Genomic DNA, 115,343 nt, shown 5'->3' with positions numbered 1-115,343 from the left:
TTCGAAATGCCGGATATGGCGCGCGGATGGCGGCCGGGTACTGCTGGCCTTGGAGCGACCCGCGACCTGATCACTCGCTCGTGCCCGATGTCCAGATCGGCGGCTGGTCGCGCCCCTGGAATCTCCGCGGGGACCGAGGGCTGCCCGGAGCTCCTCCTGCCGCCCTGTGGGCCTCAGAGCCAGAAGGTTTCGGTCAGGTTGGCTGCGTGTACACAGCGCAAGGATTCGAGTACGACTGGAATGGCGTGATCATCGGACCCGATCTCGTATGGCGAGCCGACCGGTGGGTGAGCCGGCGCGAGTTCAACAAGGATCCAGACTTTCGGTCTCGCAACACGGTGGGCGACTCCGACTTCGACCGGCTGGTTCGCCACGTCTACAAGGTTCTGCTCACCCGCGGCATGGTCGGCACCCTCATCTACTCGACGGACGAAGAGACCCGGGCCTTCCTCCGGTCACTACTTCCGTAACACCTGGCGGTGGCCAGCCGGTCACCGCCAGCGTCGAACTGCGGCCCGACAGGCTTCCCGATGGACATGCCTCCACCCGCTGTGAACCCACAAGGGGCACAGAGGCATGGCTGGATGGATCTTGATTGTCGGCGCGGACAGCTCCGAGAACTGGGCGCTCGGGCGCGGAGATGGAATCTGGGCGACGAAAAAATCACGCCCGTTCAAGACGGGTGATGATCTCTTCTTCTGGCAAGCCGGGAGTGGCCTCATTGCGACTGCGGTGGCGTTGTCAGACTCCTTGAGCTCCGCTGAGTACGACTACCGATCCTTGCCCTGGCCGGATCGGTGGGGATTTCGCGAGCAAGTCCGCGAGAACGAGATCTACAAGTCCATAGTCGAGATGCGTGTTCTGAAGGAGACGAGCCCCCTGTCATTTTCGTGGAACGAGGTTCGGGATGCTCTGGACTTTCGAACCGGCGCCAACGCTGCTCCGGTGCAGCTCGACGATCAGGCGTCGTCGGTGGCCAAGGCTTGGTTCGACACCGGCTTCGGCCACGACCAGCCCGACATCGAGATGACATGAGGACGCCCTCGCCTCCGCTACGACTTGCTTGATCAGGACGCCGATGACGCGGCCGACGATGTGATCGTTGCGGTCGTGTCCGGACCGAGGAGGATTGATCCGGAGGTTGTCGGTGAGGCGCGAAACCGCCACAACCGAACCGTGCGCGCCCTGCATCAGATGCTCCGTGAGGGTGGCCAGCGGCCGATCAAAGCTGTTGGCTGGTTCGGCGAGCAGCCCGATGTCGTGTGGCGACAGAGTTCTTTGCTCCACATCGTCGAAGTCAAAGGCATCACGGACCTCAACGAACGGGAACAACTTCGGCTCGGCCTCAGACAAGTTCTGCGATACCGGTTCGTCTCGGCCCAGCAGGGTCACGCCACCCAGGCGTGGCTCGTCACCGATCGCCGCCCAGCTGACGGGCTCTCGTCCGACATCTGCGATTCGCTGGGTGTCCGCCTCTGGTGGCCGCGGAGCGAGGCCGCGGGTCCCGGAGATTTCTCCCCCCAGCCGGTGGTTCAGGCCAGCGCGACACGGGCGACACTCAACCCATGACTGACGACGCATTGACCGCAATCAGCCGGCATCTCCGGCACCGCAACCGAATCGATGCCGAAATCGCACAGATCATTCATCGGCCAATGACTGCCGGACACTTGGGCGAGTGGATCGCCGCCCGAGTCTTCGATATCGAGCTCGAACCATCCGCCAATGCCGCTGGCCTTGACGGACGGTTCCGGACCGGCGAACTCGCCGGTCAGTCCGTCAATGTGAAGTGGTATCTCAAGCGCGAAGGATCCTGGACACGGTCGAGCCGTCGTGCCCGGACTTCTACCTCGTCCTGGCCGGGCCGAAGTCATCCGCGTCGACCTCCAGCGGCGGCATCCGTCCGTGGTGCGTCGACAACGTGTACCTGTTCGGTGCCAAGGCGCTCGCTGCCGACCGAGCCGATCGAGGACAAAAGGCCGGCGTGGCGTCGAGCGTGCGCAACGAGCTCTGGAGCGCGGCCGAGATCTTCCCGCAGAGGACCGGACGCGTGGTGCTCACGGAGGCGCAGCGACTCATCCTCGGCCAGTTCAGCTCGGCCGTTCTGTAGGGACGGCCCGCGTGTCGAGATGTTGCGCAGCGGGAATTGAACCGTCCGCATCAGAGACAATCTGGCGGTGAGTCGAGTCTGGTCTCGGCTGTCGGTGCGCTCGGGGAGAATCGACCTGTGGCACCCCCTCCGGCGCAAGCTGCTCCCGACGGCGAGGGCTGGCGCGATGCCCTGCGCGGGTATGCGCCGGCGCCGGCGGCCCAGAGCGAGCCAGCTGAGCTCGCGGACCTCACCCGCCTCGCTCTGCAGTTCGAGCTCCGCGAGCTGATCCCTCGGAGTACCACCCGCTGGAACGGCCCAGTCTCGAAAGCAGCGAAGCCCGCCACCGGTGACCTGCGACAAGACCATCGTCTGGCCGTGCGGCCAGTAGCCCGGACCACCCGAGGCTGGGCCCAGAAGGGCATCACCTGGACGAACATCCAGCACCTGGTCAACCGATTGAACCTCGACGTCGACCAGCACCGCTGGTTCTGCGAGTTCGGTGCGCTGCACCGTGCCCTGGGCGTCACCGCGCCCGGCCGTGACCCTGACTGGATCTACCTCGACGAGTCGGCCAACCCCGTGCTCTGGACCCTCCTGGACCAGACCGGCGCCCTCGGCATCCAACTCGTCGGCGCCGGCGCAAAGGCCGACGTCAAGCGTGCGAAGCAAGCCACCCTCACCCTCGACGCCACCCGCACCGACGAGGGCGTCACCGTCAGCCCCCGCCTCAACGTCGACGGCAAGCAAGCCGATGCGACCCACGCCAGAGCAATCGGCAACCACGGCGTCTACATCATCGACCCGGCCACCCCGCGGCAGATCCTCATCGCCCCGGCCACCGAGCCGCTCACCCCCGACCAGATCGTCATCCTGCGCACGAGACCCACGTCAGTCCCGGAACCCGACCTCGAAGACTTCATCGACAACTACCTCCCCGACCTGCAAGAACGCATCGACGTGACGAGCTCGGACAAGACCGTCACCCTGCCTCCGCCCCCACCACCGATCCTGGTCGTCGGCGTCACCCACGCCCCGAAACACACCCTGAGCCTGAGCTGGCGCTGGCAGGGTGGCCGCCGATCATCGCCACCTCCGCCGCTGGCCGACGTCATCCCGGAAGGCCTGCTCCCCGAAGACTGGCTCGGCACCGAGCTGCTCCCCCGCGACGTCCCGATGCCCGTCACGCTCAAAGGCCTCGACGCCGCCGAGTTCGCGTCCAAGACGCTTCGCGCACTACGCGTCCTGGACGGGGTAAGAATCGAAACCCACGGTGAGGCCCCCAACTTCCGCGAACTCACCGGCACTCCGGAGCTCACGATCACCACCGTCCCGTCGGAGAAGAACGACTGGTTCAACCTCGGCGTCGTCGTCACCATCGAGGGCCGGACCATCCCGTTCCTGCCGCTGTTCAAGGCGCTGGCCAAGGGCCGGCACAAGCTGCTGATGGTCGACGGGTCCTACTTCTCTCTGCGGCACCCGGCGCTGCGGGCACTGGCCGATCTCATCGAGGAGTCCCGGCACCTCGACGAGTGGGAACCGACCCCGTCGCTGAGCCCGCACCAGGTCGTCACCATGTGGTCCGACTTCGAGGACCTCGCCGAGGAAGCCACGCCGGCCGTCGAATGGCGCGCACTACTGGCGGACGCGAAAAGCGATACGCCGCAACCGATCGACCCACCGACCACGCTGAAGGCCACCCTGCGGCCCTACCAGAAGGACGGGTTCAACTGGCTCGCCTACCTGTGGCGGCACCAGCTCGGCGGCATCCTGGCCGACGACATGGGCCTCGGCAAGACCGTCCAGTGCCTCGCCCTGATGCAGCACGCCCTCGACCACGCCGAGCAGCGCAAGCCGTTCCTGGTCGTCGCTCCGACGTCCGTCATGACGAACTGGGCCACCGAGGCCGAGCGGTTCACGCCCGACCTGAAGGTCATTCAGCTCGGCACCACCCAGGCCGCCGGCAAGATCCCGATCGCCGACGCGATCCAGGGTGCCGACATCGTCATCACCAGTTATGCGTTGCTGCGCCTGGACTTCGAGGTGTATGAGCGAATCGCGGAGACCACCGGCTGGGCGGCCCTCATCCTCGACGAGGCCCAGTTCGTCAAGAACCCGATGTCCAAGGTGCACCAGGCCGCCCTCGAACTGACCGTACGGTTCAAGCTCGCCGTCACCGGCACCCCGCTGGAGAACTCCCTCACCGATCTGCAGGCCCTGTTCGCCATCGTCGCTCCCGGCCTGTTCGCCAGCGCCCCGCGGTTCCAGCGCGAGTACGTCCGGCCCATCCAGGACCCGCACACCGGCATCACCAGCGGCATCGGCGCCGGCCACGCCGAAGAGGTCAACGCCGCCACCCGCCGGCAGCGCATCGACAAGCTGCGGCGCCGCATCCGCCCATTCCTGTTGCGCCGCACCAAAGAGCTGGTCGCCGCCGACCTCCCGGCCAAGCAGGAGCAGATCCTGCGGGTGGACCTCGCGCCCGAGCACCGCGACCTCTACGAGCTGTTCCTGCAGCGGGAACGGCAGAAGCTGTTCAAGCTGCTCGACGAAGAGGACGACCGCAACAAGTTCATCGTGTTCCGGTCGCTGACCCTGCTGCGGCTGCTCGCCCTGGACGCGTCGTTGATCGGTGACGAGTACGCCGAGTACCCGTCGGCGAAACTCGACGCGCTGTTCGAGCAGCTCGACGACCTGATCGCCGAGGGCCACCGGGCGCTGGTCTTCAGCCAGTTCACGTCGTATCTGTCCAAGGTCGCCGCCCGCCTGGAGAAGGCCGGCATCGAGCACTCCTACCTTGACGGCAGCACCCTGCACCGCGGCGCCGTCATCGATCAGTTCAAGAACGGCACGGCCCCGGTGTTCCTGATCAGCCTCAAGGCGGGCGGGTTCGGCCTCAACCTCACTGAGGCCGACTACGTCTTCCTGCTCGACCCCTGGTGGAACCCGGCCCGCGAGGACCAGGCGATCGACCGGACCCACCGCATCGGGCAGGACAAACCCGTCATGGTCTACCGGCTCGTCGCCACCGACACCATCGAAGAGAAGGTGCTCGCCCTGCAGAAACGCAAGGCCGATCTGTTCGACCTCGTCATCGACGACGAAGCGCTCTTCGCCAACACGCTGAGCACCGACGACATCCGGGAGCTGTTGGCCTGAGGCACTGCGTCGTCACGACCGTCCACGCCGATCTCGGCAGCGAACCACCGGCATTCGGACGTACCGTCGGACCATGGACCGGCGACCTCTCGGCGCGGCATTGCTGCTGTTCACCGTGCTGGTCGCCGCGGCGGTGCCACGCATCGGCGGCACACAGGTGGCGGGACAAGCCGAGGCGGTCACCATCGCGCCGCCGCCCACCGTCGGGGATTGTGTGCTGTCCGACCCGGCGTCGTCGGGCGCTTCGGGCGAAGTCCCGGCGCTCAGTTACGGCTCGTGCGCGACGCCCCACTACGGCGAGATCGTGCAGATCTACGCCGACTCGCTGACGTTTCCCAACACCCAGCCCGACGAAATCCGCGCCCCGAGCGCCACGTTCTGCGAAGGCGCGGCCAGCAGCTACCTGGCCGTCGACCAGGTACTTCCGAGATACGACCGAGGCGACTACCAGAGCGTCTCCTTCGGCCCGTGGCGGCCGGCCCCGGTCGGGACGGTCGGCCTGATCGGACCCAGTGTGGAGCAGCGAGCAGTCGGACAGGACTGGATCGCGTGCATCACCGAAGGCACCTCGCCGAAGCCCGCGATCGGCACGGTGCGCGAGGCGTTCAGCGGCGGGACGTTGCCGAATTCGTACACGCTCTGTTCGGACGATCTGGTCGGCGGGCGATCGGTCGACTGCGGATCCCGACACCGAGCCGAGTTGTTCGCCCTGACCGGACTGGTCGACGCCCTGCCCGCGCAATCCGTCCTGGACATCTCCTGTCAGGATTTCGTGCGCTACCTGACCGGCCGGAAGGATCTGAAGGGCGCGTCCGGGCTCACGATCGAGGCCAAGGTCGTCTATCACGGCGTCACCGGGCATCCCGCCCCCGGCCAGACCGACCCCATCCAGACGTCCCCGGCCGAAGCCTTCTGCGGGGTCAGCACCGTCGGGGACCTCGCGTTGACCGGGTCGCTGTTCGCAATCGGTGAGGGGCGTCTGCCGCTGTCCTGACGGCCGTCTCGGGAGGGCGCCGGCCCGAGCTTCGGCGTCAGGCGAGTTCGAGGGTCGCCCGGATGGCCGGGGTGAGGGAGTGTTCGATCTCCTCCCGGGAGAGCCCCGCCACGGCTGGGAGGCGTAACAGGTACCGGGTCAACCCCAGGCCGAGAAGCTGCGCCGCGACCAGGCCGGCCCGCCGCTGGGCGAGGTCGTGCCCGAGCGCCGTAGCCAGCGTGGGGGCGACCTGCTCGGCGAAGACCTGATGCATCTGAGCCGCGGCGTGGTCGTTGGTCACCGCCGAGCGGAGCAGCACCAACAGAGCGTCGCCGGTCGGGTTGCTCTCCCATCGGTCGAGGAAGAGGCGGACGATCAGCGCCGGCAGCTCGTCGAGCGGGACGGCCGACAGGTCCGGCAGGCGCAGGTCAATGTCCAGCGCGGCGTCGAAGAGCTGCGCCTTATTCACGAAGTACCGCATGACCATCGACGGATCGATGCCGGCCTCGGCGGCGACGGCGCGAATGGTCGTGCGGTCGTATCCGTGGGCGGCCAGCAGCTCCCGAGCGGCTCGCAGGATCTCGGCCTTCGTCCGATCGGAGCGCTTCTCCGGGCCACCTCGTGTATCTCCCGCCATGCCAACAACTGTAGGCCATCGCATGTTGACATCGCTTCGTCGCAGGCGTCATCATGTCAACAGGTGTTGGCCAACATCCGTTGGCATTGTCGAGAGGAGACCCGAGATGAACAGCTCCGCACTGCCGGCTCGCACGGAGGTGGCCATCGTCGGCGCCGGTCCGACCGGACTGACCCTGGCCGTCACCCTGGCGTCGGCCGGGATCGAGTTCGTCCTTCTGGACCGGCTGACCGAAGGCGCCAACACGTCGCGGGCCGCCGTGGTGCACGCCCGGACGCTGGAGGTTCTGGACGAGCTCGACACGGCGCAGGCCTTGATCTCCCGCGGTCTCCAGGTCCAGCAGTTCACGGTCCGCGACGGTTCCCACCGGCTGCTCACCGTTCCGTTCGGCGGACTCCCCACGCCGTACCCGTATGCGCTGATGATCGCCCAGTGCGAGACCGAGGCGGTCCTGCTCGCTCGGCTGCGGGCCTTGGGTCATGACGTGCATCGTCCCCATGAGGTGGCATCGGTGATGCAGGACGACGACGGCGTCACCCTGACCATGACCACCGGGCACACCATGCGCGCGGCCTACGCCGTCGGCGCCGACGGCATGCACAGTGCCGTGCGAGAGTCGTCGGGCATAGGGTTCACCGGCAGCACGTACGCCGAGTCGTTCGTCCTGGCCGACGTCACGATGGACTGGTCGGCCGGCGCGTTGGAAGTCTCCCTGACCTTCGCCGCCGCCGGGCTCACCGTCGTCGCGCCGCTGCCCGGCGGCCACTACCGCATCGTCGCCACCGTTGATGAGGCCCCGGCCGCCCCCGACCTCGCCTTCGTCCAACGGCTGTTGGACGAGCGGGCACCGGGGCGCGGGCGGATCAGCGGCCTGGCATGGTCTTCTCGTTTCCGGGTGAATCATCGGGTGGCCGACCACTTCCGCGACGGTCGGCTTCTCCTGGCCGGCGATGCGGCCCACGTCCACAGCCCGGCCGGCGGTCAGGGTATGAACACCGGGATCCAGGATGGATACGCCCTGGGTCGGGCTTTCGCCACCCACCAGCTCGGCGGGTACGAAGAGCAACGCCGGCCGGTCGCCCAACGGGTCGTCGCGTTCACCGACCGGATGACCCGCATTGCCACGACCCGCAACGTAGGGCTACGCGCCGCCCGCAACTTTGCACTCCCGTTACTCGGCCACGTGCCGGCATTTCGCCGGAACCTCGCCACTGAATTGGCCGAACTGAACTATCGGTAGACCGGCTGCCGCGACGATTCGTCGGGCGCCCCTGACATCCGAACTCTTGGAGAGGTCGCTATCGACTCCGTCCCATTTGGGCGATTTGCCTGATGAGCAAGCTTGACGATGTGGACAAGGCTTCCGTCCCAGCAGGTCCATTCGTTACAGTCTGTTCTGACCGGTACGGGAGGGAACCTACATGTCGAGGCGTCGCCGATTGTCGCAAGCAGGCGCAGGAGCCGTTCTGGCCGCAACCCTGCTGGCCGGATGCACCTCGGAGAACACAGCCACCCCCTCCAGCGTCGCCCTCACCCCCGGCGGATCGATGGTCAGCATCCCGAGCACGTCGGCCGTTGTCAGCACGGCCCGCTCGACGCCTGGTCTCTCCACCACCCTGCCCACTTCGTCGGCACCAACCGCCGGAGCCTCCACCAGCAGGACCGCTCCCCCGACTTCAAGCAGTCGGACATCCACATCGAAGGCACCTACCAAAAGCCCCACGACCGCCAAACCCACCCTGCCTGTCGTCTCCACGGCTGGACTCTCCAAGCAGGAGATCGCTGATCGGGCGGCGATCCAGGCGGTGTGGAGTCAATTCTGGGATCTGTATGTAGTCGTTAGAAACCGGCCAGCTGCGACACGTGCGGCCCTTCTTTCACCGATAACTGCGAATCCGATAAAGCAACAAATCATCGATTCCGGAATAGACTTTGATAAGAACGGCTGGGCAACATTCGGATCGGTCCAGCACCGCATCTATTGGGGTCCGTCAATTAATGGGAAATCGCCCGCTATCATGGGTGATTGCCTGAATACGAGTAACTACGGATCAATGGTCAAGTCGACAAAGAAGGTTCGCAGCAGAGGCGTTCCTCGCGGAAATGTGCACGGAGTGTTCGTGCGCGGAAGCGACGGCCATTGGCGACTTGAGCAACTTCAGCTCTTGCCCGATACACCATGCTGAAACAACGTCGCGCCCTTGCTTTCGTCGGCTGCATGTTAGTTTGGCTATCCATCCTGCGGACGTCTAATGCTTCCGCTACTGGTGGGGCCGAGACGATCGGCGACGGCAGCACGGTTGGTACGGTCGTCAGCACAGACGGCACACCCGGTGCACAGACACAGCCGAATCCAACAACGGGGACGGAGCAGCAGGGAACCGGCCAGCCAGACCCATGCTGGTACACACCGATCGAAGCCGCGGCCGGGGATCCGCGGTTAGGAGGCGACCCACCCTCAGCCGGCACGCTTTACGCCGTCTCGTGTCCAGACGCGATCAACTCGGATACGGGAGCGCCTGTCTTCGCCACCCTAAGCGAGATTTGGGTGAGGGATGGGCAGCCGGTGGTCCCACCTCCACCCGATCCTTCTGTGATCGCCGAGCAGGCAGCGGCCGAGCTGACAGTCCCCAATCCCAGAATCACGCTCGGGCCTGATGAGGGCAAGATCGCAGTCAAGGTGCCCGTCTGGCTCTCAGTCGATACACCCGGCCCACTTTCCTACACAGTGGCCGTCCGCGGTTTAAGTGTCACTGTGGTCGCTTCCTTGAAGTCGACCACTTGGTCAATGGGTGAACCTGTCGATCCCGCGAATCCAGGCATCGAGGTCGCTGCGATCAAATGCGAAGGTCCTGGTGTAAGCGCTCCACCCGGCGTTTCGTCAAGTGTGATCCCCCCATGTGGCTATACGTATCACTGGAAGTCTCTTGCCACCCGCACGGCAGGATCGGGTAAGTGGTCAGTGACGGCAACGACCGACTGGGCTGTTACCTGGACAGCATCTAGCGGAGCCAGCGGCACCCTGAATCGACCCTTGAGGCCGTCCTCGACCAAGCAAGTCGTTGTGCATGAATGGCGGAGCAGTTTGGTCGCCAACCCTGGGGGCTGACCATATGAGGGAACCTCGACTTTGCCGACGTTGGATTCGTTTGGGCCGAACGGTCAAACACCGGTTTGCGCGCCCGCAGATCCGCCGTCTTCGCTCAGCAGGCCACGCCCACGCCCAAGCTCAATTCGGACCCGAGATTGCCAAGCTTGGGGCCAAGGTCCCAGTCTGGCTGTGCGTCGACAACCCGGGACCAATGACATTGACCGTTGCCGTGCATGAACTCTTTGCGCCGTCCGCCTACCAAGCGGTCGCGGTGGGCGCCTGGCGCAGCTGCATCGTCGCCGGAGGCTGAGCCAAATACCGAAGCCTCGATGTCCGGCAAGCGCCTCCTCGAACGAGGATATGGGCTCCGACATCTTTTCAGGCTCAGCCATCTTGCGTGCGGCGCCGCGGACACCAAAGTGGCTCATCGCAATCGAAGGTGTAGTCCGGGTCTGAATCCGCCGGTTTCCATGAGTGATCGGGCGATGTAGTTGGTGAGGCTGCGGAAGCCCAACGCGGAGCCGCGGAGGTGTTCAAGGCGGCCGTTGATCGCTTCGGTCGGTCCGTTGCTGGTGCCCGGGCGGTCGAAGTAGGCCAGGATGTCGCTGGCTCGTTTCCTCAAGGTTCGGCCGAGGGTGCGGACCTCGATCAGAGCGGCCGGGACGCCGCTGGCGAGGGAGTCGATCAGCTGCCGGATCCGGTTCTTCCCGGCCGCCCGGTTGGGGTCACGGTAGGCGCTGATCATGATTTGGTAGACGCCCCAGGTGGCTTCCACGGCCAGATGCTGCTCATTCGCGAACAGTTCCGCGATTCGCAGTTGCTGTTTCTCGGTGAGCAGGTCGGCGCCGGTACTCAAGGTGCGGCGAGCTGAATACAGCGGGTCGCCGGAGTGGCCCCGGTGGCCGGTGGTGGCCAGTTGGATCCGCCGTCGGCACAGCTCCAGGCATTGCCCGGCCAGGCGCACGACGTGGAACGGGTCCATCACCACGGTGACTTCGTCGAGTTCCTCCACGGCGGCGGTCTTGAAACCGGTGAACCCGTCCATCGCGACGACTTCCACACCAGTGCGCCACGTCTCGGGCCGCTGGGACAGCCACGTCTTGAACACCTGTTTGGACCGGCCCTCCACCATGTCCAGGAGCCGGGCCGGCCCGGTCCGGTCCCGGACCGGGGTCAGGTCGATGATGACGGTGACAAATTTGTCCCCCCGGCGGGTGTGCCGCCACACGTGCTCGTCCACGCCGATGACCCTGACCCCGTCGAAGCGGCTCGGGTCGCTGATCAGCACCCGCCGGCCCTCGGTCAGTACCGCGTCGTTGGCGGTGTTCCATGAAACGCCCAGTGCCTCAGCGATCCTGGCGACGGTTAGGTGCTGGCAGACCAGCGCAGTCAGGGCCCACCGCAACCCGCCGCGCGAGAGCCGGGCCCGCGGTTCGGCCGCCGCCGAGGTGTCCTGCCGCCACACCAAACCGCAGCCGTCGCAGCGGAACCGGCGGACGGTGACCAAAAGGATCGTCGGTCGCCACCCGAAGGGCTCGTGCGCCAGCCGCCGGGTGGTGGAATCCCGCGGCCGGCCGGGCTCACCACACGCCCGACACAGCTCGTCCCCCTTGACGGCTCGACAGGCCAACACCGCCCGGTCCGGCTCCAGAAACTGCCCGGTCACCTGCAGACCGAGCGTGTCCAGCCGGGCGAACGTGGTCAGATCAGGGGTCGCAAAAGTAGAGTCAGCCATGTCGAGGTCTTCCAGATGGACGGCGTAGGAACCACCATCATCGGAAGACCTCGACTCGATCCCCGGAGCGACGCGCCGACCCCCGACTACACCCTCAACTGCGAAGAGCCACCAAAGTCCAGGTTTAGCGCGCGCACTGGACGCGATCCGGGCACGTCTAGATGGGGCCACCGGTTGCTACGAATATGGAAAATCCATCGTCAGCGCGGCTTTGCTCGCCGGCGGCACCCGATGCGCTAGTCCAAGTCCTAGGCCAAACCGCAGCCGCTACGTCCGACAGCTCACCCAGTGGCCTCGGCAGGACCGGACAGGGGAACTTCGGTGAGGGCACCGCTGCGGTCGTCTGGCCCTAGGATGGCGTGTTGGTGGACCCACCGATGCCTGTGCTGACGCGAACGGTAGCAATTTGATCAGCTACCGAAGTCCTCGCCCACCTCGCGAATGTCAGCGTCATCGGACTTCAGCGCGAGGCTCACAAGGTGTGACAGGGCACCTCGGGCGCCAAGCATCACCAAGACCTCAGCTGAGCGCCGGTAGGTCTCCCAGTCAGCATCGGCGGCCAGCATCGCTTCGATTTGAGGGACAACCAGCCTGATCGCAGCGTCCCGATCCACCTTCGACAGGACCTCACGCGCCAAACCAACCTGACCGTGAGTCCGAGTAGCGATGTCCGCAACAACCCCAACGTGAGGCAGAATGGCGTCCGGCGGTAGCTCACGCAAAACGCGAAGGGCCATGCCACGGCCCTTCGCTGATTGCAGAGCCAAGCCCAATTCTCGGTCCATACCTGCCTCGAACATCTCCTGCCTACGTTCGAAATAGGCGTCCTCGGCCTCAACCAGGCGTTCCCATGGCACGGATCGATTCACAGCTTTCCTCCATGTTGCCAAGGAAGACTGGTGAACTTCTCCGCGAAGGTCTCCGGCGACATCGGCAGGGTCGGATAGATGGTGGCATGAGTCGGCGAATGCGGTCCACCGACGTCGGAACCGTCTCGCACGACCGACAAACCGTCAGGCATAGGCGTCCCTTCCGGAATCGTGTGGTAGTGCCCGGTCAATCTTGCCCCCAGCGGATCCCCAAAGGTCGAAGCACCTGAAGGTGTAGGTGGCGCCTGCGGAACCGTCATCCCGTTCTCGTCGATTTCGATATCGCTGGCGCGCGGCGGCCGGGGTCCTGACCTGTTGCCAAATGCACTGAGGTCGTTCGGTGCTCTATCCAACGGACTTGTCGCTCCGCAAGGCGCCAACCCGAGTGGGTCAGCCCACCCCGTGGGGTTGAGCACGTACCCATGAGGGTCGTCGGCCGGCGCCAGGCCGAGGGGGTCGGCGGTGGTGTAGCGCGCGGCGACGGGGTCGTAGTAGCGGTGGCGGTTGTAGTTGAGGCCGGTCTCGTCATCGGCGTATTGCCCCGGGAAGCGCAGCGGGCAGTCGATGTCGTACTTCGAGGGGGCGTCCGGCAGCTTCCGCGGCGCGCCCCACAGGGTCGAATCACCATTGCTCCACGCTACGCGGGCGCCGTCGGGGCTCACCAGCTCGGTCGGGGTGCCGACCAGGTCACTGACAACGGCCCAGAACTGCCGGTCTTTCCCGCGGGAATCGGCCTGCGTCACCGGGCGCCACGAACCGGGCAGGTAGTCCCACGTCGTGACCTTGGGCGTGGCCCCGGGGCCGAGTGCCACCTGCTCGATCAGGACGTTGCCATCCCAGGTGAACAGCACCTGCTCGGCGATGTGCCCGGAGGCATCACGGCGTTGCTTGCTGATCCGCCGTCCGAACGCGTCGTAGGTGTACGACCACTGCCGGTCCCCCGACCACGCGGACACCATGCGGTCGTGGGCGTCGTAGCTGTACCGCCAGGTCTCGGGTTTGCGGGACAACCGCTTCTTCGACCTGACCACCACCCGACCCTGACGATCGTGGCCGTAGTTGACGTTCCCGGCGCGGGTGATCTGCGTTCCGGCGTACTCCCGACCTCCACCGCCGTCGGACCGGCAGCCGGCGAAGGACGCCTCGGACAACTGACCCAGCGGGTCGTACGCGTAGTTCTCGGACCACCCGGCCGCCCGCACCCCGACCACGCGGCCGGACGGGTCGAGGTCGAACCGCCGGGAGACGCCGGTGAGTTCGTTCGACAGGCCGGCCAACGCGCCGTCGACCCGGTAGTCGAACGTCCGCGACGTGGCGACGGGTCCGGATCGGGCTCCGATCACCTGCGTGATCATCCGGTGGCCGGCATCGAACTGTTGGGCCAGCACGGCGCCGGCGGAGAAGAGACGGCCGATCTCCCGCCCGGCCTCGTCGAACTCGAATCGCACCTCGTGCCGACCGCTGGTCAACGACTCCGGCCGGCCGGCCGCGTCGAACGACCACCGCGATGCCACCCCGGTCGGCGTCAAACGCGACACCCGGCGTCCGGCCGAGTCGAACCCGGAAACGACGGTGCGGCCGTTCACGGTCTCCCGCACCACCCGACCACACCGATCGCGCTCCAGATGCACCACCGCCCCGGCCGTCGCGGCGGTCATCAGCCGGCCTGCCGCGTCGTAGGCGAAACTGGTCACCCCGTCGACGGTCTCGCGCTCGATCAGGTTGCCGGCCAGGTCGTACTGCAGGGCAGTCTCCTGGCCCAGCCCGTTCCTCGTCGCGACCAGGCGACCGAGCGCGTCATGCCGATAGCTCAGGGACCGTCCGTTGAAGTCGGTCTCGGCGACCAGCCGGCCCGCCGCGTCGTACTCGTAGAGCCACCGTCGACCGGCGGAATTCTGGACCGAGGTGAGCCGCAACTCGGTGTCGTAGCCGAAGGACATCCGGCTGCCGTCGGGGTTGATCCTCAGCACCGGCAGGTCGAAGACGCCGCTGACGATCGCCGTCCAGCCGCCGGCGGCATCCGTGTGGCCGGTCAGGTTGCCTTCACCGTCCCAGGTCCACTCCTCGCGTCCGCCATCCGGTCCGACCCGCCAGGCCATCTTCCCGCCCACGGTCCAGCCCACCTCGGTCACTCCGCCGATCGGATCCACCGATCGAACCGCACGGCCGAACCCGTTGTACTCCAGCGAGTTCACCCCGCCCAAGGGGTCGCACACCCGCACCGGCAAACCGGCGTCGTTGCTGGTGACCACGGTGACCGCGCCGGAGGGATCGGTCGAGGTGGCGACGGTTCCGGTGCGAGCCCGCGTGTAGCGCACCTCTGCGCCGAGCGGATCGGTCTCGCCGATCAGACCGCCGACGTCGTCGTAGTCCCGGGTCCAGACGGCCCCGGCTGCGTCGCGGATCCGCACAGCCAGCCCGAGTCCGTTGCGCTGCACCGATTCGCGGCGGCCGTCGGGATAGGTCACCTCGATCAGCCGACCCTCGTCGTCATATCCGAACTGGGTGGTGCGGCCGAGGGCGTCGGTGCGGAGCAGCAGGCGGTCGTAGCGATCCCAGACCGATGCGGTCGCGTTCCCCAGCGGATCGACCTGACGGACCACCTGACCGGAGCCGTTGTACCCGTACCGGGTCACCGCACCCAGCGAGTCGGTGACCAGCGTGCGCCCCGGCAGGTACGAGAACCCGTACGACAGCACCCGCCCGCGCCCAGACGTGCGCACACAACGACCGTCCTGGTCGTACTCGTAGCGGTACCAGATGTGGTTCCGGTCGGTCCACTGCACGATCCGCCCGTTGTCGTCGCAGTCGAACCGCATCGGCTGACCGGCCGGATCGTCGGTGCTCACCAGGTTCCCGGCCCGGTCGTATCCGAACGAGGCAACCGGGAACGCCGTTCCGTCGTCCCGTACCGACAGTTGCGTGACCACACCGTGTTCGGTGTGTACCTCCACGTGATAGCCGCCTGAGTGGCGGACCGCACAGATGACGCCGGACGGGGCGTAGTCGAAGTACACCGTGTTGCCGTGGCGATCGAACAGCTCCACGATGGGCGACCGTCCGCCGTCGTCGGCCGCCATGAACCGTCGCGTGATCCCGGTGTCCGGATCCTCCACGGTCCACCCGCCGCCGACGCTTCGCCGGAGCGGCCACTGCCGGATGCCCTCGACCGGGAGGGCGGAATCGCCCCCGCCGACCGAGCCCGCGTCCGGGTAGTACAGGACGACGCCGTCCTCGGCCACGAAGCACGCCACGCCACCCTCGCCCACCTCGACCCGCTGCTCCAGCGTCGACGCCCAGCTCGGGCCGAACAGGCTCCCCCATCGATACGAGCTCAGGTGGACCCGTTGCAGCACCAACGGCAGCACCCCGGGCAGCTCGAGATCGACCTGCCGCATGATCATCTCGCCGGTGACCACGTTGATCGGGTCGCCGGCGGTGGTGCAGCGGCTCGGCGGAGTCCTGGTGTTGGCCGCGTTCCCGGCCTGGTCCGCCGCACGATCGGAGACCGAACCGCCGGAGCCGTCCGCCATCGACGGGGAATCCGCATGCGGGCCGGCCGCCCGCGACTGCGCGGCAACCGACTTGCTGTCCGCCCCCACCGTCGCGGCGGCCGGGCCGTCGGACGCCGCACGGGTCGCCGCCGTCGCATCCTTGGCGTCGCCGACGACACCCGCCACCGCTGCGGTCTCCTTGGCCGCCCTCTCACCTGTGACGGCATCCTTGACGTACTTGACCCCCTTGGCGAAGGGCAGCGCGCCGGCCGCGTCCATCATGATGTCGGTCAACGATCCTTTGCCGGTGGCCGCGTAGACGGTGGCGTCGATCACCACGGCGGCGCCGCCGGTCACCGCGGCGATCGGCCCCATCACAGGAGCGAGAACTGGGATCATGGCCAGCAGCCCCGCGATGCTGGAGATCTGCTTCAGCACGCCCGAGATCGCCTGCAGCACATCGACGTGGTCCTGGATCCACCCGACGACCGAGTTCTTCAGCCGTCCCCAGAAACCGGGCGGTTCCTCGAACCGCATGGCCGCGGCCCGATTGATGGCGGTGACGCACTGATCGACCGCGGCGGCGTGCTCGCCGTGCACCTGGTTGGCCGCGTCGATCGTCTGCTGCAGGGCCCCCTTGGCCGCCGCCAACTGTGACGACGCCTGCGTGGACTGGCTCTGATAGGTGTCGGCCGGCAACTTCTCGCCCGGCTCGAGCGCCTTCTTCGCGACCTCGACGTCCGCCGCGTGCCGGGCATCGGCGGTTGCCGCGTCGGCCGCCTCCCCGTCGGCGGAGCTCACCGCCCCCTGCTGATCGCCGGCCCGTGCAGCCAACGCCGCCATCCGGGACTGCAGGCTCTCCAGCGAGGATGCGTAGACCTTCAGCGCATCCGACACCGCTTTCCAGGCCTCGGATGTCGTGTCCAGATGCGGCGGCAGATCGCCGTTGAGCCGATCGTGATACAGCGTCGCCTCGTCCCCGATGAATCCGCCGGAATCGATCCTCCGTATGTCCTCGGCCGAATCGGAGGTCGCGGTGGAAAAGAATCCCCATCGGTCGGCCGAGGCCCGGATCGATTGGGGATCACCCTCCAGGGTCAATTTCGGCGAATTCATTCCCACCCCTTGAATACTTGCATTTCGATTTCCCGGCGGCGGATCGGCGACGGCCCGCGCCCGGCCCCGCGGTCAGCTCGCGACGAGCGCGCCGCGCACCCGGCTGCGCATGTCCTTGACCCCAGAGGTGGTGGTGCTCAGGGACTTCGACACCGCGTCGAGGATGTCGGACACCGTGTTAGCGGCCGAGTCCCATTTGGCCTGCACGCCCGCATAGGTGTCCTGCTCGTCGCCCTCCCAGGCCGACTTCACGGCGGCGACGAAACCGCCCAGGTCGGACAGGGTCGATTCAAGACCGGCGATCACCGACCCGATGGAGCTGCTCGAGGCTTCCGCCGTCGCCTCGTTGTAGGAGAAAATGCCGTCCGCCATGACAAACCGTCCTTTCGATCAGTGGAATCGGGAGCAGGTCAGAGCCGGAACTTGGTGCTGTCCCAGTCGGCCGAACCCATGACGGACGACAGCGCCTGCGTCATCTGGGCCTCGTAGGAGTCGTACAGCCCGCCGGCATTCTTGACGTTGCTCTTGATCGACCCCATTGCGCTGTTCAGGTCCTTCATCGCCGCACTCCAAGCCGCGGTCAGCGCTTCCCACGAGCCGTAGGACGACCCTTTCCAGTCCTGCGGCAACGGCTCGATCGCCTGGATGAACGCATTGGCCTGCGCGTTCAACGCCGCCTCGGACTGCTCCAGCTTCGACGCATGAACGTTGACCGCGTCGTTGTGCACCGCGAATTTCGGGCCCATCCACACCACCCCGTTTTCTCCCCGCCGTTGGCCTTCCCATCGGCACGTCAAGGACGGTAGTCAGCGCCACCCAGACCGTGGGGTGCCGCGAGAAGAATGTGGACAAGTCGGGGGCGCCAGGTCCGGGAGCGCACGGCCAGTAGGCTCCGGCGGTGTCCTTCTTCTCGAACCTGATCAACCGCATCCGGCGGCCGCGGCCCACGGCGGCCGCGCGCCCGGCGCCCGCCCCGACCGGCCGGCCTCGGCCGTCGGCACCCCGTGCGGCCGGTCCCGGGACCGAATCCCCGGGTCGGTTCGGCCCGGACCGCACGGTCGAGGTCGACCCGCACGTCATCGGGTCGGTGCGGACGTCGTACTCGCCGGTGCGGGACGGCGACCCGGATCCGGGTGAGATCGTCTGGACCTGGGTGCCGTTCGAGGAGAACGACGGCCAGGGCAAGGACCGGCCCGTGCTGGTGGTGGCGGCCGAGAACGCCGGAACCGTGCTGGTGGTCCAGCTGACCAGCAAGGATCACGACGGTGAGAGCGGCTTCGTCCCGGTCGGATCCGGTGACTGGGACGGCCAGCACCGCGAGTCGTGGGCCAACCTGGAACGGGTGCTGCGCGTGCATCCGCAGGGCATGCGACGCGAGGCCGCCGCGCTGGACCGCGTCCCGTTCGAGAAGGTCGTCGACCGGCTGCGGGCGCGGTACGGCTGGAGCTAGCGGCAACCGCCGGCGACAGACGGCAGCACCTGTACCTCTGACCCGGCACGCAACGGCATGTTCTGCCCGCCGCCGGTCCGGCAGTCCTCACCGTCGACGTAGACGTTCACGTATCGCCGGATCTCCCCCTGCTCGTCCCGGATCCGCCGGTGCAGCCGCGGCCAGGTGGACTCCATCTCGTCCAGCAGGGCTTTCAGGCGAGACCCGCACCGGACGGTCAGCACCGACTCGCCACCGCATTCGGGTCGGAGCATGCCCGGGACCAGCACCCGCACCTCCACCTCCGGCTCCGTCATAGGCCGATCGCCCGCACGCACAACACGTCCGGGAGGTGCTCGGCCACCAGCGACCAGTTCTCACCCTCGTCGGCGCTGGCGAAGACCTCACCGTCACGCGTCCCGAAGTAGACGCCGGCCACCGCGGCATCGTCGGTGCACATGGCGTCACGCAGGACCACCGGGTAGAAGTTGCCGTCCGGAAGCCCCTGGGAGAGCGCCTCCCAACTGGCCCCGGCGTCGGTGGACCGGTAGACCCGGCAGCGGAAGTCCGGCGGGAATCGCCGGCCGTCGGCCTGGATCGGGAAGGTGTACAGCACACCGGGTTTCGATGGGTGGGTCACCATGGCGAAGCCGAAGTCGGTGGGCAGCCCGTCGGCGATGCTGACCCATTGGTCGCCACCGTCGTCCGAGCGGTAGACGCCGTGGTGATTCTGGGCGTACAGCCGGTCCGGGTCACCCGGGTCCCGCGCCACCTTGTGCACGCACTGGCCGAACTCCGGCCACGGGTCGGGGAAGAAGTAGGCCTTGATGCCCTTGTTGGCCGGGCTCCAGCTGGAGCCACCGTCCGCGGACCGGTAGACCCCGCCGGTGGACATGGCCACCAGCAGGCGCTGCGGATCAGTCGGGTGAGGCAGAACCGTGTGCACCGCCTGCCCGCCGAACCCGGCGCCCCACTGCTCCCGGTGCGGGTGCTCCCAGAGGCCGGTCACCAAGTCGTAGTTGACGCCGCCGTCGACCGACCGGAACAGGGCCGACGGCTGGGTGCCGGCGAAGACGACACCGGGCTCGGTGGAACTCGGGGCGAACTGCCACACCCGTTCCAGAGACACTCCGGCCGAGGGTGGGAAGGACAACGGCGACGCCTCGGGTTCGTTCCAGGTCGTCCCGAGATCGTCGCTGACCGAGATGCTCGGGCCGAAGTGGGAACTGCTGACGCTGGCCAGCAGCCGCGGCGTATCGGGCCGGCGGTCGATGCCGACCGCGTAGATGCTCGTCATCGGGAACAGCGGCTCACCGACCGTCCAGGTGCGGCGGTCGTCCTGGCTGCGCGCCAGGAACAGGCCCTTCTCGGTTCCGATGCACAGAAGATGTTCCACCTCGTCGACCTCCCGGTGCGCTGTTGGACCCAACCGGCGTTCATTGTGACCCCGCGCTCCGCGGTCCGCTCGGTGACCGAGCGCCGCGACACGGCGCGAGCCGCAAACGCAGAAACCGCCCGACCAGAGGTCGGGCGGCTCGCGGGTGACGGCCCCTTGCCAGTGCGCCTCTCGGCACGAGGCCGCTCTAGGCGGCGTAAAGGGTTGGTACCCGGGGCATGTCCAAGGGACCGTCGACTCATCCAACACCATCGACCGCGGATCTGTTCCATCGTGCTGGTCGGGCCGGTCGGACCGCGGCCACCACGTCGCGTCCGGGTCGAGAGGTGGCGGTCGGAGCCGCGCACCGGTCCGCCTCCCCACCAGGGGTCTCAGGGCTGGCTTGCCACTGCCCTCATCCGGGCCACGGCCAACTCGATGACGACCTGACTGGCTCGGGACAGCGGCACGTCCCGCCGCGTGACGACGGCGAACTCGTCGTAGAGCCTGGGCCGCAACGGCACCCACTTCAGATCGGGCGACAGCCGGTCCCCCATGCGCCGCAGCAACCCCCGGGCCGTGATCGCGTCGGCCCGCCCGGTGGCCGCGACCTCCAGTGCCGTCTCGATGTCCTCGACGTCCACCAGCGGGGTCAGCGTGCCACCGACCGACTGCACCGCTCTGGACAACTGCCGGCGCGTGGAGTCCTCGTTCCCCCAGCTGGCTTCGGCCAGGACCAACGGCGCAGCCGCCAGCATGGCGGCCGACACCGGACGTTGCACCCGCTCCGGCACGGCGCTGATGTACACCACCTCGTCCCGCATGATCGGGGTCACCGTCAGGCCCGCGTCGGCGATCGGGAGAGCGATGATCCCGGCCTCGAGCCGCCCTCGACGCAGCTGCTCCTGGACATCAGTGGAGTTGAGTCCCATCAGTTCGATCCGCACCCCGGGGTGGCGATCGAGGACATCGCCGATCAGGTCGGCGTCCAGGTACAGGCGAGAGGTCCCGAACACGCCGAACCGGATCGTTCCCGACACCACTTCCTTGACGGAGGTGACGGCGGCGACGGCCCGTTGAGCCGCGTCGAGCGTCTCCTGTGCGTGGACGCGCAGTACCTTGGCCGCCTCGGAGGGCAGCAGCCCCCGGCCCACCCGCTGGAACAGCAGCGTGCCCAGGCTGCCCTCCAGCAGACGCACCTGTTCCGACACCGATGGCTGGGCGAGTCTCATGACGGCGGCCGCGGCGGTGACCGATCCCTCGTCGAAGACCGCGGCGAAGCACCGCAGCTGATGCAGTGTGATCATGAGGATTCTCCGATGGGTTCTAGAGGCAAGTGGAGGCTACTCCGATAGTCGAACGCCCCCTAGATTGATCCCGTGCCCGAGAAGACAACGTTGACGGACGTACCCCACGTCCGGGCGGCACCCCCGCGTCGCAGCGCGCCGCAACTCGGGCTCATCCTCTGTCTGGTCTCCGGGATCAGCTTCGGATTCGCCGCGGTGTTCGCAAAAGAGTCGTATGCCGCCGGATGGTCCGTGCCGTCGCTGTTGACGACCCGGTTCCTGCTGGCCGGACTGCTCTTCTGGATCGTCGTGGCGATCCGCCGCCCGCCGATGCCCTCGCCCCGGACGATCGTCATCTGCATCGGTCTGGGGGCAATCGGGTACGCGCTGCAGTCCGGGTTCTACTTCGGCGCGCTCACCCGGCTCGGCGCGGCCGTGGTGGCCCAGCTGCTCTACATCTATCCGGCGCTGGTCTTCCTGCTGGCCCTGGCGTGCCGACGCGAGACCCTGGCCGCCCGAAAGCTTCTCGCGCTGGCCGCGACCAGCCTCGGGTTGGTGCTGTTACTGCACGGCGGTGGGGGCGCCGGCGGTTGGGCGTTGACGGGTGTGCTGATGGCGTTGGGGTCCGCGGTCACCTACGCCATCTACATCACGGTCGCATCCACCCTCCCGCGTGACCTCGACCCGTTCCTGTCGGCCGCCGTCATCTGCACGTCGGCCGCCGTCAGCCTCGGCGCGTTCGCGACATCGACCGGCCGGCTGCAGTTCCCGACGCACGTGGCCGCGTGGTTCTGGCTGCTGCTGTTCGCCCTCGTCTCGACCGTGCTGGCCATGGTGACGTTCCTCGCCGGCATGCGCCTGGTCGGCCCCTCGGCCGCGGCCATCCTGTCGTGCGTCGAGCCGGTCGTGACAGCCGGCACCTCGGCCCTGTTGTACTCCGAACGCCTCTCCGGCTGGCAGATCGCCGGTGGCGTGGCCGTTCTCGGTGCCGTCGTGCTGTTACAGGCCCGTCGCCGTACGTCCTGACCGTCGCTCTACCGTTGGCCGATGGCCGAACCAGCCGGTCCGCGGCCCCGGGACCAGAGACGACCGAGCAACGTCACGCCAGCCGGCTCGAGCGACGCGCGAGAAAGGGCCGCCCCAAACGGGGCGGCCCTTCTTCTGGTGCCGATGTGGCGCGGAGTTCAGGACTCCGGGCGGTCGTGCCGCTGGGCCCGGGCACTGGCGTACAGGCAGATCGCCGCCGCCGTGGCCAGGTTCAGCGATTCGGCCGCCCCGTAGATCGGGACGTTGATCGACTCGTCCGCCGCCGCGATGACCTCGGCCGGCAGGCCGTGGGCCTCGGAACCGAACAGCCAGGCCGTCGGCAGGTCCAGGATCCCGTCGTCGGTGGCCTTGTCCAGATCGACCTTGGCCTGGTCGCCGCCGGTGGTGGCCAGCACGGACAGGCCGGCCTCGGCCAGCTCCATCAACAACATCCCCACGTCGGCCGCGCGAGCGACCGGCAGGTGGAACAGGCTGCCGGTGGAGGCCCGGACGGCCTTCGGGTTGAACGGGTCGACCGACTCGCCCGCGAAGACGACGGCGTCGGCACCGGCCGCATCAGCCAGCCGGATGATGGTGCCGGCGTTGCCCGGGTCGTTCGTCTCGACCAGGACCGCGAGCAGCTTCGGCGACGCGGCGATCACATCGTCGAGCTCGGCCAGCCTCATCGCGCACCGAGCCACCAGGCCCTGGGGCGACACGGTGTCCGACAGCGCGGCGGCCGCCCGATCGGTGACCTGGGTGACCTCGATCCGAGCGGCGAACGCAGCCCGGACCAGCTCGACGTTCTTCGCGGCCGCGTCCTTGGTGACGTACAGCTCCTTCACCGTTCCCGGTTCCCGAAGCTCGGCCGCGATCGCTTCGGAGACCGCCTGGACGCCCTCGGCCAGGAACTCCCCGGCCTCGACCCGGCGCGGCTTGCGCAGCAACCGGTGCGCGGACGCGATCCGGCTGGACTTGTCGGTCAGCACGCCTTCGTCGGCCGCGTTGGCCTCGGTGGTGGCGGCCGAGTTGCCCGGAGCGGTGCGCTGCCGGTCGGCCGCGGCCTGCTCGGCCCGACGGCTGCGCGGGGTGGAGACGGCCTGAGTGGTCGGGTCGGGAACCCGGCCACGCGGACTGGAAGCCGCTTGCGAGGTCGGGTCGGACACCCGGCCGCGGGGTGCGGCTCCGCGGCGGTCGCCGGACCCGGTGCGGTCCGGCCGTCGGCCCTGGATGTCCGGTCGCCGCGCGGTCGACCCGTCACGGCGGGCGGGGGCGTCCGCCGGGCCGTCATCAGCCGAACGCCCCGCCGGCGACGAACCGCGGGAAGCGGTGTCGCGGGCGGGGCGTCGGCGAGGATCTTCTTGCGGACTCAGGCTGCGTCCTCGTCATTGGCATTGCTGTCGGCGACGGACGGAACGGCTTCGCGGGCCAGGGTGACCAGGGCGGCGAAGGCCGAGTCGTCGTGCACGGCGAGCTCGGCCAGGACCTTGCGGTCGACCTCGACACCGGCGACCTTGAGACCCTGCATGAAGCGGTTGTACGTCATGCCGTGCTGGCGGGCGGCCGCGTTGATACGGGCGATCCACAGCTTGCGGAAGTCGTTCTTGCGCTTGCGACGGTCGTTGTAGGCGTAGTTGAGCGAGTGCAGGACCTGCTCTTTGGCCTTGCGGTACAGACGAGAACGCTGGCCGCGGTAGCCGCTGGCGTGCTCGAGGATCGTGCGGCGCTTCTTCTGGGCGTTGACTGCCCTTTTGACGCGTGCCACGGGACACCTGTCTTTCTACATCGGGTGGCCGTGATGACGCTCAGCGGCCGAGGGGACGAATAGTGGTGAAGGAAGCTCAGATACCGAGCATGCGCTTGACGCGCGGCACATCGACGGCGGCGATGGTGGTGTTGCCGTCCATCTGGCGGATGCGCTTGGTGGACTTGTTCTCCAGGTTGTGACGCTTACCGGAGCCCTGGTGGCGAATCTTGCCGGAGCCGGTGATCTTGACGCGCTTCTTCATCCCGGAGTGGGACTTCATCTTGGGCATGTGAGTTCCTCGTGATCTTCTCGTGTTCGTTGCCACCCTCTGGTGAGAAGGTGACCTGCGAGCAGCAAGTAATCCGCCGTCGGGCGACCGCTGGAAGCGACGTCCGGCAGCGGAATGACGCTGCAGGTGGTGCTGGTTACTCCGTGGCGCCGGCCGGGGCCGGCGTCGGGACAGGCTTCGGCTTGACCGTCTTGTGGGGGGCCAGAACCATGATCATGTTCCGGCCGTCCTGCTTCGGCGCGCTCTCCACGAATCCCAGTTCGGCCACATCGGCGGACAGCCGCTGCAGCAGACGGAACCCGAGCTCCGGGCGCGACTGCTCGCGACCGCGGAACATGATGGTGACCTTGACCTTGTCTCCGGCCTTGAGGAACCGCTCGACGTGACCCTTCTTGGTCTCGTAGTCGTGCGAGTCGATCTTCGGGCGGAGCTTCATTTCCTTGATGACCGTCAGGACCTGATTACGACGGGCTTCGCGGGCCTTCTGAGCGTTCTCGTACTTGAACTTGCCGTAGTCCATCAGCCGGCAGACCGGCGGGCGGGCTTCAGCGGCGACCTCGACCAGGTCGAGGTCCTGCTCCTGGGCCATCCGGAGAGCTTCGGTGACCGAGATGATGCCGATCTGCTCCCCGTCCGCCCCTACGAGACGAATTTCTGGAACGCGAATCCTGTCGTTGATACGTGGCTCGACGCTGATTGAATCCTCCTGGGTTCCTGCGGGTGTGTGGTGATGCCTACTGCTCGGTACTGCTCCCGCGGACCCTCTTGAACGAGGAAAAGGCCCCGCGGCGTGAACACGCGGAGCCCGAAACGACCCGTCGACTCGACCCCGGAACGGGGACGCGCACCACCGCTGCAAGCAACGGCGGACCGGGACCCGGCCGCTCGCCCTGATCGTCGTGAGATGATCCGGGCGGCAAACTCGGGTGGGAGTCGGGCTCCACTTTGGTGTGTCCCACGGGAGGCCCTTGAGCCCAACCCGAAGAACGTGCCCCCGAAATGCAGGGGCTGGTCGCGGCTTAGTCTACACGGTGTGAGCACTCCCCCACCAACGCCCGACCACTCCTTCCCCGCCGAGGCCGCAGCTGACCCCGACGGGCACGAACATCGTTACCAGGACCGGGATCTGGTCGACATCCCGGCTGTCGAGGTGATCAGCCGGGCCGCGGTCATGCTGATGTCGGCGGCGGCCGAGCAACTCGGGCTGGCCTCGCCCGACCCCCACAACCCGGACCATCGTGACCTGGATGAGGCCCGGACGCTGATCACCGCGCTGGCCGGACTGCTGCAGGCGTCGCTGCCCGATCTGGGGCCGCACGCGGCGGCTTTCCGGGACGGCCTGCAGGCGCTGCAGGGCGCGTTCCGCGAATACTCCATCGTTCCGGACGAACCGGGTGCCGGCCCGGGCGAGACGCTCCGCCGGCCGCGAGGTGGGCCGGAGGCGCACTGACCCGACGCCGGCTCCCCGCTTCCGGTGGGCCGGCCCGGCTCCGGACATCAGGCCCGGCGCCGGCCTACAGGTTGCCGCGCTTGGCCTGCTCCCGCTCGATCGCCTCGAACAGGGCCTTGAAGTTGCCCTTGCCGAAGCCCAGGGAACCGTGCCGTTCGATCATCTCGAAGAAGACCGTCGGCCGGTCCTGGAGCGGCTTGGTGAAGATCTGCAGGAGATATCCGTCCTCGTCCCGGTCGACGAGGATCTTGAGCTCCCGCAGGGTCTCGATCGGGACGCGGGTGTCGCCGGCCCAGTCCCCCAGTGTGTCGTAGTAGCTGTCCGGGGTGTCCAGGAACTCCACGCCCATCTCCCGCATGGCCCGCACCGAGGCGACGATGTCGGCCGTGGCCAGGGCCAAGTGCTGCACCCCGGGGCCGCCGTAGAACTCCAGGTACTCGTCGATCTGCGACTTCCGCTTGCTGACGGCCGGTTCGTTGATCGGGAACTTGACCTTGTGGTTGCCGCTGGCCACGACCTTGCTCATCAGGGCCGAGTACTCGGTGGCGATGTCGTCGCCGATGAACTCGTTCATGTTCGAGAAGCCCATCACCCGGTGGTAGAACTCGACCCATTCGTTCATGTGCTCGACGTTGCCGACCGCGTGGTCGACGGCCTGGAAGTAGGTCGCCGGGTGGTGCGCGGGCTTGCCGGCGAACAGCGGCGAGGCGGCGACGAAGCCGGGCAGGAACGGGCCCGTGTAGCGCGACCGGTCGACCAGGGTGTGGGTGGTCTCGCCGTAGGTGGCCAACGCGGCCGACCGGACGGTGCCGAAGTCATCGGAGTCGTCGTGCGGCTCGATGACGATCCGGGCACCGGCGGCGCGGGCGTGGGCCACCGCCGCGTCGACGTCGGGGACCTCGATGGCCAGGTCGGCGACCCCGTCGCCGTGACGGAGGACCGACGCCCCGACGTGCGTGCCGGCCCGCACCTCGCCGGTGATCCGGAAGCACGCGTCACCCGAGGTCAGTACGTACTCGGCAACGTCGCGAGAGCCGTTCTCCGGGCCGCGGTAGGCGACCACCGTCATGCCGAAGGCCGTGGAGTAGTAGTGCGCGGCCTGCTTGGCGTTGCCGACGTAGAACCGGATGTGGTCCAGGCCGAGCACCGGGAACGGGTCGTGGCTGTCGTCGTAGGCGACGGCGCCGATCAGATCGTCGGTGTTGATCGCGCCGGGGTGGATGGTGGTTGTCATGGTCGTGGACCCTTTCCTCCAGAGGAACCCCTCCATTGCGCACCATGACTACGCTGGCTGACAATGTCGACCACAGGAGCTGTGCACATTGCTCAGCTGAATCGATCCGAATCCGGAGTGACATGGCCGCAGAGCGCATCCACCTCGACCGCCTGGACGTCGAACTGCTGACCATGCTGAGGCGCCATCCGCGAGCCGGCTATCTCGAACTCTCCCGGCTGACCGGAGTGTCGCGAGCCACGTTGCAGGCCAGGGCCCAGCGACTCGAGGCGGCCGAGGTGATCACGGGCTACGGCCCGGACATCGATCTGGCCGCGGCCGGCTATCCGGTGCTGGCGTTCGTCAACCTGCAGATCTCGCAGGGCAACCTGGATGTCGTCGGCGCGGAACTGGCCGCGATCCCGGAGGTGCTGGAGGCGTACGGCACCACCGGCGACAGCGACGTGATGTGCAAGGTCGGGGCAGCCTCCCACGAGGAACTGCAGCAGACGCTGCTGCGGATCAGTGGCAGCCCGAGTGTGGTGCGATCCACCAGTGTGGTCGCGTTGTCCCAGGTGGTGGCGCCGCGATACCTACCGTTGTTGGAAGCCACGGAACGGCCTCGTCCCAGTCGGGTGCCGATCCGCCCGTGAGCCAGGCGGTCAGACCCGGGCCTGCTCCGCGGTGATGTTGCGGATTACGCGGTCGATGGTCCGCTTGAGCCAGAGGGCCCCGGACGCCTGAGCTCCGGTGACACCGTCGAGCTCGGTCCGCATCGCGGTGAGCTCAGCCAGGTATTCGGCCTGTTCGGACGGGGATCCGATCTTCCACTCGTCCTCGATGACCCGGAATCGTGTGTTCATTTCGTCGAGCGTCATATTTTCCTCTTTCGCTGCCCTCGACGGTACGCGCAGCCGGACGGACGATCGGCTCAGATCGGGTTCTTCTTGGCCGCCTTGACCCGATCGATGATCTCCAGACGACCCAGCGGGCGATTGTTCTCCTGCTCGGCCAGCGCCTGGAGCGTCGCCTCGTCCGGGATGACGGCGGCCGGCGGGGGCGGTGCGTACCGGGCGTGGAACTCACGCACCTTCTGCAACGCCTCGACCGCGCGGCCGCGGTCCAGCAACTGGATGGCCATCAGCGGGTGCGTCTCGTCGTCGGGCATCCGCAGCAGAGCCCACTGCGCCCCCTGCGGGAAGGAGACCTCGTAGATCAGCGCCCACTCGTAGAAGTTCTCACCCAGGATGTTGCGGATCAGCAGGCCCTCGGGGAAGACCTTGAGGGTGGGGCGGGCCATCATCAGGATGGCGATGCCGATCAGCACACCCAGCCCGGCCAGGCCGATCTGGTCCGACATCTGGAACGAGACCCCGTCGTTGGTGTCGTGCAGCAGGATCCCGACCACGAGCATGACGATCACCACGGCCGCCGAGGAGATCGCGGCGTAGATGGCGATCTTCCGGGGGCGGACCGTCAGCAGCGGCTCGGTGGTCGGCTTGCCCGTGTTGCTCATCGCTGGTCACCCATCTCGTCAGTCGTCGAACCGGACGTCAACGCCCGAAACCCATTCCGGAGCCCGGGTTGCGCAGCTTGCGCAGCACGAGCGCCGTCTCCAGCGCCGCGGCCGCCGCTTCGGCCCCCTTGTCCTCCTCGGAACCGGGGCCCCCGCTGCGGGCCACCGCCTGTTCCATTGTGTCGCAGGTGAGCACCCCGTTGCCGATCGGAACGCCGGAGTCCAGGGCCACCCGGGTCAGACCGGCGGTGACGGAGTCGCAGACGTACTCGAAGTGGGGCGTCCCGCCTCGGACGACCAGTCCGAGGGCGATGACGGCATCGTGGTCGGAGGCCAGTTGCTGGGCCACCACCGGGATCTCGATGGCGCCGGGAACGTGGACCACCGTTGGCCGGGCCGTGCCGGCCTCGGTGCACACGGCCAGTGCGCGTTCCAGCAGCCGGTCGGTGATCTCGGCGTTCCACCGCGTCGAGACGATCCCGACGCGCATCCCGGGGGCGCTGGGGGCCTGGAGCTCCGGGCGCCCGGTGCCGCTCACGCCCGGACCGGCTTCGGCTCGGACCGGTTGATCGGTGGCCCGCCGGTCACTTGACGCTCCCGGGCAATCCGAGCTCGGTGATGTCGTGGCCCATCCGGTCGCGCTTGGTGGTGAGATACCGGATGTTCTCCGGGTTCACCGACACCGCCAGCGGCACCCGGTCGAGGATGTGCAGGCCGTAGCCCTCCAGCCCGGCCCGCTTGGCCGGGTTGTTGGTCAGCAGCCGCATGGACTTGATGCCGAGGTCAGCCAGCACCTGCGCGCCGGTGCCGTACTCGCGGGAGTCCGACGGCAGGCCGAGACGGAGGTTGGCGTCGACGGTGTCGGCCCCCTGGTCCTGCAACTCGTACGCGCGAAGCTTCTCCAGCAGGCCGATACCGCGACCCTCGTGGCCACGGATGTAGAGCACCACACCGCGACCCTCGGCGACGACGGCGTCCATTGCGGCGTGCAGCTGCGGACCACAGTCGCACCGCAGCGAGCCGAGGACGTCCCCGGTGAGGCACTCGGAGTGGACCCGGACCAGGATGTCGTCGCCGTCGGCGATGTCGCCGTGGACCAGCGCGATCAGTTCGCGGCCGGTCACCTTGCTCATGTAGCCAACCGCCCGGAACTCACCCTGCGGCAACGGAAGCCGGGCATCGGCGACCCGGGTGACCTGGACCTCCCGGACGCGGCGGTAGGCGACCAGGTCGGCGATGGAGATCAGGGCCAGATCGTGCTCGGCGGCGAATTCCTTGAGTTCCGGCAAGCGGGCCATCTCTCCCACGCTGGCCGAACTGACGATCCCGCAGAGCCCGGCCACCGGGCGCAGCCCGGCCAGCCGGGCCAGGTCGACCGCGGCCTCGGTGTGGCCCGGTCGAACCAGGACACCGCCATCGCGGGCGCGCAACGGCAGCACGTGGCCGGGCCGGGTCAGATCGTCGGCGGTGGCGCTCGACTGGGCCAGCACACGCATGGTGTGGGCCCGGTCGGTGGCCGAGATACCCGTCGTCACGCCATTTCTCGCGTCCACCGACACGGTGTAGGCGGTGCCCTTGCGTTCCTTGCGGACGTCGTACATCGGTGGCAGACCGAGCCGGTCGCAGTCCTCGCCCGTCATCGGGACGCTGACCAGGCCGGACGAATGACGAACGGTGAACGCCACCAGCTCCGGGGTGGCCAACTCCGCCGCGAAGATCAGATCGCCCTCGTTCTCGCTGTCCTCGTCGTCGACGACGATGACCGCCCGCCCCGCCGCGATCTCGGACACAGCGAACTCGACGGTGTCGAACCCGGCCTCGGATGTGAGGCGTTCGGTGGTGGACGTCATGCCTTCTCCACATCCCGGAACGACAGCAGCCGCTCCACGTACTTGGCCATCACGTCGACCTCGATGTTGACGCTGGAACCGACGGCCGCGCCCCCGAGGGTCGTGGCCGTCCTGGTTTCGGGGATGATCCCGAGAGTGAAGACGGCGCCGGTCGGCGAATCGTTCACGTCGATGACGGTGAGCGAGATGCCGTCCACCGCGACCGCGCCCTTGCTCGCGATGTAGCGGGCCAGGTCCTTGCCGACCGAGATGCTGAACTCGTCGTAGCCGTCGTGCGGAACCCGGGCCACGATGGTCCCGATGCCGTCGACGTGGCCCTGGACGACATGTCCACCCAGCCGCGTCGTCGGGGTGACCGATCGTTCCAGGTTGACCGCCCGCCCGGGCGCCCACTCCTTGGCGCTGGTGCGCAGCAGCGTCTCGGCCATCACGTCGGCCGTGAAGGTGTCCTCGTGCGAGGCGACGACGGTCAGACAGACGCCGGAGACGGCGATCGACTCCCCGTGCTGGACGTCCTGCGTGACGAGAGGTCCCCGCACCGTCACCCGCGCGTCGGCGCCGTCCGGCGCGAGATCGAGCGCGACGACCTCGCCGCGCTCCTGGACAATCCCAGTGAACATGAGCCAATCCCTTTCCGTCGGCCCGCGGCGACTGTGCCGCTGCGGCCTGCACTCCATGATCCCCCACGGCGGCGGGCCGGCCGGGACGGGATCACGTCCGCCCGTCGCTGCCGGTGTGAGATCAATCCTGTTCGGCGGGCTCCCGCGGGGTGAATTGGGCGGCCTTGGCCCGGAGCGCGGCCACCGCGGCCCCGGGATCGGCCATTCCGTAGACGGCCGAACCGGCCACGAAACAGTCGGCCCCGGCCTCGGCGGCCTGCTCGATGGTCTGCAGATCGATGCCCCCGTCGACCTGGACGATCAGTGTGAGGTGCCCGGTCTGCACCATCTTCCGGGCCCGGCTGACCTTCTCGAGCATCTCCGGCATGAACGACTGGCCACCGAATCCGGGCTCGACCGTCATCACCAGCAGGGTGTCGTAGTGCGGGAGGACGTCGATCCAGTCCTCCAGGTCCGTGCCCGGCTTCAGGCTGAGCCCGGCCTTGGCGCCCGCCGCCCGGAGCTCGACCGCCATCGTGATCGGGTCGACCACCGCCTCGGCGTGGACCGTCACGTTGTAGGCGCCGGCCTCGGCGTAGGCCACGGCCCAGCGGTCCGGGTTCTCGATCATCAGGTGGCAGTCGAGCGGGAGGTCGGTCGCCTGCAGCAGCGACTTCACCACCGGCAGCCCGAGGGTCAGATTGGGAACGAAGTGGTTGTCCATCACGTCGACGTGCAGCCAGTCGGCGCCGGCGACGGCCGCCGCCTCGTCGGCGAGGCGGGCGAAGTCGGCGGACAGGATGCTCGGTGCGATCAGCGGGGCCACGCGCAACAGCCTAGGCGGTGGCCACCGGGCTGATCGGCCGTCGAGTGGAGGGATGGGTCACGCGCCGGCCGGGGTGCTGGGTCGACCGGCCTGAGAGCCGTCGACCGGAATGATATTCACGCTGTCAGGGCTCTGAAGCGTGAATATCATTCCGGTCGACGCGGAAGGGGGCGGGCGCGGAGGGGTCGGAAGGGGGCGAGCTACACAGCGCGCCGCATGAGCGCCAGGAACATCCCGTCGGTGCCCTGACGGTGTGGCCAGAGCTGGACCGTCGGGCCGGCGCCGAGGTCGGGCACGCCGGGCAGGTAGGGCCGCGCGTCGATCAGTTCGAGGTCGGCCGGGCGTCGCGCGATGACGCCCGTCGTCTCCGACAGGTGCGGCGAGCACGTGACGTAGGCGACCAGGCCGCCCGGTCGGACCAGCTTCGCGGCCGAGGCCAGCAACTCGCGCTGCAACCGGACCAGCGGCGCGACATCGGTCTGCTGCCGGCGCCATCGAGCTTCCGGACGGCGTCGCAGGGCCCCGAGACCGGTACAAGGCGCGTCGAGCAGGACCCGGTCGAACGCACCCTCGGGCAGGCCCGGATCCCGGCCGTCGGCCGTGTGCACGGCCACCGGCAACCCGGCCACCGCCTTGCGGACCAGCTCGGCCCGGTGCGGGGTGATTTCGACGGCGTCGACCCTGGCTCCGACCTGTCCGGCCCAGGCGCCGAGCAGGGCGGCCTTGCCGCCGGGCCCGGAGGCCAGGTCCAGCCAGCGTTCGTCCTTGCCGTCCAGCGGTGCGCCGGCCAGGGCCAGCGCGACCAGTTGCGATCCCTCGTCCTGGACGGCGGCCCGTCCGTCGACGATCGCCGAGATCCGCCCCGGATCGCCGGTCGGCAGGTAGACCCCGAACGGGGAGTACCTGGCCCGGTCCCCGGCGGCCGCGATCATCAGCTCGTCCTGGCTGATCCGGCCCGGTTTCGCCAGCAGGTGGACCTGGGGCGCGACGTCATTGGCATTCAGCGCGGCCTCGAGTTCGGCCAGACCCGCCTCGTCGCCCTTGGCCCCGAGCGCGTCCTGCAGCGCGGCGGCGATCCATCGCGGATGGGCCGTGGCCAGCGCCAGGTAACCGAGCGGATCGGTCACGCGATCCGGACCGATCTCGGCGATCCAACCGGCCAGATCATGCCGAGAAATCTTGCGCAGCACGGCATTCACGAATCCTGCGGCACCCGGGTTGGGCCCGGCGCGGACCAGGTCGACCGTGACCGAGACGGCGGCGTGGTCGGGGATGCGGGTGTGCAGCAGTTGGTAGGCGGCCAGCCGGAGGGCGTCCAGGACGGGTCCGTCCAGGTCGGCCAGCGGCCGGTCACAGCAGGTCCCGATGACGGCGTCCAGCTGACCCAGCGCGCGGCAGGTGCCGTAGGCCAATTCGGTGGCCAGAGCGGCGTCGCGGCCGGACAGGCCGCGGTCGTTGAGGATCCCGGGCAGCGTCAGGTTCGCGTAGGCGCTGCGCGAACGAACCGCGGCCAGCAGATCGAGGGCGGCCTGCCGGGCGTGGTCGACGTCCGGCGGGCGGCGGGTCTGTGGACGGCGGGGCGGTCCGTCGCCGGCGCGCCGATCGGATCGTCCGCCGCGTGGCCCCTGGCTGGGGCGGCCGCGGCCGCTGGTCGTGCTCATCTGGTCTTCCTCAAGGTGCTTCGCTCTCTGCTTGCGTCGACCCCAGGACGTCGCCCGGAGCCGGGCGGACGCCGCGGGCCCAGTCGGCCGCGGCCATCTGCTTCTTACCCGTGGGCTGCACGGAGGTCAGCCGCACGGCGGTGGTGCCGGTGCCGACCAGCACCTGCTTCTTCTCGGCCTGGATCTCCCCGGCGGCCAGGCCGTTGACCCCGGTCGGCTCGACCGGGCCGATGACGATCCGTCCCCAGCGGGAGTCGCTCCAGGCGCCCGGGGCCGGGGTGACGGAACGGATCATCCGGTCAACGGCGACCGCGGGCCGGGTCCAGTCGACCTGGGCATCGGCCACCGTGATCTTGGCCGCGTGGCTGATCCCGTCCGGGCTCTGCTCCACCGCGCGCAGCGATCCGTCGGCGATACCGTCCATGGTCGCGACCAGCAGCCGGGCGCCGGATCGGGCCAGGCGGTCGAGCAGAGTGCCCGCGGTGTCGTTGGGGGCGATCGGTTCGGTGACAATGCCGTAGACCGGCCCGGTGTCCAGCCCGGCTTCCAACCGGAACGTCGTGGCGCCGGTGATGTCGTCCCCGGCGCGGATCGCGGCCTGGACCGGAGCGGCGCCCCGCCAGGCCGGCAGCAGGGAGAAGTGCAGGTTGACCCAGCCGTGGGTCGGGATGTCGAGGACGTCCGGACGCAGGATGGCCCCGTAGGCGACCACCGCGGCGGCGTCCGGGGCGAGTTCGGCCAGGCGGGCCACGAACTCGGGGTCACGGGCCGTCACCGGGGTCAGCAGTTCGATGCCTCGCTCGCGGGCCAGTTCGGCAACCGGTGACGCGGCGGTACGGCGGCCGCGGCCGGTCGGGGCATCCGGGCGGCTGATCACGGCGACGACGTCGTGGGCCGACTCGAGCAGAGCCAGCAGCGACGGGACGGCGGGCGCGGGGGTTCCGGCGAACACGATGCGCATGGCGACGTCCCTCCTTTTCGGCAACTGCACGCTGCGCCGGCGAGTGCGGGCGGTGCCCGAGAAGTCTACGTACGTCCGGTGGTGGTGCCGTCCGCGTCGACCTGCGGGTCGGGAGGGTCCGCGACATGCGGGATCATGGTGCTGCGCCACATGTCCGAGCGCACCCCCGGCTGCCCGCCGTCACGTCTCGCCCCGCACTCGCCGGCTCCGGCCGCTGGTGCGAATCCCTGGAGGATCGATGTCTGTATTCGCACCGGACGGCCGCCCGCTGGTCGGCCGCTACGTCCGACTGGATCGCGCGGTCCTGGCCGATGCTCCGGCGCTGTTCCGGGCGCTGGACGACGACCGCGTGTACGCCGGCAACTTCATGGGCGGCCCGTCGGCGCGTCCGAACACCGTCGAGACGATGGGCGCGGTGCTGGGGGCGATGCTGTCCACGGCCGGTCGCACCCCGTACACGGTGCGGTTGACCGGCGCCGGTGATCTCGGGCCGGCCGGCACCATCGTCGGCACGACCAGCCTGGGCAACCTGTCGCTGACCGACGAGCGGGTCCACCTCGGCTGGACCGGGTACTGCTCGGCGGTGTGGGGCACGCAGGTCAACCCGGAATGCAAGTTGCTGCTGCTGGAGCACCTGTTCACCGACTGCGGGCTGGGCCGGGTGCAGATCCAGACCGACGCGGTGAACAACCGGTCGCAGGCGGCCATCGAGCGTCTCGGCGCGGTTCGCGAGGGAGTGCTCCGCCGGCACATCCAGCGGGCCGACGGCACCTTCCGCGACACCGTCGTCTATTCCATCCTCAAGGACGAGTGGCCGGGTGTGAAGACCGGCTTGGTCGAGCGTCTCGCCTGAAGCAGCCTGGCTTCGCGGGCGACCGCGCCGGTCCCTGCCGGGCCGGGCCGGGCCGGGCCTGCCGGGCCGGGCCGGGCCGGGCCGGGCCGGGCCTGCCGGGCCGGGCCGGGCCGGGCCTGCCGGGCCGGGCCGGGCCGGGCCTGCCGGGCCGGGCCGGGCCGGGCCGGGCCGGGTCAGAACAGTTCGTCCGGATCGATCCGCAGGCGGAGCGACTCGTCGTCCTTGCGTGTCGACCGGGCCGCGGCGAGGGCCTTGATCTCCGCCGCGAGCTGACGCCGGCCGCTCGGCGGGACCCGGACCAGTACCCGCGCGGTGCCGACGGCCGGCGCCGGTCCGCGCGCCCGGGATCCGGTCGGCGGGGGCAGATCCTCGAGCAACACCGGCCCGAGAATCTCGCCGCCTTCGGGCAGCCGCAGACTCTCGGCCGCATGGGCGGCGACCGTCTCCTCGCCCTGCAGGGACGCCATGGCCACGGCCGGCGGGAACCCGAGTTCGGTCCGGGCGGCCAACTCGGCGGCGGCGTGACCGGCCGGATCCCACCGGATCAGCGCCTGCACGGTGGGCAGGGTGCTGTCCGCCCCGACCACCACTCGGCCGCCTTCCGCCGCCGGCACGACCAGGGCGGCCGCCGCCATCCACCGCCGCATGGCCTCCTCCGCGGCCCGGAGATCGGCCCGGCCCAGTAGCGCGTACCCGTCGAGCAGCAGGGCAGCGCCGTAGCCGCCGGTGGCCGCCGGTTCGGCACCCGGCGTGGCGACCACGATGGCCGGCTCGGCCGGGACGCTGGACCGGACGGTGTCGCCCGACGACGTGATCAGCTGGGCGCCCGGGAACGCCCGCCCGAGTTCCTCGGCGGTCCGTCGGGCCCCGACCACGCTCGTCCGGAACGTGCCGGAACCGCAGGCCGGGCAATTGAAATGAGCCTCGGCGACACCGCACCACCGGCAGGCCGGCAGCCGGTTCGAGCCGCCAAGGGCGAGCGGTCCGTGGCAGTGGCGGCAGCGGGCCGGGCGACGGCATTCGGCGCAGTTCAGGGTGGGCAGGTACCCGCGTCGCGGGACCTGGACCAGTACCGGCCGGCCCGCGGCGAGCGCTGCGCGTGCCGCTGCGAACGCGGCCGGAGTGAGCCGGGCCCCGGCCGCCGCCGAGTCGGCGCCGATGGCGTACTCGTCGCCGGCCGCCTCGATCCGCGGCGACCGGGCCCGGACCGTGGCCCGATCGGCAACGACGGGCCGCGCCCACCCGGAGGCCAGCAGCAGTTCGGCCTCGGCTGTGCGCGCGAACCCACCGACGACGAGGGCGCACGGCTGCGCGGCCGACCGCAGCATCAGCACCTCCCGGGTGTGCGGGTAGGGCGCGCGCGGCTCGGACAGGAGGTCGTCGCCGTCGTCGAACACGGCGACCAGCGCCAGGTCCTTGACCGGGGCGAAGGCGGCGGCCCGGGTGCCGGCCGCGACCCGCACGTCCCCGCGGGACAGCTTGAGATAACGGCGGTACCGCTCGGCGGGCCCGAGGTCGGCGGCCAGTGTGACGAACAGGGACTTGTCGAGAACGTCCAGAAGCGCCCGTTCCAACCGCTCCAGGTCGCGGGCGTCGGGAACGACGAGCAGCGCCCCACGGCCGGCCCGCGCTGCCGTGGCTGCGGCTTCGGCGAGCCGGGCCGGCCAGTCCTCCCCGGGCAGGGCCTGCCAGACCGCGCGCACCGGGCGGCCGTCCCGCACAGCGCTCAGGAACGCGTCACCGGCCTGGTAGAGCTTCCAGGCGGCGCGGTCGACGGGTGCGATCTCCGGCGGCGTCGGTGCCGGGCCCACCGGCTCCACGAACACCGGCTCGTCGAGCGGCGGCGGGGCAACGGCCTTGAAGCCCGACGTCCCCTCGGCCCGGGCATGACGGGGCGGCACCGCCAGACGCAGCACGTCGGCCATCGACCCGGCATACCGGTCGGCCACCGCCCGGGCCAGCTGGGCCACGTCCGGAGTCAGGATCGGCTCGGGTGAGACCACCTTCTCGATGAATCCGAGTTTGCCCTCGTGCTCGGAGGTGGCCAGCCGCTCGAGCACGTAGCCGTCGAGGAGGCGCCCGGCGAACCGGACCCGCACCCGCGTCCCGGGCTGGGCGGCATCGGAGTCGGAATCGGCCACCTGATAGTCGAACGGCCGATCCAGATGGGCCAGGGAGACGTCGACCGCGACGCGCGCAATGGGCAGCACGGACGCCGCCACCTTCGTGCCGGCCGTTGTGCGGCGGGTACGGGTGGAGGTGGGCGTCATGTGTCCTGGATATCAGACGAGGGCGACAGGTGGCCGGGGCGCAGGCCGCGCGGGGCGAAACCCAGGATCGTCGAATCGTGGTGCCACCGGCCCGGTTTCGTCTGCTCGGCGGGCGGCGTTTGGAGCGCGGCCGCCCGGGCATGGATCAACTTCGTCATTCTGGGACGCAAGTGACAAAAGTGATCAAGTTCGGCCATGCCTACGAAGTTGATCCATGCGCACCACGCGGCACCAGGCCGCGCCACGGGGCATGCGCACCAGGCCGCACCACGCGACCGCACGCGGCGCCACGCAGCAGCGCGCAGCAGCACGGGACGCGCGCGCCACGGACACGACGACGCCGGCCGATCCGTCCAGGTGGAGGGCGGGTCGGCCGGCGTCGGGGTGGAGCGGAAGATCAGTCGGGCCGGGATCAGAAGCCGAGGATGCTCTTGAGGGCGTCGACGCGATCCAGGTTCTCCCACGGCAACTCGACGTCGGTGCGGCCGAAGTGGCCGTAGGCGGCGGTCTGCGCGTAGATCGGGCGCTTCAGGTCGAGGTCGCGGATGATCGCGGCCGGGCGGAGGTCGAAGACCTGCTTGATGGCGTCCGCGATCTTGTCCGGGTCGACCTGCTCGGTGCCGAAGGTCTCCACGAACAGACCGACCGGGGCGGCCACGCCGATGGCGTAGGCGACCTGGACCTCGATGCGGTCGGCCAGGCCGGCGGCGACGGCGTTCTTGGCCACCCAGCGCATGGCGTAGGCCGCGCTGCGGTCCACCTTCGACGGGTCCTTGCCCGAGAAGGCCCCGCCACCGTGACGGGCCATGCCGCCGTAGGTGTCGACGATGATCTTGCGGCCGGTCAGGCCGGCATCGCCCATCGGGCCGCCGATGACGAACCGCCCGGTCGGGTTGACCAGCAGACGGTGGTCGGAGACGTCGATGTCCAGCAGCGCCAGCTCGGGGGCGACGACCTGCTCGGCGATGTCGACGGCGAGCAGCTGCTCGAGGTCGATGTCCTCCGCGTGCTGGGTGGACAGCACGACGGTGTCCAGGCGGATGGCGGTGTCGCCGACGTATTCGATGGTGACCTGGGTCTTGCCGTCCGGCCGCAGGTACGGAACAGCGCCGCTCTTGCGGACGGCCGTCAAACGGCGGGACAGGCGGTGGGCCAGCGCGATCGGCAGCGGCATCAGCTCCGGGGTGTCGGAGCAGGCGTAACCGAACATCAGACCCTGGTCGCCGGCGCCCTGCTGGTCGATCTCGTCCTCGGCGCCTTCGACGCGGGACTCGCGGGCGGTATCGACGCCCTGGGCGATGTCGGCCGACTGCGCACCGATGGCGACGTTGACCCCGCAGGAGGCACCATCGAAGCCCTTGGAGGAGGAGTCGTAGCCGATACCGAGGACGGTGTCCCGCACGATGGTCGGGATGTCGACGTAGGCCGAGGTGGTGACCTCACCGGCGACGTGGACCTGTCCGGTGGTGACCATGGTCTCGACGGCGACCCGGCTGTCACGGTCCTGAGCGAGCAGTGCGTCCAGGATCGAGTCGCTGATCGCGTCACAGATCTTGTCCGGGTGCCCTTCGGTGACGGACTCCGATGTGAACAGGCGTGAAGCCATACCAGGTTCTCCTAGGAGGATCAGCGGGCCCTGAGGACCCGCGGGTGCGAAACGTGCTTCGTTACTGGGAAAAGGTCGATGCCCCGACCGCGCTGAACGGCGGAACGCTGCGCTGACACTACGCGAATTGCTCCCGGTCGCCGCTATCGAGCCTTGTCAGACGCTCGGCGACGAGGTCACAGATAGCCGCGGCGAGGTCGATCTTCGGCCCGAACGCGACCTGCACCGGCTCGGATCCGTCGGCGGCCAGGATGGTCGCGGCGTTGTCCTCCACCTCGAACGCGCGGCCCGGCCCGACCCGGTTGACGACGAGCAGGTCGCAGCCCTTGCGGGCCAGCTTGGCCCGGCCATGATCGAGCACCGACCCGTTCTCGTCGCCCGTTTCGGCCGCGAAACCGACGATGACCGGACGTTGGCCGGTCCGCTGTGCCCCGAGCTCGGCCAGGATGTCCGGGTTCGTGAGCAGTTGGATCGGCGCCGGGCCACGGCCGTCCTGCTTCTTGATCTTCGATTCGACGACGGCGGCGGGCCGGAAGTCGGCGACGGCCGCGGCCATCACCACCGCGTCGGCCGATCCGACGTGCGCCTGCACCTGTCGCTGCAGATCGCGGGCATCGGTGACCTCGACCACGGTGACCCCCGGCGGTGCGGCCAGCGCGGTGTTGGCGGCGATGACGGTGACCTGCGCCCCGCGGGCGACGGCGGCCAGCGCGATGGCGAATCCCTGCTTGCCGGACGAACGATTGCCCAGGTACCGCACCGGATCCAGAGCCTCGCGGGTTCCACCGGCGGTGACCAGCACCCGGCGCCCGACCAGGTCCCGGGGCAACGCATCCGGTCGGCGCAGCAACAACAGCGCGGCGGACACGATGTGTTCCGGTTCGGGCAGCCGGCCCACCCCGGAATCGGCACCGGTCAGCCGGCCGACCGCCGGATCGAGGACGAAGGTGCCACGGCGACGCAGGGTGGCGACATTGTCGACGGTGGACGGATGCGTCCACATCTCGCTGTGCATGGCCGGGGCCATCAGCACAGGCGCCCGGGTGACCAATAGGGTGGCGGTGAGCAGGTCGTCGGCGCGACCAGCGGCGGCCCGAGCCAGCAGATCGGCCGTGGCGGGGGCGATCACCACCAGATCGGCCTCCTGGCCGGTGGCCACATGGGCGACGTTGTGCACGTCGGTGAAGACGTCGGTGGCGACCGGATGCCCGGACAGAGCCTCGAACGTGGCCGAACCGACGAACTTCAGCGCCGCCGGAGTGGGGACCACGACCACGTCGGCGCCGGCCGAGCGGAGCAGCCGGAGGATCTCGCACGCCTTGTAGGCGGCGACCCCGCCGGACACCCCCAACAACACCCGGGGTGGCGCCGCCGCATCAGAACCGGTCAGCGCGCTGCTGGGTGACGTACCCGGCGTAGGCAATGGATTCCCGCCCGACCGGGTGACCGGTTGGGTCACTCGCCTTCGGTGTGCTCGAGCAGTCCGGCGTTGATCTCGCGGAGCGCGATCGACAGCGGCTTCTCCTTGGGGAGCGGCTCGACCAGCGGGCCGACGTACTCCAGCAGGCCCTCGCCGAGCTGCGCGTAGTAGTCGTTGATCTGCCGCGCGCGCTTGGCGGCGTAGATCGACAGGCCGTACTTGGAGCTGGTGCGGGTGAGCAACTCGTCGATCGGCGGGTAGGTGATCCCGGCCGCGGCGATCTGCGAAGCCGTCATGGGTGCCGAAGGAACAGCTTCGGACTGGGTTCCGGACGCAGTGCTCACGGTGACAACTCCTTGGAGAATGTGGGACATCTTCCCGGCGGCCGTCAGGCCCACCGGCAGAGCAGGTTCGATCAGGTTCGATCGGCCGGGGCCGGCGAACAGGGCTCAGCCAGCAATGCTACCAAGCCGGCCGTTGCGTCCTCGACGCTCGTGTTCACCAGGGTGTGGTCGAACTCCGGCTGGGAGGCCATTTCGTCCCGCGCCGCCTCGAGCCGGGCGGCGGTGGCCGCCTCGTCCTCGGTGCCCCGGCCGACCAGGCGGCGGATCAGCTCGTCGAAGGACGGCGGGGCCAGGAAGACCAGCACCGCCTCCGATCCGAGGCCGGGGGCCTGACGGACCTGACGGGCCCCTTGCACGTCGATCTCCAGCAGCACGTCCTGGCCGGCCGCCAGGTGCTCCTCGACCGGCCCTCGGGGCGTGCCGTAGTGGTTGCCGGCGAAGTAGGCGTGTTCGAGCATCTGCTGGTCGGCGACCAGACGGCCGAACTCGTCGGCCGAGACGAAGAAGTAGTTGACGCCGTTGGTCTCCCCCGGTCGGGGCGTCCGGGTGGTGGCCGAAACCGAGTACCACAGTTGCGGGACGTCCCGCCGCAGTCGGGCCAGGACGGTGCTCTTGCCGACTCCGGACGGCCCGGACAGCACAAACAGTCGTCCGCGTCGCGGGCTGTCCGTCATCGAAGTCCTCTCCTAACGAAACCCGGTCGGGAAGCCAGATCTGGCTTCCCGACCGGGATGGTGTCTCACCTCTCCGTCGTCACCGCTGGGCGGTCGCGACGGAGGTCGACGTTGATTCAGGAACCGAACTCGGCCAGCAGAGCCTGGCGCTGGCGCTCGCCGAGACCACGCACTCGACGGCTGGCCGCGATCTCGAACTGCTCCATCAGGGCAGCCGCGCGCACCTTGCCGACGCCCGGGAGGGCTTCGAGAAGGGCGGAAACCTTCAGCTTGGCGAGCGCCTCATCGGTCTCGGCGTCGATCAGCACCTGCTTCAGGGTGGTTCCGCCTCGCTTCAGACGCTCTTTGAGCTCGGCGCGCACTCGACGGGCGGCCGCGGCCTTCTCCAACGCTGCTGCTCGCTGCTCGGGGGTCAACTGGGGCAGTGCCACTTCGGCCTCACTTCTCGTTTTGGGTGTTCTTGACGGACAGGAACTACTGGGAGAAAAACCTCCGGGCCAACCGGCAACCTATCGCCGGCAACGCAGCCGATCTTCCTTCACACTGGAGGTCCTCGCTGGGTTGACCAGCGCGGACACGTTCGAACCTACCCAGGCGGCAGGCCGCGCGGCAAACGGCACACCGGTCCGGCGCGCCTTCCCGGCCGCTGTGATACGCGACACCGTGCCTGCGGGCGGCTCCGCAACGCGAACAACCTACCGGACACGACGGCCGGGTTCGCGGGCGGGCGACCCAGGGAGGTCAGGCCCGCATCCGGGCCACCAGCGCGGTGTCGTAGTCGCCGGAGACGAACTCCGGGTTCTCCAGGAGTTCGGCGTGGAAGGCCAGGTTCGACTTCGGCCCGACGATGGTGAAACCTGCGACGGCCGCGCGGGCCAGTTCCAGAGCGGCCGGCCGGTCCGCTCCGTGCACGATCACCTTGGCCATCAACGAGTCGTACGACGGGGTGACCGTGGTTCCCGCCGTGTAGCCGGCGTCCACCCGAATGCCCTCGCCGGCCGGCTCGACCCATTCCCGGATCGCCCCCGGGCCCGGCAGGAACCGCTTGGAGTCCTCGGCGTTGATCCGTAGTTCGATGGCGTGGCCGGCGACGGCCAGTGCGTCAGGGTCGAAGCCGGGATCCTCGCCGGCCGCCACCCGCAACTGCGCCTCGACCAGGTCGATGCCCAGCACCGCCTCGGTGATCGGGTGCTCCACCTGCAGGCGGGTGTTCATCTCCAGGAAGAAGAACTCGGCCGGCGCGCCGTCCTGGGCCGGGGCCAACAGGAACTCGACCGTCCCGGCCCCGGTGTAGTCCACGGCCTCGCCGGCCTTGCGCGCGGCGGTGAGCATCCGGTCGCGCAGGTCCGGGGTCAGGGCCGGCGACGGTGTCTCCTCGGCGACCTTCTGGTTGCGCCGCTGCACCGAGCAGTCCCGCTCCCCCAGGGCCAGTACCCGTCCGTCGGCCAGGCCGAGGATCTGAACCTCGACGTGCCGGACCCGGGGGAAGTACCGCTCGACGAAGACCGACGCGTCGCCGAACAACCGTCCGGCGAAGGCGGTCACCTTCTCGTACTCGGCGGCCATGTTGGCCGGGTCGGAGACGACGGCCATGCCCATCCCGCCACCTCCGGCCGAGGCCTTGATCATCACCGGGTACCCGATCTCGGCCGCGGCCGCGGAGGCCGCCTCGGCACTGGTCACCGGATCCTCGGTGCCCGGCGCGACCGGGACTCCGGCGGCGGCCATCAGGTTGCGCGCCGCGATCTTGTCGCCCATGGCCGTGATGGCCGCCGGGCTCGGACCGACCCAGATCAGACCGGCCTCGACCACGTCGCGGGCGAAGTCGGTGTTCTCGGACAGGAATCCGTATCCGGGATGGATGGCCGCGGCGCCGGTGGCCTTGGCCGCGCTCAGAACCGCGGCCGCGTTCCGATAGGACTCGGCCGGACTGGCCGGCCCGATCAGCACGGCCTCGTCGGCCTCCAGCACGAACGGCAGGCCGGCGTCGACCTCGGAGTAGACGGCGATGGTCCGGAGCCCCATGCGCTTGGCGGTCCTGATCACCCGCCGGGCGATCTCGCCTCGATTGGCCACCAGGAGTGAGTCGAACATCGGGGAACTTCCTTCCAGACGGCGGCGCGGATGAACTCGGGTGCGGGGCCGCCCATCGGGTCAGGGCGGAGTTGACCCGGGCAACCGTAGTGGATGAGCGGGGTATTACCGATCCAGCGCGCGGGGGCGCCGAGGTGGTCCGTACCGCGCATCGACCCGCGCCTGCGCCGTCGACTCGACGACACGGTGCGGGTTCGAGACGGCGCGGACGGGCCGGAGGTGCGGCTAGGGGGCGACCAGCCCGTCGGTGGCGCGGAAGGCGGTGCCGGATCCGGTGATCGTCACGCCGCGGTCGTCGGCCGCGATCCACACCGAGCGGCCGCGCTCGACCTGCACCGATTCGCCGGTGCCGTCGGTCACGGTGGCGCTGCCGTCGACCACCAGGACCACCTGCGGGCCCTCGTGGGTGAGGTCAAGGGGCGTCGTCGACAGGGTCAGCCGGGACAGGCGGAATTCCGGGGCCGGGGTCCGGTAGACCAGCTCGCCCGGACGGACCTCGTCACCGGTGAGGATCTCGACGTCGCCGGCGGTGAAGTCCAGGACGCGCATCAGCTCGGGGACGTCGACGTGCTTGGGCGTCAGTCCGCCGCGCAGCACGTTGTCCGAGTTGGCCATCAGTTCCACACCGACGCCGGCCAGGTAGGCGTGCAGGTTTCCGGCGGCCAGATAGAGGGCCTGGCCGGGCTGCAAGGTCACCCGGTTCAGCAAAAGCGAGGCAAGCACCCCCGGGTCGCCGGGATAACGCTCCCCCAGCTCCAGTGCGGTCCGGTACTCCGTGGAGAACGGCGATCCGTCACGCACCAGACGGACGCACGCCGCGAGCACGGCGCTCAGCAGCGGCGCGAACGACGACGACGGGATGGTCAGGATCGAGGAGAACAGGGCTCGCACGCCGTCCCGGTCGGGCTGGCCGGACAACAGCGAGAGGTAGTGATCCAGTTGCGGCACCCCGAGATCGGCCAGCAATTCGACCGTCAACACCGGGTCGCGGAATCCGCACAGGGCGTGGAATTCGGTGAGCGCGCAGATCAGTTCAGGCTTGTGGCTGCCGTCCTTGTAGTTGCGCCCGCCGGCGGACATCGGTACCCCGGCCGCCTCCTCGGCGGCGAACCCGGACGCCGCCTGCGCGGCCGACGGGTGGGCCTGTAAGGACAGCGGCTCGGCCGCGGCCAGCACCTTGAACAGGAACGGGAGCCGGGGACCGAACTCGGCCTCCACCCGGTCGCCCAGCATCAGCACCGGCTTGTCGGCGATGACGTCGAGCAGCGAGCGCTCGTCGGCCGCGCCGAGCAGGACCGACGAGTCACCGGGGTGGGCGCCCATCCAGAGCTCGGCCTGGGGGTGCGGGGCCGGGCTCGGAGCTCCGATGAGCTCCGCGATCGCCGTTCTCGAACCCCATGCGTAGGGCCGGATCCGGTTGACCATCAGTTCCATGAATTCACGTCCTGCTCTCGTTCTCGCCGGTCTCCGACGGTAGCTGGCCGGACCGCCCACCGGGTCCCGCCGGAGCGGCCCAGACCGTCCGGAAAGTCGATCGGAACGAGCTGACCAGTGGCTATCCCGACGTAGACGGCCGCGAAATCCAGCCGCAGACACGCCGCAACGGCAGCGTCGAAGCTGTCGGCCGGCTGCCCGGCAGGAGCCGGGACGAAGGAGCCGGGTTCCCGCGCGGCGCGTTCGGGGTCGAGCTCCGGGACACCCGCCACGGCCGGCAGCGAATCGGCCGACCCGTCCAGGTGCATGGCTCCGGTGAAGGCCCGGATCATGGCGGCCAGGGCCATCCGTTCGGCCACCGAATCGGGATGGCGACCGGCGCCGGCCTCCGGGCTGGTGGACACCAGCAGAGGCTTCACCGACTGGGGCCGCTCGTCGTCGTCGATCGGGTCGGCGAACAGGTCCTTGGGGCCGGCGATCCGGCGCAGCAGCGCGGGCGAGGACGCGGCCTGGGCCGCCGTGAGGACGCCGGCCACCACACCACCGAGATCGGCCAGCGCTCGCGCGCCGTGCCCGGCCAGGGCGTCGGCCAGCGGATCGCACCCGATCAACAACCCGGTGCCCTCGGCCAGGTACTCGGCCAGGTTCACCCCAGGGTTGAGGAACGTCTCGGCCCCCGGATGGCAGGCCAACGCCGTGGCATCGAGCAGATCGGCCGTCCGGGTCAGCTCGACCGACGGACCGAGCCCGGCCAGGGAAGCCACGACCGCCAGCAGCGACCATCGGGCCGGGGCGGCCAGGGCCTCCGGCACGGCGACGGCCGGAGCGAACAGCGACGCGCCGGCCGCCTCGGCGACCGGCCCGTGTTCGGCCCCGCGGACGATCACCGTCGCGCCCCGACGCCGGGCGACACCAGCCGCCTCGGCGGCCTCCTCGTCGTCCGGATGGGCGGCCAGGACGACCACCACGTCGAGGGCGCCGACCCAGGGCGGCAACCGACGGGCGGCGACGATCGGCGACGGTGCGGTCCGACCGATCAGAGCGGTCAGGAAGCCGGTGTCGGAAACCGCATCGGCCCCGACGACCACCATCGCCCGGGGCCGTTCCATCCGCGGGAGCCCGACCACGCCGGCCAGCACCGAACGGACCTGAGCTCCGGCGGCGGCGACGGCCGGGAGCAGACCGGCCCGATCGGCCTGCGCAAGTTCCGGGTCGCGCAGGATGCCGACGCCGGCTGGCCCGCTCATGACGCCGGCGTACCGGCGCCAACGTCGCCGGGCTGGATCGCCTCGTCGAGCAGCAGCACCGGGATGCCGTCCCGCACCGGGAACACCCGACCGCATTCGGAACAGGTCAGCGCGGCTGCTTCGGGATCGCCCGGCGCCCCGATGACCAACGGGGCATGGTGCTCGGCCGGGCAGGCCAACACCTCGAGCAGCACCGGATCCAGTTGAACCGTCATCTTGCGCGCATTCCCTTCGTCGTCGAGCACCATTCGTCCTGCCCGGCGTCAGCCGGTCGCCCGGATCAGGGCCAACAGTTCGTCACGCAGCTCGGCCATGGCCGCCGGGGTCGCCGCTTCCACATTAAGTCGCAACAGCGGCTCGGTGTTGCTCGAGCGGACGTTGAACCAGGATCCATCCGGAAGGCTGACGGTCAGACCGTCGAGTTCGTCGATCTCGGCGTCATGCTGCGCGGCCCACACCCGAACAGCGGCCACCCGGCCCGGTGTGTCCTGCACGGTCGAGTTGATCTCCCCGGACGCGGCGTAGCGGTCGAACCGGGCCACCAGCTCGGAGAGTGTGCCCGCCTGGCCGCCGAGCGCAGCCAGCACGTGCAGCGCGGCCAGCATGCCGGTGTCGGCCCGGAAGAAGTCGGCGAAGTAGTAGTGGGCCGAGTGCTCACCACCGAACACGGCGCCCGTGCTGGCCATCTCCGCCTTGATGAACGAGTGCCCGACTCGGGTCCGGACGGCCTTGCCGCCGGACTCGGCGACGATCTGCGGCACCGCCCGCGAGGTGATCAGGTTGTAGAGAATCGTCGCCCCCGGGTGCTTGACCAGCTCTCGGGTGGCCACCAGGGCGGTGATGGCGCTCGGCGACACCGCCTGGCCCCGCTCGTCGATCACGAAGCAGCGGTCCGCGTCGCCGTCGAAGGCCAGGCCGATGTCGGCGCCGGTGCGGAGGACCTCGGCCTGCAGGTCGACCAGGTTGGCCGGCTCCAGCGGGTTGGCCTCGTGATTGGGAAAGTTGCCGTCGAGCTCGAAGTACAGCGGGTCGATCCGCAGGGGCAGGTCGCCCAGCACGGCCGGGACGGTGTACCCGGCCATTCCGTTGCCGGCGTCAACGACGACACGCAGCGGCCGGATGCCCTTCAGGTCCACCAAGTGGTTGAGGTAGGCCGCGTACTCGGCCAACACGTCGCGTTCGGTCACGGTGCCGGGCACCGCAGCGACCGGCGGGGCGGCACCGTCGAGCACGGCCTGCGCCTGATCACGGATCTGGGCCAGGCCGGTGGCCAGGGACAGCGGCACCGCCCCGGCCAGGCAGAGCTTGATCCCGTTGTAGCGGGCCGGATTGTGCGAGGCGGTGAACATGGCACCAGGCAGTCCCAGCGAGCCGGACGCGAAGTACAGCATGTCGGTCGAGCCCAGGCCGGCCATGACCACGTCGACGCCGGCAGCCGTCACGCCCTCCGCGAAGGCGCCGGACAACTCGGGCGAGGAGTCACGCATGTCATAGGAGATGACCACCGAGGCGCGGGACGGGCGGTTCGGCTGCTGCAGGACCAATGTCGCGAACGCGCCGCCCAGGGCGCGGGCGCCGGCGGTCGTGAGCTGCTCCCCGACCAGACCGCGGATGTCGTAGGCCTTGACGATCTGGTGCAGAACGCCGGTCGATGACGGGACGTCGGTCTGGGTCACTTCGGTTTCGCTCCTCAAGGTGGCTGCCCGGATTCGGGCCTCGCTGTCTTCGCGTCGGCGAATTCCGGTACCGCCGGGAGGTCGACACCAGCACTCGCAACGACCCCGACCCTACCGGGGGCGACGGACATCGGGCCCCGAACGACGTCACTCAGGGTGAATTTACAGTGACGGGTGCTCTCGCCGCTTCCACCCGGCGGCAACCGGGAAGGGACGGCGCTACTCGGCCGGGAAACGCAGAACGCGCAGGTGACCGCGGCGACCGGTGGTGACCGGCGACGGTTCGTGGGCCCGCTCCACCCGGCCCGCCTCGCGGACGGCGTCGGCCAGCGCTTCGAGGTCGTCGGAACTGCGGACGTCGTCGTCGAAATCGGCGTCGGGCCGGACCACCTCCCAGCCTCTGGGGGCGGTGAGGTGAACGGCGTGCCGTGAACACAGATCGTAGGAGTGCGGCTCGGCCGCGGTGGCCAACGGCCCGACGACGGCCGTCGACTCGGCGTAGGCGTACGTCAGTGTCGCGACTGCCGGTTCGATGCACCCGGTTCGCGAGCAGCGCCTGGATCTGACCACTCCGGGACAGTAACTCCTGACGTCGCCCGGCCCACCGCGGCGCGCCGGACCGACATCGCGAAACGCGCGGGTTCCGGGCCCGGCCCGGCGTCGTCACCAGGGGTGGGCGGGCGTCATAAGCTGGCTGCGTCATGGTCGAGTACAGAGCAGGTTCAACCGGAAGTCCGCTGCCCGACGTCCAACGTCCGGCGCCGGTCCGCAGCGGCCCTCCGGCCGGACGGCGGAAGCGTCGGGGGGTGCGGGATCGACGCGGTCGTGGCCTGCGCACCCCGCTGCTCCCGGCCGACCTGCCGGCCGCCCGGACCAGAGCGGAGCAGTTCGACCACGCCGTACTGGAGGCGGTGGCCGATCTCGAGGAGCGGTGGCCGACCGAGTTGGCGTCGATCGAGTTCGCCGTCGACGAGGTCCCGGCCCTGCCGGTCGGCAATGTGGTGCCGTCGTCGGACGTGGTACTCGACGGCGGGGTGCCGCTGACCCGGTTCTCGCCGCCGGGCGTCGATGCCCGGGGTCGGGCCACGAAGGCCAGAGTGGTGGTCTATCGGCGTCCGCTCGAGGTCAGGGCGGCGGACTCGGGCGATCTGAACGAACTGGTGGCCGAGGTACTCGGCGAACAACTGACGGCCGTACTCGGCGAGGGCAACGACGACCGGCCGGCCTGACCGGCGAACCACCCGGCGCGCGCCCCCTGCGCGTCACCCGGTGCGGGACTGCGGTGAACGGCTCAGCCGGCGCTGCGCTTGAGGCGACGGCGCTCGCGCTCGGACAGCCCGCCCCAGATGCCGAACCGCTCGTCATTGGCGAGGGCGTACGACAGGCACTCGGAGCGGACCTCGCAGCCGGTGCAGATCTTCTTCGCCTCGCGGGTGGAGCCGCCCTTCTCCGGGAAGAAGGCCTCGGGGTCGGTCTGGGCGCAAAGCGCCCGTTCGTGCCAGTCGGCCTCGTCACCGGTCAGCAGGTCGGTGCCGATCTCGGAGCCGAAGTCGACGGCCTGCACATTCTCGACGGACCTGCGCCCGAGATCGATGAAGACCTCGCCGGCGGAGGCATCCCCCAGGTTCGACACGTGTCGAGTCCTTTCAACGGTTTCGGTGCCGGACAGGCAACCGGGCAATGAATTTCAGCCCTCACCAGGTGCAGGCACTGATACTGCAGTGGTGAGTCAGGTCAGCTTCAGGAGCACCAGCGAATCACACCGATGTGATTACACAGGTGTGTCCCGCGTCGCGTCAAGCGCTCCCCGTGCTATCAGGCGTTTTTTCTCCCGCACACTGGTGGCATGACGGAATCGCTCAGTAGGCAAGCCGCGGGCAGATGGGTGTTCCCCACCCTGGTCGTGATCGCAGTGCTGGCCGGTTACGCCGCCGCCACCAACGCGACCCCGGTGAATGTGTGGATCTTCCTCCTGGTGCTGGCCGGGTGGGTGATCTCGTTGTGCCTGCACGAGTTCGCCCACGCTGCGACCGCCCTGGCCGGTGGCGACTTCGCTGTCCGCGCAAGGGGTTACCTCACGCTGAACCCGTTCCGCTATCTGAACGCGGTCTACAGCATCGTGATTCCGGTGATCATTCTGATCGCCGGCGGGATCCCGTTGCCGGGCGGCGCGGTGCTCATCGAGAGCCACCGGCTGCGCCGGAGGTGGTGGTCCAGCCTGGTCTCACTGGCCGGACCGGCGACCAACTTCGCGCTCGGGGCGGTCCTGGTGCTCGTCGCGAATTCACTCCCTCGTGAATACGTCGACGGCTACTTCAGCCCCAGCGGTCTCTACCAGGCCATCGCGTTTCTGGCCCTGCTGCAGTTCGTCACGGCGATCCTGAACATCCTCCCCGTGCCCGGGTTCGACGGGTTCGGCATCATCGCGCCGTACCTGTCGGCGGCCACCCAGCGGGCCATCGCCCCGTTCCGCGGCTGGGCGCCCCTGGTCGTGTTCGTGATCCTGTTCTCCATCCCCAACGCCAGCACCGTCCTGTTCGAACCGGCCTACTACCTGATGCGCACCTTTGGGAGCATCTTCACCAGCAACGCCGCCGCCCAGGGGGCGCAGCACTTCCAGTTCTGGCGGACCAGCGGCTTCTGACGCTCCGCCCTGGCCCCCGGCCTCCCGCTGGTATCCAGGCCCACGCGCTCGCCTCACCCGTGGGTTCTCGACCACTGCCGCGTGGCAGGATCGGTCGGGTGAAGATCACTGTGTTGACCGGCGGAGTGGGCGGGGCCAAGTTCCTGCTGGGCGTCAAGGCCTTTCTCGGTTGGGACCCGACGGGGCCCGGGCCGGACGGCGACCCTGGCGCGGATCAGGTCACCGCGATCGTCAACATCGGCGACGACATCCGCCTGCACGGACTGCAGGTCTGCCCCGACCTGGATTCCTGCCTGTACACCCTGTCCGGGGTGGCCGACACCGAACGCGGCTGGGGGCGCAAGGACGAAACCTGGACGGCCGCGGCCGAACTCGCCGCGTACGGCGCCGAGGCCCCCTGGTTCGCCCTGGGCGACAAGGACATCGCCACCCACCTGGTGCGAACGCGGATGCTCGACGCGGGCTATCCGCTGTCGGCGGTCACCGCCGCGCTCGCCGCCAAGTGGCGTCCCGGCGTCACCCTGCTGCCGATGTCCGACGAGCGGGTCGAGACCCACGTGGTGGTGGCCGACCCGACCTGGACCGGACCGGCCGGCGAGGCACCTGACGTGGCCCTGCACTTCCAGGAGTGGTGGACCCGCTACCGGGCCTCGTTGCCGGCCAAGGCCTTCCTGACGATCGGGTCGGACGAGGCCCGCCCGGCGAACGGGGTGCTGGAGGCCATCGCCGAGGCCGACCTGATCCTGGTCGCCCCGTCCAACCCGGTGGTCTCGATCGGCCCGATCCTGGCCGTGCCCGGCATCAAGGAGGCCGTGGTCGCCGCGAAGGCGCCGGTGGTCGGGGTCTCGCCCCTGATTGCCGGGAAACCGTTGCGCGGCCACGCCGACGCCTGCCTGCAGGCGATCGGCGTCGAGGTGTCCGCGCAGGGCGTCGGGCGGCACTACGGCGCCCGGTCCGACGGCGGCCTCATCGACGCGTTCCTGGTCGCCGAAGGTGAGAACGCCGACGTTCCAGGGGTTCGGATCGGCGAGGCGCCGTTGTTGATGACCGACCCGAGCGCGACCGCCAAGATGGTCCATGCCTGTCTGGAGCTGACCCGATGACCGATCCCGACCCCGCCGGACGAACGGACCTACCGGACGGCCGCCCGGCCGCGGCGGCCGGGCTACAGGTGCTGCCGATCTTCGGCCTGCCCGACTTCCGCCCGGGTGACGACCTGGCCGGCGCGATCGCAGCCGCGGCGCCCTGGATCGTGGACGGGGACGTCCTGGTGGTGACCTCGAAGGCCGTGTCCAAGGTCGAGGGCCGCCTGGTCCGGTCCCCCACCGAGCCCGAAGCCCGGGAGAACTTCCGCCGCGACCTGGTCGACTCCGAGACGGTGCGGCTGGTCGCCCAGATCGGTCGCACCAAGATCGTCGAGAACCGGCTCGGGATCGTCGCCGCGGCGGCCGGGATCGACGCGTCGAACGTCCGGCTGGACGAGATCGCGCTGCTCCCGGAAGACCCCGATGCCTCCGCGGCGGCCATCGTGGCCGCCTTCGCCGCCAACGGCCTCAAGGTCGGCGTGGTGATCACCGACACCCAGGGCCGGGCCTGGCGCAACGGCGTCATCGACGTGGCCATCGGAGCCGCCGGGGTGCGAGTGCTCGAGGACCACCGCGGCGGCGTCGACGCGTTCGGCAACGAGCTGGTGGTGACCCAGGTCGGATTGGGCGACGAGATCGCCGCCGCCGGAGACCTGGTCAAGGGGAAGCTGGCCGGCGTCCCGGTCGCCGTTGTGCGCGGCCTCGGTGCGACCGGAACCGGGAGTGTCACCGCCCGGTCGCTGATCCGCCCCTACGAGGAAGATCTGTTCCGCCTCGGCACCGACCTGGCCATCCAGCAGGGACGCCGGGAGGCCGTCCTCCTCCGGCGCACCGTGCGGAGCTTCAGTGGCGAACCGGTCGACGAGGACGTGCTGCGGCGGTGCATCGGCACCGCCCTCACCGCCCCCGCCCCGCACCACACCCGGCCGGTCCGGTTCGTGCTGGTGCGCAAGCACCGACAGGCGCTGTTGCAGTCCATGCTGGCCGAGTGGGAAGCCGACCTGGCGGCGGACGGATGGCCGGACGACCGGATCGCCCGGCGCACGTCACGCGGCCAGATCCTGCACCACGCGACCGAGATCGTGGTGCCGTTCGTCACCGGCGACGGCCGGCACGACTACCCGGACCACCGCCGCCGGGAGGCCGAGCGGACCATGTTCACCGTGGCCGGGGGCGCTGCTGTGCAAGCACTGTTGGTCGCCCTGGCCGCCGAGGGGCTGGGCTCGGCCTGGATCTCCTCCACCATCTTCGCGCCGGTGGTGGTGCGATCGGTGCTTGGCCTGCCGGACGACTGGGAGCCGCTGGGCACGATCGGCATCGGCCACCCGGCCGGCCCGCTCCAGCCTCGGCCGGCGGCCGGGACCGGCGATGCGTTCCTGATTCGCTGACCCGACCGCGCCGGGTCGCCTGGACCGACCGTCCGCGCCTCAGGATGGAGCCGAGAACCGCACGCCGCCGTCGGGGATCGACACCCCCGGCCACACCCGGACGCCGGAGATCAGTTCGTTGTCCGCACCGATGATCGCATCGTCGCCGATGACGGCATCGGTGATGACGGCGCGGGCCCCGACCACGGCGCCGGTGCCGATCACCGACCGGGTGATCCGGGCGCCGTCGCCGATCCGGGCCCGGCCGAAGACGATGGATCCGTCGACCAAGGCCCCGGCGCCGACCTGCGCACCGGCCCCGATCGTCGTCCCGCCGATGATCCGGGCGTCGTCGGCCACGGTGGCCCCGTCCATCACCAGGGACTCGCCGACCGGCGCCGACAGGGCCGCGGTCGGGGCGATGCCGCGCACCAGGTCGGCCGACCCCTGGACGAAGGCCAGCGGGGTGCCCAGGTCCAGCCAGTAGCTGCTGTCGACATGGCCCATCACCTTCGCCCCGGCGGACAGCAGGCCCGGGAAGGTCTCCCGCTCCACCGATACCACGGTGTCGGCGGCGACCCCCTCGATCACCTCACGCCGGAAGACGTAGCAGCCGGCGTTGATCTGGTCGGTCGGCGGATTCGCGGTCTTCTCCAGGAACGCCTCGACCCGGCCGTCGGCGTCCGTCGGCACACATCCGAAGGCCCGCGGGTCGGCGACCTTGACCAGATGCAGGGTGACGTCGGCGGCGTTGTCGCGGTGGGTCGCCAGCAGCTCTCCGAGGTCCACCCCGGACAGAATGTCGCCGTTGAAGATCATCACGTCGTCCGCGCGCAGCCTGTCGAAGACGTTGCGGATGGCCCCGCCGGTGCCCAGGGGGGCCTCCTCGACGACGTACTCGATCTCCAGGCCGAAAGCACTGCCATCGCCGAAGTGATCACTGAAGGTCTCGGCGCGGTAGGACGTGCCCAGCACCACATGCGTGATCCCGGCCTCACGGATCCGCGACAGCAGATGTTCCAGGAAGGGCACGCCGGCCGTCGGCAGCATCGGTTTCGGTGCCGACAGGGTCAGCGGACGCAGCCTCGTCCCCTGACCTCCGACCAGCACCACTGCATCGACGTTGCGTTCGTTTTCCATCGGGCTCCCTCGTGACCAGGTTGGCCGACGGTTGCTCGGCACACGGTTGCTCTCACCGTCATTCGGACGGCTGGAGCACAGATCGGGCGTTCTTTCCCACGGGATGATACGGGCCGGGCTCGGTGCTCCGCCGGTAGTATCCGCGGCATGGTGTGGCCCGAGCGCTGTGTGCGTTGACCGACTCCGTTCCAGCGTCGGCCGGCCATCCGGCCTTGGACGAGCCGGTCCCGACCGGTCCGTTGCCGCTCGACCCGGCCCCGCGCGGCGACCAGCCGGATGACGACCGGCCGGTCGCACCCGCATCCGGTCAAACCGATCGGAAGTGGCTTCGCCGTCTGCTCGGCTGGCGGGTCGGCGCCGGTTGGCTTCTCCTCTATCTGACGCTGAGCCTGATCCTCCGCCGGGATCTGCTCCCGCACTTCGCCACGGTGACCCTGACCGGCGGCGAGGGGGATCCCGGGCTGTTCATGTCATGGCTGGGCTGGGCCGCGCACGCCATCACCCACGGACTGGACCCGCTCCGCAACAACTTCGTGCAGGCGCCAGAAGGAGTCTCCGGGGTCTGGAACACCTCCGTGCTGGCCCTGGGGATCCCGATGACCCCGATCACCCTGTGGTTCGGGACGGCCGCCAGTTACAACGTGCTCCTGATCCTGAGCCCGGCCCTGTCGGCCTGGACCGCGTCGATCTGGTTGCGCCGGCACACATCCGCCCTCCCGGCCGGAGTGGCCGCGCTGGTCTTCGGCTTCTCCCCCTTCATGCTGGCGCAGATCCGGGGCGGTCACCTGCACACCACGTTCTTGGCCCTCATCCCGGTCATCCTCATCCTGCTGGAGAACCTGCTGGTCCGGAAGGACCGGCCGCTGTGGCCCACCGCCCCGCTCCTGGGTCTGGCGATTGCCGTCCAGTACTTCATCGGCTCCGAGGTACTGCTGATGCTGGCGCTGACCTGCATCCCGGTGGTACTGATCCTGGCCGGCGTGCGGCGGGACGTGGTGCGCACCAGGTGGCGCCGAGTGCTGGCCGCGGGACCGGTCGCGTTGTTGGTCGCCGCACTGCTGCTTGCCTACGGTCTGTCCGAGCAGCTGTCGCCCCGCTATCGCATCGTCGATCCGGTCATCAGCCCGGTCAGCCACTACACCGTGCCGTGGGGGTACCTGGTGCACGGCACCGACAACCTGTACTTCGGCGGGAAGATCGCCAGGGCCACCCTCAGCCCGATCGAGAACGGATCGTTCATCGGCTGGCCGCTGATCGCGGCCCTGTTGATCACACTGGTGGTCCTCAGGCGCCGGGTTCTGGTGGTGGGCGCGGCGGCGGTGGTTGCGGCGGCGGCGGTGTGCGAGGTCGCACCCCGGATCGACCTTGGCTCCGGACGAACCCTCGCGCTCTCACCTCTCGAATGGGTCCAGCAGCACCTGCCACTGACCGACAACGTGCTGCCGGTCCGGATGGCGTTCATCGTCTCCCTGGCCGCGAGTCTCGTGCTCGCCGCCGGCCTGGCCGAGATGATCGAACGGGTCCGCGGCCGGCGGCCGGGCCGGCTCGTCGTCAACCGGACCGCCGGCACGGCCGGCATCGCGCTGATCGCGGTGGCTCTGCTGTCGACCGCTCCGGGTAAGAGTTCGCCGGTCGGACACGTCCCGGCCGTGCCGGCCTTCTTCACCGACGGAGCCCTCCAGCGGACGGTCCCGCAGAACGCGACCGTCATGCTGGCCCCGATGGCGACGGTCTCGAATCTGCACGCGGAGCACTGGCAGTCGAGCGCGCACTTCTGGTTCCGGCAGCTGGGTGGGTACGCCTTGCGGAGCAACGAGGACGGCTCACCCAACTTCTACCCACGTCAGAGAGTGCTGGTCCGGCTCTTCGGGGTCGACGGCCGGGGTGCGGCCTACTCCGGGCCGCTCACGCCGGCCCTGCTGGCGGCGGCCCGGACGGAGCTGTCCGACTCGGGTGCGACCTTCCTGATCGTCGGTCCGTCTGAGTCGACCAGCGCTCAGGTGTCCCTGGCCACACAGGTCGCGGGCCGAGGTCCGGACCGATCGGTCGGCGGGGTCGAACTGTGGGATCTGCGCGTGCACTGCGTCCGCCCGGCCACGGTCGGGCCGCTGTGTCCGGCTGAGCAACTCCGATAGGATCTGCCTGTGAATCCGACCGGCCAGAACGACGACGTGCGGCGACGGCATTCCATTTCGATTGTCATTCCTGTCTATCAGGGTGAGATCACCCTCCGTCCTTTGATGGAAGAAATAGCGGCCCTCACTGACGAATTCGTCACGCCGGCCGGCCACTTGATACGTATCGATGAAGTTCTGCTGGTGAACGACAACGGGCCGGACGACTCGGCCACCGTCATACGGGCTCTGGCCGACCAGTTCCCCTTCGTCCGTCCGGTGTGGCTGAGCCGTAACTTCGGGCAACATCCGGCCACCCTGGCCGGCATGGCCTCGTCCGGAGGTGACTGGATCGTCACCATCGACGAAGACGGACAGCACAACCCGTCCGAGATTCCGAATCTCCTCGACATCGCCATGCGGGAAAAGGCGGACGTGGTCTACGGCCGACCCACCAACGCGGCCCCCCACGGATTCCGACGGAACCTCGCCTCCCGCGTGTCGAAGCAACTTCTACGCCTGGCCAGCTCCGACACCGACGCCACGGTGTTCCAGAGTTACCGGCTGGTCCTCGGCGAGGTCGGCCGCAGCGTCGCCGCGTACGCGGGCACCGGGGTCTACCTCGATGTCGCCCTGGGCTGGGTCGCCCGCAAGGTGATCACCGGGCCGATCGTCCTCCGGGCGGAGGGCGAACGGCCCTCCGGTTATTCGGCCCGGTCTCTGTTCTCCCACTTCTGGCGGATGGTGCTCTCCAGCGGGACCAGGGCTCTGCGGATGGTCAGCCTGCTCGGCGCGGTCGTGGCCATCGGCGGGGCGTGCCTGGCGCTGTATTTCATCGTCGCCTCGGTGTTCTGGCACGTCGACACCCCGCAGGGCTGGCCCTCGCTGATGGTCGTGCTGCTGCTGTGTTCAGGTGCGATCCTGTTCTCCCTCGGTGTGATTGCCGAGTACATCGGCGTAGCGGTCAAGATGGCCATGGGACGCCCGCTGTACCTCATCGTGAGTGACCCCGAGCGGGGCCCGCTCGGCCGGCCGGCCGCATTCGATCTGCAGCCGAGCCCGAACCAGGTACCGCACGCGACAGCAGAGAAGTCGCCCCGGGTCGGGTCGTGACGTTGGCCGTTGTCCCCACGTCGTCTCCCGTGACCTGGGTCGTCGGCGCCGGTGGGTTGCTCGGGTCGGCGCTGTGCGCTCGACTGCGATCCGACGGTGGGACCGTCCTGCGCCAACGGGTCGGCTGGTCCGGAGAGCGAGCCGGAGCCGATCTTCTCGCCGGCCTCGCCCAGCTGTCGGCGCACCTGGAACGGGCCGGGGGGCCGTGGCGGGTGGTGTGGTGCGCCGGCGCGGGAGTGACGGGCTCGTCGGCCCAGGCATTGCAGCAGGAGATCCGTACGCTGACCTCGTTCCTCGACCGCATGACCGAGCGGGCGGCCGATCTCGGACCCGGGACATTCTTCCTGGCCTCGTCGGCCGGCGGCCTGTACGCCGGCACCCCGTCCGACGGACACGCGTTCTCCGAGCTGGATCCGGTCAACCCGATCTCGCCGTACGGCGAGGCGAAACTGGCCGCGGAACTCGCCGTGACCAGGTACGCCGAGGCCACCGGGAACCAGGTGCAGATCGGCCGCATCGCCAATCTCTACGGCCCCGGCCAGAATCTGTCGAAAGGGCAGGGACTGATCTCGGCCTTGTGCCGGAGCCACCTCACCCGGCGACCGATCTCCGTCTACGTCTCGCTCGACACCATCCGGGACTACCTCTTCGTCGACGACTGTGCCGACATGATCGCCGACATGCTGGACGTGACGACGCCGGGACGGCAGGCGGGCGAGGTGGTGCTGAAGATCCTCGCGTCGCAGCACGGCACCACGATCGCCACCCTGGTCGCGGCCTGCCGTCAGGTGTTCAAACGTCCGCCATTGCTGATTCTCGGTACCTCGGCGCAGGCCCGATTCCAGGTGCTCGACCTACGTCTGCGATCGTTCGTCTGGCCCGAGATCGATCACCGCACCCTGATGCCGTTGCCGGCCGGGATCGCGGCGACCACCGCCGCGATCCAACGCTCGATCCAGCGCCCCCACCGGGATCCGTCCCCCGATCGCCCCCGTCCGATCGCTTGACAGGGAACCAACGCTGTCCACGTCACGATCGCACGGAGCCGACGAGCATGCAGCTCGCGGGTAGCGATACGGCGCCGATCCCTTCGGCGCCGCCGATCTGGGAACGGGGTACGACGTGAACGGCGCCCCGGCCGAGGTCGAGACCGAGACCGGCCCGAGCCAGACGGCCGAGGTCGCGCCCACCCGGCCCATCGCCCGCCGCGCCTGGCCGCTGTACCTCTACAGCGCCCTGCTCACAGCCGGTTGTGTCACCTGGATGATGCGGCTGTGGCAGGCCGATCTGAAGGTGCCGTTCTTCTCGTCGGGTAACGCGGCGGTCAATGCCGGGCTGTTCAAGACCATCGCCGCGACCGGCTGGTACTCCAACCAGAGCGAGCTGGGTATCCCGTACGGCCAGCACAATGTGGATCTGGCGACCCCGGGCACGCTGAACGTCCTGTTGGCCCGCCTGCTGACCGCCGTCACTCCCGACTGGGCTGTCGCGTTCAACGTGTTCTACCTGCTCGGGTTCCTCCTCTGCGCCCTGACCGCGGTCTGCTTCTTCCGGGCCGTTGGCCTGGGCCGGTGGATGACGGTCGTCGCGTCCGTGCTGCTGGCCGTTGCGCCCTATCACTTCCTGCAAGGCCAGGACCAGATCTGGCTCTCGGCCTACTTCTGCGTCCCGCTGGCCATGGTGTTGATCCTGTGGGTGGCTCGGGGTGAATCGCTCTGGGGGCTGCGTCCGGGTTCGGCTCGGCTCGGCCGAGCCCTGCTCGGTCGCGGCGCGGCCACCGTTTCGGTGTTGCTGCTGATCGCCCTGGATGGGTTGACCTACGCGCTGTTCACCGGGTTGCTCCTGGCCGCAGCCGGGATCTTCGGCCTGGTGCGCCGGTTCAGTGCGGCCCGTCTGCTGGGCCTGGTCGCCGCCGAAGCAGTGCTGGTCCTGGTGGTGCTCGGCGACTCGCTCCCGCACCTGCTGCGCCCGGCCGTATCGGAACCGGTCGTCGCTCTGGTACACAACGTCAGCACCGAGTACTCCGAACTGAAGTTCGCCTCCCTGGTCTTCCCTTCTCCGGGCCACCCGATCGCCTACTTCGCCAAATGGCGCAGGCTCTACGACCTGCACTACCCAGATCCGGGCAACACCCCGGCGCTCGGCCTGATCGGTGCCGCCGGGTTTGCCTTGCTGCTGCTGCTCGGGCTGACCGCGCTGACCGGCCTGCGCCGCCCGGCCGACCCAACGCCGGCCCAGGTCCGGCGTCGCCGCACCCTGGGCCAGCTGGCGGCATTGGTCATCACCGCGTTCGCGCTGTCCATGATCGGCGGGCTCGGCTCGCTGATCTCCCGCTTCGCCGGTCATTTCGCCGGATGGGACAACATGGCGATCTTCATCGCCGTGCTCGCGTTGGCCGCCGCCGCGCTGGCCGTCGAAGCCGTGGCCGACCGTCTGTCCTGCGCTCTGCGAGATCGCTCAGCCGGCGCCCGGCGCCCGGCCCTCCTGGCCGGGGTGACACCAATGGTGGCCGTGGCCGTGCTCTTGTTCGGCATCTGGGACCAGGGCCTGTCCGGAGCGATACCGGCCTACCGGAGCAACCTGGCGGTCACCACGTCGGACCGGGCCTTCGTGGCCGGAATCGCAGCCAGGGTCCCGGCCGACGCGGCCATTTTCCAGATACCGGCCCAGACCTTCCCGACCGCCGATGCCCCGCACCTGACCGCGGCCGTGAACACCGGGAGCCAGTTGCGTCTGTGGCTGAGCTCCTCGGGCCTGCGCTGGTCCGGTGGCGGCATCACCGGTCGCCCGCAGGCCGACTGGCCGTCAACGGTGACCGCGTTGCCACCGGCCGAGATGGTCCGTGATCTGGCCGCCATCGGCTTTGCCGGTATCACCGTGGACCGTGCGGCGACCACCGATCACGGGCGTCAATGGGAACGGACTCTCGCCGCGCAACTCGGCCGCCCGGCCCTGGTCAGCCGGGACCTCAACTACGTCTATTACTCCCTGGCCCGCGCGGCCCGCGCGCTGAGGGCTGACACCACCGCCGCGCAGCGGGCCGCCATCGCCACCGCCATCACCGGGGAGCAGCAACCGTGAGTACCGACATCGTGAGTACCGCCGGGCCGGCCACCGGCGGTCCCCCGGATGAGCGCCGGCCCGGGCGGTCCATCCGGCCGTGGTACGAACTCGAAATCTGGTTGTACGTCGGCAGTGCGGTCCTGACCAGCGCCGCAGTGGTCGTCATGACCCGGTTGTGGCGGGCCAGCCTGACGGCGAGCCCGTTCACCTATGCCGGCGACGCGATTTCCTCCGCCATGTACTTCAAGACCGTTCTGCAGACCGGCTGGTACGAATACCAACCCGATCTCGGCGCACCCTACGGCCAGCACCTGCACGACTTCCCGTTCTCGGACCAGCTCCAGCCGTTCATGATCAAACTGCTGGGGCTGCTCTCGACCAACTGGGTGTTCGTGTTCAATTTCTACTACTTGCTCGGGTTCCCGCTGGCGGCCGTCACCGCCGTGCTCTTCCTCCGGCGCTGCGGTCTGTCGCGGGTCGTGTCGCTCGTGCTGTCCGTCCTGTACGCGACGACGCCGTATCACTTCATCCGTGGCCAGTCCCACTACTTCCTCGGTGAGTACTGGGCGGTTCCGCTCGGCCTGACGATCGTGCTCGCCGTGATCCGCGGCGAGCCGCTGTGGGGCCGGCGCGCCCGGCTGCCCGGCCCGATCCAGGCCCTGCCGGCCCCGCTCCGGGGCACAATCGCACTAGCCTCGGGCCGCGGAGCCGGCACCGTACTGGCGGTGGCCCTGGTCACTCTCGACGGCGCCTACTACGGCGTGTTCTGCGGCATCCTGATGGTCCCGGCCGGGATTCTCGCCCTCCTGCGGACGTGGGACTGGCGGCGCTTCGGCGGCGTGGTGATGGCCGGGCTCGTGCTCGGAGTCGTCTTCGTCGGCGCCATGGTCGACGACGTGCTGTACGAGCGGGCCAACGGATCCAATTCGGCTGCCTTCGTCCGTCACCATCGCGACGCCGAGATCTACGCGGCAAAGTTCCTGTCCCTGATCCTCCCCGCATTCAGCTATCCCATCCGCGCCCTGGGCCGGCTCCGGACGGCGTACGAGACGTCGAGCCCGTTCGGCGGCGAGCGGACCGCTCTCGGCACGATGGCCGCCATCGGGTTCCTGCTGCTGCTCGGCGCCATCTTCGTCGTCCTGCTACGCCGGAATCGTCCGGCGGAGGTCGATCCGGAAGCAGCCCGACGGCGCCAGACCTTCGGCTTCCTCTCCGCCCTCACCTGGTTCGCGTTCCTGGCCGGCTCAGTCGGCGGGTTCGGCACACTCATCTCGTTCCTGACGCCGTCCATCCGGGGGTGGAACCGGATTTCCATCTTCATCGCGTTGATGGCGCTGGCCGGCCTCGGACTGGTCGTCGAAGGCGCCGTCCACCGCTATCGCGCTCGGCCGGCCACCGCCACGCCGCACGCCGCACGCCGGTGGTTCGCCCGCGCCGGGCGCAGCCTCCCGGCGGTGGCCACGGTCATCCTGGTGCTGGGGGTCGCCGACCAGTCGCTGCTCTCGGCCCACGTATACAACAGCGACACCTACGCCAGCGACGATCAGTTCGTGCGAACCCTGCAGACTATGATCCCGTCCGGCTCGATGGTGTTCCAGGATCCGTACGTCGCGTTTCCGGAGGGGGGGCGGATCGGCGTCTCGAGCGTCGACAGCGACTCGCTGCGCCCATGGCTCCACTCGACCACGCTGCGCTGGTCCGGGGGCGGTATCAAAGGACGTCCGCAGACCAACTGGCCGGCGGCGGTCGTCAAGCAGCCGGTCGCGACCATGGTCCGGAATCTGGCCATCGCCGGGTTCGTCGGCATTCTGGTCGACCGGGACATGACCGCCGACAACGGGAGTGCGCTCGAGGCCAAGCTCCAAAGCCAGCTGGGTGCGCCGTTGCTGGTCAGTACGAACCAGGAGTGGGCCTACTACTCGTTGAGCCGGCAACTCACCGAGGTGGCCACCGAGATGAGCCCCACTGAGCGGGCGCGGGCCGCGGCCCGCATCGTCGGTGCGGCGTCCTGATCCGATCGCCGATCAGGCCGGGACGATCGCTTCGACGTTGAACTCGTTGTAGATGAACACCTTTCCGAGCGCTCGCGGAAACGGGAACGAGCGGCTGCGGACCGGCTGCAGCCCGAGTTCGACGGCCAGGCGCCGAAGGACCGCGAAATCGGAGAACGCGACGTGGGTCGGATCCGACGCGTGCCCGCGCTCCTGGGGAGTGATCAGCAGTACGCGACCGCCCGGCCGCACACACGGCAGGTAGGAACGCATCACCTCGACCGCCTCGTCGTACCGCAGATGCTCGATCAGGTGGGACGCCAGGATCGCGTCGAACGCGCCGGCGGCCGACAATGCCGGATCGGCGAAGAATTCGTCCGAGGTGTAGGCCTCAAGGCCGATCTCACGAGCCGCACGGACCAGGTGAGGGTTGTGGTCGACGCCAACGGACCCGGCGCCCAGAGCCGCGAGATTGCGTCCGTTGCCGCAGCCAACGTCGAGCGTGCGCCCGAGCCGGTATCGGCGCAGATTCGCCCGGTACGGCGCCTGGACGTTGAGCCACTTCTTCCACTTCTTGCTCTGAAGGGTGTTGAGCCGTTCCGCGTAGGCCTCACCCGCGGTCTTCTCACCGAAGCCGCCCGGCCCGGCGGCGGACGAGTCATCGGCCGTAGGTTGCGTCATCGGTCCAGTCTGTCAGACCGACGTCGACCGGCAGACCGATGCCGAGCATCGCGCGGATGTCCTCGTTCTCAGCCCGAGTGCCCCATCCGCCGCCGCAGCCAGATGTAGGCCGCTCGCCGCTTGTAGGCCATCAACGTGGCCCTGGCGTCCCCGAGCCGCACGTCCCACGGACTGAGCACCTCCGGATGTTCGGTCCTGATCAATTTGTGGAACATCCGGGCGTGCTCGGACTGCTCCTTGGACAGGGAGACACTCCACTGCTGGGCGCTGATCCTGAACCCGGCCAGGGAACGGCGGATCGCGACCATCGGCCCTCGCAGCAGAACCCGGGCGCAGGTGGCCTGGTCGATCAGATAGGGCGAGCGGGCATCCCAGCCCCCGTCGGCCAGAAGCGCCGTCCGGCGGAACAGCACGCAGGCCGGCTCGCCGAACACGTTCGTACCGGCTCTGACCGTGCGACGGATCGCCGTCGGGCCCTGGATCAGGCCGTGCAGGTGCTGCAACCCGCGGGCTCTGATCACGGGAACTCCTGTTTCGTCGACCACGTCGCGCTGACCGGCGACCAACACCGCCTCCGGGTGCTCGTCGAACGCCGCTACCTGCTCGGCCAGGCCGGTCGGGTAGAGAAGGTCGTCACCGCAGACCAGCTTGAGCAGTTCACCCCGGGCCGCCGCCGTCACCGCGTTCCAGTTGGCCGGTGCTCCACCGCCGGTCGGAACCCGCATCAACCGGACCCGCGGATCGCCTGCGAAGGACTGCAGTCGCTCCCAGGTGCCGTCGGTGGAGGAGTGGTCGGACAGGATGAGTTCGAAGTCCGTGTAGGTCTGCGACAGGATCGAATGCACGGTCGCATCGATGTGCCGCACGTTGTTGTAGGCCGGAACGACCACCGAGACGCGCGGTAGACGATCACCGGGATTCATGTCGCCCTCCGCGGCGGTTTCGGATGCGCTCCGGCCGCCAACTGGTCGGCCTCGGAGCGGTGGAAGGAGAAGGACCGGTGCAGGAAGAAGCTCGACACCACCCAGGAGAGGGTGAACCCGACCTGGGACCACAGCACCGGCCAGCCGAACCCCTTGGTCAGCACGGGGAGCACCACCAGGTTGACGGTGATCGGGATCAGGTTGACCATCACGAACCGACCGAGATCACGAGCGACGTGCCCGGTCACCTTGAACACGAACCGCCGGTGCATGGTGAACCCGATCGGGATGGCGACCGCCTGCGCCAGCAACACCGCCACGTCGCCACCCCAGGCCGACGTCCAGCGGCTGAACAACGCGAAAGCGACGAACCCGATGACGGTGTTGAGCCCACCGACCACGGCGAAAGCCAACCGTTGGTCGTGAACCAACCGGAGCAGTAGGCCCTGCTCCGGCACGGTGGGGGCGTCATCCCCGTCCGGCCCTGGGTTCCCCGTCGTCAATTCGACAGATCCGTGTCCACCATCGCCGCGACGATCTCCGGGAACGACTTGGTCGGACTCCAACCGAGCCGGTTCCGTGCTCGCGAGGCATCCCCGACCATATCGACGGCGTCGACCGGCCGGACGAACGCCGGATCGACCCTGACGTACTTGGCCCAGTCCTGGATCCCGGCCCGGTCGAACGCAGCGGCGACGAACTCGGAGACCGAACGGGAGACGCCGGTCGCCACCACGTAGTCATCCGGCGTCTCGGCCCGAGCCGCCCGGACCATGGCATCGACGTAGTCGGGCGCCCAACCCCAGTCACGACGGGCGTCGAGGTTGCCCAGGACCAGCTCGTCCGCCTCACCACGGGCGATCAGGGCGGCGGTCCGGGTGATCTTGCGGGTCACGAAGGTGGCGGGACGCCGCGGGGACTCGTGGTTGTAGAGGATCGCCGACACCGCGTGCAGCCCGCGCCCCCGGTACACATGCACCATGTGATGCGCGTAGGCCTTCGCCGCCCCGTACGGGGTCACCGGCGCGATCGGCGCCGACTCGTCCTGTGGGCTGACGGCGGGATTGCCGAAGATCTCGGCGCTCGCCGCCTGGACGACGCGGACCGAACGGCCTCGCCGTTCCGACAGTTCCCAGGCCGCCTGGAGAACGGTCGCCGCCGCCAGGCCGGACACCAGGCCGGTGGCCACCGGTTCGGCCCAGGATCGGGCCACCGATGACATGCCGGCCAGGTTGTAGATCTCGTCGGGGTCGATCTCGTTGATCAGGCCGGTCACCGCGGCTCCGTCGGTGAGATCGGCCACGTGTAGGTGCGCCGCGTCCAGCTGCGGCCCTGATCCGTCGGGGGTCGGGCGGTCCTGCTCCCGGACCAGCCCGTGTACCTCGTCCCCGGCGGCGAGCAACTGCTCGGCCAGGTATCCGCCGTCCTGCCCGGAGACACCGGTGATGAAGACCTTGGCCATACGGCAGCTCTACTTGCCGGAAAGGGCGCGCTGCTCGGCCAGATCCGAGTCGACCATCATGTTCACCAGTTCGGTGAACGAGACCTTCGGGGTCCAGCCGAGCTTCTCCTTGGCCTTGGTCGAGTCGCCGATCAGCAGATCGACCTCGGCCGGGCGGAAGAACTTCGGATCGATGAACACGTACTGCTCCCAGTCGGTGATGCCGACCCGGGCGAACGCGACCTCCAGCAACTCACGGATCGAGTGCGTCTCACCGGTGGAGATCACGTAGTCGTCGGCCTCGTCGGCCTGCAGCATCCGCCACATGGCGTCGACGTAGTCACCGGCGAAACCCCAGTCGCGCTTGGCATCGAGGTTTCCGAGCGAGATCTTGTCCTGCAGTCCCAGGCTGATCCGCGCCACGGCCCGCGTCACCTTGCGGGTGACGAACTCGCTGCCGCGCCGCGGCGACTCATGGTTGAACAGGATGCCCGAGCTGGCGTGCATGCCGTACGACTCGCGGTAGTTGATCGTCATGTAGTGGCCGTAGACCTTGGCCACGCCGTACGGCGAGCGCGGCCACAGCAGGGTCGATTCGCTCTGCGGCACGTGCTGAACCTTGCCGAACATCTCCGACGACGACGCCTGGTAGAAGCGCACCTTGGTCAGATCGTCCCCGCAGTACAGGCGCGTCGCCTCGAGCATGTTGAGGACGCCGATCCCGGTGACGTCGCTGGTCAGGGCGGCGTTCTCCCAGGAGTAGGCGACGAACGAAATGGCGCCGAGGTTGTAGACCTCGTCCGGCTTGGCCACGTTGTACGCCCGGATCAGGCTGGAGAGGTCGGTGATGTCACCCGTCAGGAGCGTCACGCCCGGAACTTCGGCCTCGACGAGCGCCCGCTTGGGGTTGTTCTGCCCACGGATCAGTCCGAACACCTGGTATCCCTTGGACAGCAACAGTTCGGCCAGGTACAGGCCGTCCTGTCCGGTGATTCCGGTGATCAGGGCGCGTGGCATGGTGCTCCTCGAAGGTAGACGTCAGCTGTTCTGCGCGCGGTCGATCCGACCGCGGACAACCGCGCCATCGTAGCCGCCGAACCGGGGCCGCGCGCCCATGCCGCACCGTCGGCGCCGTTCAGAGCGTTGCCGAGGCCCGGATCTCCGGCCGGCCCGGCCGTCGTGCCGGACCGGCCGATCGCGAGCAGCCACTAGGATTGCGGCCGTGACCACCGCTCCGTTCGTCTCCTATGCCCAGAACCGAGAGGACGTCATCCTTCATCGGGTACTGGGCGACCTCACGACCGGTCGATACGTCGATGTCGGGGCGAACGACCCCGTCGAGGACTCGGTGAGCAAGGCCTTCTACGACCGGGGCTGGTCCGGCGTCACGGTCGAGCCGGTACACGAGTTCGCCGAGCGCCAGCGGGCCGAGCGGCCGCGAGACATCGTCGTGGAGGCCGCGATCAACGAGCAGGAAGGCGGCACCGTCGAGTTCCTCGAGGTCAGTGACGCACGGCTCTCGACGCTGGTGGCCGACATCGCGGAGGGTCACGAGCGCAACGGCTGGGAGGTCTCCCGGACCCAGGTGCCGAGCCGTCGCCTGGACGCCGTCCTCGATGAGGCGGGCTGGGGCAACGAGACGATCCACTTCCTCTCGATCGACACCGAGGGGGCCGAGGAAGCTGTGCTGCGGAGCATCGACCTGTCGCGCTTCCGGCCGTGGGTGATCCTGGTCGAGGCGACCAAGCCGCAGAGCACCGAAGCCTCCCACGGGGACTGGGAACACCTGCTGCTGGCGGCCGACTACCGGTTCGCGGTGTTCGACGGGCTGTCGCGCTTCTACCTGGCCGCCGAGAAGTGGGACGAGTACGGCGACCGGATCAGCGCCCCCGCGAATGTGCTCGACAACTACGTCACCTACCGCTCGATGGAGCGGGAGACCGAGCTCGAGCGGCTGAGCCAGGCCACGGTCGATCTGAACGAGGCACTGCGCGTGACGTCGGAAGATCGTGACCTGATCCGGGCGTCGCGCGACGCGATCGCCGTGGACCGCGATCGGATCGCCGCTGCGGCAAGGGAATTCGAGCGGGCCAGTGCCGCGCGCGATCAACAGGCGACGGATGCGATCGTCCGCTGGCGTGCGGCCGCCTTCGGCGCTTGGAGCCGAGCCGCCACCAGTTCGGCCACCGTCACCGGGGTCGCCAGCAGCGAGGAACTGACCTTCCTCCGCAACCACACACATGCGGTCACCATGGAACTCGCGGCCATGCGGAACACCCTGTCGTGGCGGATCACGGCGCCATTGCGCAAGGTCCGCCGGCTCGGTCGGCTGGTCGGCCGGTGACCGCTCCTGACCTCGCGACCGCCGCGCAGGCGGCGCTGGCCGGGCGGCTACGTGCCGTCACGCCGATCCTTGCCGGTACCTCGGGCCCGGACACCGCGGCCGACCCCGCGGTCGATGCGGCCATCCTGTTCGAGATCGTCGTGTCGGCCGTCGAGGACGACCTCACCGACGAACGGGTCTGGTTGCTGATGGCCGCGCTGTCGGCGATCCTGCCCACACGGGCCGAGGTCGACGCCACACGCCGACGTTTCCAACTCGACTCCGCCATCGACCTGCGGATGCACCTGCTCGACACCGCTCTGGCCCGGGTGCAGGCCGCCGGGACGGCGACCACCGGGATCGAAGTGGTCGTCGGGGAGGTTCTGGTCGACGTCGACCACTCGGCCAAGCACGATCTGCACACCGGCATCCAGCGGGTGACGCGCAATCTACTGCCCAGGTGGGACACCGAACGGTCGATCGTCCCGGTCGTTTGGTCATTGGACAACACCGCCCTTCGGCGGCTGTCCCCCGCGGAGACCAGTCGCGTCATCCGCTGGGGCACCGTGACCCCCACCACCGCGGCCACCATCGACGTGGCCGAGCCGGTGACGGCGGAGCCGCCGGCGGTGGTCGTCCCGTGGCGCAGCGTCGTGGTCCTGGTCGAAGTGCCGCCGGGCCCGGCCAACGACCGCCTGGCCGCTATCGGGTCCAAGTCCACCAACGCCCTGGTCGGCATCGCCTACGACGTCATTCCGATCGTCTCCGCCGACGCCGTACCTCCGGTCGAATCGATGAAGTTCGCGCGCTACCTCACCGCGGTCAAGTTCGCCTCCCGGATGGCCGGGATCTCCGCCGCGGCCACCGCCGAGATGCGCGGTTTCGCCCGGATGCTGCCGACCCAGGGCCTGACCGGTCCGGTCGTGAGTGAGGTGTCGCTGCCGGCCGCCGGCCGTCAGGATCCGTCCGCGAGGGATTCTTCCCGTCGCGACGCCCGGGTCCCGATGGTGCTGTCCGTCGGGAGTCACGAGCCCCGCAAGAACCACCTGGCGATCCTGTTTGCCGCCGAACGGCTGTGGAGAGAGGGTCTGGCCTTCTCGCTGCAGTTCATCGGAGGTAGCGGCTGGGGCGACGAGTTCCCCCGGGTCGCGGCGGATCTGAAGGCAGCCGGGCGACCACTGGAAGTGCGCAAGGGGGTCAGCGACCGCGACCTGAACCGGGCGCTGACCGACGCGCTGTTCACCGTGTTTCCGTCGCTCCACGAGGGCTACGGGCTTCCCGTCGCCGAGTCGATGGCCCACGGCACACCGGTGATCACCTCGGACTTCGGATCGATGGCCGAGATCGCGGCCGACGGGGGCGCGGTGACGATCGACCCGCGGGACGACGAGCAACTGGTCGCCGCCATGCGCTCACTGCTGACCGATCCCGACCGCATCAACCGCCTGCGGCAGGAGATCGCCGACCGGCCCGAACGCGGATGGGCGGAGTACGCCGACGAACTCTGGGCCGCGCTCGTCGAGCCGGAACTGGCTCGTTGCACCGTTGCCGCGGCGGACTCACGGCGGATGGAAGGCACGCGATGACCCTCGCCAACATGGCCGAGAACCTGCGCACCACGGTCCGCCGGATCCGTCCCGTCGACTCCAGTGTCCAGGGCCTCGCCCGGTCCATCGACCACCACGGGAGCCGACGCAGGAACGGTCTGCGCCAACGGATCGCCGAGCTGATCGCGGCCCTGAACGGGGACCGCACACCAGTCGGGCGGCAATGGCAACCGTCGACCCCGACCCAGAGCACGCCGGAGTTGCTCGACCGCCTGGTGGCGACGCTGGCCGAAGTGACGCCGGCCAAGGCGTGGCTGCTGCTGGCCGTCCTGGAAGGTGAGCTTCCGTCTTCGGCGAAGGTGCGAAGTGCCGTACGCGCGGCCGCTCTGGACGGAGCGACGGCCGCCGTTCGCCTCGCGCTGTGGAACGGCCCGCTCCCCCGTTATCTGGACGCGGGACCATGGCATCCGGTCCAGGTCGTCACCGATCGTGTCCTGGTCGACGTCCACCACACCGCCCAGACCGACTTCGCCACCGGCATCCAGCGCGTCACTCGTGAGGCCACCCGTCGCTGGCTGGCCGCGCACGACGCGACCCTGATCGGCTGGCGGCCGGGGATGACCTCGATGCGTCAGCTGACCCCGAAGGAGGTGCACCGCGCCTGCTGGGGCGGTCCCGCGGTGACGGTTCCGGACGACGGGCCGGTCCTCGTGCCGTGGCACTGCACCTACATCCTTCCGGAACTGGCGGCCGAGGTGACCCGGACCGGGTACCTGCTGTCCATGGCCGAGCACTCGGGCAACCCGATGAACATCATCGGCTACGACCTGGTGCCGGTGACCACGTCGGAGACGTCCCACGAAGGGCTGATCCCGGGCTTTGCCGGAAATCTGGCCGCGGCCCGCTATGCCCGCAACGTCGTGCCGATCTCGGTCGGGGCCGCCGGGGAGTACCTGGGTTGGCGCGACATGTTGGCCGGCACAGGATTGTCCGGACCACGGATCGAACCCGTGGTCCTGCCGGCCGCCGCCCACCCGGTCAGTGCGGAAGCCATCGACAAGGCCCGGGCCCGCCTGCAGGTCGGCGGACTCCCGCTGGTGATGGTGGTCGGCAGTCACGAACCGCGGAAGAACCATGTGGCGGTGCTGCACGCCGCCGAGCTGCTGTGGCGGGAAGGTCAGCGGTTCTGCTTGACGTTCATCGGCGGCAATTCCTGGAACAGCGACGATTTCACCAACGGCCTCGCCGGCCTGCAGGCGGCCGGTCGCCCGATCGAAGCGATCTCGGCCGCCGACGACGACCTGCTGTTCGGTGGGCTGAGGGTGGCCCGCTTCACGGTGTTCCCCTCCATCAACGAAGGCTTCGGTCTTCCGGTCGCGGAGTCGTTGGTGTGCGGCACCCCCGTCATCACGTCGAATTTCGGGTCGATGAAGGAGATTGCCGACGCCGGAGGTGGCGCCCTGCTCGTGGACCCGCGGGACGACAGCTCGATCGTCGACGCGATGCGTCGGCTCCTGACCGACGACGCCCTGCTCGCCGAGCTCACCCGCCAAGCCGAGAACCGCCCGGTCCGGACGTGGGACGATTACGCCACGGAGACCTGGGCGGCGCTGATGCACGAGGACGCACCGGTCCGCCGATCGAACGGAAACACCACCATATGAGCGACGCAGGTATCACCCGCGCGGCAAGGCTGGCCCAGCTGCCGTTGGTTCCGTCCGGCCCGAAGAGCGGCTTCGTCCGCGGCACCCTCGGTTCGGTCAAGGGGGTCTGGGAGTACCGGGAACTCCTCGGACTGCTGGTCCGCCGGGAACTCAAGAGCCGGTACAAGGACAGCGCTCTCGGCTTCCTCTGGAGCCTCGTCCGTCCGTTGATGACGATGATCGTCTACGTGGTGGCCATCGGCCTCTTCCTCGGCGCCTCGTACAACTCGATCACCAAGACCGGCACCGTCGATTTCCCGGTCTACATTTTCGCCGGTCTGACCGTCTGGAATCTCTTCTCCGAGATCGTCGGGGTCGGCACCGGGGCCATCATCAACAACGGCGGGCTGGTCAAGAAGATCTACCTTCCCCGTGAAGTGTTTCCGCTGTCGGTCATCGGATCGGCCCTGTTCAACTTCCTGATCCAGATCGTGATCCTGTACATCGCCACCTGGTTCACCCGGTTTCATCCGACACCCCAGACCCTGATCTGGGCCTTGGCCGGAACGTTGCTCGTGCTGGTCTGGGCCACCGCGCTGGCCTTCCTGCTCTCCGCGGTGAACGTCTACCTGCGTGACGTGGCCTACCTGGTGGAGATCGTGTTGCTGTTCGGGTTCTGGCTGTCCCCCGTGGTCTACCAACTGTCGGCCGTCCAGGAACACCTGACGAACGGTCTGGTCAACGGCATCTACATGGCCAACCCGGTGACGCTGGCGGTGCTGGCCTTCCACCGTGCGTTCTGGGTCGACGGCTTCCAGACCCCGGTCACCGACCTGCCCCTGCGAATGGGGTTGAACTTCGCGGCCGGGCTGATCGCGTTGTGGCTGTGTCAGCGGGTCTTCGCCCGCCTCCAGAGCAACTTCGCGCAGGAGATCTGATGAGCACATCGGTCGTCAAGGTCACCGGCGCCTCCAAACGCTTCGTCATCCGCAAGGACAAGTCCCTCAAGGAGCGGCTGGTCAACCTGGGCCGGTCCAATCAGCACAAGGACGACTTCTGGGCGCTGCGCGACGTCGACCTGGACATCACCAGCGGTTCGACGGTTGGACTGATCGGGCCCAACGGGTCCGGCAAGTCGACGCTGCTCAAGCTGATCGGCGGCATTCTGCAGCCGACCACCGGCACGGTCGAACATCGTGGCCGGCTGGCCGCCCTGCTCGAACTCGGCGCCGGTTTCCATCCGGACCTCACCGGCCGGGAGAACGTCTTCCTGAACGCCTCGATCCTCGGGTTGTCCCAGAAGCAGACCGAGAAGTTCTTCGACCCGATCGTCGATTTCTCCGGTATCGAGCAGTTCATCGACACCCAGGTGAAGTTCTACTCGTCGGGCATGTACGTCCGGCTGGCATTCGCGGTCGCCGTCCACGTCGACCCCGATGTGCTCCTGGTCGACGAGGTCCTGGCGGTCGGTGACGAACCGTTCCAGCGCAAGTGCATGGACCGCATCCGGGAATTCCAGAAGGACGGCCGCACGATCATCCTGGTCACGCACGCCCTCGACCAGGTGGCCGAGTTGTGCGATCGGGCGATCGTGCTGGAGAAGGGTGTCGTCCAGGTCGACGGCGATCCGCTCCAGGCACTGCGTCACCTGCGGGCCGACTTCGAGTTGACGCGGCAGGACGAGATCGAGCGACAGCGCTCGGTGGCGGTTGCGGCCGCGGCCGCTCAGGCGGTGGACAGCTCGGCCGCGGCCGACATGACCCCCGGCCCGGATGGGGATCTCCCGGTGCCCGTGATCTCCAGCGGTGCGACGGCAGGGGCCCGGATGCTGTCGGTCACGCTGACCGATCCGGACGGCAATGCCCTGGTCTCCATCGGCCCCGGCGAGGCGCTGGACGTCACGGTGACCGCCGAGGTCGACGGGGTCATCGACGACGCCGTGATCGGCATCGGAATCGACTCCGCGCTCGGCCAGGTTGTCTTCGGTACCAACACCAAGCTGATGAACATCGAGCTTCCGCCGCTGAGCGGGTCGTCGACGTTCACCTTCCGGCTTCCGGAACTCTGGCTCGGCGAGGGTCAGTACTTCGTCCACACCGCCATCGCCCGCGACGGCGGGGTCGAACTGCATCGGCTGGTCAACGCAGCGTCCCTCGCGGTCTACGCCCGCGGCGACTGCATCGGCTTCGTGAACGCCCGCACCGAGTTGATCGTCGCTGAGTCGGACCTCGTGCGCCCGGCGGCGTCAGCCCCCTGACCCGCATTCGACAGTAGGCCCGGACGATGGGCGCCAGAACGCTCGGCTCGAAGGCGTTGTGCCGCCGAGGGTTCGCCACGGCATACCGCGCGTTCCGTCTCGAGGCTCGACGCGGTAGGGCCGGGCATCAGGCCGGCGCCGCGGCAACGTCCTGATACAGGTCCCACAGGCGGTCGGCCACGGCGTCCCAGGAATATGCCGCCGCCCTGACCCGTCCGGCCTCGGACAGGCGGGCGGCCAGATCCGGATCGGCCAGCACCGAGGTGATGGCGGCGCCGAGGGCGGCCGCATTGCCGACCGGCACCACCAGGCCCGCGCCGCCGGCCACCTCCAGCAAGGCCGGGGCGTCGGTGTGGACGACCGGGATGCCGCGGCTCATCGCCTCCAGCAGAGGCAGGCCGAAACCTTCCGACCGGCTGGGCACCACCGAGACCTCCGCCCCGGCCAACACGGCGGCGAGCTCCGCGTCGGGTATCCGGCCCAGTACGTGCACCCGATCGGCGATCCCCCGCTTCTCGGCGGCCGTTGCCAGGTCGGCACCGCCCCAGCCGGGCTGCCCGACCACCGCCAGATGAACCGCTGCGGCGTCACCGGCGGTGAGCGCGTCCAGCAGCACGTCCAGTCCTTTCCTGGGCTCCAGGGTGCCTACGGCCAGCACGTACCGGCCCGGCAACCGGAATGCCGTCCGCATCCGCTCGATCTCGGTCGCCGATATCGGCCCGTTCAGTGCCCGCGCAGTCCCCTCCCCGATCACCTCGATCCGGGCCCGGATCCCCACCGATTCGAGGTCCGCGGCCACCGCCGCTGTCGGTACCACCAGTGCTGACGCCAGCCGCGCGCCACGCTCGATCATCAACCGGTGCCATGCCGCGCCCCGCGGTGTGAGTGTCTCCGGGTGGGTGTAGGGCACGGCGTCGTGCACCGTCATCACCAGTGCCTGCCGGTGCCGCAACCGGGCCGGCGCCAATGGCGTCAGGGCGTGTACGACCGTTCCGCCGAGCCTGGGGCCCAGGCCGCGTTCCCACAATCGGGCGAGAACGCGGGGGTCCAGCAGCAGACGTCGGGGGCCCGCGACGCCGGGAATCCGAGCCGACGCGATGTCGCGGTGCCAGGCCGTCACCCCCCGGACGCGCCATCCGAAGGGGATCCGGGCCCCGAGGGCCTGGCCCACCTCGCGGGTGTACCGCCCGGTCCCGCCGGGGATCCGCGCCAGTGCCTGCTCCGTGACGAGGGTCAGCACCCCACCTCCGACGGTCGTTTGCCGGTCGTCCACTCCCGCACCCTCCAGATCTGTCGGCCGCGCCGGACGGCCCACCCAGGGCGAGCCGCACACCGAACCATCCGCGGCCGGTAAGTTACTGAAGAATGTCACGCGTCGCCGGTCGGTCCACCGCTCCCCGGGTTCTGATGGACGCGACCCCCCTCCTGGGCCAGCGCACCGGCATCGGGCGCTACACCGAGCACCTCATGTCCACGCTGGCCGGGCGGACCGACGTGTCGGTGGCCGCGACCGCGTTCACCCTGCGTGGTTGGCGCGACCTGGCCCGCACCCTGCCCCCCGGCGTGGCTGCTCGGTCCCGCCCCTTCCCCGCCAGATTGCTGCGAAAGGCCTGGCAGCGGATGGATTTCCCGCCGGTGGAGTGGCTCGCCGGTCGGGCCGACGTGGTCCACGGCACCAACTTCGTGCTCCCGCCCAGTCGACACGCCGCCGGCGTTGTGTCGGTGCACGATCTGGTCTGGCACACACACCACGGCACCCTCCGGACGGAGAACCAGGACCTGGCGGTGCTGGTCCCGAGAGCCCTCCGGCGGGCCGCCGCGGTCACCACCCTGGCAGCCGTGACCAAGCGAGCCATCGCCGACGAGTTCGGCTTCCCGCTGGATCGAATCTTCGTCGCCCCGCCCGGCGTGGGGCCCGACTGGTTCGATCCACCCGCGCTCACCATCGACGAACGCGCCATGAACGGCATCCCGGCCGATTACTTCGTCTTCGTCGGCACCCGGGAGCCCCGCAAGGGTCTGGACACCCTGCTGGCCGCCCACCGAGAGCTGCGGGCCCAGGTCGGAGCCGGGTGTCCGGACCTCCTGGTGGTCGGACCGGCCGGTTGGGGGACCGACCACGCCGCCGCCGGGGCCGGCGGCGTCCGACTGGCCGGGTATCTGCCTCAGGCACTGCTGCCGTCGGTCGTCGCGGCCTCCCGTGGCCTGGTGCTGCCCAGCATCGAAGAGGGCTTCGGGATGCCGGCCATCGAAGCACTGGCCGCAGGTGTCCCGGTGATCACCAGCGACATACCGGTGTTGGCCGAGGTCACCGGCGACGCCGGGATCCGCTTTCCCGTGGGCGACGCTCAGGCGCTGACCGACGCCCTGCACCAGGTGGTGCGGGGCGATGTCCCGGATGAGGCCGTTCGGCGCGCCCGGGCCCGGGAATTCACCTGGGAACGGTGCGCCGAGGCCACGATGCAGGCCTACCGGGCCGCGCTGAGCTGACTGCCCCGGCCGATCGGCCGATCAGTTCCGGGCTGCGTTACCGGCCGCCGCCCGGGCCAGTTCGACGACATATTGCCCGTAGGAACTCTTGCCCAGGTCGAGCCCGGCCTGTTCGCACTGCTCAGGGGTGATCCACCCCTCGAGTAAGGCGATCTCCTCCAGGCAGGCGATCCGGCCGCCCTGCCGGTGCTGGATGACCTGCACGTACTGGCCGGCCTCGTTGAGCGAGTCGTAGGTCCCGGTGTCCAGCCACGCGAATCCGCGGCCAAGGTCCTCCAGCCGGGCGCGGCCCTGGGCCAGGTAGACCTTGTTGACGTCGGTGATCTCGAGTTCACCCCGGGGCGACGGCTTCAGGGCTCGCGCGATCTCGACCACATCCGAGGAATAGAAGTACAGCCCGGTGATCGCCCGGTTGCTGCGCGGCACGGCCGGCTTCTCCTCGATCGAGAGCAACCGCCCCTCCGCGTCGGCTTCCCCCACCCCGTACCGCTCGGGGTCGGCCACGGCGTAGCCGAACAGCACGCAACCGTCGACCTCGTCCCGGGCCTTCTGCAGGATCCGCGTCAGACCCGGTCCGTGGAAGATGTTGTCACCCAACACCAACGCGACATCGTCGCCGTCGATGAAGTCCGCTCCGATGATGAACGCCTGGGCGATGCCGTTGGGCTCGGCCTGCACGGCGTAGCTGATCTGCATACCCCACCGGCTGCCGTCGCCGAGCAGCCGGGCGAAAGGCTCGGCATCCTGCGGCGTGGTGATCACCAGGACCTCGCGGATGCCGGCCAGCATCAGCACGGAGAGCGGGTAGTAGATCATCGGCTTGTCGTACACCGGAAGCAGTTGTTTCGAGGTGGCCAACGTGATGGGCCACAGCCGCGATCCCGTACCGCCGGCCAGGACGATGCCCTTCATACCGATCTCCTCCCGCGTCGGCCCCTCAGGGGCCGAGCAACTCGGAAACCATACCTGGCGCGCCATCCCCGATCGGCCCGTCGCCGGGCCGTACCCTGGGTTTCCTCAGCAGAGATGGAACGGGGTACGGCGTGGGTCCGTTGGAGCGCATGCGAGACGAACTCAGCCGGGCCCGCGATCGGCGCGGACGCGTCCTGCTACCCGAGGCTGCCGTCTCCCCAATGGACTGCAATCCGACGATCGAGGTCGCGGCGCAGGTGATCGCCGAGTGCCTGGACGAGGTCGACGCCCGATCGCAAGGGCCGCAAGGCGAACCGGTTGTCGATCAGGGCATGCTCGACGCGGCGGCCGGCCGGCCACTTCCCGCCGATGCCCGCCGTCGGGATCCGGCCTGATTCACCGGGCATCACTCGTCGCCCAGCCGCCGGCCGTCCAGCCGAGCGCCGGCAGACACCTTGCCGGACCGGACGGCGATCACCTGCCGCGCCTTGAGGGCAACCCGCAACCCGACGCGGATCGGCAACTGCCACCACGCTGGATGACGGGCAGCCAGGTAGCGGTAGGCGCTCCGGTGATGCTCGACCACCATCGCCGATCCCGCTCGTTCGGCCGCATGCCCCCCGATGTGCGTGACCACCGCGTCGGGGACGTAGACGCTGGTCCACCCGGCCTCGCTCAGACGCCGACCGAGGTCGACGTCCTCGAAGTACATGAAGTAGTGCTCGTCGAATCCGTCGATCTGCTCGAACGCGCTCCGACGCAGCAGGAGGCACGACCCGGACAGCCACCCGGCCACCCGCTCGTGCACGCCCGAGTTCTCCGCACGGTAGGCCCTGGTCCAGGGGTTCTTCGGCCACCCCCAGCCCAGCACGGCGTGGCCGGCCCCCAGCGCGATGGTGGGAAGGCGCCGGGCCGACGGGTACAGCGTGCCGTCGGGGGTGACGATGGCCGGCCCGAGCGCCCCGGCCTCGGGATGCCGGACCGCCGCCTCGAGGAGCACGTCGATCGATCCGGGGTGCAGGACCACGTCAGGGTTGACGACCAGCAGGAAATCCGCCTTCGGGTCGATCACCGCCGCCCCGCGGTTGGCCCCGGTGCCGAACCCCAGGTTGCCTCCGGTGCGGAGCAGACGAACGCCGGGGCGCTCGGCGGCCTGTTCGACCGAGCCATCGGTGGAGCCGTTGTCGGCCAGCACGATGTCGGTCGGGCCCGCGTAGGCGGCCGGGACGGAATCCAGGAACGCAGCGAGGGTCTCCCCCGGTGAGTAGGTGACAACCACGATGCCCAGCAGAGCGGTCACCGTGCGGACCGGGTTCGCTGGGTGGCCCGCGCACCGACCACGCGGCGGTACACGGCCAGGCAACTGCGCGCATGTCCGGACCAAGTGAATCCGGCTGCGCGCAGCACGGCTTGCCGGCCGAGTTCGGCCCGGCGGACCGGGTCGGCCAGCAACTCTCGCAACGCCGCCTCGATCTCCTGGGCGCTCACGCCGCAATAGGCGACCGCGTCACCGCCCACTTCGGGCAACGACAGTCGGCGGGTGGTCAGCACGGCGGCCCCACAGGCCATGGCCTCCAACACCGGAAGGCCGAAGCCCTCCCCCAGACTCGGATACGCCACCACCGCGGCCCCGCCGAGATACGCGGCCAGCAGATCCATCGGCAGGTAGCCGGCGCGGATGACCCGGATCCCGGCGGGCACGGCGGTCAACGCCGGCTCCACGTCGTCGTCCCACCCGGCGCCGCCGGCCAGCACCAGGGCCGGCGGGTTCTCCTCGTCCCGCACCGCGGCACAGAAGCCGCGAATCAGAGCCGGCACGTTCTTGCGAGGCTCAAGGGTGCCCAGGAAAGCCACGTACGGTTGCTCGCCGAGATCGAGATGCTCACGGAGAGCACGGATCTCGAGTTCCGACGGAATCTTGAAACGAGCCGGGTCGACGCCCAGCGGAATCACCGTCATCCGCTCTCGGTCCGCCCGTGCGTACCGCACGAGTTCGTCGGCCGTGGCCTGGCTGTCGACCACGCAGTGGGCCGCCCGACGCAGCGACAGTCGCGTCCAACTCCGGAAGAACCGGCCCTTGGCTCCGAGATGCAGCCCCGGCTCGGAGAAGAACAATGCGTCGTGCAGCGTGACGACGACCGGAACGGGCGAGGCGAGCGGCATCGTGTAGTGGGGCGCGTGGACCAGATCGACGCCCAACCGGCCGGCCAGCCGGGGCAGGGTGATCTGCTCCCAGGCCAACCGAGCCGGACGGCTCTGCAGCTCCTCGGCGATCGGGACGATCCGTGATGACGGCGTGGTGGCCGTGAAGTGTTCGGCGTCCCGACCCTGGCAGACCACCGTCAACGGCACACCGGCCGCATCCAGGGCGCGGGCCAGCTCGTCGACGTACCGCCCGACCCCGCCCCGGTCCGGCGGGAGGGCGGTGGCATCCAGCAGCACGTGGGGCATGGCCTCGGGCTCGTGGGCCACGATGCGTTGGGTCACCGGGGGACGACCATTCCGTCGGCCCTGGCGGTCCCGATCCACAGAGTGGTCTTCTCGGTCACCGTGTGCTGCGGCGGGTGCGACAGCACGCTTTCCCACATCGCGTACGTGACCTGGTAGGTGGGGACCTTCGGGGGCGCACTGGCCCACGGCACCCCGGTCACGTTGAACACGGCGACCTTCACCGGCTGCGGACCCCACATCGAGACGATCTTGGCGATCTGGGCCTGCTCCTTGGCCGGCGTCGAGTTCGGCACGTTGATGACCGTGCTGTTGCACAGATTCCGGAACGTGGGTTGGTAGTACCCCATCGGCGGAATGGCCCCGACGATCAGCACGTGCTGGTTCTCCAACTGCGTACAGGCGTTCTGCACGAAGTCGTACTGCCCGGCCCCCTCTCGGGCCTGGAACAGGGAAAGCCCGCTCCAACCGGCGATCGGGAAGGCCAGGACGAGCAGGCTGGCCACGGACACCAGACCGGTCACCCCCCGAGTCAACAATCTCGGGCGGAGGCGCGGCGCCAGACGAGCGGCGATCACGGCGCGACGGTCGTAGAGCTGACCCAGTCCCCACGCCATGATCAGCAGGCCGCCGGGCAGGATGACGGGCAGGAAGCGACGCATCGCCCAGATCTGGTCCGGCGTGATACTCACGACGCTGAGGTACAAGGCCGCGTTGACCGCGATCACCGATACCACCAGGACGAGCTCGGCCCGAAGGCGGCGCACCGCTTCGCGGATCGCCCACAGTCCGGCCGCCGAGGCCATGATCACGGCCGGCCAGCCCAGGTACCAAGCGATCCAGTTGACCGACTCCTGGTCGTAGCTGTTGGTCGGATCGCTGGGCAAACCCTCGCGAGCCTGACGGATCCGGACCTCGGTCTGCGTCGGGGCGTCGGTGATGTGGTGGCCCGTGTAGTACAGCGGCCGCAGCATGACCAGCACGATCAGGGCACCGACCACGCCCATCAGCGCCCGTCCGAGGAGGGTGGAACGCCGACGGAACCACAGCGCGACGCGGGGCACGCCGGGCAGCACGATCACGACCAGAACCAGTACGGCCGCGGCGAGGGAGGCCAGGACCAGCGGTTCGTAGCTGGGGGCCAGGATGTGCAGGTAGTCCGGGCTGTGGAAGCGCAGGTCGGTGTATCCCAACCCGGCGACCGGGAAGGCGGACAGGCAGAACCAGCCCCATCCGGCCCTGATCTGCCGGCGGACCGGGGCCGACGTCGCGAACGCGCCCCAGATACCGATGCCGACCAGGGCGCCGAGCACGACGATCCAGCCGTCGATCCTGGTCACCGGGACACATCCGGCGCCGAGCCCGGCCAGGATCCACATGGATCGGCGCTTGGTGAGCGCGGCCTGCCAGAGCCCGAGCAGGCACGCCATCACCGCGATCATGGACAGCGGCTCGGTGTAGGCGACCCGGGTGAAGGACACCATCGGCATGGACAACGCCAGCGCGGCAACCGGCAGCATTCCCAGTCGCGGACCGGCCATCCGGCGGGCGACCGCGTACATGCTCAGCAAGGCCATGCCGCCGATGAACACGTCCGCCTTGAGCAGCAGCGGCACGCCGCCGAACCAACCGGCTACGGCGATCAGGCCGGGTACCACCGTCGTGCTCTGGAAGTAGCGGGTCGTCCGGAAGGTCTCACCTCCGAAGTCGAGTCCGACGCCTGGGACAGCCCGGGCGATGTCGACCAGCTGTTGCGGCAGCACCACGTCCGGGCTGGCGTGATTCATCAGCCAGATCCCGCGCAGGGTGTAGATCGCCGGGTCGCGGCGGACCGACAGCAGTTCGGAGAAGTAGTTGTGTTGTACAGCCATCCAGGCCAGCAACAGCAGAACGGTGATCGCGACACTGATCCAGGCCACGCGGACGGTCTGCCGCATTCCGGCTCCGGGTGAGGCGACCTCCCCGGGAGGGACGTCGTCGCCGGTCACCTCCGGACCGGCCTCGCCGGTCGCCATCGCCCGATCGGGGGCCTCGCCGTCGCCCACGGATGCCGCATGGGGCCGGCGACGGTGCCACCGAACGGGTACGCCGGCGAACGGCGGTGGGGTCAGCTTCCAGGTCGCGGCAATCAGGACGACGAGCAGGGGGAACAGCGTATAGGGATGAAAGACGTTGAGCTGCACCGTGATCGCGGTTGCCACGATGGCGCAGAGCGAGAAGACCAGGGCGCGATCAGGAACGGAGATCACGGCCGCGGCCAACCAGGACGTCCGGGCGCGCGTACCGGTCGATCGGGCGTCCCCGGTGAGCATGCTGGAGGTCATGGCCCTGACCGTATCAAGGTGAGGCTCACGTTCCGGCCCACCGGGACGGGGTCGGCCCGACCCCAGCATCGCCAACGGCACTGCTCAGCGCGATCAGCCGGGCCGCCTTGAGTTGGGTCTCGGCCCATTCGGCACTCGGATCGGACGGGTAGGTGATGCCGGCGCCGGTCCCGAAATTCAGCCGGGCACCGTGCGGCGTGGTGCTGGTGAAGAACGTCCGGATACCGACGGCGAGGACACCGGTCCCGGCGTCGGCGTCGACGTAGCCGACGGCCCCGCAGTAGGGTCCGCGCGGCACCGGCTCCAGCTCGGAGATGATCCGGAGCGCTGTGTGCTTGGGTGCGCCGGAGATCGATCCGGCCGGAAATGTCGAGGCCAGTAGATCGCGCCACCCCACGCCCGGCCGCAGTTCGGCAACCACCGTGGACACCAGGTGGGCCAGACCCGGGTGTTCCTGGCGATCCAGCAGGGCGACCACCCTGACCGTGCCCGCGGCCGCGACCCGACCCAGGTCGTTTCGGACCAGGTCGGTGATCATGATGTTCTCCGGATAGTCCTTGGGCGCGAACTCCTCGCCGGGGGCGGCCGTGCCCTTCATCGGGGAACTCGTCACGAGGCGACCCGCCCGGGACAGGTACAACTCCGGCGAGGCGGTCACCACCCAGTCCGTACCCGTGTGCAACATGCCTTCGTACGGAGCGGGGTTCTCGGTGGCCAGCACCGCCGCCAGGGCGAGCGCCTGCGCCTGCGCGGGCAACGGGGCGGACAGCATCCGGCAGAGGTTGACCTGATAGACGTCGCCGGCCGCGATCCGCTCCTTGATGGCCAGGACGCGGCTCCGGTACCCGTCCTCGTCCAGGGAACTCCGCCACGATCCGGGAGCGGGACCCAGCCACGGACCCGACGGCACCGGCCGGGGAGACGGACGGACGTCGCGGAAGCGGTACGCGTTCAGGCCACCCTCGAACGTCGCGACGACGGCCCACCAGCCACCGCGATCAAGGGCGTCCGGATCCTTCGCCAGGTCGACCGTCTCGGCCAGATCGGTGGCCAGCAGGCCGTTGAAGTAGGCCATCGGCGTGTCCGGCGGAAACATCACCGGGGCGGGGGGTTCCTCTGACATGACGCAAACCAGAGTAGGGCGCGTCCGAGGCTCTCGGACACGCCCTACTCCGGCTGCGATCGGGACTACTACTTGGCCAGGTGCGCGTAGAACGTGTTGCTGCCGGCCAGGGTGATCGCCTTCGGGTCAACGACCGTGAACGGCTTCGGGCCGCCGACGAGCGACCAGGAGGTCAACCAGGTCGCCTTGCCGCCCATCACCCGGTAGATCTTCGGTGCCGAACCACCCTTGATCAGCGTGTTGTCGGCCGGCTGCCACCGCAGGTGCGAGTACCAGCCGGCCTGTCCGGCCTTGGCCACCGCGGCCGGATCGACGTTCAGGACGGGCTTCGGGCCACCGAAAGGCGCCCAGCTACTGACGTACAGGGGTGCGCCACCGGCGATCCGGTACACGGCGCCGGAACCAGGAGTCCGGATGAACGTGCCGTCGGCCGGGTACTGACGGAGCTTCTTGAACGTCACGTCCGTCACCAGTTTGACCCGCTTGACCCCGCCGAACGGCGCCCAGCTCGACACGTATACCGGTGCTCCACCGACGACCACGTACACAGCCGGTCCGACCACGTCACGGATGAAGTCGCCGTTGTTGACGACGGTGGTGGTGACCGGGGCCGGGGCGACGGCCTGCCCGGCCTCCACTTTGTCCGTGAACTCAGTGGTGTTGAACAGGCCGTGCGTGCCGCCGACCGTACCCATCCCCACGTAGTGGAAGCTCGACGACAGGATGTTCGCCTTGTGACCCGGCGAGTTCATGTAGGCGGTGAAGATCTGCTGAGCCGTGGTGGCGGTCGAGGACGACCAGGCGACGTTCTCGCCCCAGGAGGTCCGATTCGAGGCGCCGTACTGGGTGACCATGGTCCAGGCGTTCGGATTGTGGGCCAGGTTGTAGCTGGTGGCGCCGTTGCTCATCTGGTTCGACCACCAGACGGCCAACGAGGTCAGCCCCTTCGCCTCGGTGAGAGCGCCGACACCGGCTTTGACCCTGGCCCCATTGATCAGCGTGATCATCTGCTGGTCGAAGCTGACCATCTGTGCCGAGGCCGCCGCCGGGGCGATGACCGCCGCCGGAGCCGGAGCCGCCGCGTCGGCCGGAGCCACCACGGCAACCGCAGCCAGGGCCGTGGCCCCGACCATCGCCGTCAGTCGCAGCAGCCTCGCGCGGACGCGCTCTTTGCCGTTGTGCACTCTGATCACTCCAGTCACTCTGTGTAAGAGATATCCGCTATCTCTATTGCACCGAGTGTAGTTGGCGGTGCACGGGGAGTGACAGTCGTCAGCGGGGTGAAGAATCAGGCCGAGCCGATCCCGGAGTACTACCCATGGTGACGGTAAATTGCCGCACTTCGGCTAACGATCGATCGATGGCACCCTTGGCGGCCTCCGACCTACCCGTGCGGGGTCCGATTCGACTACCGGGAGTCACCGATCGCAGATGCCCACCGCGCGCCAGAGATGAGGGGCCGCGGACGCGAAGCGCCCGGTGACGAGTCGCGGCGGTCAGGACGCGGGCGGCGTGGGACGGAACTCGTCCCCATGAGCGGCGAAGGCGGCCGCCAGCGCATCGCGCCACGGCGGCAGCGGCGACAGTCCAGCCGCCACCCAGGCGGCCGGCGACAGCACCGAGTACGCCGGGCGGGGTGCTGGACGGACGAACTGGTCGCTGGTGGTCGGCCGCACTCGGTCGGGGTCGGCGCCGAGTTCGGCGAAGACCGCCCGCGCCAGTCCCCACCAGGTGGTCTCGCCACCGCCGGTGGCGTGCAGCACCCCGCCGGGCAGATCGGCCGCGGCCAGTTCCAGCAAGCCGGAGGCCAGGTCGGCCGACCAGGTCGGCGAACCGCGCTGGTCATCGACCACCGTGATGGTGTCGTGCTTGGACTCCAGCAGGGCCATGGTCTTGACGAAGTTGGGGTTCGGGCCGCCGGCGCCGTACACCCAGGCGGTCCGGACGACGTGCGCTCCGGGGTGCGCAGCGCGCACAGCCTGCTCGCCGGCCAATTTGGTGACGCCGTAGACGCTGCGCGGGCCGGTCGGATCGTCGACCTCGTAGGGCGACGTCGCGTCACCGGGGAAGACGTAGTCGGTGGACACGTGGATCATCCCGAGGCCGTGGGCGGCGGCCGACCGAGCCAGATTCTCCGGCCCGGTGACATTGACCGCGAATGCCCCACTCTCATCGGTCTCGGCCGCGTCGACCGCCGTGTACGCGGCGCAGTTCACCACTATGCCGCGGGTACCGACGGGAAGGCCGGCCGCGAACTCGGCCAGAGCGGTCTCGACGGCCGCCGCGTCGGTGATGTCCAGCCGGCCCGAGCCGGCGCCGATGGCCGGAATCCCGGCCTCGGCGGCCCCGGCCATCAGGTCGGAGCCGAGCTGTCCGCGAGCTCCGGTGACGAACAGCGCGATCGGGGTGCTCACGGGCGAAACCCTAACGGTCGATCGCCGCTCGGCCCTTGAGCGGCTCCCACCAGTCGCGGTTGTCCCGGTACCAACGAACCGTGTCCGCCAGACCCTGTTCGAACGGGACCTGCGGGGTGTACCCGAGCTCGGTGTGGATCTTGGTGATGTCCACCGAGTACCGCTTGTCGTGGCCGCCGCCGCGTGGGTCCTCGATCCGCTCGATGAACGATTCGTCCCGGCCGGTCGCCTCGATCAGGCGGAAGGTCAGCTCGGCGTTGGTCAGCTCCGTGCCGCCCCCGATGTTGTAGACCTCACCGGCCCGACCCTTGGCCAGCACCAACGCAATGCCGCGGCAGTGATCATCGACGTGCAGCCAGTCACGCACATTGGCCCCCGCGCCGTAGAGCGGCACACGCTGCCCGTCCATCAGGTTGGTGACGAACAGCGGGATGACCTTCTCCGGAAACTGATACGGGCCGTAGTTGTTGGAACAACGGGTGATGGCCACCGGCACCCCGTGGGTCTTCGCGTAGGCCCGGGCGATCAGGTCCGACGACGCCTTCGAGGCCGAATACGGCGAGTTGGGCTGCAGCGGCCAGTTCTCGTCCCACGATCCTTCGTCGATCGAGCCGTAGACCTCATCGGTCGAGACGTGGACGAATTTGGTCAGCTCGGTGGCCAGGGCGGCCTGCAGCAGGGTCTGGGTGCCCAGCACGTTCGTCAGGACGAAGTCGGCGCCGCCCAGGATCGACCGATCGACGTGGGACTCGGCCGCGAAGTGCACGACGGCGTCGGCCTCACCGACCAGCTTGGTGGCCAGCTCGGCGTCGCAGATGTCGCCGTGCACGAAGCTGTAACGGTCCGAGTCCTCGACGCTGGCGAGATTGGCCAGGTTGCCGGCGTACGTCAACTTGTCCAGAACGGTGACCTGGGCCCCCTCCAGACCCGGATAGGCGTCGGCCAGGACGTTTCGGGTGAAGGCCGAGCCGATGAATCCGGCTCCGCCGGTCACAAGGATGCGCATGGTCGGTCATTGTGCCGCACTGAACCGACGTCCTCCGCCACCTCCGCGTCAGCGGTGACCGAACGTGCTCGGTCACCGAGCACACGGTCACCCAGGACCAACGCGGCCATCCGCTCGGCGTACAAAACCGCGTCGTCGTCGGTCGGTTGACCCGTGGATCGCCCCGACGGTCGTTACCCTCGGGTCTGGGAGACGGCCGGCGCAACCGCACGCTGTGGCCGCACGTCCCGAGAAAGCGAGTTCAGCGCGCGAAGAGCCTGTGCTTGACCAACGAAAGGGTTCGCCGAACATGAACTGGCCCTCCGACCCCGATCCGCAGCGCGGGCCGCGTCGTTACGGACCCAGCCGCCCGGGTGATCCGTCCGGTGAGGATCCACACCGTCCCGGTCCGCGAGCATCGGGTGCTGCCGGACCGCCCTGGCCGCCGGCCGGGCCCAACGGCCCTGGTCCGTTCGGCCCTGGCCCGTTCGGCCCTGGCGCGGTTGGACCGGGTGCGGCTGGACCGCGCAACGCCGGACCCGGCGCAGTTCCCCCGGCCAACATTCCCCCGGGCAGCATTCCGGCCGGTCAACCGGTCCGTCGCCCCATCCCGCCCGGCCGCGTCCCGACCGGGCTGCCCGGTTCCGGCCGTCCGTCGGCTCAGCGCCCGACGCCCGACGCCCGGGGCGCGTGGTCCGACGTCCCGTCCGACCGGACGGCGGTCTACCCAGGGGGTATCCCGTTCGATCCGGTAGCTGACCCGCGCTCGCAGCGGCCGGTACCGCCGCGTGGCCGGGACGCCGGGCCGAACGCCCTGGTCGACCCGTCGCGAGAGTCGCACCGCCGCACCCACGGCGGGATCATCGCCGGCCGCATCGTTGCCGCCGCCCTGTCGGTGGCGGTCCTGGCCCTGTGCGCCTTCGGGTCCACCCTGCTGGGCAGCATCGACTCCAAGATCCCCAAGGGCAACAGCGCATCCAAGGCGGGGACGGCCGGCGTGCTGTTCAAGGGCGGCACCAACATCCTGCTGATCGGCTCGGACTCCCGCACCGACTCCTCCGGAAACCCGTTGAGCGCGGCCCAGCTGGCCGAGGTCAGCACCCAGGACGACGGCGGCAGCGTCAACACCGACACGATCATGATCGTGCACATCCCGGAGGGCGGCGGGAAGGCGACGGCGGTCTCCATCCCTCGTGACACCTGGATCCCGGCGTCGGTGACCAACCAGGTCAAGGGCCCCTACAACGACGGGACGTCCGGCACCTACAAGCCGAACAAGGTCAACTCCTTCTACAGCACGGCGAAGTTCTACACCCAGGAGTACGACGTCAAGAAGGGCGGCATGACGGCCGCGCAGCGCGAGGTCGACTCCAACAACGCCGGCCGAACCGAACTGCAGGCCATCATCCAGGCCTTCACCGGGCTGCGCATCGACCACTACGCGGAGGTGAACCTGATCGGCTTCTACACGCTGTCCCTGGCCATCGGCGGGGTTCCGGTATGTCTGAACAAGGCGGTCAGCGACCCGTTCTCGGGCGCGAACTTCAAGGCCGGCGTCCAGGAAATCTCGGGCAGTGCCGCGATGTCCTTCGTCCGGCAGCGTCATGGGCTGCCCAACGGCGACCTCGATCGGGTTCGGCGCCAGCAGGCCTTCCTGGCCGGCGCGACCAGCAAGATGCTCTCGGCCGGCACCCTGACCTCGACCAGCAAGCTGAACAGCCTGGTCGACGCGGCCAGCAAGGCCGTCATCCTGGACTCCGGTTTCGAGCTGGTCACCTTCGCCGAGCAGATGGCGAACCTCTCCGGCGGCAACGTCACCTTCACCACCATCCCCACGCACGGCGCGGCGACCACCAGCGGCACTGACGCGCTGGCCACCGATCCGGCCGAGATCCAGGCGTTCTTCCGGAAGATCGACGGGTCGGCGGGAAGTGCGGCCGCCACGTCCGCGTCGAAGAACCCGACCACCAGTGCCGCCGCGGCGGTCGACCCGTCGACCATCACGGTCGACGTGCAGAACGCGACCAAGGTCAACAACCTGGCCTCGTCGGTGTCGGCGACCCTGGTCTCGGCCGGTTTCAAGGCCGGGGACATCACGACGTTCCCCGGTATCACTGCGGCCACCGCACACGCGACCACGACCATCTCCTACCCGGGCGCGAACCAGGCCGCCGCCGCTGCGGTGCGGAAGGCATTGGGCGGCAAGGGAAAGCTGGTCAAGGACGACTCGATCGCGTCCGGTCACATCTCGGTCGCGGCCGGTCAGGACATGCCGGCCCCGTCCGGCCTCCGGGCCGCGGGCGCCGTCGGCATCGACCAGGGTCAGGTCGGGGCCCCGGCCAGCGCTCCGTCAACGGCTCCGATCAACGCCTCCGGCGTGGAGTGCGTCAACTGATGACGGGCGACCCCAATCTCGCGGCGGCCCTGCTGGGCCCGCTGCTGCGAGGCGATCCGCACCGGCCTCGGCTGACCACCTACGTCGGCGGCTTCCGGACCGAGTTGTCCACCGCCTCGCTGGCCAACTGGTCGGCCAAGGTGGCCGGGCTGCTGGTCGACGAACTCGGCCTGGGCCCCGGCGACGGGGTCCAGGTCGCGGTCGGCGCCGGCTGGCAGACGGCCCCGATCCTGCTGGGCAGCTGGTGGGCGGGCCTGACCGTGCTCGATGTCGAAGACGGCGCGGCGGTGGCCTTCGTGCCCGACGGCGGGGACTCCGGCGCGGACGACATCTTCGTCGTCTCCGGTCACCCGCTCGGCGCTCCCAGCCGGTCGGTGGCCCCCCATCAACGCGACTTCACCGGCGCGGTACTCCCCCAGGCCGATCGTTTCGCGCCGCGCGGCGCGGCCGCACCGATCGCCCTGCGGGCGGGCGACGGCCAGTGGTCGGTGACCGAGTTGCTGATGGCAGCGTCTTCGGTCGGGCTGGAACCGGGGTCACGGTTGGCCTCGATCGAGCCGTGGAGCATGCCCGACGGGCTGATCTCGGGGCTGCTGGCCACGCTCGCCGTCGACGGTTCCCTGCTGTGGTCGGACGCCACCGGGGCCACTCTGGTCGAGCAGGCGCGCGCCGAGCGGGCGACCGTGACGGCCGGGTTCACCGTCCCCGGTCTGCCCGAACTCGACTGACCGCAGAACTCGCCGGACCACCGATCCTCCGGACGTCGAACCCGGGCGGCCGATCCCCGCAAGGTGCCGGTCGGGCTCAGCGCAGCAGCGACCGGGCCATGACCAGCCGCTGGACCTGGTTCGTGCCCTCGTAGATCTGGGTGATCTTGGCGTCGCGCATCATCCGCTCGACCGGGAAGTCGCGGGTGTACCCGGCGCCACCGAGTAGTTGCACGGCGTCGACCGTCACCTTCATGGCTACGTCGGAGGCGAAGCACTTGGCCGCCGAGGCCAGGAACCCCTTGTTGGCGTCGCCCCGCTCGGAGGCAGCGGCGCTCTGGTAGATCAGCGTGCGAGCTGCCTCGATCTCCATCGCCATGTCAGCGATCATGAACTGCAGGGCCTGGAACTCGGCCAACTTCTTGCCGAACTGCTTCCGCTCCTTGACGTAGGCCACCGCCACGTCGAGCGCCCCTTGCGCGATGCCGACCGCCTGGGCCCCGATGGTCGGACGCGTGTGGTCCAGGGTGGCCAGCGCGGTCTTGAACCCGGTGCCGGGGGCGCCGATGATGCGGTCCCCCGGGATCCGGCAGTTCTCGAAATGGATCTCCCGGGTCGGTGAGCCCTTGATGCCGAGCTTGCGCTCCTTTGATCCGACCACGAAGCCCGGATCGTCCGAGTGCACGACGAACGCGCTGATGCCGTTGGTCCGCTTGTCCGGGTCGGTGACCGCCATGACGGTGTACCAGCTCGACACGCCGGCGTTGGTGATCCAGCACTTCGTCCCGTTGAGGATCCAGTCGTCACCGTCGGCCCTGGCTCTGGTCCGCATGGCGGCGGCATCGCTACCGGCCTCCCGCTCGGACAGGGCGTAGGAGATCATCGCCTCGCCGGAGGCGATGGACGGCAGCACCTGTTGCTTGAGCTCCTCGGACGCGGAGAGAATAATCGGCATCGAGCCGAGTTTGTTCACCGCCGGGATCAGGGACGACGACGCGCAGACCCTGGCCACTTCCTCGATCACGATCACTGTGGCCACCGCGTCGGCCCCGGCCCCACCGTAGGCCTCAGGGATGTGGACCGCGCCGAAACCCGATGTCTCCAGAGCCTTCTGGGCTTCGATCGGGTAGCGCTCGTTCTCATCGACCTCCGCCGCGAAGGGCAGGATCTCGCGTTCGGCGATCTCCCGAACGGCCGCGCGGACCGCTCGGTGGTCCTCGGAGAGACTGAACATGATGCTCCTGTCGGATCAACGGCGTCGTTGTTCAGAGTCGGCGCCCGGCTGGCCCCGACTGCCGCCGATCGGGTCCGTCGCGACCCTACTGGTCGGTAACTTCACAGTGTAGGCGCGCCCCGAACGTCTTTCCGTCTCGCACCGCGACCGTCCCTGCCACGGTGCGCACGACCCGCAGGGGACCGCTCGCCCGAATCCCGTGCGAACCGGCCCGCGGACTACCGGAGGTTCCCGGTGAAGGTCTGCCACAAGGCGCGGTTGCCGCCGCCCTGCGTGGTCCGCAGAATCAGGTTGCCGTTGTTGTACAACGTCAGCGTGTTGGTGGCTGACGCACTGGACGAGATGGCGGCACTCCCGGTTCGCGAATTCCACAGGGCCGCTCCGCCCGCGGAACGGACGACGAAATTCCCGTCGGACTGGACCGTTGCGTAGTTGCCGGAGCGGGTCTGGGTCGAGGTCCACCAGACCGCCTTACCCTTCTGACGCAGCACCAGGTTGCCGTCCGACTGCATGGTCAAGCTCGAGCGACCGTCCGGCGAAACAATCCCGGACCGGTATCCGGCGGCGTCTTTGAGCACATTGCAGGGCATGATCGAGATCGATACCGACCCGGTGGCCAGCGGCGTTCCCAGGGTGTCCAGGCCGAGCACCGAAATCGGCTCGGGAGTCGACACGCTGTACAGGAACCAGTGCATGGTCGCCGCGACGCCGTACTTGCCCTTGTCCCAGTCGAAGCCGGCGGAGGACATGGTGGCCGAGATGGTGCCTTCGGCCGACGCCGTCGCGCGCAGGTCCGGGTAGATGTCCTCGCCGCTGTAGGGGTGGCTCCCGGTGATCACCCAGTACCGGACGCCCGGGGTCAGGCCGGCCGCCGTGACCTTCGAAGTGACGCCGTACGTCACCCCGGCCACGTGACCCGGCTTCACCTGGGTGAGCGCACTCGACGAGCATCCGGCCACCGCCTCGCTGACCTGCGCGGCCGGCGTCGGCCCCGCGGCTGACCTCGGTGCCGCTCCGGAACCGGCCGGAGCTGCCCCGGCCGCCGTCGCCGTCAACGCCATTGCGCCGACCAACAGCCCGGCCATGAGCGCCGACAATGTCCAGCGTTGCCTGATCATCACAGATTCCCCCTCTTCATGTCGGTGTGCGCCCACCCGGGTTGCATCCCTTCGGCCACGAGCAGTCATCCGGACCTGACCGAGCGCCATCGACACAAGGCTAACCCCTCCCTGTGGACCGGGCCGGGCACACTGGTCGTAGCCTCGCCTGGCCGCCGGTAGCGTCTGTCGAATGGACAACGGCAGCAAGTTGGACGAGGTCGGCGATCGCGACGGGTGGCGCTGCTGGCTGTGCGATGAGCCGGTCGATCCGTCCAAGTCGGTCAACGACGCCCGCGGGCCGAGCGTCGACGGCATCGCCACCGGCAAGGCGGCCAAGGGCCGCCCGGTGACCGAACGGCTGGCCCACCGGTCCTGTAACACCAAGAAGGGCGCCGTCGCCGCCGTTGTGCCGTGGCCCGACCGGCTGTTCGTCGTCGATCCGGCCCCGATCATCGGGGTCGTCGAGCGACTGAGCCGCAAGGGCGGGCGCGAGGTCGTCGCCCGCTGCCCCACCCGTGCCGATGCCGACGAGGCCGGCGCCTGGCTGATCGACCGACTCTCCCGGCTGGCGCCCGACCTGAGCTTCACGGTCGGCGGCGAGCCGGGCGGTGGCCAGTTCATGCTCGTGCTCCGCACGGCCTGACATCCCAGCGATCAGGCCGAGGCGCCGGAGTACCGGCGCAGCCCGAGCCGGAAGTACCACCGGGTCACCACGGACAGGACGACGGCCAACCCGACAGCCAGGAGCCACGCTCCGATCGACAGCCGGCCGGTGAGCGCCTGGGCCGGCACCGTGATCGCGAACCCGATCGGCACGACGAAGGTCAGGCCGATCCGCAGCCAACCCGGGTAGATGACGATCGGCCACCGACCGGCCTGGAACAGCCCGTCGAACAGGTCGGCGATCTGTTCGATCTGCACCACCCAGAACGCGGTCGTGGTCAGCAGCATCCAGACGCAGTAGATGATCACCGCGCCGAGCAGGAGCAGCACCACAAAACCGACGACGGCTGCGGCCTCGAGACGGCCGCCGAGCTGGACGATGGCCACCACGATCACCACCAGCCCGGCCGCGATGTCCGTACCCTGCCAGATCTGCACCGCCTGGAAGCTGGAAAACAGCTGCGCCCCAACCGGTTTGGTGAGCGTGAAGTCGAACGTACCGTTCTGGATGTCCTGCATCAGTCGGGTCATGTTCGGCGCGATGACGGCCTGCACCACCCCACCCATCAACGTGAACACACCCATCACGAGCAGCAACTCCGGCCGGCTCCAGCCGTGCAACTCGTTGACCTGGTCGAACACCAGGGCCAGCACGACCAGCCCGGTGCCGAGCGCGATCATCGACTGGATCAACGACAGGAAGAAGTTCACCCGGTACTGCATCTCCTGCAGCACGCTCATCTTCACCAGCGTGCGCACCACCCGCAACGAGCCGGTCAATTGCCCACCGCCGTGTATCGCCGCACCGCTCGTTTCCAGACGAGCGCGACCAGGGCGGCCCCGACCCCGACCCACACGAACTGCTCGAGCAGACCGCCCCACAGGGCAGCCGGGCTGATGGGCCCGGTCAGGGACTGGATCGGGTAACCGAAGGTGGAGGCGAAGGGTAAGAATCTCGTCAGGTGCTGGACCCAGCCGGGCATGATCTGCAACGGCACCAGCCGGCCCGACATCAGCAGCTCGATCGCGAAGTACAGCTGGTATATCGCCGACACCCGGGTGGTCCAGAACGAGATCAGACCCAGCACCCACAGGAAGAGCGCGCGGATCAGGAAGGCGGCCCAGATGGCGATCAGGAACACCCCGACCTGGGCCGCCGACGTATGCAGCGCCGGATGGAAGATCAGCGAGAGCACCGCCGCGATGGGCAGCCAGAACACGATCACCGCGAACTTCCAGCCGGCGAAGTAGGCGATGTCCCCGTGCACCGGGTGGATCGGCTGCAGCAGCAATCCGGACATCTGCCCGGACCGGATTCGCTCCTCGAACCCATAGGGCGTGAAGACCAGGTTCATGTTCCGCACCAGGGTCCACACGATGTAGTAGGCGGCCAGGTTGCCGACGGTCAGGCCGGCCACCGTGCCGCCGGACTGCCGGGCGACGGTGGTCCAGACAACCAGGTAGATCACCGGCTCGGTGATCATTCCGATCATGTACAGGTAGTTGCCCGTGCGGTACTGGAACTGGGTGGCCAGGGCGATCTTCATGGTGGCGACGTAGAACCCGGTCAGGCTCCGCACCCGACCGACGGCGACCGGCGCCGTCACGTCCCGCCCCGGCCCGTCTGTTGCGCGAAGACCATCTCGATGATGTCGTCGATCGGTGGCTCCTCGACCGTCAGGTCGAGCACCGAGTGGTCGGCCAGCAGGCGGGCCGTGACCGCGGCGGTCTCGCCCTTGTCCACCCGGAGGGTGACCCGCTCGGCGTCCTGGCCGACTACCTCACCGAACGCGCTCAGGTCGGCCGGCCGCTCCAGCGTCACCTCGATCGTCTTGTAGGCCGCGAAATCGTGGGCCAGTTGGGACAGCTGCCCGTCGAACAGGAGGGTGCCGTGGTGGATGACCACCACCCGCCGGGCCAGCGCCTGCACGTCGGCCATGTAGTGACTGGTCAACATGACGGTGGCCCCGTACCGCTCGTTGTACTCGGCGACGAACGAGCGGATCCGCTTCTGCATCACCACGTCCAGACCGATGGTCGGCTCGTCCAGGAACAACACCTTGGGCAGGTGCAGCAACGAGCCGATGATCTCGACCTTCATCCGCTCACCGAGCGAGAGGGTTCGGACCGGTTTGCGGACCAGATCGCCCACGCCGAGCAACTCGATCAATTCGTCCCGGATGCGCTGGAAGGCCTCGGCCGGTATCTGGTAGACGGACCGGTTCAGTTCGAACGAGTCTGCGGCCGGGATGTCCCAGTGCAACTGGTTGCGATTGCCCATGACGAGGGCGATCTGCCGCAGGTACTCGCGTTGCCGCTGCTGCGGCTCGTAACCGAGCACCCGCACCCGTCCGGAGGTGGGAAACAGCAGACCGGACAACACCTTCAAGGTGGTGGTCTTACCGGCGCCGTTCGGCCCGAGAAACCCCACCACCTCGCCGCGCTCGATGCTCAGTTCGATCCCGCCCACGGCCGTCACGGTGCGGGTGCGGCGGCGGACAAGGCTCCGGGCCGCCGCCGCGAGACCGGCGTCGCGCTCGGGCACCTGGAAGCGCTTGACCAGACCTTCCACCTGGATGACCGAACCTTCGTCCACCGTGCCGCCCTCCCGCCTCACCCCGGCGCTCGCTCGTTACCCCACCGTAGGCCGCGGGTCGACCGAATTCTCTCGAGGCACACCGCATCCGACCGATCGGCGTCGGCCGGATCAGGGCGGCACCCGGGGACCCACCGGCTCCTACTCGCAGTCGGCCGGATTCGCCGCCGGGGGTACCTCCGCATCCGCATCCGCATCCGGAGCGACATCCAGCACCCGAAACGGCCGGCCCTGCTGCACCGTGGTCATCAGGCCGGTGACGAAGTGACCGGTCACCGTGACGCGAACCCCGTCGCGCAGCAGCGCTTGATCTCCGCCCATCAGCTGGGCCAGCACGGCATCCTGCTCGTCCACCAACACCACCGAGCCGCGCTCGACCCCGTCGCGCACCACACCTTCGAGGCGGACCGGACGCGGCGGCTTTTCCGGCCCTTCGCCCGGTTCGGGCGAAATGACCGGAATGCGGCGAAATCCGGAACGGTTATGGCTCGTCATCCAATCTCCTCTGGGTCGACCGCACGGAATGCCCGTCAATAACGACTGTGCACCCGGGTCGCCCCGATTCGGCGATGTTCGATCATTTGGCCCAGTCCGGTATCGGTCCGCCACTGGCGCTGCCTTCAAGAACAGGTAAACCGAGGCCGTACGAGTGATTCCGATGAGCTCCGCCGATGATCACCCCCGGTCAGCGAATGATCATGCCCCTGACGACAGGGTGAGGTCGAAGGCGAGGGGTTGCAACCCTCGCCGAGCCGAGCGAGTATGACGCCTTGACTCCCCCACAGATGTCTCACATCGATGTCTTACGGACGTCGCTCGGGGGAATCACTCTGTTGCGGTCCTGGCTCCAACCCCGGAAACACCGACCCGGTGGCGTCCGGGGGCTCCGGCTCCACTCCCCCGGCACCCACCAGGGTGCTTCCGTGTTCCCCGGCCTGGAGGTCACATGTTCACATCGCTGACGAAGGCGAGACGGCCGATCGTCGTCACACTCGCCGTCGGCGCTCTCGTCGTCGCGTCCGTCCTACCGGCCGGTGCGCAACCCGCATCGCGCACCGGTTCGACAACGGTCGCGGCGGCCAGCACGGCGAAAGCAACCCCGATCGCCGTCGGCCCGGACGGGAAGATCCCGTCCGCCACCTACAGCGCGGGCAAGTACGTGGTCGTCCTGTCGAAGGCCCCGATCGCTTCGTACACCGGCGGTACAGCCGGCATTCCGGCGACCAAGCCCAAGACCGGTGACAAGGTCGAGGTCACCAGCGCCTCGGCGCGGAAATACGCATCGGTCCTGACCGCCGACCAGAACAAGATCGCCGCCTCGGTCGGCGCGCAGCAGAAGCAGAAGTACACGGTGTCGCTCAACGGTTTCAGCGCGACGCTGACCTCGGCCCAGGCCACCAAGCTGGCCCACACGGCCGGGGTGCTCGCGGTGGCCAAGGACACCCTGCGTTACGCCGACGACGACAAGGTCGACTACGACTACCTCAAGCTGGCCGGGAAGAACGGCGTCTGGGCCGGCCTCGGCGGCACCAAGAACGCCGGCAAGGGCGTCGTCATCGGCGTCATCGACACCGGCATCTACCCGGAGTCCAAGTCCTTCGCCGGCAGCGCGTTGAAGAACGCGCCGAGCGCAAGCGATCCGACCCTGGCCTACCGCAGCGGCTCGCAGATCGTGATGAAGAAGGCCAACGGCCAGACGTTCACCGGCAAGTGCGAGACCGGGGAGCAGTTCACCGCCAACGACTGCAACACCAAGTTGATCAGTGCCCGCTACTTCGGTGACGCGTTCATCGCCAGCGCGGGCAGCAACTTCGAGGACTTCGTGTCCCCACGGGATGGCGAGGGCCACGGCACGCACACGGCCTCCACCGCGGGGGGCAATCCCGGCGTGCAGGCCACCGTCGACGGTATCGACTTCGGGAAGATCTCCGGGGTGGCGCCGGCCGCCGCGATCGCCGTCTACAAGGCTCTGTGGACCAGCAAGGTCGCGTCCCAGTCCGGGGGCACCACCTCCGACATCGTCGCCGCCATCGACCAGGCCGTCGCGGACGGCGTCGACGTCATCAACTACTCGGTCGGCGGATCCTCGGAGTCGCTGACGGTCGACCCGATCGCGCTGGCGTTCCTGTCCGCCGCGTCGGCCGGTATCTTCGTGTCCGCCTCGGCCGGCAACAGCGGCCCCGGTGCGTCCACCTTGGACAACTCGGCACCATGGGTCACCACGGTCGCCGCCAGCACCATGAAGCCCTACGAGGGCACGGTCGTTCTCGGCAACGGCAAGAAGTACGCCGGAGTCAGCACCACCGTCACCAAGACCGTCGGCCCGGCGCCGTTCGTCACGGCCACCTCGGTCAAGCTCGCCGCGGCTGACACCGTCGCCGCGGGACGATGCACACCCGGCACCCTCGACCCGGCCCTCACGGCGGGCAAGATCGTCGAGTGTGACCGCGGCGTGGTCGACCGCGTCGCCAAGTCGGCCGAGGTCAAGCGGGCCGGCGGCATCGGCATGGTGCTGGTCAACCTGACCCCGTTGGACACCGACGCCGATCTGCACACCGTCCCGACCGTGCACCTGGACTCCGATCTCGGTCTCCCGGCCAAGGCCTACGCGGCGACCGCGGGCGCCACCGCGACCCTGGTTCCGGGCAACACCACCAAGATCAGCACGCCGTACCCGCAGATCGCCGGCTTCTCCTCACGGGGGCCGTCGGTGTCGAACAACGGAGACATCCTCAAGCCGGACATCGCGGCTCCGGGTGTCGGCATCCTCGCCTCCATCTCGCCGCAGCTCGACGGCGGCCGGACGGCCGACTTCCTGTCCGGTACCTCCATGGCCGCGCCGCACATCGCCGGCTTGGCCGCGCTGTTCGTCCAGAAGCACCCGAAGTGGTCCCCCATGGAGATCAAGTCGGCCCTGATGACCACGGCCACCGACACCAAGAACAGCGACGGCTCGAAGAACACCGACCCGTTCGCCCAGGGCGCCGGAGAGGTCAACCCGTCGGCCATGTTCAATCCGGCACTGGTCTACAACGCCGGTGACCAGGACTGGCTGTCCTACATCGAGGGTCTGGGATACGACACCGGAACCGGCGCTCCGGCCGTCGCTCCGTCGGACTACAACCAGGCGTCGATCGCCTCCGGTTCGCTCGTGTCCACCCTGACCGTCACCCGCACGGTGACGGCGGTCAAGACCGGCCTGTACGTGGCCAAGGCATCGGTGCCGGGCTTCAAGGTCACCGTCAGCCCGTCCATCCTGGTATTCAGCAAGGTGGGCCAGACGAAGTCGTTCAGGGTGACCATGACGCGGACCACCGCGCCGCTCGGTGAGTACTCCACCGGGTTCCTCACCTGGCACGGGGCGCACACGACGGTGCGCAGCCCGATCGCCCTGCAGCCGGTGGCGCTGCACAGCTTCGCCGATTCCGTTGACATCAACGGCACCGGGGGCAGTGTCAGCTGGCAGGTCAAGTCCGGGATCACCGGAGCGTTCCCGATCACCGGGTACGGGTTGACCGCCGGTCACCAGCAGGCGTCGTCGGTCACCTCGACGACCAGCAAGCAGTTCGCGGTGACGGTTCCGGCCGGTACCAAGCTTGCTCGGTTCGCCACCCGGGTGGCCAACGACAACGGCGCCCAGGACATCGATCTCGTCGTCTACTACGTCCAGAACGGTTCCGCGGTCGAGGTCGGGACCTCCGGGACGTCACTGGCGGACGAGACCGTTGATCTGGTGGCCCCCGAGGCCGGCACGTACATCGCCCTGGTCAACGGGTTCCAGGACGCGGCCGGCACCACGTCCACGCCGTTCTCCTTCCGCGACTACGAGGTCGGGGCCAACCCGAACGTCGGGAGCTTCACCGTCACCCCGGCCGCCGGCAGCACCACCGCCGGCCAGACCGTCACCGTCACGGCGACCGCCTCCGGGCTGGACGCCGACACGTCCTATCTCGGTTGGGTTCAGTACGTGGACGGGTCCGGCACCGTGGTGCAGGCCAATCCGGCGAAGTAAATCCCTGATGCAGTGAGCGGAGGGCCCCGGACGTTCCGTCCGGGGCCCTCTTCCGTTGTCCTCTTCTTCTGGTGCACGTCGTGCGTGGAGTGCGCGCATACGGAAGTCCTGTGCGCAGACACTTCTGCCCGTTGGGCGCGAAAATCGGCCCGGACCCGGCACTTTCGTATGCGCCGGGGCGTTCGGTATGCGCCGTAGTCAGTGACCGGTGCGCTCGTGGAGCGCTCGGTCCTTGGCCAGGACCATCGCCTGCAGGTCGTCGGAATAGGCGGCAAGTTCCCCGGCCAGGGCTCGGCCCGCCTCGTCCCCGGCGCTGGCCAGGATTCGGACGGCCAGCAGTCCGGCGTTGCGTGCCCCACCGATGGACACGGTCGCCACCGGGATGCCGGCCGGCATCTGCACGATCGACAACAGGGAATCCATCCCGTCGAGGGTGGACAGCGGCACCGGGACGCCGATGACGGGGAGAACGGTCGCCGAGGCGACCATGCCCGGCAGGTGGGCGGCGCCACCGGCCCCCGCGATGATGACGCGCAGGCCGCGGTCGTAGGCCGACTTCGCGTAGTCGAGCATCCGGTCCGGGGTGCGGTGCGCCGAGATCACGCCCACCTCGTAGGCGACGCCGAAGTCGTCCAGGATCTCGCCGGCCCCGGACATCACCGGCCAGTCGGAATCGCTGCCCATGATCAGGCCGACCACCGGCGTTGTCGGGTTCGTCATGACGCGCTCCTCGTGTTCGGTTCCTCGGGCGAGCCGCCGGCGCGCACGGCCGGCGCCGCACCGGTGTGGACTTCGTAACCGTCGTCCCAGACCCCGTTGCTCAGCCACGCGGCCGAGAGTTGGCTGATCCGGCGCAGTTCAGCCAGATCGGAGCCGATGACGTTGACGTGACCCAGTTTGCGGCCGGGCCGGAAGCCCTTGCCGTACAGGTGGATCTTCACTTGCGGGAACCGCGCGGCCAGGTGGTGGACTCGTTCGTCGAGCCCTATCTCGGACCCCGGGCGGTCGGCCGGGCCGCCGATCACGTTGCCCATCACGGTGAACGGTGCCACCGCGTCGGTGCGCCCCAGCGGGTAGTCCAGGACGGCCCGCAGGTGCTGCTCGAACTGGCTGGTCACCGAGCCGTCCATGGACCAGTGGCCGGAGTTGTGCGGGCGCATCGCGAGCTCGTTGATCAGGAGACCGTCCGGCGCGTCCGGCGACGGGTCGACCTCGAACAGCTCGACCGCCAGCACCCCGACGACGCCCAGCTCTCCGGCGATCCGCAGCGCGATCTCCGCCGCGGCCGCCGCCCGGTCGGGGTCCAGATCCGGCGCGGGCGCGATCACCTCGACGCAGATGCCCTCCTGCTGAACGGTTTCCACGACCGGCCAGGCTGCGGCCTGACCGAACGGCGAGCGGGCCACCACGGCCGCGAGTTCCCGCTTCATGCGGATGAACGATTCCAGGACGAGTTCCCCGGTCAGTTCGGCCGCCACCGGCTGCGCGTCGGCGGCCGATCCCAGAATCCACACGCCGCGTCCGTCGTACCCGCCGCGCGCAGTCTTGAGCACCACCGGCCAGCCGTGGCTCCGGCCGAACTGCTCGACGGCGGCCACGAGTTCACCACCCGCCGGGATCACCGTGTACGGCGGTAGCGGCAATCCGGCCCGCGCCAGACGTTGCCGCATGAGGCCCTTGTCCTGGGCGTACTGCAGAGCGTCGGCGCCCGGATAGACGGCGTGGCCGGCGGCGACCATGGAGCGGATGTGCTCGGTCGGGACGTGTTCGTGGTCGAAGGTGACGACATCGCAGCCCTGGGCGAATCGCAGGAGCGCATCCAGATCCAGGTGCGATCCGATCTCGACGTCCGCGGCGACCAGAGCCGCCGACTCGTCGGCACCGATGGAGAGCACACGCAGACTCTGTCCGAGGGCGATGGCCGACTGATGGGTCATCCGGGCGAGTTGCCCGCCGCCGACCATGCCGACCCTGGGCATACCAGTCCGAGGATCCACGAGGCACGACAGTAGCCGGACGGCTCCCTTCCGCGACAATTCCGGTCGGTCAGCGACCGAACTCGGCGATCAGGTCCATCGCGGCGGCGTGTTTGGGTGGAAGCGTCTCGATCCACACCGACGGCGACGGGATCGACACTTGGGAGTCGAGTTGGATCTGATCGGTGATCATCGAGCAGAGCAAGCGGGCCCGACGGGCCAGCATGGCGTCCCGCTCGGCGAGAACGACCGCCACCGAGTCGCCCAACAGGGCCAGCGTCTGGCCGCCGTCGAACACCCGCCGCATGCCGTCGCCGACCAGGATCATCGGCAGGGTCCGTTGCCAACTGCCCTGGCCGTGCAGAGCCAGCCGCACGACGACCAGGGCTGACGATGTCGAGACACTCGTCCCGGACACCTCGGCTCCGCGGTACAGCTCGCCCAGTCGAACCTGCAGATACTCCGGGGTGACCAGCCCGGTGAGCGGATCGGCGACGCTCGAGGGCGGGGCGGTGATGCGATCAGCCCACCCGAGGGAGACGGCGCGGCGCAGCGGATCGGTGTAGCGACGCGGGACGACGGCCGCCAGAGAGTCGATGTCGACCAGAGCCTCGGCCAGGGACACTCCGGCGGCGGCGCGGCTGCGACCCAGGCGTTCGGCGGCCGCCCACACATCCGCCTCGGCGACGATGGCATCGCAGACGGCGTCCACCGCGGGGACGTGCCAGTCGGACGGGAACGCCCAGCCATACGCGGACGCTCGTTCGTTCCACTGCCGACTCAACTCTGTGCTGGACCTCACGACGACCGGAAACCTGATGGCCACGCTCTCTCCTCTCACCCGGCGCTCACCGGTGATCCGAATGGGTCACCGTGATCGCTCTTGGAGATGAGACGCACCAGAGAGCGGCCCGTCACGCGGGTTTTGCAGCCTTTTGAACCGGCGGGAAGGGGGAACGCACCCGCCAGACTCTCAATCCGGTCACTGTGAGTAGCAGGATTCCGCCCGCCGATCTGATCTGGCACCCTAGAAGGGGCACGCTCCGTGATAAAAGCTGTTCAGCGCGTGATGAAACGGCGTCTCAGCCGTCACACTGGAGAGCGCAGGTCACGTCCGGAACCAGCCGGACGTGCTCGGAGGCGAAGTCGCCGGAGACAACTGATTTGGAGATGCCCGTGTCATCGGTCGAGGACCACGCACAGCTGGCGAGTGACGCCGAGCTGATCACGCGTGTCCGCGCGGGTGACCGCACCGCCTTCGGCGATCTCTATGCCCGCCACGCGAGTGCCGCGTCGGCTCTGGCGCGCCAGTTCGGCCGATCGTCGGCCGAGGCCGATGATCTGGTCTCCGAGGCCTTTGCCCGGGTGCTGGACGGCATGCTCGAAGGCAAGGGCCCGGACACCGCCTTCCGCGCGTACCTGTTCACCACGCTCCGTAACACGGCATACGACCGCACCCGTAAGGACAAGCGCCTGCAATTCACCGGCGACATGGAGACGCATGACGTCGCCGTCGAAGGGGACGACCCGGTCATCGCCGATCTGGAGACGGGTCTCATCGGCAAAGCCTTCGCCGGGCTGCCCGAGCGGTGGCAGACGGTCCTCTGGCACACCCAGGTCGAGGGGCAATCGGCGGCCGAGGTCGGCATCCTGCTCGGCATGGCCCCCAATGCGGTCTCGTCGCTGGCATTCCGGGCTCGGGAGGGATTGCGCGAGGCGTACCTGCAGGCCCACCTGGCCGAAACGGCGGCGGAGCGTTGCCGGACCACCGTCGACCGGCTCGGCGCCTGGACCCGCGGCGGCCTCTCCAAGCGGGAGAAGGCCCAGGTCGACGCCCACCTCGAAGAGTGCGACCGGTGCCCGGCCCTGGCCGCGGAGTTGTCCGAGATCAACACCGGCCTCCGGGGTCTGCTGGCGCCGCTGCTACTGGGCGGCGCCGCCGCCGGCTACATCTCCACGCTGGGCCCGGTGGCGCCGTTGGCGCAGCTCGGTGTCCTGGGCGGCGGACACGCGTCCGCCGGCGCCGCGGCACACGGCGGCTCGCACCTCGCCGGGCTGGCCAAAGTGGGCAGTTGGGGTCCCCGGGCGATGGTGGCCGGCGTCGCCGCAGCGGCCGTCGTGGTGGTCGGGGTGGCGATCGCTTTGACCGCCGGGCCGGGCTCGAACCCCAACACGGCCGGTGTCGGCAGCTCGGTGGCCGCCACCGTCGGTGGCGGTGGCGGTGGCGGTGGCGGTGGCGGTGGCGCGAGTGGGGCCGCACCCGGCGGTGGAACCGCACCCGGGGGCGCGAACGGCGCCGGCGGGTCCAGCGCGTCAGGTGGGTCCAGCGGGAGCAACGGCACCAGCGCGGGAACGACGAATGCCGCGGGTGGCGGCTCCCATATCCCGACAGGCAGCTCCGGTTCGAGCGGAGGGTCCAACCCCGTCCCGTCGACGCCGACCATTCCCCCGGCCCTCCAGGTCCCCCCGCCGACTTCACCCGGCGTCGGCGGTGTCCCGTCTTCTGTTCCGAACACCGCGCCGACGCCGACTGGCACCTCGGCGACCAGCGTCACCTCGCAGACCTCGCCCAGCAGCAACGGGCAGAGCACCACGTCACCGGCTGCCACCACCGCCCCGGCCACCAGCACCTCGGCTGGCGCACCGTCGACTCAGACGACCACCTCGTCAACCAGCACCGCACCACCCAGCGGGCCGGTGGTCGCCGTCGACCCGACGGGCAGCGCCGTGAGCACCGACCTGGCTGCCGGCGGCTCGGGCTCCCTGACGGTGAAGCTCACCAACTCGGGTGGGTCGGCGTCGACACCCGGGCAGACCATCGATGTCTCGGCACCTGGCGGATTCGTCCTGGGTCAGCCGACGATGAACTCTGGTCCCGCGCTGCGTGCAGCTCTCAGTGCGTTCGTCCCGAGCGACACCTCGTGCTCGATCACAACGGGCAGCCTGCATTGCGAACTTCCGGCCATCCAGGCCAACGGCAGCGTGACCCTGACCGTCCCGATCACGACCGATCCGTCAGCCGTTGACGGCACCATCGATGTCTCGCTGGACGGTGGGACAGCCCAGCCGATTGCCGCGAAGGTTTCGAGCGGTTACCGCACCGTGGCCGTCTCGGCCACCGGACTGGCTGTGGCGTCGACGGATCGAGTCAAGGTCGCAGCGGAGTTGAAGCCTGGAGTCTCCGATGCCGGCAGTCTGGTGATCGCGCGCAGCGCCGTGCAGCAAGCGCTACCCGACGGCATGACGATCGTCGGCCTGGCCCCGGCGACGAGCGGATCCTCGGTGTCGGGCTGCACGATGGACGAGACGCAGCTGACGTGTCCGTCGTCCCAAGCCGCCCTCACAGGGCTCGAACTGGCGGTTCACGTCGATGCGAGGGCCACGTCGGCCAGCACCACGCTCGAATCGGGGGCGACCGACCAGGGGGCCCGCCCGGTCGGCCTCACGACAACCTTGTCGGTCCTGTCCGGCGCCTCGTCGGGCGGGTTCAGCTCGGTGCAACTCGACGGCTTGTCCCAGCCCCTCCGGCCGGGAGTCGTGACCACCGTGAACCTCGTCGGAACGCGCACCAACACCGGCGTGATCAATCCCGGAGTCGTCTCAGTGCCGGTCCAGCTCACTCCCGGACTGAAGATCATCACCGCCTCCGACGGCTGTGCGCTCGGTGGCGCCGATGTGACCTGCACACCGACCGATGGCGGCCCTCTCAACTGGACGCTGACCCTGCAGGCCAGTTCGTCCGCATCGGGCGATCAGACTCTGTCTGACGCGACCTTGCCGACCGGTGACAGTCCGATCGGGTTGGTGCCGGGGACCGAACTCCTCGTCGACCCGCACCTGAGCGGATACGAATCGATCGCGTTGACCTCCCCCCAGCTGACGGCAGGGACGATGGGGACCCTGACGTTGAGCGGCACACCGGCCCAGGACGTGTCAGAGCCGGGATCGATCACGGTGCCCCGCCAGTTGTCGGACGGCCTGGTCGTCACGGCGACGTCCCCGGCGTGCACCCCCAGCGGCGCGACTTTCGTCTGCGCACCGGATGCGAACGCGCACGTGGCGGCCACGCTGACGGTCGCGGTCCTGCCCAGTGCGACCGCGGCCAGCGGCAGCGTCGCCCCGGCTCAACTCGATGGCGACCGGACGCTCCCGATGTCCGGCGCCGTCAGCATCGTTGCCCGGTCGCCCGGCGGCCCCATCGAGCTCGACGGAACGTTCGGCGGTGCGATGACGGGAGCGACGACGATGAGGTGTTCGAATCCACTCACCTTCCGTGGTTCGTGCACCAGCAACACCTCACACTCGATGACGTCCGTCGACCCCTCCACCGGGACGATCACCGTGCCGACCGGGGCCGTGGTTCTCAGCGCCGACCTGACGTGGGCCGCGACCGCCGTCCTCGACCAGTCGCATTCGCTGGACACCGTCACCTTTGGTGTGGACGGAACCTCCCGGGCCGTGACCGGCGCGGTACCGAGCGGAGCCGCCGAAACGGCCAACACGTTCACGGCGCGGGTCGCGGACGTCACGGATCTGCTGACCGGTCCGGGCACTCATGAACTCTCGGTTTCTGGCCTGGCTGCGAAGCTCACCAGCGCCGGCACCAGTCCGATGGGCGGTTGGACCCTGACCGTCACCTGGATGGCCGCGTCCGGCGCCGATGTACATCTCGAAGCACACAGCAACAATCTGTACAGCATCTCCGCATTGAATCCGGAGGCCATCACGCTCAGTCCGAGTGGTCGGCAGATCCAGAGCTACGCGGTGACCGTGTGGGCCGCCGATCCGTGGGCCCACAAGACGCTGTCGGTGGGCGGTGATGCGCCGTTGATCTCGTCGAAGCCCAACGAATACGGGGCCGGCCTCTTGACCGGAACCGACGGCTCGGGTCCGTCCGGCTACACAACTGGCTTCGACCTGGTCGCCGGGGGTGCGGTCGGAGGCGCCAGCGACAACGCTCTGACGTTCCTCAACCAGGAGCTGGCCGACGTCCCCTCCGGGCAGAACACTCAGGACGGATTGTGGGTCGGCCCGACTCTGGTAGTCCGCAGCCTCAGCTGACTGCGAGAGTCCCATGTGTGGTCCAGGTGAGCAACGCCTGTGCGGCCACCGGCCCTGACCAGCACAGACAACACAAGGTCGGCCCGTACACTGTGGCGGTGAATCTGATCGACCGCGTCCGCGAAGTCCTACCACCCAAACATCGTGAACTCGCGAAGTTCATCGTGGTGGGCGGGACGTCGTGGATCGTGGACACCGGGCTCTTCACCCTGCTGTCGCACACCGTCCTCGACGGCAAGGTCATCACCTCGAAATTCATCTCGGTGCTGATCTCGACCATCGTCAACTACATCCTCAACCGCGAGTGGTCGTTCAGCAATCGGGGCGGCCGGGCCCGGCATCACGAGGTGTCGCTGTTCTTCCTGTTCAATGCGGTGGCGCTGGGCCTGAACCTGTTGCCCCTGTGGTTCTCCCACTACCTGCTCGAATTCAACCAGCAGCATTACTCGCGCCTGACCGTCTCCATCACCGACTTCATCGCGGCCAACATCATCGGCACCCTGATCGCCATGGTCTTCCGCTACTGGGCCTACCGCCGCTGGGTGTTCCCGGACGACCTGAAGGACGAAGGCAAGCTGCCCGCCGTGGAGAGCCCGACGGCTGAGGCTGACACCACCCGCTGATCTCGGGCGATCGGTTACCGGGCCGTCCTGGGCGGCGCGGGCGCGTTCGGCACGACCGGCACCGGTGACTCGTCGGCGGCGTTCTCGGCGGTCAGGAAGATCCCGAAGACGGGCGGGCTGGCCCGGCGCAGTTCCAGCCGACCGCCGTCGGCCTCGATCAGGGCTCGCGCCAGGCCGAGCCCGAGGCCGGTCGAGGATGCCGTTGACATGCCCCGCTCGAAGATGTGTCCGACCAAGGGTGTCGGCACCCCGTTCCCCTCGTCCGACACCTCGATCACCACCGACGCGGCGTCTGGCCGCACGGTGACCCGGATGGCGCCGGCGCCGTGGACCAGTGCGTTGTCCAGGAGCGCGCCCAGCGCCTCGCGCAGGCGCACCGCCGTGGCCCGGACCGAAATGTCCTTGGGGCACTTGACCCGGAAGGTCCGTCCGGCGGCGGCGGCCCTGGGACGGAAGTCAGTGGCCAGATCCTCCAGTTCGGCCGACAGATCGAGTTCGGTGGAACCGGCGGCCCGCTGCGACCGGGCGTTGGCCAACAGATCGTCGACCACGGTGACCAGCCGATCGGTCTGATCCAGCGCGGCGTGCACCTCGGCGACCACCGCCGGGTCCGGGTTCAGCGCGATCTCCTCCAGGCGCAGCCGCAACCCGGTGAGCCGGGTCCGGAGTTGATGGGAGATGTCGCCGGCCAGGTCGCGTTCCCGGCTCAGCAGCGCCGCGATGTCCGTGGCCGACGAGTCCAGCACGTCGGCCACTCGGTCCAGTTCGGCGATCCCGTACCGGCGTCGGAACGTGCGGAAGTCGCCCGACCCCAGCCGCGCCGCCCGGCGGGCGACGTCGGACAGCGGGGTGGACAGCCGACGGGCCAGGATCAGCGCGATGGCCGTGGCGACCAACAGCGACAGCACGACGGCCGCCGCCACCAGCAGGACGGCCCGCCAGCGTTCGGCCCGCAGGTTGCCCATCGGCACGGACAGGATCAGCTGGCCGCCCCCGGGCAGGGCCACGGATTCGGAGTAGGAGTCGGACGACGCTGGTGCGCCCACCGCCCGGTCGGGCTTTCCCGGTTGACGGATCACCAGCCGGCCGTCCTCCGGGATCGCCACCTCGAGCCGACTCAGATCGATCGCGGAGGCCCGCTCCGACTGCAGGGAGATCGAGGTCTCCATGGACTGCAGCCGACCGGCCAGTTCCTGGTGCTTGAGGTCGTCGACCAGCCGCCACGAGACCACTCCCAACGGGAGGGCCAGCGTGACGACGATCGCGGCGATGACCAGCAGGATGGAGGTCAGGATCCGGCGACGCACCGGGGTGTCAGTCCGTGTCGAAGCGGAAGCCGACGCCGCGGACGGTGGCGATCCGGTGATCGACGCCCTCAGGCTCCGGGCTGAGCTTCCGGCGCAACCACGAGATGTGCATGTCCAGGGTCTTGGATGTCAGCAGCGACGGGTCGTGCCAGACCTCGTTGATGATGTCCTCCCGCGGGACGACTTCGCCGGCCCGATTCATCAACACCCGGAGCAGCTCGAACTCCTTGTTGGCCAACGCCACCTCGTAGCCGTCGACCACCACCCTCCTGGCCTTCGACTCGAGCCGCACCCCGTTGATCTCCATGACCTCGGGCGCCCGCCGACGCAGCAGGGCCCGCACCCGGGCCAACATCTCGGCCAGCCGGAACGGCTTGCCCACGTAGTCGTCGGCGCCGGCGTCCAGGCCCACGATGAAATCGACCTCGTCGGTGCGGGCGGTCAGCATCAGCACGAGGACATCACGGCCCGCCTCCCGGATCCGACGGCAGATCTCGAGCCCGTCGACCCCGGGCAGACCGAGGTCGAGGATGACCAGGTGAACATCGTTGTAGAGCGCGGCAGCCAGCGCGGCGTGCCCGTCGGGTGCGATCAGCACCTGGTAGCCCTCGCGTTCGAGGGCGCGCGACAGCGGTTCGGAAATCGCCGAATCATCCTCGGCCAGAAGCACGGTGGTCACGAAGGTCACCTTACGGGCAGTGCTCTCACCGACGCGCGTCCGTGCGTAGGAGACGGATGGGAGCTGGCGGACGAGCCACCGCCGCTCGAGGCCCAGTGCCGGGAGTACGGGCCGCTGGGGCGGGGTGGGTGTCAGACCGGGGTAACTCCGTGCCGACGCCGGGAGAAGCTCCGGTCCTTGCTCAGCGCGGCCGTCAAGCGATGGCTCAGCTCCGACCGGAGTTCCTCCGGCTCCACCATGACGTCCACCACGAGCTCGGCGGCCAGATGGACGATGTCGATGTCGCGCTCGTACTCCACCCGGAGGGCGTCGACGTAGGCCGACCGTTCGGCATCGTCGGTGATCGCCGCGATCTTGTTGGCGTACACCGCGTTCACCGCCGCCTCCGCGCCCATGACGGCGATCTTGGCCGTGGGCAGCGCGATCGTCGCGTCCGGATCGAAACCAGGCCCGGCCATCGCGTACAGCCCGGCCCCGTACGCCTTGCGGACCACCACGCAGAACTTGGGCACCGTTGCCTCGGACACCGCACTGATCATCTTGGCCCCGTGCCGGATGATCCCCTGACGCTCCACCGCGGCACCCACCATGAAGCCGGGGACGTCGGCCAGGAAGATCAAGGGGATGTTGAACGCGTCGCAGAGCTGGACGAAATGGGTTGCCTTGTCGGCGGAGTCGACGAAGAGCACACCGCCCTTGAACATCGAGTTGTTGCCGACCACGCCCACCACGCGGCCGTCGAGCCGACCGAAACAGACCAGCAACTCCTTGGCCCAGCCCGGGTGGATCTCGAAGATCGAACCCGCGTCGAGCAGGGCCCTCGCGTAGCGCCGCATGTCGAACGCCTGACGCTCCGACGCCGGGACCAGGGCACGCAGGTCACCCGGCCCTGGCTCGGCCGGCTCGGTGGTCGGGGGCAACTGGGTGTGGTTGGAGGGTAGGTAGCCCAGATAGGCGGCCACCGCGTCCAGGGCCTGAATCTCGGTGTCGACCAGCAGGTGTCCGACGCCGGAGACGGTGGTGTGCATCTTGGCGCCGCCCATCTCCTCCAGGGTGGTCCGCTCCCCCGTCACCATCTCCACCATGCGGTCACTGCCCAGATACATCGAGGCGTTGCCGGCCACCATGACCACGATGTCGCAGAAGGCCGGGATGTAGGCCCCGCCGGCGGCACTGGGGCCGAACAGGGCACACACCTGCGGGATCGACCCGGACGCCCTGACCTGGGTGTGGAAGATCTTTCCGGCCCCGCGCCGCCCCGGGAACAGCTCGACCTGGTCGGTGATGCGGGCTCCGGCCGAGTCGACCAGATAGATCATCGGAACGCCCGTGTTGTAGGCCTTCTCGATGATGCGGATGATCTTCTCGACGGTCCGGGCCCCCCAGGAGCCGGCCTTCACGGTGGAGTCGTTGGCCATCAGGGCGACCGGCCGACCGGCGACGGTGGCCGTCCCGGTGATGACCCCGTCGGCCGGCAACCCCTCGGCCAGAGCGTTGGCCAGCTGACCGTCCTCGCGGAAGCTGCCGGCGTCGATGAGGTGCTCGATCCGCTTGCGGGCGAACAACTTTCCCTTTGCTGCGTTTGCCTCGTGGTACCGCTGCGCGCCCCCTTGGCCGACCCGTGCTCGCAGTTCGGACAGGGTGGGACGGCCGTCGTCGGAGGTCATGGCTTCACGGTAGGTGATCGGTGTTCGACCTGCGCGAGCGGCGTCCCTCCGGCGCCTCGATCCACGTGGGTCGGGCCGCCGGCGGCGTGCGACCGGGCGGGCCGCGTCGCCCCAGGTCCTATTGCTGCGGCGGGTAGGTCTGGTCCGGCTGGTCCGACCGCCCGCGCGGCGCGGCGTTCGGTACTCCGTCGGAGCCGACGTTGTACCGGTTCCGGTCGTCCATGATCAGCTGGTTGAGCGTCGACTGGACCTTCGCCAGCGATGCCACGTTCTCGAACTCCAGCGGCTGGTCGGCCGCCGACTCCACGATCAGCGATCCGTAGCCGAGCAGGCGGCCCCAGAACGGCACCGAGGTCTCCATGTTCTGGATGTGGCCCAGCGGGATCTGATGTTCCCGCCGGTGCAGGATGCCGGTGCGGAAGAAGACGTGGAAGTTGGTGATCACGAAGTGCTCGGTCCGCCAGCGGATGAATGGCACCAGGGTGAGCAGGATCAGGCCGATGACGGCCACCACCGCGATGGCGATCCATGCGATCCCGTGATGGGACCAGTTCCGCAGGATCGCGGCCAGGGCGAAACCCCCGCCGATGAAGACGACGAATGCCACCGTGGGAAGGATCAGCACCTTCCAGTGCGGGTGCTTGTGCAACACCACACTCTCGCCCCGGGAGAGCAGATTGTCGGGGTAGGCCATGGTGCCCCTCTTCTCGTCATTCCTCCCGGTCGCGGCGCCGGGTGCAGCGGCAGAACTGCCTCTGCGGTGTGATCAAACTACCCGGTCGGAGCCGGTCGGCGCCCGAATACGGCCGAGCCGACCCGGACTATCGTCGCCCCCTCGGCGATGGCGTCGGCGAAGTCCCCGCTCATACCCATCGAGAGCTCCAGTGCCTGCTGCGCCCCCTCGACGCCGGCGGCGACCGCATGGTCGCGGAAATCGGTCAGCGACCGGTATCCGGCCCGGACGGCACCGAGGTCAGCCGAGTTCAGCCCGATCGTCATGTACCCGCGGACGGTCAGGTGGGGCCGGCGGGCGACGGCGGCCAGCAGTTCGGGCAGTTCCCGGAGGGTGACGCCCGACTTGGTCGATTCGCCCGAGACGTTCACCTGCAGCAACACGTCGAGAGTGCGGTTCAAGGCGGCGACACGGGTGTCCAGCCGGGCCGCCAACTCGGAGGAGTCGACGGTCTGGACGCAGCTGACGTACGGGAGCACCTGGTTGATCTTGTTGGCCTGCAGATGCCCGATGAAGTGCTGTTCGAATTCCATTCCGGCCAGCTCCGCCGCTTTGGCCACCACCTCCTGGGCCCGGTTCTCACCGATCAAGCGGTGCCCGTCGGCCAGTACGGCACGGATCCGATCGGCTGCGATGGTCTTGGTGGCCAGCAACAACCGGACGCTGCCCGCGTCGCGTCCGGAAGCCTGTTCGGCGGACGCCACCTGGCGCCGCACGTCGTGCAGCCGGACCAGGTCGGGGTTGTCCGTTTCCGGACCGTCAGGACGCACGTCTGGAAGGTTAGCCAACGGGGGTGGTCGGGTTCTGGCGTAGGTGCACCACGTCGCCGGCCGAATACCGGCCGGGGCGTCCGTCGACCGACAGGACGACCGCTCCGTCCGGGTCGACATCGACCACCGTCCCGACCACGGCCGCCCCATCCGGGAGGTCAAGGCGGACCGTCTGCCCGATGGTGACGCAGCTGTCGAGGTACCGCCGCCGGATACCGGCCGCGTCGACGTCCCCACCGGCCGAGGTCCACTCGTCGAGCAGGACGGCGAACCGGTCCAGAACGGCGGCCAGCAGCCGATCGCGGTCCACCGGAGCCGCGCCGGCCAGCAACAACGAGGTGGCGTCCGGTCGGGGCAGTTCCTCCGGTTGCAGCGAGATGTTCAGCCCGGCCCCGACGATGACGGCATCACCGGCCATCTCGGCCAGGATGCCGCCGGCCTTGTGTCCCCCGATCAGAACGTCGTTGGGCCACTTCAGTCCGGCCTCGACCCCGGCGACCTCGGCGAACGCGCCGACGATGGCCAGTCCGAGCACCGCCCCGGTCCAGCCGCGGCGACCGACCGGGATGCCGGCGAGATCGAGCCGGACCGAGAACATCAGGCCGGCCCCGGGTGGGCACGCCCACTGCCGCCCGGATCGTCCACGCCCGGCCCTCTGCTCCTCGGTGATCAGGACCGTAATGGCTCCGGCCGGGGCCGGGCCGGCCGCGCCGCGAGCGAGATCATCGTTGGTGGAACCGGTTTCGGTCACATACCGGATGTCCCACCGCCCGGGCCGGGCCACCGACGCCGCGACGCGGTGCGGATCCATCGGCTCACGCCACAGGTCGGTGCTCATTTCCGTGATGGTAGCTACTGTTCCGGCATCGCAATCGAAGGAGTGGATCACCCCATGGCACTGAACACCGCCGAGCTGGTCACCGTGCTCGCCTCGCGTTCCCCGGCGCGTCTGAGCGTGCTGCGCGCCGCCGGGATCGATCCCGAGGTGTTCGTGTCCGGCGTGGACGAGGCCGCCGTCGAGGTGAGCAGCGCGCATCTCGGGCCGGCCGGGATCGTCGTGGCGCTGGCGCAGGCCAAGGCCGACGCCGTACTGCCGGCTGTCATCGCCGCACACCCGGACGCGGTGGTGATCGGATGCGACTCGATGCTCCTGCTGGGCGGGCGGTTGCGCGGCAAACCGGCCGACGACCAGCAGGCACGCCGGGACTGGGTCGAGATGTCCGGGGCCACCGGCGATCTGCTGACCGGCCACGCGGTGGTGCTCGTCCGGGCCGGGCAGGTGGTGGCGCGAGCCGCGGCGCACGAGCGCACCGGTATCCGGTTCGGGACGCCGACCGACGACGAGATCACCGCCTACCTGGCCACCGGCGAGCCACTGGAAGTGGCCGGCGGGTTGACCATCGACGGGTACGGCGGCTGGTTCGTGGACGGCATCGACGGCGATCACTCGTCGGTCATCGGCATTTCCCTGCCACTGACCCGGCGGCTGCTGCGCGAGGTCGGGATCGGCGTCACCGATCTCTGGCGCGTGCGGCCCGACGTGAGCGCAGGGTCGTAAGGTTTGCTCATGACCAACAGCCACCTGACACCGCCCGGCGGAGACCCGGCCGCCGTTCGGGTCGGGGACGCCGAACGCAACGCCGCCGTCACCGCGCTCGGTGAACACATGGCGACCGGGCGGCTGGACCTGGACGAATACGGCACCCGCAGCGCCGTCGCCAACACGGCCCGAACCGTCGGCGACCTGCAGGCCCTGTTCACCGATCTGCCGGCGCCCCACCCGGTGCTCCCGGGGGCGCAGGTCCAACCCTTGAACCCCAGGCCGGCGTTCGTGCCAACCCAGGGCGCGACCGGGTCGGCGATGTCCATCGCCGACAACCGCAGCCGGGCCCAGAAGTTCGTGGCCGCGGCGTCGGCCAGCTCGGCGATCATCGCACTGCTGCTCTTCTTCGTGACCGGCCAGTGGTGGTGGTTCCTGCTGATCCCGCTAATCTCCACCGTGGCCGGCAGTATCTGGGGCGACAGCTGGAAGCGGCCGGACGGGCGCGACTGAAACCACTGCGGCCGTCCGGAACGACGGCGCTCCGACCCGGCGATTGTTACGCCCGGCAAACACCCCGCGCATTCGTGACAATTTGTCATTCTTCCGCACGGTCGCGTTGGCTGGACAAGGCCGGACGGTCGGCGCAGCATTTCCGGTATGCGACGAATTCTGGTGGCTTTGTCTGCCTTGTTGATCGTGCTGGTCTCGGTGGACGCCGGATGGCCGACCGATCACGGCGACAACCTGCGATCGGGCAATGCGACGTCGGCCGCCGCCTTCAGGAGTTTCAGCGCGGCGTTCGGCCGCACGCTGGACGGCGCGGTGTACGGGTCGCCGATCATGGCCGGGGGCAACGTGATCGTCGCCACCGAGAACAACACGGTCTACGCCCTGAACCCGACCACCGGCGCGGTGAAGTGGAGCCACCACCTGCGGTCCCCCATCACCAACACCGGTTCGGTACTGGCCTGCTCGGGGAACATCGACCCGACCGGGATCACCGGCACGCCGGCCTACGACCCGGTGACGAACCGTGTCTTCGTCGTCACGATCACGTACAACGCCACCACGGGGGTCACCCACGAGTTGTGGGGGCTGAATCCGGCCACCGGCCAGGTCGGTCTGTCCAAGCGGGTCGAGGTGCCCGGGACCGACAGCAAGGCGCAGCAGCAGCGGGCCGCGCTCGCCGTCGACCGCGGCAACGTCTACATCTCGTTCGGCGGCCTGATCGGCGACTGCGGCCGGTACAAGGGGGCGGTTCTCTCTATCAAGGCGAACGGCGCCGCCGGGGGCAAGGCCTACGTCGTCCCGACTCCACGGGAAGGTGCCGTCTGGGCGGCGGGCGGCCCGGTCGTGGCCCCCAACGGACGCGTGTTCTTCGCCGTCGGCAACGGTGAGTCGACCAGCACGTACGACTACAGCGATTCGGTGACCGAGCTCGATCCGGCGACGATGACCAGGGTCGACTTCTTCGCCCCGTCGTCCTGGGCCAACGACAACGCGAACGACCTCGACCTCGGTTCGATGACCCCGGCCTACACGTCGGCCGGATACATCCTGCAGGCCGGGAAGTCCGGCACCGCCTACACCGTCCGGATCGGCCACCTGGGCGGCATCGGCGGCCAGGTCAGATCCGGCTCGCTGTGCCGCGCGTTCGGCGTCTCGGCCGTCACCGGCTCCACGGTGTACCTGCCGTGCACCAACGGAGTCACCCGGGTGGATGTGCATTCCGACGGCACCTTCACCAAGCGCTGGACGGCGGCGAACATCCCGGGCTCGCCGATCACCGGGCCCGGTGCGTTGTACTCATTGGGTGGCACACGGCTGTACGCCCTCAGCGGCAGCACCGGCGCGACCTTGAGTTCGATCGCCGTCGGCAATACGACCCGGTTCGCCACCCCGATGCTGGTCGGGAACCTGGTCTACGTCGGCACCACCACCGGGATCGTCGCCGTCAAGGTCGCCTGACGCACCACCGGCTCCGGTGGACGTCTCCACCTCGAGGTTCCACCCGACCTCCACCCTGAGGTTGAGGCGCGATCGGGTCCGCCCGGCGAAGCTCGAGGCATGACAACCTCCGACTGGATCATCGACATCGTCCTCATCCTCATCGTCGTGCGGCAGATGCGCGAAGAGAAGTTCACGGCCCGGGTGGTACTGCTGCCGGCCGGCATCGTCGCCTTCGTCGCCCACTCCTACCTGCACTCATTCCCCACCGGCGGCAACGACCTGCTGCTGAT

104 protein-coding genes (2 of these 104 running past the window's edge) are annotated in these 115,343 nt (G+C 69.1%); 36 read left to right on the top strand and 68 right to left on the bottom strand.

Annotated elements, in window-relative coordinates; translation table 11 throughout:
- Positions 1-470: the 3' portion of a DUF2075 domain-containing protein gene (locus tag BLS97_RS14060; protein WP_197676179.1), read on the top strand. 1,402 nt of this gene lie to the left of the window's left edge; the window shows 470 of its 1,872 coding nt (coding positions 1,403-1,872); its start codon lies off the left edge, out of view; it ends in the stop codon at positions 468-470.
- 412 nt (positions 471-882) lie between these two features.
- Here BLS97_RS14060 and BLS97_RS22915 read toward each other — a convergent pair whose 3' ends face one another.
- Positions 883-1,392 carry a hypothetical protein gene (locus BLS97_RS22915; RefSeq protein ID WP_157695422.1) on the bottom strand — a complete coding sequence of 170 codons (510 nt, stop codon included), beginning with the start codon at positions 1,390-1,392 and terminating at the stop codon, positions 883-885.
- Positions 1,393-1,789: 397 nt separating this feature from the next.
- Here BLS97_RS22915 and BLS97_RS14045 point away from each other — a divergent pair, with 397 nt between their 5' ends.
- From BLS97_RS14045 to BLS97_RS14035, 3 genes are all read left to right on the top strand, one after another.
- Positions 1,790-2,110 carry a hypothetical protein gene (locus BLS97_RS14045; protein WP_090476835.1) on the top strand — a complete coding sequence of 107 codons (321 nt, stop codon included), beginning with the start codon at positions 1,790-1,792 and terminating at the stop codon, positions 2,108-2,110.
- A 117-nt stretch (positions 2,111-2,227) separates the two neighbouring features.
- On the top strand, positions 2,228-5,248 hold the full coding sequence (locus BLS97_RS14040) for a DEAD/DEAH box helicase (RefSeq protein ID WP_090476833.1): 3,021 nt from the start codon (positions 2,228-2,230) through the stop codon (positions 5,246-5,248).
- Positions 5,249-5,321: 73 nt separating this feature from the next.
- Positions 5,322-6,242, top strand: a complete 921-nt coding sequence (locus BLS97_RS14035; protein ID WP_090476831.1) for a hypothetical protein — start codon at positions 5,322-5,324, stop codon at positions 6,240-6,242.
- Positions 6,243-6,279: 37 nt separating this feature from the next.
- Here the strand turns inward: BLS97_RS14035 and BLS97_RS14030 are convergent, their stop codons facing one another.
- Positions 6,280-6,858 (bottom strand): TetR/AcrR family transcriptional regulator, encoded by a 579-nt coding sequence (locus BLS97_RS14030; RefSeq protein WP_090476829.1) that lies wholly within the window; start codon positions 6,856-6,858, stop codon positions 6,280-6,282.
- 106 nt (positions 6,859-6,964) lie between these two features.
- Between BLS97_RS14030 and BLS97_RS14025 the strand changes: the two genes are divergently transcribed.
- A complete protein-coding gene (locus BLS97_RS14025; RefSeq protein ID WP_090476827.1) occupies positions 6,965-8,098 on the top strand; it encodes an FAD-dependent oxidoreductase in 1,134 nt (377 codons plus the stop codon).
- 177 nt (positions 8,099-8,275) lie between these two features.
- Here BLS97_RS14025 and BLS97_RS14020 read toward each other — a convergent pair whose 3' ends face one another.
- The 6 genes from BLS97_RS14020 to BLS97_RS13995 form a co-directional block, all read right to left on the bottom strand.
- On the bottom strand, positions 8,276-8,614 hold the full coding sequence (locus tag BLS97_RS14020; protein WP_090476826.1) for a hypothetical protein: 339 nt from the start codon (positions 8,612-8,614) through the stop codon (positions 8,276-8,278).
- A 1,759-nt stretch (positions 8,615-10,373) separates the two neighbouring features.
- Positions 10,374-11,684 carry an ISL3 family transposase gene (locus tag BLS97_RS14015; protein WP_090475678.1) on the bottom strand — a complete coding sequence of 437 codons (1,311 nt, stop codon included), beginning with the start codon at positions 11,682-11,684 and terminating at the stop codon, positions 10,374-10,376.
- A gap of 410 nt (positions 11,685-12,094) precedes the next feature.
- On the bottom strand, positions 12,095-12,553 hold the full coding sequence (locus BLS97_RS14010; RefSeq protein WP_157695421.1) for a hypothetical protein: 459 nt from the start codon (positions 12,551-12,553) through the stop codon (positions 12,095-12,097).
- Positions 12,550-17,163 carry a DUF6531 domain-containing protein gene (locus tag BLS97_RS14005; protein WP_090476822.1) on the bottom strand — a complete coding sequence of 1,538 codons (4,614 nt, stop codon included), beginning with the start codon at positions 17,161-17,163 and terminating at the stop codon, positions 12,550-12,552. Before BLS97_RS14005 ends, BLS97_RS14010 begins: the two co-directional genes overlap by 4 nt.
- A 72-nt stretch (positions 17,164-17,235) precedes the next feature.
- Positions 17,236-17,535, bottom strand: a complete 300-nt coding sequence (locus BLS97_RS14000) for a WXG100 family type VII secretion target (RefSeq protein WP_090476820.1) — start codon at positions 17,533-17,535, stop codon at positions 17,236-17,238.
- Between the two features lie 38 nt (positions 17,536-17,573).
- Positions 17,574-17,909, bottom strand: coding sequence for a WXG100 family type VII secretion target (locus BLS97_RS13995; RefSeq protein ID WP_157695420.1), 336 nt, complete (start codon positions 17,907-17,909; stop codon positions 17,574-17,576).
- A gap of 152 nt (positions 17,910-18,061) precedes the next feature.
- Between BLS97_RS13995 and BLS97_RS13990 the strand changes: the two genes are divergently transcribed.
- Positions 18,062-18,613 (top strand): type II toxin-antitoxin system PemK/MazF family toxin, encoded by a 552-nt coding sequence (locus BLS97_RS13990; protein WP_231988107.1) that lies wholly within the window; start codon positions 18,062-18,064, stop codon positions 18,611-18,613.
- Here the strand turns inward: BLS97_RS13990 and BLS97_RS13985 are convergent.
- From BLS97_RS13985 to BLS97_RS13975, 3 genes are all read right to left on the bottom strand, one after another.
- A complete protein-coding gene (locus BLS97_RS13985) occupies positions 18,610-18,909 on the bottom strand; it encodes a MoaD/ThiS family protein (RefSeq protein ID WP_090476816.1) in 300 nt (99 codons plus the stop codon). The two genes, BLS97_RS13990 and BLS97_RS13985, sit on opposite strands and share 4 nt — an antisense overlap.
- Entirely contained in the window at positions 18,906-19,988 is a 1,083-nt protein-coding gene (locus BLS97_RS13980) for a WD40/YVTN/BNR-like repeat-containing protein (RefSeq protein WP_090476813.1), read from the bottom strand. Before BLS97_RS13980 ends, BLS97_RS13985 begins: the two co-directional genes overlap by 4 nt.
- 371 nt (positions 19,989-20,359) lie before the next feature.
- A complete protein-coding gene (locus BLS97_RS13975) occupies positions 20,360-21,274 on the bottom strand; it encodes a LysR family transcriptional regulator (RefSeq protein ID WP_090476811.1) in 915 nt (304 codons plus the stop codon).
- A gap of 72 nt (positions 21,275-21,346) precedes the next feature.
- Here BLS97_RS13975 and BLS97_RS13970 point away from each other — a divergent pair, with 72 nt between their 5' ends.
- On the top strand, positions 21,347-22,279 hold the full coding sequence (locus tag BLS97_RS13970) for a DMT family transporter (RefSeq protein WP_090476809.1): 933 nt from the start codon (positions 21,347-21,349) through the stop codon (positions 22,277-22,279).
- A gap of 158 nt (positions 22,280-22,437) precedes the next feature.
- Here the strand turns inward: BLS97_RS13970 and BLS97_RS13965 are convergent, their stop codons facing one another.
- The 4 genes from BLS97_RS13965 to infC form a co-directional block, all read right to left on the bottom strand.
- Positions 22,438-23,268: a TrmH family RNA methyltransferase gene (locus BLS97_RS13965; protein WP_090482230.1), complete on the bottom strand. Its 831-nt coding sequence runs from the start codon at positions 23,266-23,268 to the stop codon at positions 22,438-22,440.
- A 380-nt stretch (positions 23,269-23,648) separates the two neighbouring features.
- Positions 23,649-24,044 carry a 50S ribosomal protein L20 gene (rplT, locus tag BLS97_RS13960; RefSeq protein ID WP_090476807.1) on the bottom strand — a complete coding sequence of 132 codons (396 nt, stop codon included), beginning with the start codon at positions 24,042-24,044 and terminating at the stop codon, positions 23,649-23,651.
- 76 nt (positions 24,045-24,120) lie between these two features.
- A complete protein-coding gene (rpmI, locus tag BLS97_RS13955; RefSeq protein WP_090476805.1) occupies positions 24,121-24,315 on the bottom strand; it encodes a 50S ribosomal protein L35 in 195 nt (64 codons plus the stop codon).
- A 136-nt stretch (positions 24,316-24,451) separates the two neighbouring features.
- Positions 24,452-25,012, bottom strand: coding sequence for a translation initiation factor IF-3 (gene infC, locus BLS97_RS13950; RefSeq protein ID WP_090482227.1), 561 nt, complete (start codon positions 25,010-25,012; stop codon positions 24,452-24,454).
- A 336-nt stretch (positions 25,013-25,348) separates the two neighbouring features.
- Here infC and BLS97_RS13945 point away from each other — a divergent pair, with 336 nt between their 5' ends.
- Positions 25,349-25,765: a DUF1844 domain-containing protein gene (locus tag BLS97_RS13945; protein WP_231988105.1), complete on the top strand. Its 417-nt coding sequence runs from the start codon at positions 25,349-25,351 to the stop codon at positions 25,763-25,765.
- A 64-nt stretch (positions 25,766-25,829) separates the two neighbouring features.
- On the opposite strand, the gene hppD is transcribed toward BLS97_RS13945, so the two are convergent.
- Positions 25,830-26,999: a 4-hydroxyphenylpyruvate dioxygenase gene (gene hppD / locus BLS97_RS13940; RefSeq protein WP_090482221.1), complete on the bottom strand. Its 1,170-nt coding sequence runs from the start codon at positions 26,997-26,999 to the stop codon at positions 25,830-25,832.
- A 122-nt stretch (positions 27,000-27,121) separates the two neighbouring features.
- On the opposite strand from hppD, the gene BLS97_RS13935 reads away from it, so the two are divergent.
- On the top strand, positions 27,122-27,631 hold the full coding sequence (locus BLS97_RS13935; RefSeq protein ID WP_090476803.1) for an Lrp/AsnC family transcriptional regulator: 510 nt from the start codon (positions 27,122-27,124) through the stop codon (positions 27,629-27,631).
- Positions 27,632-27,640: 9 nt separating this feature from the next.
- Here the strand turns inward: BLS97_RS13935 and BLS97_RS13930 are convergent, their stop codons facing one another.
- From BLS97_RS13930 to fmt, 8 genes are all read right to left on the bottom strand, one after another.
- Positions 27,641-27,841, bottom strand: coding sequence for a hypothetical protein (locus tag BLS97_RS13930; protein WP_157695419.1), 201 nt, complete (start codon positions 27,839-27,841; stop codon positions 27,641-27,643).
- A 68-nt stretch (positions 27,842-27,909) separates the two neighbouring features.
- Positions 27,910-28,494, bottom strand: a complete 585-nt coding sequence (locus BLS97_RS13925; protein WP_090476799.1) for a PH domain-containing protein — start codon at positions 28,492-28,494, stop codon at positions 27,910-27,912.
- Between the two features lie 37 nt (positions 28,495-28,531).
- Positions 28,532-29,032, bottom strand: coding sequence for a 6,7-dimethyl-8-ribityllumazine synthase (gene ribH, locus BLS97_RS13920; RefSeq protein ID WP_090476797.1), 501 nt, complete (start codon positions 29,030-29,032; stop codon positions 28,532-28,534).
- Positions 29,033-29,078: 46 nt separating this feature from the next.
- Entirely contained in the window at positions 29,079-30,344 is a 1,266-nt protein-coding gene (locus BLS97_RS13915; RefSeq protein ID WP_090476795.1) for a bifunctional 3,4-dihydroxy-2-butanone-4-phosphate synthase/GTP cyclohydrolase II, read from the bottom strand.
- Positions 30,341-30,964 carry a riboflavin synthase gene (locus BLS97_RS13910; RefSeq protein WP_090476793.1) on the bottom strand — a complete coding sequence of 208 codons (624 nt, stop codon included), beginning with the start codon at positions 30,962-30,964 and terminating at the stop codon, positions 30,341-30,343. Before BLS97_RS13910 ends, BLS97_RS13915 begins: the two co-directional genes overlap by 4 nt.
- A 121-nt stretch (positions 30,965-31,085) precedes the next feature.
- Positions 31,086-31,760 carry a ribulose-phosphate 3-epimerase gene (gene rpe, locus BLS97_RS13905; protein WP_090482217.1) on the bottom strand — a complete coding sequence of 225 codons (675 nt, stop codon included), beginning with the start codon at positions 31,758-31,760 and terminating at the stop codon, positions 31,086-31,088.
- 209 nt (positions 31,761-31,969) lie between these two features.
- The gene (locus BLS97_RS13900) at positions 31,970-33,430 is read right to left on the bottom strand and encodes an RsmB/NOP family class I SAM-dependent RNA methyltransferase (protein ID WP_090476791.1); all 1,461 of its coding nucleotides are present in this window, start codon (positions 33,428-33,430) and stop codon (positions 31,970-31,972) included.
- A gap of 10 nt (positions 33,431-33,440) precedes the next feature.
- Positions 33,441-34,391 carry a methionyl-tRNA formyltransferase gene (gene fmt / locus BLS97_RS13895; protein ID WP_090476789.1) on the bottom strand — a complete coding sequence of 317 codons (951 nt, stop codon included), beginning with the start codon at positions 34,389-34,391 and terminating at the stop codon, positions 33,441-33,443.
- Between the two features lie 238 nt (positions 34,392-34,629).
- Here fmt and BLS97_RS13890 point away from each other — a divergent pair, with 238 nt between their 5' ends.
- On the top strand, positions 34,630-35,244 hold the full coding sequence (locus BLS97_RS13890; protein WP_090476787.1) for a GNAT family N-acetyltransferase: 615 nt from the start codon (positions 34,630-34,632) through the stop codon (positions 35,242-35,244).
- A 173-nt stretch (positions 35,245-35,417) separates the two neighbouring features.
- Here the strand turns inward: BLS97_RS13890 and BLS97_RS13885 are convergent, their stop codons facing one another.
- From BLS97_RS13885 to BLS97_RS13830, 13 genes are all read right to left on the bottom strand, one after another.
- On the bottom strand, positions 35,418-37,514 hold the full coding sequence (locus tag BLS97_RS13885) for a primosomal protein N' (protein WP_172832276.1): 2,097 nt from the start codon (positions 37,512-37,514) through the stop codon (positions 35,418-35,420).
- Entirely contained in the window at positions 37,511-37,672 is a 162-nt protein-coding gene (locus BLS97_RS22910; protein ID WP_157695418.1) for a hypothetical protein, read from the bottom strand. Before BLS97_RS22910 ends, BLS97_RS13885 begins: the two co-directional genes overlap by 4 nt.
- A 254-nt stretch (positions 37,673-37,926) precedes the next feature.
- Positions 37,927-39,120, bottom strand: a complete 1,194-nt coding sequence (gene metK, locus BLS97_RS13880; protein WP_090476785.1) for a methionine adenosyltransferase — start codon at positions 39,118-39,120, stop codon at positions 37,927-37,929.
- A 118-nt stretch (positions 39,121-39,238) separates the two neighbouring features.
- Entirely contained in the window at positions 39,239-40,510 is a 1,272-nt protein-coding gene (coaBC, locus tag BLS97_RS13875) for a bifunctional phosphopantothenoylcysteine decarboxylase/phosphopantothenate--cysteine ligase CoaBC (RefSeq protein ID WP_090482211.1), read from the bottom strand.
- Positions 40,511-40,575: 65 nt separating this feature from the next.
- Positions 40,576-40,836, bottom strand: a complete 261-nt coding sequence (rpoZ, locus tag BLS97_RS13870) for a DNA-directed RNA polymerase subunit omega (protein ID WP_090476783.1) — start codon at positions 40,834-40,836, stop codon at positions 40,576-40,578.
- A gap of 119 nt (positions 40,837-40,955) precedes the next feature.
- A complete protein-coding gene (gmk, locus tag BLS97_RS13865) occupies positions 40,956-41,558 on the bottom strand; it encodes a guanylate kinase (RefSeq protein WP_090476781.1) in 603 nt (200 codons plus the stop codon).
- A gap of 116 nt (positions 41,559-41,674) precedes the next feature.
- Complete coding sequence (mihF, locus tag BLS97_RS13860) at positions 41,675-41,989, bottom strand: integration host factor, actinobacterial type (RefSeq protein WP_090476779.1); 315 nt, start codon at positions 41,987-41,989, stop codon at positions 41,675-41,677.
- Between the two features lie 310 nt (positions 41,990-42,299).
- The gene (locus BLS97_RS13855; RefSeq protein WP_090476777.1) at positions 42,300-43,652 is read right to left on the bottom strand and encodes an acetyl-CoA carboxylase biotin carboxylase subunit; all 1,353 of its coding nucleotides are present in this window, start codon (positions 43,650-43,652) and stop codon (positions 42,300-42,302) included.
- Between the two features lie 225 nt (positions 43,653-43,877).
- A complete protein-coding gene (manA, locus tag BLS97_RS13850) occupies positions 43,878-45,086 on the bottom strand; it encodes a mannose-6-phosphate isomerase, class I (RefSeq protein ID WP_172832275.1) in 1,209 nt (402 codons plus the stop codon).
- Complete coding sequence (locus BLS97_RS13845; RefSeq protein WP_090476775.1) at positions 45,077-46,333, bottom strand: hypothetical protein; 1,257 nt, start codon at positions 46,331-46,333, stop codon at positions 45,077-45,079. The genes manA and BLS97_RS13845 overlap by 10 nt, the downstream gene beginning before the upstream one ends.
- Positions 46,330-46,548: a Trm112 family protein gene (locus BLS97_RS13840; protein WP_090482205.1), complete on the bottom strand. Its 219-nt coding sequence runs from the start codon at positions 46,546-46,548 to the stop codon at positions 46,330-46,332. The genes BLS97_RS13845 and BLS97_RS13840 overlap by 4 nt, the downstream gene beginning before the upstream one ends.
- A gap of 48 nt (positions 46,549-46,596) precedes the next feature.
- Complete coding sequence (locus BLS97_RS13835) at positions 46,597-48,009, bottom strand: phosphomannomutase/phosphoglucomutase (RefSeq protein ID WP_231988102.1); 1,413 nt, start codon at positions 48,007-48,009, stop codon at positions 46,597-46,599.
- Between the two features lie 219 nt (positions 48,010-48,228).
- The gene (locus tag BLS97_RS13830) at positions 48,229-48,579 is read right to left on the bottom strand and encodes a DUF3499 domain-containing protein (protein ID WP_090476773.1); all 351 of its coding nucleotides are present in this window, start codon (positions 48,577-48,579) and stop codon (positions 48,229-48,231) included.
- 236 nt (positions 48,580-48,815) lie between these two features.
- On the opposite strand from BLS97_RS13830, the gene BLS97_RS13825 reads away from it, so the two are divergent.
- Positions 48,816-49,238 (top strand): metallopeptidase family protein, encoded by a 423-nt coding sequence (locus BLS97_RS13825; protein ID WP_231988101.1) that lies wholly within the window; start codon positions 48,816-48,818, stop codon positions 49,236-49,238.
- 62 nt (positions 49,239-49,300) lie between these two features.
- Here BLS97_RS13825 and BLS97_RS13820 read toward each other — a convergent pair whose 3' ends face one another.
- The gene (locus BLS97_RS13820) at positions 49,301-49,546 is read right to left on the bottom strand and encodes a WhiB family transcriptional regulator (RefSeq protein WP_231988540.1); all 246 of its coding nucleotides are present in this window, start codon (positions 49,544-49,546) and stop codon (positions 49,301-49,303) included.
- Between the two features lie 309 nt (positions 49,547-49,855).
- On the opposite strand from BLS97_RS13820, the gene BLS97_RS13815 reads away from it, so the two are divergent.
- The 3 genes from BLS97_RS13815 (at position 49,856) to BLS97_RS13805 (ending at position 53,126) form a co-directional block, all read left to right on the top strand.
- Positions 49,856-50,653: a site-2 protease family protein gene (locus tag BLS97_RS13815; RefSeq protein ID WP_157695416.1), complete on the top strand. Its 798-nt coding sequence runs from the start codon at positions 49,856-49,858 to the stop codon at positions 50,651-50,653.
- A 98-nt stretch (positions 50,654-50,751) separates the two neighbouring features.
- A complete protein-coding gene (gene cofD / locus BLS97_RS13810) occupies positions 50,752-51,756 on the top strand; it encodes a 2-phospho-L-lactate transferase (protein ID WP_090476769.1) in 1,005 nt (334 codons plus the stop codon).
- A complete protein-coding gene (locus tag BLS97_RS13805) occupies positions 51,753-53,126 on the top strand; it encodes a coenzyme F420-0:L-glutamate ligase (RefSeq protein WP_090476768.1) in 1,374 nt (457 codons plus the stop codon). Before cofD ends, BLS97_RS13805 begins: the two co-directional genes overlap by 4 nt.
- Before the next feature lie 39 nt (positions 53,127-53,165).
- On the opposite strand, the gene manB is transcribed toward BLS97_RS13805, so the two are convergent.
- Entirely contained in the window at positions 53,166-54,245 is a 1,080-nt protein-coding gene (gene manB / locus BLS97_RS13800) for a mannose-1-phosphate guanylyltransferase (protein ID WP_090476766.1), read from the bottom strand.
- 173 nt (positions 54,246-54,418) lie between these two features.
- Between manB and BLS97_RS13795 the strand changes: the two genes are divergently transcribed.
- The 5 genes from BLS97_RS13795 (at position 54,419) to BLS97_RS13775 (ending at position 62,547) form a co-directional block, all read left to right on the top strand.
- Entirely contained in the window at positions 54,419-56,380 is a 1,962-nt protein-coding gene (locus BLS97_RS13795; protein ID WP_157695415.1) for a hypothetical protein, read from the top strand.
- A gap of 54 nt (positions 56,381-56,434) precedes the next feature.
- Positions 56,435-57,472, top strand: a complete 1,038-nt coding sequence (locus BLS97_RS13790) for a glycosyltransferase (protein WP_090482194.1) — start codon at positions 56,435-56,437, stop codon at positions 57,470-57,472.
- Entirely contained in the window at positions 57,469-58,479 is a 1,011-nt protein-coding gene (locus BLS97_RS13785; protein WP_197676176.1) for an NAD-dependent epimerase/dehydratase family protein, read from the top strand. Before BLS97_RS13790 ends, BLS97_RS13785 begins: the two co-directional genes overlap by 4 nt.
- Before the next feature lie 115 nt (positions 58,480-58,594).
- Positions 58,595-60,553: a hypothetical protein gene (locus BLS97_RS13780; protein ID WP_090476760.1), complete on the top strand. Its 1,959-nt coding sequence runs from the start codon at positions 58,595-58,597 to the stop codon at positions 60,551-60,553.
- Complete coding sequence (locus tag BLS97_RS13775; protein WP_090476758.1) at positions 60,550-62,547, top strand: hypothetical protein; 1,998 nt, start codon at positions 60,550-60,552, stop codon at positions 62,545-62,547. The genes BLS97_RS13780 and BLS97_RS13775 overlap by 4 nt, the downstream gene beginning before the upstream one ends.
- A gap of 12 nt (positions 62,548-62,559) precedes the next feature.
- Here BLS97_RS13775 and BLS97_RS13770 read toward each other — a convergent pair whose 3' ends face one another.
- The 5 genes from BLS97_RS13770 to gmd form a co-directional block, all read right to left on the bottom strand.
- A complete protein-coding gene (locus BLS97_RS13770; RefSeq protein WP_090476756.1) occupies positions 62,560-63,207 on the bottom strand; it encodes a class I SAM-dependent methyltransferase in 648 nt (215 codons plus the stop codon).
- Positions 63,208-63,275: 68 nt separating this feature from the next.
- Positions 63,276-64,130, bottom strand: a complete 855-nt coding sequence (locus BLS97_RS13765; protein WP_090476754.1) for a glycosyltransferase family 2 protein — start codon at positions 64,128-64,130, stop codon at positions 63,276-63,278.
- Positions 64,127-64,633 carry a GtrA family protein gene (locus BLS97_RS13760; RefSeq protein WP_197676175.1) on the bottom strand — a complete coding sequence of 169 codons (507 nt, stop codon included), beginning with the start codon at positions 64,631-64,633 and terminating at the stop codon, positions 64,127-64,129. Before BLS97_RS13760 ends, BLS97_RS13765 begins: the two co-directional genes overlap by 4 nt.
- Positions 64,630-65,592: a GDP-mannose 4,6-dehydratase gene (locus BLS97_RS13755; RefSeq protein WP_090476749.1), complete on the bottom strand. Its 963-nt coding sequence runs from the start codon at positions 65,590-65,592 to the stop codon at positions 64,630-64,632. The genes BLS97_RS13760 and BLS97_RS13755 overlap by 4 nt, the downstream gene beginning before the upstream one ends.
- A gap of 9 nt (positions 65,593-65,601) precedes the next feature.
- Positions 65,602-66,588, bottom strand: coding sequence for a GDP-mannose 4,6-dehydratase (gene gmd, locus BLS97_RS13750; RefSeq protein ID WP_090476748.1), 987 nt, complete (start codon positions 66,586-66,588; stop codon positions 65,602-65,604).
- Between the two features lie 205 nt (positions 66,589-66,793).
- Here gmd and BLS97_RS13745 point away from each other — a divergent pair, with 205 nt between their 5' ends.
- The 5 genes from BLS97_RS13745 to BLS97_RS13725 are packed head-to-tail and all read left to right on the top strand — an operon-like array spanning position 66,794 to position 73,341.
- Entirely contained in the window at positions 66,794-67,915 is a 1,122-nt protein-coding gene (locus BLS97_RS13745) for an FkbM family methyltransferase (RefSeq protein WP_157695414.1), read from the top strand.
- On the top strand, positions 67,912-69,480 hold the full coding sequence (locus BLS97_RS13740) for a glycosyltransferase family 4 protein (RefSeq protein WP_090476744.1): 1,569 nt from the start codon (positions 67,912-67,914) through the stop codon (positions 69,478-69,480). The genes BLS97_RS13745 and BLS97_RS13740 overlap by 4 nt, the downstream gene beginning before the upstream one ends.
- Positions 69,477-71,105: a glycosyltransferase family 4 protein gene (locus tag BLS97_RS13735; protein WP_157695413.1), complete on the top strand. Its 1,629-nt coding sequence runs from the start codon at positions 69,477-69,479 to the stop codon at positions 71,103-71,105. The genes BLS97_RS13740 and BLS97_RS13735 overlap by 4 nt, the downstream gene beginning before the upstream one ends.
- Positions 71,102-72,022: an ABC transporter permease gene (locus BLS97_RS13730; protein ID WP_090476740.1), complete on the top strand. Its 921-nt coding sequence runs from the start codon at positions 71,102-71,104 to the stop codon at positions 72,020-72,022. The genes BLS97_RS13735 and BLS97_RS13730 overlap by 4 nt, the downstream gene beginning before the upstream one ends.
- Positions 72,022-73,341 (top strand): ABC transporter ATP-binding protein, encoded by a 1,320-nt coding sequence (locus tag BLS97_RS13725; protein WP_090476738.1) that lies wholly within the window; start codon positions 72,022-72,024, stop codon positions 73,339-73,341. The genes BLS97_RS13730 and BLS97_RS13725 overlap by 1 nt, the downstream gene beginning before the upstream one ends.
- 127 nt (positions 73,342-73,468) lie before the next feature.
- On the opposite strand, the gene BLS97_RS13720 is transcribed toward BLS97_RS13725, so the two are convergent.
- Positions 73,469-74,614 (bottom strand): glycosyltransferase family 4 protein, encoded by a 1,146-nt coding sequence (locus tag BLS97_RS13720; RefSeq protein ID WP_231988099.1) that lies wholly within the window; start codon positions 74,612-74,614, stop codon positions 73,469-73,471.
- A 134-nt stretch (positions 74,615-74,748) separates the two neighbouring features.
- Here BLS97_RS13720 and BLS97_RS13715 point away from each other — a divergent pair, with 134 nt between their 5' ends.
- On the top strand, positions 74,749-75,831 hold the full coding sequence (locus BLS97_RS13715; protein ID WP_197676174.1) for a glycosyltransferase family 4 protein: 1,083 nt from the start codon (positions 74,749-74,751) through the stop codon (positions 75,829-75,831).
- Positions 75,832-75,852: 21 nt separating this feature from the next.
- On the opposite strand, the gene rfbA is transcribed toward BLS97_RS13715, so the two are convergent.
- Positions 75,853-76,743 carry a glucose-1-phosphate thymidylyltransferase RfbA gene (rfbA, locus tag BLS97_RS13710; protein WP_090476734.1) on the bottom strand — a complete coding sequence of 297 codons (891 nt, stop codon included), beginning with the start codon at positions 76,741-76,743 and terminating at the stop codon, positions 75,853-75,855.
- A 149-nt stretch (positions 76,744-76,892) separates the two neighbouring features.
- Between rfbA and BLS97_RS22905 the strand changes: the two genes are divergently transcribed.
- Positions 76,893-77,138, top strand: a complete 246-nt coding sequence (locus BLS97_RS22905; RefSeq protein ID WP_157695412.1) for a hypothetical protein — start codon at positions 76,893-76,895, stop codon at positions 77,136-77,138.
- An 11-nt stretch (positions 77,139-77,149) separates the two neighbouring features.
- Here BLS97_RS22905 and BLS97_RS13705 read toward each other — a convergent pair whose 3' ends face one another.
- The 7 genes from BLS97_RS13705 to rfbB form a co-directional block, all read right to left on the bottom strand.
- Positions 77,150-78,043: a glycosyltransferase family 2 protein gene (locus BLS97_RS13705; protein ID WP_090476732.1), complete on the bottom strand. Its 894-nt coding sequence runs from the start codon at positions 78,041-78,043 to the stop codon at positions 77,150-77,152.
- Positions 78,040-79,194, bottom strand: coding sequence for a glycosyltransferase family 4 protein (locus BLS97_RS13700; protein WP_090482188.1), 1,155 nt, complete (start codon positions 79,192-79,194; stop codon positions 78,040-78,042). The genes BLS97_RS13705 and BLS97_RS13700 overlap by 4 nt, the downstream gene beginning before the upstream one ends.
- A 32-nt stretch (positions 79,195-79,226) precedes the next feature.
- On the bottom strand, positions 79,227-81,515 hold the full coding sequence (locus BLS97_RS13695; protein ID WP_090476729.1) for an ArnT family glycosyltransferase: 2,289 nt from the start codon (positions 81,513-81,515) through the stop codon (positions 79,227-79,229).
- A 25-nt stretch (positions 81,516-81,540) separates the two neighbouring features.
- On the bottom strand, positions 81,541-82,638 hold the full coding sequence (locus tag BLS97_RS13690; protein WP_231988097.1) for a chorismate-binding protein: 1,098 nt from the start codon (positions 82,636-82,638) through the stop codon (positions 81,541-81,543).
- 68 nt (positions 82,639-82,706) lie between these two features.
- Positions 82,707-83,831: a CAP domain-containing protein gene (locus BLS97_RS13685; protein WP_157695411.1), complete on the bottom strand. Its 1,125-nt coding sequence runs from the start codon at positions 83,829-83,831 to the stop codon at positions 82,707-82,709.
- A gap of 303 nt (positions 83,832-84,134) precedes the next feature.
- On the bottom strand, positions 84,135-85,052 hold the full coding sequence (gene rfbD, locus BLS97_RS13680; RefSeq protein WP_231988096.1) for a dTDP-4-dehydrorhamnose reductase: 918 nt from the start codon (positions 85,050-85,052) through the stop codon (positions 84,135-84,137).
- A 10-nt stretch (positions 85,053-85,062) separates the two neighbouring features.
- Positions 85,063-86,058: a dTDP-glucose 4,6-dehydratase gene (gene rfbB, locus BLS97_RS13675; RefSeq protein WP_090476726.1), complete on the bottom strand. Its 996-nt coding sequence runs from the start codon at positions 86,056-86,058 to the stop codon at positions 85,063-85,065.
- Between the two features lie 289 nt (positions 86,059-86,347).
- On the opposite strand from rfbB, the gene BLS97_RS13670 reads away from it, so the two are divergent.
- Together BLS97_RS13670 and BLS97_RS13665 are read left to right on the top strand one after the other, a co-directional pair.
- Complete coding sequence (locus tag BLS97_RS13670) at positions 86,348-88,432, top strand: LCP family glycopolymer transferase (protein WP_090476724.1); 2,085 nt, start codon at positions 86,348-86,350, stop codon at positions 88,430-88,432.
- Positions 88,432-89,160, top strand: coding sequence for a TIGR03089 family protein (locus BLS97_RS13665; protein ID WP_090476722.1), 729 nt, complete (start codon positions 88,432-88,434; stop codon positions 89,158-89,160). The genes BLS97_RS13670 and BLS97_RS13665 overlap by 1 nt, the downstream gene beginning before the upstream one ends.
- A 76-nt stretch (positions 89,161-89,236) precedes the next feature.
- On the opposite strand, the gene BLS97_RS13660 is transcribed toward BLS97_RS13665, so the two are convergent.
- Positions 89,237-90,373: an acyl-CoA dehydrogenase family protein gene (locus tag BLS97_RS13660; RefSeq protein ID WP_090476720.1), complete on the bottom strand. Its 1,137-nt coding sequence runs from the start codon at positions 90,371-90,373 to the stop codon at positions 89,237-89,239.
- 218 nt (positions 90,374-90,591) lie between these two features.
- Positions 90,592-91,491, bottom strand: a complete 900-nt coding sequence (locus BLS97_RS13655) for a hypothetical protein (protein ID WP_157695410.1) — start codon at positions 91,489-91,491, stop codon at positions 90,592-90,594.
- Positions 91,492-91,663: 172 nt separating this feature from the next.
- Between BLS97_RS13655 and BLS97_RS13650 the strand changes: the two genes are divergently transcribed.
- A complete protein-coding gene (locus BLS97_RS13650) occupies positions 91,664-92,116 on the top strand; it encodes a hypothetical protein (RefSeq protein WP_090476715.1) in 453 nt (150 codons plus the stop codon).
- An 11-nt stretch (positions 92,117-92,127) separates the two neighbouring features.
- Here the strand turns inward: BLS97_RS13650 and BLS97_RS13645 are convergent, their stop codons facing one another.
- The 4 genes from BLS97_RS13645 to BLS97_RS13630 all read right to left on the bottom strand — a co-directional run bounded on the left by BLS97_RS13645 (position 92,128) and on the right by BLS97_RS13630 (position 95,227).
- On the bottom strand, positions 92,128-92,916 hold the full coding sequence (locus BLS97_RS13645) for an ABC transporter permease (RefSeq protein WP_197676173.1): 789 nt from the start codon (positions 92,914-92,916) through the stop codon (positions 92,128-92,130).
- Entirely contained in the window at positions 92,913-93,743 is an 831-nt protein-coding gene (locus BLS97_RS13640) for an ABC transporter permease (RefSeq protein WP_197676172.1), read from the bottom strand. The genes BLS97_RS13645 and BLS97_RS13640 overlap by 4 nt, the downstream gene beginning before the upstream one ends.
- Positions 93,740-94,753, bottom strand: a complete 1,014-nt coding sequence (locus tag BLS97_RS13635; protein ID WP_197676171.1) for an ABC transporter ATP-binding protein — start codon at positions 94,751-94,753, stop codon at positions 93,740-93,742. Before BLS97_RS13635 ends, BLS97_RS13640 begins: the two co-directional genes overlap by 4 nt.
- A 120-nt stretch (positions 94,754-94,873) precedes the next feature.
- Entirely contained in the window at positions 94,874-95,227 is a 354-nt protein-coding gene (locus BLS97_RS13630; protein ID WP_157695409.1) for a hypothetical protein, read from the bottom strand.
- Between the two features lie 451 nt (positions 95,228-95,678).
- Between BLS97_RS13630 and BLS97_RS24235 the strand changes: the two genes are divergently transcribed.
- The gene (locus BLS97_RS24235; RefSeq protein WP_090476709.1) at positions 95,679-98,744 is read left to right on the top strand and encodes a S8 family serine peptidase; all 3,066 of its coding nucleotides are present in this window, start codon (positions 95,679-95,681) and stop codon (positions 98,742-98,744) included.
- 198 nt (positions 98,745-98,942) lie between these two features.
- Here BLS97_RS24235 and purE read toward each other — a convergent pair whose 3' ends face one another.
- Genes purE through BLS97_RS13610 form a run of 3 tightly spaced genes read right to left on the bottom strand, consistent with a single transcriptional unit; the run spans position 98,943 to position 101,522 of the window.
- Positions 98,943-99,464, bottom strand: a complete 522-nt coding sequence (purE, locus tag BLS97_RS13620; protein ID WP_090476707.1) for a 5-(carboxyamino)imidazole ribonucleotide mutase — start codon at positions 99,462-99,464, stop codon at positions 98,943-98,945.
- Positions 99,461-100,741, bottom strand: coding sequence for a 5-(carboxyamino)imidazole ribonucleotide synthase (locus BLS97_RS13615; RefSeq protein WP_090476705.1), 1,281 nt, complete (start codon positions 100,739-100,741; stop codon positions 99,461-99,463). Before BLS97_RS13615 ends, purE begins: the two co-directional genes overlap by 4 nt.
- A 49-nt stretch (positions 100,742-100,790) precedes the next feature.
- Positions 100,791-101,522, bottom strand: coding sequence for a hypothetical protein (locus BLS97_RS13610; protein WP_157695408.1), 732 nt, complete (start codon positions 101,520-101,522; stop codon positions 100,791-100,793).
- 374 nt (positions 101,523-101,896) lie between these two features.
- Between BLS97_RS13610 and BLS97_RS23535 the strand changes: the two genes are divergently transcribed.
- Both BLS97_RS23535 and BLS97_RS13595 read left to right on the top strand, forming a co-directional pair.
- The gene (locus tag BLS97_RS23535) at positions 101,897-105,781 is read left to right on the top strand and encodes a sigma-70 family RNA polymerase sigma factor (protein WP_197676170.1); all 3,885 of its coding nucleotides are present in this window, start codon (positions 101,897-101,899) and stop codon (positions 105,779-105,781) included.
- A gap of 98 nt (positions 105,782-105,879) precedes the next feature.
- Complete coding sequence (locus BLS97_RS13595) at positions 105,880-106,404, top strand: GtrA family protein (protein ID WP_090482172.1); 525 nt, start codon at positions 105,880-105,882, stop codon at positions 106,402-106,404.
- A gap of 14 nt (positions 106,405-106,418) precedes the next feature.
- Here BLS97_RS13595 and BLS97_RS13590 read toward each other — a convergent pair whose 3' ends face one another.
- The 6 genes from BLS97_RS13590 to BLS97_RS13565 all read right to left on the bottom strand — a co-directional run bounded on the left by BLS97_RS13590 (position 106,419) and on the right by BLS97_RS13565 (position 112,398).
- On the bottom strand, positions 106,419-107,711 hold the full coding sequence (locus tag BLS97_RS13590) for an ATP-binding protein (RefSeq protein ID WP_090476700.1): 1,293 nt from the start codon (positions 107,709-107,711) through the stop codon (positions 106,419-106,421).
- A gap of 7 nt (positions 107,712-107,718) precedes the next feature.
- Positions 107,719-108,390 carry a response regulator transcription factor gene (locus tag BLS97_RS13585; protein WP_090482167.1) on the bottom strand — a complete coding sequence of 224 codons (672 nt, stop codon included), beginning with the start codon at positions 108,388-108,390 and terminating at the stop codon, positions 107,719-107,721.
- A 131-nt stretch (positions 108,391-108,521) separates the two neighbouring features.
- Entirely contained in the window at positions 108,522-110,057 is a 1,536-nt protein-coding gene (locus BLS97_RS13580) for an acyl-CoA carboxylase subunit beta (RefSeq protein WP_090476698.1), read from the bottom strand.
- A gap of 118 nt (positions 110,058-110,175) precedes the next feature.
- The gene (locus tag BLS97_RS13575; RefSeq protein WP_090476696.1) at positions 110,176-110,751 is read right to left on the bottom strand and encodes a PH domain-containing protein; all 576 of its coding nucleotides are present in this window, start codon (positions 110,749-110,751) and stop codon (positions 110,176-110,178) included.
- 77 nt (positions 110,752-110,828) lie between these two features.
- The gene (locus tag BLS97_RS13570; protein WP_197676169.1) at positions 110,829-111,560 is read right to left on the bottom strand and encodes a YggS family pyridoxal phosphate-dependent enzyme; all 732 of its coding nucleotides are present in this window, start codon (positions 111,558-111,560) and stop codon (positions 110,829-110,831) included.
- Between the two features lie 10 nt (positions 111,561-111,570).
- Positions 111,571-112,398 carry a biotin--[acetyl-CoA-carboxylase] ligase gene (locus BLS97_RS13565; RefSeq protein WP_090476692.1) on the bottom strand — a complete coding sequence of 276 codons (828 nt, stop codon included), beginning with the start codon at positions 112,396-112,398 and terminating at the stop codon, positions 111,571-111,573.
- A gap of 54 nt (positions 112,399-112,452) precedes the next feature.
- Here BLS97_RS13565 and BLS97_RS13560 point away from each other — a divergent pair, with 54 nt between their 5' ends.
- From BLS97_RS13560 to BLS97_RS13545, 4 genes are all read left to right on the top strand, one after another.
- The gene (locus BLS97_RS13560; protein WP_197676168.1) at positions 112,453-113,118 is read left to right on the top strand and encodes a Maf family protein; all 666 of its coding nucleotides are present in this window, start codon (positions 112,453-112,455) and stop codon (positions 113,116-113,118) included.
- Between the two features lie 9 nt (positions 113,119-113,127).
- On the top strand, positions 113,128-113,613 hold the full coding sequence (locus tag BLS97_RS13555; protein WP_090476690.1) for a DUF1707 SHOCT-like domain-containing protein: 486 nt from the start codon (positions 113,128-113,130) through the stop codon (positions 113,611-113,613).
- A 147-nt stretch (positions 113,614-113,760) separates the two neighbouring features.
- A complete protein-coding gene (locus tag BLS97_RS13550; RefSeq protein ID WP_090476688.1) occupies positions 113,761-115,071 on the top strand; it encodes an outer membrane protein assembly factor BamB family protein in 1,311 nt (436 codons plus the stop codon).
- Positions 115,072-115,170: 99 nt separating this feature from the next.
- Positions 115,171-115,343 carry the 5' portion of a hypothetical protein gene (locus BLS97_RS13545; RefSeq protein ID WP_090476686.1) on the top strand. It continues 361 nt past the right edge of the window, so only the first 173 of its 534 coding nucleotides appear in the window; the start codon lies at positions 115,171-115,173; the stop codon falls past the right edge of the window.

It is taken from the genome of Nakamurella panacisegetis, from assembly GCF_900104535.1.
Classification (GTDB): domain Bacteria; phylum Actinomycetota; class Actinomycetes; order Mycobacteriales; family Nakamurellaceae; genus Nakamurella; species Nakamurella panacisegetis.
The sequence above is the reverse complement of the archived record's forward strand: the minus strand, read 5'-3'. Positions and strand labels throughout refer to the sequence as shown.

Excerpts from the sequence above, each read along its gene's own strand:
- BLS97_RS13715 (WP_197676174.1), top strand. The coding sequence starts at position 74,749 with ATGGACGCGACCCCCCTCCTGGGCCAGCGCACCGGCATCGGGCGCTAC.
- BLS97_RS13975 (WP_090476811.1), bottom strand. The coding sequence starts at position 21,274 with ATGATCACACTGCATCAGCTGCGGTGCTTCGCCGCGGTCTTCGACGAG.
- BLS97_RS13560 (WP_197676168.1), top strand. The coding sequence starts at position 112,453 with ATGGCACTGAACACCGCCGAGCTGGTCACCGTGCTCGCCTCGCGTTCC.
- BLS97_RS22905 (WP_157695412.1), top strand. The coding sequence starts at position 76,893 with ATGCGAGACGAACTCAGCCGGGCCCGCGATCGGCGCGGACGCGTCCTG.
- BLS97_RS14015 (WP_090475678.1), bottom strand. The coding sequence starts at position 11,684 with ATGGCTGACTCTACTTTTGCGACCCCTGATCTGACCACGTTCGCCCGG.
- BLS97_RS13660 (WP_090476720.1), bottom strand. The coding sequence starts at position 90,373 with ATGTTCAGTCTCTCCGAGGACCACCGAGCGGTCCGCGCGGCCGTTCGG.
- gmk (WP_090476781.1), bottom strand. The coding sequence starts at position 41,558 with ATGACGGACAGCCCGCGACGCGGACGACTGTTTGTGCTGTCCGGGCCG.
- BLS97_RS14005 (WP_090476822.1), bottom strand. The coding sequence starts at position 17,163 with ATGAATTCGCCGAAATTGACCCTGGAGGGTGATCCCCAATCGATCCGG.
- gmd (WP_090476748.1), bottom strand. The coding sequence starts at position 66,588 with ATGCCACGCGCCCTGATCACCGGAATCACCGGACAGGACGGCCTGTAC.
- BLS97_RS13985 (WP_090476816.1), bottom strand. The coding sequence starts at position 18,909 with ATGACGGAGCCGGAGGTGGAGGTGCGGGTGCTGGTCCCGGGCATGCTC.
- BLS97_RS13805 (WP_090476768.1), top strand. The coding sequence starts at position 51,753 with ATGACCGATCCCGACCCCGCCGGACGAACGGACCTACCGGACGGCCGC.
- BLS97_RS13855 (WP_090476777.1), bottom strand. The coding sequence starts at position 43,652 with ATGTTCGACTCACTCCTGGTGGCCAATCGAGGCGAGATCGCCCGGCGG.
- BLS97_RS14035 (WP_090476831.1), top strand. The coding sequence starts at position 5,322 with ATGGACCGGCGACCTCTCGGCGCGGCATTGCTGCTGTTCACCGTGCTG.
- BLS97_RS13670 (WP_090476724.1), top strand. The coding sequence starts at position 86,348 with ATGAACTGGCCCTCCGACCCCGATCCGCAGCGCGGGCCGCGTCGTTAC.
- BLS97_RS24235 (WP_090476709.1), top strand. The coding sequence starts at position 95,679 with ATGTTCACATCGCTGACGAAGGCGAGACGGCCGATCGTCGTCACACTC.
- BLS97_RS14000 (WP_090476820.1), bottom strand. The coding sequence starts at position 17,535 with ATGGCGGACGGCATTTTCTCCTACAACGAGGCGACGGCGGAAGCCTCG.
- BLS97_RS13845 (WP_090476775.1), bottom strand. The coding sequence starts at position 46,333 with ATGAGCGGGCCAGCCGGCGTCGGCATCCTGCGCGACCCGGAACTTGCG.
- rpmI (WP_090476805.1), bottom strand. The coding sequence starts at position 24,315 with ATGCCCAAGATGAAGTCCCACTCCGGGATGAAGAAGCGCGTCAAGATC.
- BLS97_RS13630 (WP_157695409.1), bottom strand. The coding sequence starts at position 95,227 with ATGACGAGCCATAACCGTTCCGGATTTCGCCGCATTCCGGTCATTTCG.
- manB (WP_090476766.1), bottom strand. The coding sequence starts at position 54,245 with ATGGAAAACGAACGCAACGTCGATGCAGTGGTGCTGGTCGGAGGTCAG.
- BLS97_RS13725 (WP_090476738.1), top strand. The coding sequence starts at position 72,022 with ATGAGCACATCGGTCGTCAAGGTCACCGGCGCCTCCAAACGCTTCGTC.
- BLS97_RS13840 (WP_090482205.1), bottom strand. The coding sequence starts at position 46,548 with ATGACGGTTCAACTGGATCCGGTGCTGCTCGAGGTGTTGGCCTGCCCG.
- BLS97_RS13665 (WP_090476722.1), top strand. The coding sequence starts at position 88,432 with ATGACGGGCGACCCCAATCTCGCGGCGGCCCTGCTGGGCCCGCTGCTG.
- BLS97_RS13730 (WP_090476740.1), top strand. The coding sequence starts at position 71,102 with ATGAGCGACGCAGGTATCACCCGCGCGGCAAGGCTGGCCCAGCTGCCG.
- hppD (WP_090482221.1), bottom strand. The coding sequence starts at position 26,999 with ATGACAACCACCATCCACCCCGGCGCGATCAACACCGACGATCTGATC.
- BLS97_RS13565 (WP_090476692.1), bottom strand. The coding sequence starts at position 112,398 with ATGAGCACCGACCTGTGGCGTGAGCCGATGGATCCGCACCGCGTCGCG.
- BLS97_RS13655 (WP_157695410.1), bottom strand. The coding sequence starts at position 91,491 with ATGATCAGGCAACGCTGGACATTGTCGGCGCTCATGGCCGGGCTGTTG.
- BLS97_RS22910 (WP_157695418.1), bottom strand. The coding sequence starts at position 37,672 with ATGACGAAGTTGATCCATGCCCGGGCGGCCGCGCTCCAAACGCCGCCC.
- BLS97_RS13695 (WP_090476729.1), bottom strand. The coding sequence starts at position 81,515 with ATGACCTCCAGCATGCTCACCGGGGACGCCCGATCGACCGGTACGCGC.
- BLS97_RS13650 (WP_090476715.1), top strand. The coding sequence starts at position 91,664 with ATGGACAACGGCAGCAAGTTGGACGAGGTCGGCGATCGCGACGGGTGG.
- BLS97_RS13700 (WP_090482188.1), bottom strand. The coding sequence starts at position 79,194 with ATGCCCCACGTGCTGCTGGATGCCACCGCCCTCCCGCCGGACCGGGGC.
- fmt (WP_090476789.1), bottom strand. The coding sequence starts at position 34,391 with ATGCGCATCGTGTTCGCCGGAACCCCCGCGCCCGCCGTCCCGTCGCTG.
- BLS97_RS13815 (WP_157695416.1), top strand. The coding sequence starts at position 49,856 with ATGACGGAATCGCTCAGTAGGCAAGCCGCGGGCAGATGGGTGTTCCCC.
- rpoZ (WP_090476783.1), bottom strand. The coding sequence starts at position 40,836 with ATGACGGCTTCGCAGATCGCCGCGGCCGGGATCACCTACCCGCCGATC.
- BLS97_RS13900 (WP_090476791.1), bottom strand. The coding sequence starts at position 33,430 with ATGAGCACGACCAGCGGCCGCGGCCGCCCCAGCCAGGGGCCACGCGGC.
- rfbA (WP_090476734.1), bottom strand. The coding sequence starts at position 76,743 with ATGAAGGGCATCGTCCTGGCCGGCGGTACGGGATCGCGGCTGTGGCCC.
- BLS97_RS13935 (WP_090476803.1), top strand. The coding sequence starts at position 27,122 with ATGGCCGCAGAGCGCATCCACCTCGACCGCCTGGACGTCGAACTGCTG.
- BLS97_RS13555 (WP_090476690.1), top strand. The coding sequence starts at position 113,128 with ATGACCAACAGCCACCTGACACCGCCCGGCGGAGACCCGGCCGCCGTT.
- BLS97_RS13580 (WP_090476698.1), bottom strand. The coding sequence starts at position 110,057 with ATGACCTCCGACGACGGCCGTCCCACCCTGTCCGAACTGCGAGCACGG.
- BLS97_RS13915 (WP_090476795.1), bottom strand. The coding sequence starts at position 30,344 with ATGACGTCCACCACCGAACGCCTCACATCCGAGGCCGGGTTCGACACC.
- BLS97_RS13995 (WP_157695420.1), bottom strand. The coding sequence starts at position 17,909 with ATGGGCCCGAAATTCGCGGTGCACAACGACGCGGTCAACGTTCATGCG.
- BLS97_RS13930 (WP_157695419.1), bottom strand. The coding sequence starts at position 27,841 with ATGAACACACGATTCCGGGTCATCGAGGACGAGTGGAAGATCGGATCC.
- BLS97_RS13575 (WP_090476696.1), bottom strand. The coding sequence starts at position 110,751 with ATGGCCTACCCCGACAATCTGCTCTCCCGGGGCGAGAGTGTGGTGTTG.
- BLS97_RS13550 (WP_090476688.1), top strand. The coding sequence starts at position 113,761 with ATGCGACGAATTCTGGTGGCTTTGTCTGCCTTGTTGATCGTGCTGGTC.
- BLS97_RS13770 (WP_090476756.1), bottom strand. The coding sequence starts at position 63,207 with ATGACGCAACCTACGGCCGATGACTCGTCCGCCGCCGGGCCGGGCGGC.
- BLS97_RS13910 (WP_090476793.1), bottom strand. The coding sequence starts at position 30,964 with ATGTTCACTGGGATTGTCCAGGAGCGCGGCGAGGTCGTCGCGCTCGAT.
- purE (WP_090476707.1), bottom strand. The coding sequence starts at position 99,464 with ATGACGAACCCGACAACGCCGGTGGTCGGCCTGATCATGGGCAGCGAT.
- BLS97_RS13765 (WP_090476754.1), bottom strand. The coding sequence starts at position 64,130 with ATGAATCCCGGTGATCGTCTACCGCGCGTCTCGGTGGTCGTTCCGGCC.
- BLS97_RS14025 (WP_090476827.1), top strand. The coding sequence starts at position 6,965 with ATGAACAGCTCCGCACTGCCGGCTCGCACGGAGGTGGCCATCGTCGGC.
- rfbB (WP_090476726.1), bottom strand. The coding sequence starts at position 86,058 with ATGCGCATCCTTGTGACCGGCGGAGCCGGATTCATCGGCTCGGCCTTC.
- metK (WP_090476785.1), bottom strand. The coding sequence starts at position 39,120 with ATGGCTTCACGCCTGTTCACATCGGAGTCCGTCACCGAAGGGCACCCG.
- BLS97_RS13690 (WP_231988097.1), bottom strand. The coding sequence starts at position 82,638 with ATGTCAGAGGAACCCCCCGCCCCGGTGATGTTTCCGCCGGACACGCCG.
- BLS97_RS13885 (WP_172832276.1), bottom strand. The coding sequence starts at position 37,514 with ATGACGCCCACCTCCACCCGTACCCGCCGCACAACGGCCGGCACGAAG.
- BLS97_RS13755 (WP_090476749.1), bottom strand. The coding sequence starts at position 65,592 with ATGGCCAAGGTCTTCATCACCGGTGTCTCCGGGCAGGACGGCGGATAC.
- BLS97_RS13890 (WP_090476787.1), top strand. The coding sequence starts at position 34,630 with ATGTCTGTATTCGCACCGGACGGCCGCCCGCTGGTCGGCCGCTACGTC.
- BLS97_RS14030 (WP_090476829.1), bottom strand. The coding sequence starts at position 6,858 with ATGGCGGGAGATACACGAGGTGGCCCGGAGAAGCGCTCCGATCGGACG.
- BLS97_RS13925 (WP_090476799.1), bottom strand. The coding sequence starts at position 28,494 with ATGAGCAACACGGGCAAGCCGACCACCGAGCCGCTGCTGACGGTCCGC.
- manA (WP_172832275.1), bottom strand. The coding sequence starts at position 45,086 with ATGGAACTGATGGTCAACCGGATCCGGCCCTACGCATGGGGTTCGAGA.
- BLS97_RS13735 (WP_157695413.1), top strand. The coding sequence starts at position 69,477 with ATGACCCTCGCCAACATGGCCGAGAACCTGCGCACCACGGTCCGCCGG.